Source organism: Brevundimonas bullata (genome assembly GCF_003350205.1).
In the GTDB taxonomy this organism is placed as follows: Bacteria; Pseudomonadota; Alphaproteobacteria; order Caulobacterales; family Caulobacteraceae; genus Brevundimonas; species Brevundimonas bullata.
This window is the reverse complement of the sequence record NZ_QLLC01000010.1, coordinates 1-107,252: the sequence shown is the minus strand read 5'-3', so window position 1 is coordinate 107,252 and position 107,252 is coordinate 1. Positions and strand designations below refer to the sequence as shown.

The window sequence follows — 107,252 nt, the reverse complement described above, 5'->3', positions numbered from 1 at the left end:
CCCCAAAACAATGGCCCCCGCCGCGCCCAGCGCCGCCGTGGCCGACACGCCCAGCACGCCAGGATCGGCCAGCGGGTTCCTCAGCAGGCCTTGCAGCACCGCCCCCGCCAGCCCCAGGGCCGCCCCGACCATCAGGGCGCAGACCGCGCGCGGCGCCCGCACCTGCCACAGCACCTCGCCCGGCCCCGACGCAGGATCAGCCAGGGCCTGCCCATACTGGGCCGCCGACAGGGCCGTCTCGCCGAACAGGACCGCACCGACCATGGCCAGAAGGATGGCCGCCGCCAGTCCGAGGTTCAGGCTCACATGCCCCTTCATCGCGCGGCCTCCGCCAGCAGGGCCGCCGCATCCGCCGCAAACCAGGCAGGACAGCTGAGGGTCGCGGCCGGCAGGTCCGCCACCGTCCGCCCCTGCGCGGCGCGCGCCACCACGGGGTGCCGCCCCGGCCCCCGCCAGTCGGCCCGCCATTGCTGGAAGAACCCGCGCACGAACAAGGCCGGCGGGCTCAGCGCGATCTTCTCGATCCCCAGCGGCTGATAGCCTGGCCCGGTCACGCCGTTGCGGAACCCCGCCGCCTTCAGAATGGAATCGATCAGAGACCCCGCCCCGGTCGTATAGCCGCCCGGCGTGACATAGACGGCCTCGCGTCCGCGCCCCGCGCCCGCCGCCTGGGCCAGCCGCCGGTCCATTTGGGCGATCAGGGCCGCGCCCCGCGCCTCCTGCCCCAGCCCCCGCGACACGGACCTCAGGTTCTCGCGGACGCCGTCCATGTCGGTGGCGTCATTGATGGCCAGCACCCGCGTCCCGCGCTTGTCCAAGGCGGCCAGCAGGCGCGGCTCCCCGCCCCAGTAGCGAACCACGACGTCCGGCTGGAACCCGATGGCCGCCTCCAGCGTCGGCCGAACCCGAGGCCGCCCCCGAGCCGCGTCTCGCATCCAGGAATCCGGATCGTCCGCCCGCGCCGACAGGGCCAGTTCGGCCTCAGGCGCCAGGGCCAGAACATATTGATCCGCGCACTGATCCAGCGACAGCACCCGCAGCGGCCGCGCCTCGGCCGCAGCCGGCGTCAGAACCAGAAGAGCCGCCAAGGCCCCGCGTACCGCCCTCACGGCCTGCGCAAGCCCGCGAACAGGACGTCCAGCATCGTCCGGGTCAGATCGTCCCGATCCGCCCATTCGAAATAGGGCTTGGTGATCCGCAGGGAGACAATGCCGTGGCCGGACGCCCAGATGACTTGGGCAATGGTCGCGGGATCGCCCTGCATCCGACCGGCCGCCACCGCCTCTTCGACCACGGCGACAAAGGCCCGGAACAGCTCGGCGCCCGTCTCCTGCGCCACCGACTGCGCGCCCTCGCGCGCCTCGACCGGCCGGGTCAGATAGGTCAGCCGATAGGCGTTGGGGTTCTCGAAGCCGAACTTGATATAGGCCTCGATCATTCGCCGCAGCCGCGCCTCGGGCGGCTCATCCTCTGCCAGAATCTGCTGGTGAGAAGCGATCAGCGCCTCAAAGGTCCCACGGCAGATTTCGTGCAGCATCTCGCTCTTGTCGGCGAAATGCATATAGAGCGCCGTCGACGACAGACCGACCTCGTCGGCGATCTTGCGGATCGTCGCGCCTTCATAGCCATGCTCGACGAAGATGCGCTCCGCCGCCGCCAGAATCTCGGCGCGCCGGACATGGCCCTCGCCCTTGGGCTTGCGGGCCGAACGTGGCGTGGGGGTCGAGTCGCCGGGCAATCCAGAACTCCATGACGGGACGCCCACTGCATAGCCGCAACCGCTGCGAATCACCAATCACTTGCCATTCGAATAACGAAGGTATTAGTAACGTTATTCTTAATATCGGTTAACTTTTTACGCCTCAGGGGGAAGGCTGGATGCACGGACGTTTCCCCGGGGGGCTGAGCGCCGTCAAATCGGCTGACGCTGCTAAGATCACGGCGACACCCGTGCAGTTGCTGGCGGCGGCGTCGCTCTGCGTCGCCTTGGCGGCTTCCATCATGGCCTGGCCGCGCGTCGGGTCCCTTCTGCTGCTGTACGTGCAGGTCGGTTTTCTGGGCATTGTGGCATGGCGGCTTCTGACGGTGATCGTCAGTCTGCGTCACCGCGCGGCGCCCATTGCGGCGGTGTCCACGGCGGCCCCTCTGCCGCGCTACTCGATCGTGGTGGCGCTCTATGACGAGGCCGCCATCCTTCCGCATCTGGTCGAGCGATTGGCCAACCTCGACTATCCGCCGGAACTTCTGGACGGCTATCTCGCCTTGGAGGCTCACGATCAGGCGACGATCAACGCCGCACGAGCCCTGGCCCTGCCAGACTGGCTTCATGTGCTTGTTGTCCCGCCCGGCGTGCCGACGACCAAGCCACGAGCCCTGAACCACGCCCTGAGCGTCGCGCGTGGGGACCTGCTGACCGTCTATGACGCCGAAGACGATCCCGACCCGCTTCAACTCCGCGAAGCCGCCGCCCGTTTTGCGGTCGAGGATGGAGAACTGGTCTGCTTGCAGGCGCCGCTGCGCATCCGTCGTCTGCACAAGGGGCGCGACACCTCGCCCTTCCTGGATCGCCAGTTCGCTGCTGAATATGCGGCCCTGTTCGAGATCACCCTGCCGGCCATGGCGCGGATGGGACTACCCTTCCCCTTGGGCGGCACCAGCAATCATTTCCGGGTTTCAGCCCTGCGCGCGCTTGGCGGATGGGACGCCTGGAACGTGACCGAGGACGCCGACCTGGGCTTTCGCATCTGGCGTCGCGGCTGGCGGCTGGGCGTGCTTAGCCGTCCCACCTACGAGACCCCGCCGGGCGACCTGGTCCACTGGCTGCCGCAACGAACCCGCTGGCTAAAGGGTTATATGCAGACCCTATTGGTTCATACCCGCTCCGCCGCGGGCATGGGCTGGCGGGGATGGACCGCGATGACCCTGACGCTCGGCGCGGGGCTGGCGTCGGCGGGCCTGCACGCCCTGTCCATCGCCTGGGTCGGCGCCTTCCTCCTGATGACGCTGATGACGGGCCAACTGCTCGCGACGCCCTGGCTCGGTCTGGGCGTTCTGTTGTGCGGTGCGTCGGCGGCCATCCTGACGACAGCCATCGGAGCGCGCCGCGCCGGCGCGCCGTTCAACCCATGGGATATGCTGGTCGCCCCCTTCTACTGGTCGCTGCTCAGCCTGGCCTTCGTCCATGCCTTCGTTCGCCTGATCGCGGAGCCTCATCGCTGGGACAAGACGGCCCATCGACCCGACATCGCCCGCGAAGAATCCGCACAGTTCCTTGAGCCCCTGGTCGCCGACGCTGGACGAGCAGCCGCCTGAGCGCCTATCAGCCGCAGATGGCTCCCGTTCTCTCTTCCACGCCCGAAACCCTCGTCACGCGAGGCTGGTCCGACTATGCGCTGCTGGACAGCGGTCATGGTCGCAAGCTGGAGCGCTACGGCCGCTACACCGTCGTCCGGCCCGAGCCGCAGTGCTTCTGGGCGCCGCGCGACCCGGCGGCCTTCGAGCGCGCCACCGCCGTCTTCGATCCGCAGCAGGAAGAAGAGGACGCCGGTCGCTGGCGCTTTGACGCTCACGGCCCCGTCGACGCCTTCCCGCTGAAATGGCGCGACGTACGCTTCACCGGCCGCTTCACCCCGTTCCGCCACCTGGCCTTCTTCCCCGAGCAGGCGGCCAACTGGGAGTGGATGGACGCCCGCGTCCGCACCCTGAGCCAGCCCAAGATTCTGAACCTGTTCGGCTATACCGGCGTCGCCAGCCTAGCCGCCGCAGCAGCGGGCGCGCACGTCACCCACGTCGACGCCTCCAAGAAGTCCGTCGCCTACGCTCGCGAGAACGCAGAACAATCGGGCCTGTCCGACCACCCCATCCGCTGGATCGTCGAAGACGCCCGCAAGTTCGTCGCCCGCGAAGTGCGCCGTGGCTCGAAGTACGACGGTATCATCCTGGACCCGCCGAAGTACGGTCGCGGCGCCAACGGCGAGGTCTGGCGCCTGTTCGAGGACATGCCCGAGTTGCTGAAAGACTGCGCCGCGCTTCTGTCCGACGGCGCCTCCTTCCTGCTGCTGAACGCCTATGCCGCCCGCATTTCCGGCCTGTCGCTGGCGCACGCCATGGCCGAGGCCACGCATGATCGCGGCGGACGCATCGACTGGGGCGAACTGGCCTTGTCGGAAGACGGCCCGTACGCCCGCGCCATCGGCCTGTCGTTCTTCGCCAGATGGAGCGCCTGATGTACGAGCGCGTCATCACCTCCCTGACCAACGACACCATCAAGTCAGTTCGCGCCCTGCACATGCGCAAGGAACGCGACCTGACCGGCCGTTTCCTGGCCGAGGGTCTGAAATTCATCGGCGAGGCCCTGGATCAGGGCCGCGCCCCGGTCATGCTGCTGGTCGGCGAGGAGGCCCGGCCGCATCCCCTGCTGGACCGCGCCAAGGCCGAGACGATCAAGGCCGGCGGCCAGATCATCGTCGTCACCCACGCCATCCTCGAAAAGATCAGCCGTCGCGACAATCCGCAGACGGTTCTGGGCGTGTTCGAACAGGTCTATACCCCGCTGGACGCCATCCAGCTCGACGCCAAACCCTGCTGGGTGGCGCTTGAGCAGGTGCGTGATCCGGGTAACCTCGGCACCATCATCCGCACGGCGGATTCCGCCGGCTGCGGCGGTGTCATCCTGATCGGCGACTGTGTCGATCCCTTCTCGGTCGAGGCCGTGCGCGCCACCATGGGTTCGGTCTTCGCTGTCACCATCAGCAAGGCGACGCGCGAGGAATTCCTGGCCTGGCGCGCCCAGTGGCCGGGCAGCGTCATCGGCACGCGCCTGGACGCCCAGCACGGCTATCGCGACAGCCCCGTGCGCCATCCGGCCCTGATCATGATGGGCAATGAACAGGCTGGCCTGACCGACGAACTGGCCGCCGCCTGCGACCTGAACGTCAAGATTCCCATGCGCGGCCGGGCCGACAGCCTGAACCTGGCCATCGCCACCGGCATCATGGTCTATGCCGTGACCGACGCGGCCTACGGCACGGATATTTAAGCTACCCCATCGTCATCCTCGGCCTTGTGCCGAGGATCCAGAGACACATCGCTCTGATGGTTAACCTCGACGCCTGGCATGGCTTAGGTCGAGTTTATGGACCCTCGGCACAAGGCCGAGGGTGACGAAAGAAGGAGAGGCTTAAGCCTCTCCTTCCGTCTTGATCCGGTTCATGCCCAGCAGAGCCAGAATGGTCAGGACGGCGGCCACGGCCAGATAGGCGCCCACCGCCTGCAAGCCGTAGCGCCCGGCCAGCCAGGTCGCCGCGAAGGGCGCCAGCGAAGCGCCGAGAATACCCGCCAGATTGAAGGTCATCGACGCCCCGGTGTAGCGCACCGCCGTCGGGAAGGGTCGCGCCAGCGCCGCGCCCAGCGGCCCATAGGTGCAGCCCATCAGACTGAAGCCGATGATGAAGAAGGCGACTACCCCCGCCAGTCCGCCGCCGCCGAACAGCGGGGCCAGAACCAGGCCGAACAGGGCTATGGCGACCGACGTGACCAGCAGCGTCCGCCCCTGCCCCCAGCGATCCGCCGCCAGGGCCGATAGAGGAATGAACAGGCCGAAGAAGCAGACCCCCAGCAGCTGGATCGGCAGGAACTGCTCGCGGGTATAGCCCATCGCCGTCGTACCCCAGCCCAGGGCGAAGACCGTCATCAGATAGAACAGGACAAAGGTCGCCATTCCCGCCAGCGTCCCTGTCAGCAAGGCGAACTTGTGCCGCGCCAGCAGGGTCAGGATCGGCGTCTCGACTCGCTCGGCCTTGTCGATGGCGGTCTTGAATTCCGGCGTCTCGGTGATGCGCAGCCGCACCCATAGGCCGACGAGGACCAGTAGCGAACTGGCGATGAAGGGAATGCGCCAGCCCCAGGTCAGGAACTGCTCATTGCTCAGCGTCGCCGTCAGGATGATGAAGCTCAGGGTCGACAGGATGAAGCCGATCGGCGCGCCCAGTTGCGGGAACATGCCGAACCAGGCCTTCTTGCCCGGCGGCGCATTCTCGGTCGCCAGCAGCACCGCTCCACCCCATTCACCGCCCAATCCCAGACCCTGCCCGAACCGACACAGGGCCAGCAGCAGGGGCGCGATCACGCCGACGGACTGGTAGGTCGGCAGCAGGCCGATGGCCACCGTCGATAATCCCATGGTCATCAGGGCAGCGACCAGGGTCACCTTGCGCCCCACCTTGTCGCCGAAATGCCCGAAGACGACCGCGCCGACCGGCCGCGCGAAGAAGGCGATGGAGAAGGTGGCGAAGGACGACAGCATGGCCGTCGTCGCGTCCTCGCCAGGGAAGAACAGGGCCGGAAACACCAGCACCGCCGCCGTGGCGTAGATGTAGAAGTCAAAGAACTCGATCGTCGTGCCAATCAGGCTGGCGAACAGAATTCTCCGCTTGGAGGCGACAGGCGGTGAGAGTACAGCGTCGGTCACGCGAAATCCTTGTATTGATGCAAGGTCATTGCGGTGCACCGCCAACCTCCGTCAAGCGGAGCCTCAGGTTCCGCGCGGCTTGACCCGGTTGGTGGGCGAAGCGTTGGCGGGGTCTTCCGGCCAGGGATGACGCGGATAACGCCCGCGCATCTCGCTGCGCACCGCCGCCCAGGACCCGGTCCAGAACCCCGGAAGGTCCTTCGTCACCTGCACTGGCCGCCGCGCCGGCGACAGCAGGGACAGCGTCAGCGGAACCCGCCCGCCGCCGACCGTGGGATGGGTCTTCACCCCGAAGAGCTCCTGCACCCGAATCTCGACGCGCGGCCCGCCCTCGGCGGCGTAGTCGATGGCGGCGCTGCCCAGCGGCGTGGTCAGACGCGGCGGGGCCAGGTCGTCCAGCTTGCGCTGCAAATCCCACGGGATCAGGCCGCGCAAGGCCTCGGCCAGCTTATCGTCGCCGATGTCGGCCAGCGACCGCGCCCCTTCCAGCAGCGGCCACAGCCAAGCCTCTCGCGCCGTGAGCAGGCCCTCGTCTGACACGTCGGGCCAGGTCACATCCAGCCCATGCAGAAAGGCCAACCGCGCCCGCAGCGCGCCCGCCTGCTCGCCCCAGTTCAGGGCCTTCAGCCCGCCCGCCTCGACCTCGGATTTCAAGGCCGCCGTCATGGTCGCCCGATCCGGCGCGCCGACGACCTTCTCGTCCACGACCAAGGCGCCGATCCGGCGAATTCGACGGATCACCGGCTTGCCCGAGGGTTCACGCGCCAGTCGGTCCTCGACCTCGATCCGGTGCGCCAGATCGGCCTCCAGCGTCGTGGCGTCCAGCGCCGCCGCCAGCCGGATGCGGTCGCGCGCCTCGCCGCCGCCCAGTTCCGCCACCGCCAGCCAGGGCTCGCGCGCCATATGTTCGGTCGGGTCAAGGAAAGCCCCGCGCCCCGACGCCAGCAGCACCTCGCCCGGCCTTCCGCGCGTCCGCGCGATTCGCTCGGGGAAGGCCTCGGCCAGCAGCAGGCCCGCGTCCGCCTCGCCACCTTCCCCGCCGCCCGCCGCCCGCGCCCAGCGCTCGGCCAGCTTCATGGCGTCCCGCGCCCGTGGCGAGCGATCCCGCTCCAGCCCCTTCAGCCGGTCATGCAGATCAACGGCGTTCCCGCCCAGCCCCGGCTCGCTCAGCACGGCCGCGATCCGTGCCCCGCCCAAGGCGTCGTCCTGATCCGAGGCCACGGCGACCATGTGCGCCAGTCGCGGTGGCAGGGGAATCCGCGTCAGCCGCCGCCCGTGCGGCGTCAGATCGCCCTTCCCATCCAGCGCGCCCAGCCGGGTCAGCACCTTCCGCGCCTCGGCCATTGCTCCGGCGGGCGGCGGATCCAGCAGAGCCAGCCCCTCGACCGACTTCGCCCCCCAACGCGCCAGATCGAGCGCGAACCCGGTCAGGTCGGCTTCCTGAATTTCAGGCCGCTGATGCGCGACCAGCCCCCGCGTCTGCTCCTCGTCCCACAGACGATAACAGACGCCCGGCTCGACGCGGCCCGCCCGTCCTCGCCGCTGTTCGGCCGACGACCGGCTGACCTTGACCGTCGCCAGCCGCGTCAGTCCGCTGGACGGCTCGAACCGGGGCACGCGCGACAGGCCGCCGTCGATCACCACCCGCACGCCCTCGATGGTCAGGCTGGTCTCGGCCACCGAGGTCGCCAGCACCACCTTGCGCCGTCCGGGCGGCGCCGGCTCGATAGCCCGGTCCTGCTCACCCTTGTCCAAGGCGCCGTAGAGGGCGACCACATCGACCGATGGGTCGCGCAAACGCTCGTTCAGGCGCTGAACCGTCCGGTGAATCTCGCCCTGTCCCGGCAGGAAGACCAGCACCGACCCCGTCTGCTTCCCCAGGGCCAGCATGACCGCCCGCGCCACAGCGTCCTCGAATCGCTCAGCGGCGTTGCGGCCCAGATAGAGGGTCTCGACCGGGAACATCCGCCCCTCGGCCTCGATCACCGGCGCGCCGTCGAGAAGTTTCGACACCCCCGCGATATCCAGCGTCGCCGACATGACCAGCAGCCGCAGATCGTCCCGCAGCACCGACTGGCTTTCCCGCGCCAGCGCCAGACCCAGATCGGCGTCCAGACTGCGCTCGTGAAACTCATCGAACAGGACGGCGCCGACGCCTTCCAGACCCGGATCGTCGAGAATCATCCGGGTGAAGACGCCCTCGGTGACGACTTCGATCTGCGTCTCGGGACCGATGCGGCTTTGTAGGCGGGTGCGATAGCCGACCGTTCCCCCCGCCTTCTGGCCCAGGGTCGCTGCCATCCGGTCCGCCGCCGCCCGCGCCGCCAGCCGGCGCGGCTCCAGCACCAAGACCTTCTGGTCGCCCAGCCACGGCTGATCCAGCAGGGCCAGAGGCACGACCGTGGTCTTGCCCGCCCCCGGCGGGGCGGCCAGAACGACCGCATGGGTCGCGGCCAAGGCCGCTTTCAGCGGCTCCAGTACGGCGTGAATCGGCAGCATCACATGGGCTCTAGCCGCAACGCCCCGGTTCACGAAAGCGTCGTCTGCGCTTCATCCAACCGAAACCGCGTTGCGCGCGGCCCTTCGGATGGTTAGCGTCCGCCCCCAAGAAGGCAGCCCGGGGAGGGCCTGCCGTGTACATCGATGGGGGCGCGACTACATGTCCGCAAACGGCGTAAAGCCAACCGGCAACCGACTTTTCCTTAGAAAGTCCATTGCCCAGATCCAGAAGGAAGCCGCCAAGAGCGAGCTGAAACGGACGCTGGGTCCAATCAATCTGATGAGCCTGGGCATCGGCGCCATCATCGGCGCTGGCATCTTCGTGCTGACGGGTCAGGTGGCCTCGGCCAACGCCGGTCCGGCCATCATGCTGTCCTTCGTGGTCGCGGGCATCGCCTGCGGTCTCGCCGGTCTCTGCTACGCGGAACTGGCCTCGACCATGCCGGTGTCCGGCTCGGCCTATACCTATGCCTACGGCACCCTCGGCGAGGTCTTCGCCTGGATCATGGGCTGGCTTCTGGTGCTGGAATACGGGGTCGCCGCCTCGACCGTGGCGGTCGGCTGGTCCGGCTATGTCGTGTCGATCCTCAGCGACTTCGGCATAAGTCAGCAGATATTCCCGTCCATACAGTATGCAGGCGGCGAAGGTCCCCAATGGGCCACGCCTCTGGTGCAGTTGGTCCAGAACGCCGGCGCGACCTCCTTCCCGATGACGGGCACCTTCAACCTGGTCGCGGCCGTCGGCATCGCCGCCGTCTGTGGTCTGCTGGTGCTGGGCGTGTCGGAATCGGCGAACATCAACAACGCCATCGTCGTCATCAAGATCATCGTTCTGCTGACCTTCATCGCGGTCGGCATCCAGTACATCAACCCCGACAACTGGGTCCCCTTCATCCCTGAGCCCACGGGCCAGGCAGGTCAGTTCGGCGTGGGCGGCATCTTCCGCGGCGCGGCCATCATCTTCTTCGCCTACGTCGGCTTCGAGGCGGTTTCGACCGCTGCGGCCGAGGCCAAGAACCCGTCCAAGGACGTGCCGATCGGCATCCTAGGCGCCCTGTTCGTCTGCACCCTGATCTACATGGCCGTCGCCGCCGTCATGACCGGCGTCGTCCCCTACCTGGAACTGGCCTCGCCGGCCCCCATCGCCGTCGCCATCGACCGCATGGGTCTGGAGTGGGCCAACGTGCCCTTGGCGGCCTCGCCCAGCGGCCAGCTGAATCTGATCGCCTTCCTGATCAAGATCGGCGCCGTCACTGGCCTGTCCTCGGTCATGCTGGTGCTCTGCTACGGCCAGACGCGCGTCTTCTACACCATGGCTCGCGACGGGCTCCTGCCCAAGGCCTTCGCTCAGGTTCACCCCAAGTTCCGCACGCCCTGGATCGGCACCATCGTTCTGGGCATCCTGATCGCCATCGCAGCCGCCTTCCTGCCGATCTCGATTCTGGGCGACCTGGTTTCTCTTGGCACGGCCACGGCCTTCGCCATCGTCTGTCTGTCGGTCATCGTGCTGCGCGTGAAGCATCCCGAAATGCACCGCCCGTTCAAGGTTCCTGGGGGTATCGTGACGGCGGTTCTGGGCATCTGCGCCTGCCTGTTCCTAGCCAGCCAGAACCTGATACCGATGTTCCAGCATGCAGCCGAGGACAATCCTCTGCCGCTGATGCTGCTTGGCGGCTACGCCGTCATCGGCGCCATCATCTATGGCGTCTATGGCTTCTGGAACTCGAAGCTGGCCAAGGGCATCGACATTACCGAGGACACCACGCTGGAAACGGCTGTGGAAGCTCTCGGCCACGGCGTCGACAACAAGAAGGACTGATCCCCGGATCAGCTCCGGCCTTAAGCAGCGTAGGCGATAGGCCGACAAGAACGGCCTCAAGCAGCGCAAGCGCGATAGGCCACAAAAACGAGAAAGGCCCCGGATCGCTCCGGGGCCTTTTTTCGATGCGGTGCGACTTATGCCGGTTGCCCAATTCCGCGCCCTCGCCTAGAGGCTTTCGCCTACCTATGCGGATGTGGCGGAACTGGTAGACGCACCAGATTTAGGTTCTGGCGCCGAGAGGCGTGGAGGTTCGAGTCCTCTCATCCGCACCACAGGTCTTCAGCCAGGATAGAGATCGGCCAGCACCGCTGGGATCAGTCCTGGCAGGTCTTCGGCGATCAGCCCTGGCCCGAACCGTCGCGCGGCATCGGCGTGCATCCACACCGCCGCGCAGGCCGCGTCAAAACTGTCCATATGCTGGGCCAGCAGCCCGCCGATCATCCCCGCCAGCACGTCGCCGCTGCCCGCCGTCGCCAGCCAGGGCGAACCGTTGCCGTTGACGACGCAGCGCCCGTCAGGCGCAGCGATGACCGTGGCGCTTCCCTTCAGCACAACGACCGTCCCGGCACGCTTGGCGGCCTCTATGGCTGCGGGCTGCCGTCCTTCCGCCAGCAAGCCGGGAAACAGCCGCTCGAACTCGCCTTCGTGCGGCGTCAGCACGTCGTCGCGATCCAGACAGGTGAAGAGGTCGCCGGGTCGATCCCGGAACAGGGTCAGGGCGTCCGCGTCGATCACCAGGGCGGCCCCCGTCCGGCCCAGAGCCGCGACATTGGCCGCTGTGGCGTCTGTAAGGCCCGCCGCGGGGCCGATAACGACGGCGTCCATGGGGTGGGCCAGCGTCGCCAGCTGGTCGGCTGTGGCGAAACTGGCCAGCATGACGGCTTCCAGCGTCGGGGCCAGCACAGGTGCGGCGTCCAGCGGGCAGAACACCTTCACCAGACCCGCTCCGATTCGCAGCCCGGCCCGCGCCGCCAGTCGCGCCGCCCCAGTCGACAGGGCGCCGCCGGACACCACGCCCAGCCGGCCGCGCGCGTGCTTGTGCGCCTCCGCGCCTGGCCAGGGCAGCCGGCTTCGCCACGTCATGGGGTCGTTGATCGGGTTCATGATCGAATTCCGTTCACGGATGGCCTCTGAGCACGAAAATTGCTTGCCTTATTGTGCAATGCAATGTCCCTTTACGACCCGAGCGTCGGACCAACCAGGGAGCCGGCTCGGGACTCGCCATGAAGAAGATTGAAGCCGTCATCAAGCCATTCAAGCTGGATGAAGTAAAAGATGCTCTCCAGGATATCGGGGTGCAGGGCATGACCGTGCTGGAAGCCAAGGGATATGGCCGCCAGAAGGGTCATTCCGAGCTTTATCGCGGTGCCGAGTACGTCATCGACTTCCTGCCCAAGATCAAGATAGAGGTCGTCGTCGCCGACGATCTGGCTCCGGCTGTGATCGACGCCATCCAGACCGCAGCCCGCACCGGCAAGATCGGCGACGGCAAGATCTTCGTCTCCGCCCTGGAAGACGTGATCCGCATCCGTACCGGCGAAACCGGCGCCCAGGCGATCTGACCACTACCCTCACGGCCGCCCCTTCCGGGCGGCCGCTTTTCGTTCCTTCTCCTCCCCGAACCCACAGGACTTCGAGCATGAGCGCCGCCCAAAAGATCCTTCAAGAGATCAAGGACAAGGACGTCCAGTACGTCGACGTCCGCTTCACCGACACCCGTGGTCGCCTGCAGCACGTCACCTTCGACATCGACCTGGTCGACGAAGAGTTCCTTGAAGAAGGCACCATGTTCGACGGCTCGTCGATCGCGGGCTGGAAGGCCATCAACGAAAGCGACATGCTGCTGAAGCCGGATCTGGAGCGGGCCTATATCGACCCCTTCTACCAGCAGACCACCCTCTTCCTGTTCTGCGACGTCGTCAGCCCCGACACGGGCGAGCCCTACAACCGCGACAGCCGCTCGATGGCCAAGAAGGCCCTGGCCTATGTCCAGTCTTCGGGCGTGGGCGACGTGGTCTATTTCGGCCCGGAAGCCGAGTTCTTCATCTTCGACGACGTGCGCTGGAACACCGCGCCGCACAACACCGGCTACAGCTTCGACTCGACCGAACTGCCGGCCAACACCGGCGCTGAATACGCCGAGGGCAACCTGGGCCACCGTCCGGGTCACAAGGGCGGCTACTTCCCGGTCAACCCGGTCGACTCCGCCCAGGACCTGCGCGGCGAAATGCTGGCCGTGATGAAGGACCTCGGCATGCAGCCCGAGAAGCATCACCACGAGGTCGCCCCGGCGCAGCACGAACTGGGCCTGAAGTTCAGCGACCTGCTGACCATGGCTGACCGCCTGCAGCTCTACAAATACGTGATCCACAACGTAGCCGCGGCCTACGGCAAGTCGGCGACCTTCATGGCCAAGCCCATGTTCGCCGACAACGGCTCGGGCATGCACGTCCACATGTCGATCTGGAAGGACGGCAAGCCCCAGTTCGCCGGCGACAAGTACGCCGGCCTGTCGCAGGAATGTCTGTGGTACATCGGCGGCGTCATCAAGCACGCCAAGGCCATCAACGCCTTCGCCAACTCGACCACCAACTCTTACAAGCGCCTGGTGCCCGGCTACGAAGCCCCGGTGAAGCTGGCCTATTCCGCCAGCAACCGTTCGGCCTCGATCCGCATCCCGCACGTCTCGTCGCCCAAGGCCAAGCGTCTGGAAGCTCGCTTCCCCGACCCGATGGGCAACCCCTACCTGACCTTCGTCGCCCTTCTGATGGCTGGTCTGGACGGGATCGAGAACCGCATTGATCCGGGCGCGCCCGCCGACAAGAACCTCTACGACCTGCCGCCGGAAGAGCGCGGCTCGATCCCCGAAGTCGCCGGTTCGCTGAAGGAAGCCCTCGACGCCCTCGACGCCGACCGCGCCTTCCTCAAGAAGGGCGGCGTCATGGATGACGACTTCATCGACAGCTACATCGCGCTGAAGTCGGAAGAAGTCGCCCGTCTGCAACTGCACCCGCACCCGGTCGAGTTCGACATGTACTACAGCTGCTGATCCCCGGATCGGCCTGACGATCAAGGCGCCGGGCGGCAACGTCCGGCGCCTTTTTCATGGGCTAAGCCCGCCAATGGAGGGAAGCTTCCAAAAGCCGCGTATAGGGAATGCAGGGCAGGCGAAGGCGAGCGATGACGCACGATATCGACAGGCTGATCGGAACCGCACGGATCGAGAATTCCCGCCTGGGAAATCTGGAGGCCGACGTCTGGCGCCGCATTGAGCAGCAACAGTCCGAGCGGCGGCTGAATCAGGTGCGTCTCGTGGCCCTGGCCATGGCCCTGGTCGTCGGCGCGGCCAACGGGGGCCTGTTCGCCCTCACCCGCCCCGCCCCGCCGTCCGAGATTCAGGTGTTCAGCCTGGCCAGCGCCTCCTCGCCCCTGTTCCGGCTGGAGGCGGGCCAATGATCGCCGGCTGGAAATCCATCGCCCTGACCGCCCTTCTGGCCGCCCTGGTCAGCGGCGCAGGCGTCTGGCTCGGGGCCGGATGGGTGTCGCAGCAACGCACCGCGCCCAGCCTTCACGACATCATCCACAACGACCTCGACCTGACCCCCGAACAGGCCGCCCGCCTCAAGGTCATCGAAGACCGCTTCGCCACGACCCGCCCCGCTCTCGAAGAAGACGTCCGCGCCGCCAACCGCGAACTGGCCGCCGCCATCGCCGCGAATCAAGGCGACAGCCCCCAGGTCCAGGCCGCCGTCGATCATTTCCATGACGCCATGGGCGCGCTGCAAAAGGCGACCATCGCCCACGTCTTCGAGATGCGCGCCGTCCTGACGCCCGAACAGACCCGCGTCTTTGATCGCGGCATCTCCGACGCCCTGCTGCAAGAAACCCGATAGGTCCGAGGGTGGAAGACGAGGCTTCCCTGCCGTCGCGCGCCGCGCGCGGCGACCGCGCAGCCTTCACCGCGCTGATGGAGGCCACCAAGGGCGACCTGCATCGCTTCGTCCGCCGCTATGTGGGCGAAGACGACGACGCCTATGATCTGGTTCAGGAAACCTATGTCGCGGCCTGGCTGGCCATTCGCCGCTACGACCCCGCGCGGCCCTTCCCGGTCTGGCTCAGGGCCATCGCCATCAACAAGTGTCGCGACTGGAGCCGAAAGCGCGCCGTCCGACGCGCCGTGCGCGGCGTCATGGGCCTGGATGCGTCCGAGGCCCTGGCTGTCGACGAGGACGCCCCCGCCGCCGAAACTCAACTGGACGACCGTCGGCGCATGGCGTTGCTGGATCGCGCCCTGGCGGCCCTGCCCGACGCGCTGAAGACGCCCTTGCTGCTGGCCACGCTGGAGGGCCGCTCGCACGCCGAGGTCGCCCGCCTGATCGGCGCGACGCCCAAGGCGGTCGAGACCCGTATCGCCCGGGCGCGCCGGGCGCTGGCGGCGGCGCTGGACCGCTCGCCCTAGCCTCTCGTCCTAGACGAGGCGGCTCTGCACCACGGCGGCGCCGATGAAGCTGGCGAACAGCGGGTGCGGTGCGAAGGGGCGGCTCTTGAGTTCCGGGTGATACTGGACGCCGATGAACCAGGGGTGGTCCGCACGCTCGACCGTTTCCGGCAGGACCCCGTCAGGCGACAGGCCGGCGAAGATCAGGCCCGACTTCTCCTCGATCGCTTCGCGATAGTTGATGTTCACCTCATAGCGGTGACGGTGACGCTCGCTGATCTCGGTCGCGCCGTAGATCTCGGCGATCTTGGAGCCCGCGATCAGGGTCGAATCATAGGCGCCCAGACGCATGGTCCCGCCCAGATCGCCGCCCTGCTCTCGCTTGACCCGCTCATTCCCCTGGGTCCACTCGGTCATCAGGCCGACGACGGGTTCCTCCGCCGGGCCGAACTCGGTCGAGGTCGCCTTGGGGAAGCCGGCCAGGTTCCGCGCCGCCTCGATCACCGCCATCTGCATGCCGAAGCAGATGCCGAAGTAGGGAATCTTGCGCTCACGCGCGAAGCGCGCCGCCTCGATCTTGCCCTCTGCCCCGCGCTCGCCGAAGCCGCCGGGAACCAGCACCGCATGGGCGCCTTGCAGACGCTCCTGGCAGGCCTCGGGATCACCTGCAAAGGTGTCGGCCTCGACCCAGTCGATGTTGACCTTGACGTTGTTCGCAACGCCGCCGTGATGCAGCGCCTCGATCAGGGACTTATAGGCGTCCTTGAGCACGGTGTACTTGCCGACCACGGCGATGGTGACTTCGCCGTCCGGGTGCAGACGACGGCGCACGATTTCTTCCCAGCTGGTTAGATTCGGCTGGGGCGCATCGGTAATGCCGAAGTGGGCCAGGACTTCGCTGTCCAGCCGTTCGTTATGATAGTCCAGCGGCACGGCGTAGATGTCAGCCGAATCCATCGCCTGGATCACGCCGCTTTCGCGCACGTTGCAGAACTGGCCGATCTTGCGCTTTTCCTCAGCCGGGATCGGCTGTTCGCAGCGGCACAGCAGGATGTCGGGCTGGATGCCGATGGAGCGCAGTTCCTTCACCGAGTGCTGCGTCGGCTTGGTCTTCATCTCGCCGGCCGTCTTGATGAAGGGCAGCAGGGTCAGGTGGACGAAGCAAGACTGGCCGCGCGGCAGGTCCTGCCCCAACTGGCGGATCGCCTCGAAGAAGGGCAGGCCCTCGATGTCGCCGACGGTGCCGCCGATCTCGACCAGGACGAAATCCACGTCCTCACCGTCGTCGGTCTTGGCCGGGCTGAGGCAGAACTGTTTGATCTGGTCGGTGACGTGCGGAATGACCTGGACGGTCGCGCCCAGATAGTCGCCGCGACGCTCCTTCTCCAGGATGGTCGAATAGATACGCCCGGTCGTGACGTTGTCGGACTTGGCTGCCGACACGCCCGTGAAGCGCTCATAGTGGCCCAGATCGAGGTCGGTCTCGGCGCCGTCGTCGGTCACGAAGACCTCGCCGTGCTGATAGGGGCTCATCGTCCCCGGATCGACGTTCAGATAAGGGTCCAGCTTGCGCAGACGGACCTTGTAACCTCGTGCCTGCAAAAGAGCGCCGAGAGCGGCGGAGGCGAGGCCTTTTCCTAGCGAGGAAACCACGCCGCCGGTGATGAACACATAGCGAGCCATGGGCAGACACCTTACTCCATGATTCGCGGCGGGAGCATGGCCCGACGCAAAACAACTGTTGAACAAAATAAGAAAGCGCGCCCTGCGGCGCGCTTTCAGGGATTTCGTGGCTGTCGGCGGTTTATGGCGCCGGAGCGGGAGCCGGGGTCGGCGCCGAGCCGGAAGCGGCCGGAAGGCTGGCTTCCAGATCGTCCAGCGACGGCGCGACCGGAGCGGCCGGCGTCGGGGCCGCTTGTTCGGCGGGCGCCGTTTGCTGGTCGGAACCGATGGCGAGGGCACCCACGGCGTCGGCATCGATGACCGAACGCGAGCCGCGTGCGAAGTTGCCCGCGATCGTCAGGCTGATGGCGCACACGAAGAACAGAACGGCCAGGATCGAGGTCGCCCGCGTCAGCAGGTTGCCCGCGCCCCGTGCGGTCATGAAGCCCGAAGGTCCGCCGCCCATGCCCAGGGCGCCGCCCTCGGAACGTTGCAGCAGGATCACGGCCGTCAAGGCGACCGAGATCAGGATCATGGCGACGAGCAAGATGGTCTGGAGCATGGTGTCAATCATGTGGGCGCGCAGATGCGCCGATCAAGCGGCGGCGTCTAACACCGATGCGGGACCGGGGCAAACGCCGAACGAAATGTGGCGCGAAATCCTCGCCTAGGCCGCGCGGATAATGCCCAGGAAATCCTCGGCCTTCAGCGAGGCGCCGCCAACAAGAGCGCCTCCGACTTCAGCCACAGCCAGAATTTCCGCCGCGTTCGACGGCTTGACCGAGCCGCCGTAGAGGATCGGCGCAACGCGTCCGCCCTCGCCCAGCCTGGCCACCATGGCGGCGCGCACGGCGGCGTGGACTTCCTCGATCTGTTCCAGTGTCGGCGTCAGGCCCGTGCCGATGGCCCAGACCGGCTCATAGGCGACGGCGAACGCCTTTCCCGACAGCGACGACGGCAGCGAACCCGCCACCTGACGGCTGACGACCTCGACCGCCTGCCCGGCCTCACGCTCGGCCAGGGTCTCGCCGATGCAGATGATCGGTTCCAGACCGGCGGCCAGCGCCGCCTCGACCTTGGCGGCGACATCGGCGTCGCTCTCGCCGAATCCGGCGCGACGTTCCGAGTGGCCGAGAATCACCAACTTGGCGCCGGCGTCCGCCAGCATGGCCGCGGACACCGATCCGGTGAAGGCGCCGGACGTTTCGGCGTGGCAGTCCTGCCCTCCCAGCTCAACCGGCCCGTCGGCCAGGACACGCGCCATCCTTTCGGTCAGCGTCGCCGGCGGGCACAGGGCCACGCGGCAGGCAGCAGCCTGTTCCTGCAAGGCTTTTACCAGAGCTTCAGCCTCGCCCAGACTCGCGCCCAGACCGTTCATTTTCCAATTGCCGGCGACCAGCTTCACAGATTGTTTCATGGGGCCTGTTTAGGTCCCGTTGTCGCGGAAGCCAAGATGTTGAGGTGCGTCCGCTTGCGGCGCCCTAGGGACTGCCCGTATAGGCGAGCGTGGCGCCCCTTTGACGCCGGCCCTCGTCAGGTTCTTTCTCGATGATCACGCTGTTCCGCAACTTCTCCAAGTCGAAATGGGCTGCGGGCCTGTTCGCCTTGATCATCCTCAGTTTCCTGATCGTGGGCGCACAGTCCGACGTCTTCTCGAGCTTCGGCCCGAAACACGTCATCGACGCCGGCGACCGCAGCATCGGCGCCCCGCAGTTCCGCGCTGACTTCGAACGCGTCCGCAACAACCTGCAGGAGCAGGCCGGTCGCCCCGTGTCCTTCGAGGACATGGTCAAGGAGAACATCCACACTCAGTACCTGGAGAGCCAGACCCAACGCATGGGCTTCCTGGCCTGGGCCTGGAACGCCGGCATCCGTCCGGGCAAGGAACTGGTGCTGAAGGAAATCCGTCAGATCCCGGCCTTCTTCAACCAGGTCTCCGGCCAGTTCGATCAGGACCGTTACGAGCAGGCTCTGGCCGCCCAGGGTCTGACCTCGGAAATGCTGGAACAGGACCTGCGCGACCAGTACGTCGCCAGCCAGTTCGGCGCCGCCGTCTTCGCCGGCGCCCGCGTGCCGCGCATCTACGGCGCCCTGCTCGCCGGTCAGGCTCTGGAAACGCGCGATGGCCGCTGGTTCGACGTGACCCAGGCCATGGCCGGCACGACGCCGGCCCCGACCGACGCCCAGCTGACCGCCTTCATCAATGAGAACGCCGCCCAGTTGCGTCGTCCCGAATTCCGCATGATCTCGATCGTGCTGTTCAACCCCGGCCCCAACAGCCAGGCGACGCCGATCACCGAAGAGCGCATCCGTGAGCGCTTCGAGTTCCGCAAGGCCGCCCTGTCGAACGCCGAGAAGCGCTCGTTCGTGACGCTGACCGTTCCGACCAAGGCAGCCGCTGACCGCGTCGCCGCTGAACTGCGCGCCGGTAAATCCCCGGCTGAAGTCGCCGCCGCCAACAAGATCGAAGCCGCGACCTATAACGACACGCCGCAAAGCGCCCTGGGCGACCCGGCCGTCGGCGCGTCGGTCTTCGCCCTGCCCGCCAATCAGGTTTCGAACCCGATCCAGAGCCGCGTCGGCTTTACCGTCGCCAAGGTCACAGGCGTCACCGCCGGCGCCCCCGCCACGCTGGAAAGCGTCCGCAGCGCCCTGATCGAGGAACTGCGCGCCGAAGACGTCAAGGGCGCGACCTACGCCAAGGTCGAGCAGTACGAAAAGGCTCGTCAGGAAGGCAAGAACCTGGCTGACGCCGCGCAAGCCGTCGGCGCCCGCATTGTCCAGCTGCCGCCCTTCACCGCCGATGGGCGCCTGCCGGACGGCCAGCCGTTGAACGCGCCGCGTCAGATTTTCGAGTCCGCCTACGCCCTGTCCAAGGGCGGCGAGAGCGACATCATCGACGCCGGTGAAGGTCAGTATTTCGCCGTGCGCGTCGACGACATCCGCCCGTCGTCGCTGCCGACCCTGGACGAGGTGCGCGCCCCTCTGACCCAGCAATGGACGATGCGTGAAAACGCTCGCCGCCTGTCGGCCAAGGCCGAGGAACTGGCGGGTCGCGTCCGCGCCGGCGAGGACATCGCCAAGGTCGCCGCCTCGGTCAACGCCCCGCTGGTGGCCCGCGCGGGCGTCCAGCAGAGCCGTGAAACCCAGGCTCAGCTCGGCGAAGGCGTCCTGCGCGGCCTGTTCGGTCAGGGCAAGGATCAGGTCTTCACCGGCCAGGCCCAGAACGGCTTCATCGTGGGCCGCGTCGACGCGATCCACGGCGCCAGCCCGGCCCTGGCCGCGCCCCTGGTCGAGCAGGTTCGCCCGCGTCTGACCCAGGAACTGGCCAACGCCATGGTTGAGACCAGCTTCAACGCCGCCGCCGGCCGCGTGAAGGCCAAGAACGACCCGGCCGCCGCCATCGCCGCCCTGGGCATCGAAGCCCCCCCAGCCGCTCCGGCGGCTCCGGCCGTCCCCGCGCCCGCCAAGAAATGAGCCAAGGCGCCGGACAGGAAGCTGAACGCGCCGCGTTTGTCTCGGGCCTGAAATCAGGCCGCCCCCAGGTCGTGGTGCGTCGCCTGATCGACGACCTGGAGACGCCCGTCTCGGCCTTCCTCAAGGTCGGGCACGGACGGCCCTACGCCAGCCTGCTGGAGTCGGTTGAAGGCGGGGCGGTCAACGGTCGCTATTCGATCGTCACCCTGGCGCCCGACGTCGTCTGGCGCTGCCGTGACGGCAAGGCTGAGATCGCGCGCGGCGAGGCCGTCCTGTCCGACCGCTTCACGGCCGAAGACCGGCCCGCGCTCGAATCCCTTCGCGCCCTCATCGCCGCCACCCGGTTCGACCTGCCCGACGACCTGCCGCCCATGGCCGCCGGCCTGTTCGGGGTCTTCGGCTACGACATGGTGCGGTTGCTGGAACCTCTCGGCCCGGCCAACCCCGACCCGCTGAACCTGCCCGACGCCGTCATGGCGCGCCCGTCCCTGGTCGCCATCTTCGATTCGGTGAAGCACGAGATCGTCCTGATCGCCGCCGCCTATCCCGACAGCGCAGCCGACCCCGACACGGCCTTCTCGGCCGCCGTCGCGCGCCTGGACGACTTCGAAGAGCGCCTGCGCAGCCCTCTGCCTATCCAGCGCGAGGCCGAGCCCCTACCCGCGCCCGACTTCCATTCGCCGGTCGACGCCAAGGGCTTCGACGCCATGGTCGCCAAGGCCAAGGACTACATCACGGCGGGCGACATCTTCCAGGTCGTCCTCAGCCACCGCTTCTCTGCGCCGTGGAGCCAGGACCCCTTCGCCTTCTATCGCTCGCTGCGTCGGGGCAATCCGTCGCCCTATCTCTTCTTCCTCGACTACGTCGATTTCCAGCTGGCCGGGTCCAGCCCCGAAATCCTGGTCCGGTTGAAGGACGGCCGCGTCACCATCCGGCCCCTGGCCGGCACCCGTCCGCGCGGCGCCACGCCCGAGGCGGACAAGGCGCTTGAAGCCGAGCTTCTGGCCGACCCCAAGGAACGCGCCGAACACCTGATGCTGCTCGACCTGGGCCGCAACGACGTGGGCCGCGTCTCGGCCCCCGGCACCGTCGAAGTGACCGAGAGCTTCATGGTCGAGCGCTACAGCCAGGTCATGCACATCGTCTCCAACGTGCACGGCGCCGCTGATCCCAAGCTGGACGCGGTGGACACGCTTCTGGCCGCCCTGCCCGCCGGCACCCTGTCGGGCGCGCCCAAGGTGCGGGCCATGGAGATCATCGACGAACTGGAAACCGAGAAGCGCGGCGTCGGCTACGGCGGCGGCGTGGGCTATATCTCGGCCAATGGCGAGGCGGACATCTGCATCGTCCTGCGCACCGCCATGTTCGCTCAGAACCAGATCTTCGTTCAGGCCGGCGCCGGCGTCGTGGCCGACAGCGATCCTGCGGCCGAATACGCCGAAACCCTGGCCAAGGCACGCGCCCCGATGAAGGCGGCCGAGGACGCGTGGCGATTCAACGCGACGACTCGCGGCCAGGGCGCCGACGGCAAGATCTAAGGATTGGAAACCGTGGAACCCTGGTCGAACGACACGCCGGGGCCCACGACCATGGTCCCCGCCAGCATCACCGCCGCCGTCGCGGCGAAGGCCGCCGCCGCCAGCAGGCGCAGCGGCTTGGGTTGCTCTGTGGCCGGCTCATCGAGCAGGGCCTGGGCGTCGCGGATGGCTTCTAAGCGGGTCAAGACGGATTTCTTCCGATGGCGATGCTCCTGTATCGCGCGGACTGCTTAACGTCCGCTTTCCTCCCGCCTTCGCTTGGCGCGTCGTCCCTCCCACCTTAAGAACCTCGTCATGATCCTCGTCGTCGATAACTACGACAGCTTTACCTACAACCTGGTCCACTACCTCGCGGAGCTGGGCGCCCAGACGCATGTCGTCCGCAACGACGACCTGACGGTGGAAGAAGCCTGGGCCTTGAAGCCTGAAGCGGTGCTGCTGTCGCCCGGGCCCTGCGCCCCCGATCAGGCCGGCATCTGCCTGCCCCTGATCACGACCGCGCCGCAGGACATGCCCATCTTCGGCGTCTGCCTGGGCCATCAGGCCATCGGTCAGGCCTTTGGCGGCGACGTCATCCGCGCCAAGACCCTGATGCACGGCAAGACCTCGCCGATCCTGCATGAGGGCCGCAGCGTCTTCGCCAGCCTGCCCTCGCCCTTCACGGCCACCCGCTATCACTCGCTGGCCGTGCGCCGCGAGACCTTGCCGGATGAGCTGGAAGTCACCGCCTGGACCGCCGACGGCGAGATCATGGGTCTGGCCCACCGCACCCGACCGATCCACGGCGTGCAGTTCCACCCGGAATCCATAGCCACCGAACACGGCCACGACATGATCGCCAACTTCCTCGATCTGGCGGGCGTCAAGCGTCTGGCCATGGTCTGACGCCATGGACGGTTTCAAGCCTTTGCTGGGCAAGCTGGTGGACGGGCGCGTCCTGACGCCGGATGAAGCCCACGCCTTCTTCTCCGCCTGCCTGCGCGGCGAGCCGACCCCGTCTCAGGTCGCCGCCGCCGTCACCGCCCTGCGTATCCGCGGCGAGACGGTGGACGAGATCGTGGCCTTCGCCACCGCCATGCGCGACGCCGCCCTGTCGCTGGATCATCCGTTCGACGAGGTGATCGACACCTGCGGCACCGGCGGAGACGGCCAGCACACCTATAACGTCTCGACCGCCGCCGCCTTCGTCCTGGTGGGCGCCGGCTTGAAGGTCGCCAAGCACGGCAACCGCGCCATCAGCTCCAAGTCCGGCTCCTCCGACGTTCTGGCCGCGCTCGGCGTCAACCTCGACGCCACCATCCCGCAACAGGCCCGCGCCCTGGATCAGGCCGGCATCGCCTTCCTGTTCGCCCCCACCTATCACGGGGCCATGCGTCACGTCGGTCCGGTCCGCGCCGAGATCGGGTTCCGTACGGTTTTCAATCTTCTGGGACCGCTTTGTAATCCGGCGCATGCGAACCGTCAGGTCATGGGCGTCTATGATCCTGCCCTCTTGGAGCCTCTGGCCGAGGTCCTGGGCCGCCTCGGCGCCCGACGCGCCTGGACCGTCCACGGTCAGGGTCTGGACGAACTGACCACCACAGGCCCGACCGAGGTGGCCGAGTGGAAGGACGGCGCCGTGCGTCGCTTCACTGTTTCGCCCGCCGACGCCGGACTGCCGCTGGCGACGCTGGACGACCTGCGCGGCGGCGACGCCGAATATAATGCAGCGGCGCTGAAGGCCCTTCTGGCCGGCGAGCACAGCCCCTACCGCGACATCGTCGTGCTGAACGCCGCCGCCGCCCTTGTCGTGGCCGACCGCGCCTCCGACCTGCGTGAAGGCGCCCAACTGGCCGCCGCCATCATCGACGACGGCCGCGCCGCCGCCGCGCTCGACACCCTGGTGCGCGTCACCAACACCCCCATCGAACCTGAGGCCGCATGACCGACGTTCTGGCGAAAATCGCCGCCTACAAGCGTGAAGACGTGGCCGCCCGCAAGCTTGCGATCTCTCAGGACGCCATCGAGAGCCTCGCCGCCCAGGCCTCGGCCCCGCGCGGCTTCCGCGCCGCCCTGGAACGCGTCGCCGAGGAAACGGGCCGCCCTGCCCTGATCGCCGAGATCAAAAAGGCCAGCCCGTCCAAGGGCCTGATCCGCGCCGACTTCGACCCTCCCGCGCTGGCCAAAGCCTATGAGCGCGGCGGCGCCACCTGCCTGTCCGTCCTGACCGACGGGCCCAGCTTCCAGGGCGACGACGCCTTCCTGGCCGCCGCCCGCGACGCGGTCGCCCTGCCCTGCCTGCGCAAGGACTTCCTGGTCGATCCCTGGCAGGTGGCCGAGAGCCGCGCCCTGGGCGCCGACTGCATCCTCATCATCCTGGCCATGGTGGATGACGCCCTGGCCGCCGACCTGCTGGCCGAGGCCGAGCGTTTCGGCATGGACGCCCTGATCGAGACCCACGACGAAGCCGAGATGGCCCGCGCCTGCGCTCTTGTCAGTGATCGGGGCGACGCTCTGGTCGGCGTCAACAACCGCAGCCTCCGCACCTTCGAGGTCGACCTCGACGCAACCGAGCGCCTGTCCATGCTCAGCCCGGTCAAGGCTCTGCTGGTGGCCGAAAGCGGCATCTTCACGCCTGACGACGTCCAGCGCGTCGCCGACGCCCACGCCCAGGCCATCCTCGTCGGCGAAAGCCTGATGCGTCAGGACGACGTGGAAGCGGCGACGAAGGCCCTGCTGTCATTGGGCTAATGTCGGACATCGACTGAGCGGTAAATGTCCCTGAGCGACCCTAACTGGATCTTGGTTGATCTAGGCTAGTGACAAAAGACCACACGTCGCGAAGGGCCTGATCCAGAGCTTCTCGAACGACGATGGTTTGAACTTCGCACCGCCACGTCGAAGCGGATGGCTCAGAAAAGACAATGTCGGTTCCGCTGATCTCCACCACGAGGATGGTGTATCCGCTCATATTAATCGCCCCATCCTGACCGCGATCCAACTCCGCCTTCGCACCGATCAGATCGCTGAGAAGGCCGACCACATCGGTGGGGTAGTAGCCGAACGCTTGGTCGCAGACATGATACGTCATGTCGTATTCAAGCCCCCCGGTGATCTCGTAAATACGAGACCAGTCCGGCTGCTCCGGCGGTGAAGTTCCGCCCCCGCTAGGAAGCTCAGGCTCGAACGATACGGTGAAGGTGGTCATTCGCAGAGGATGATCTGGATATCATCGGTTTTCTACCCTTGCGCAGCATCCTGGAGGACTGCTCAGCAGCAAAACCATCCGGCGCCGAAATCGCTCCGCCAAAAAGGATTGTGCGGCAGCGCTCGCGGAATGGGCCGAGTTGACATTCAGCAAGAACACTTACAGAACATCGACAACGGTTCACGCCTTGTTCTGGAAGCCTTGCGCCCATGCTCACCAAGAAGCAGCACGAACTCCTGATGTTCATCCACGAACGGATTCAGGAAACGGGCGTCTCGCCCTCCTTCGATGAGATGAAGGAGGCGCTGGACCTGGCGTCCAAATCGGGCATTCACCGCCTGATCACGGCGTTGGAGGAGCGCGGCTTCATCCGCCGCCTGGCCCACCGCGCCCGCGCGCTGGAAGTGACCAAGCTGCCTGAACAGGCCACGGCGGGCGCGCCGCGCGGCCACGCGGGCTTCAAGCCCGGCGTGATTGAGGGCGGCGGTCGTCCCAAGGCGGATGAACCCGCCAACGACACCCGCGAACTGTCCATGATGGGCAAGATCGCAGCCGGCACCCCCATCGACGCCATCGAGCACGAAACCGCACGCTATCCGGTGCCGGAAGCCATGCTGGGCGCGGGCGAGCACTATCTGCTCGAGATTGAGGGCGACTCGATGATCGAGGCCGGCATCCTCAACGGCGACATGGTCATCATCAAATCGACCGCCGACGCCTCATCCGGCGAGATCGTCGTGGCCCTGGTCGAAGGCGAACAGGCCACGCTGAAACGCCTGCGCAAGAAGGGCGCCTCCATCGCGCTGGAGCCCGCCAACCGCAACTACGAAACCAAGATCTACGGTTCGGATCAGGTCGCTGTTCAGGGCAAGCTGGTCGGCCTTATCCGCCGCTATCACTGAAGTCGGGATCGGCCTGACGCGTCCAGGGCCTGCGCCCTCGCACGTCAGCGGCCCAGACCGCCTTCCACCCCGTCCCGTCGCGCCACAACTCGACCGAGCCGCCGTGCGCATAGTCCACGCCGTCCAGCACCAGCCGCCCTGCGCATGAGGCCGGCAAGGACGCCAGTTCGGCCCGACTGCTGACGACCGTCGACGAGCGACACATCGCCTCCAACTGCTCAACCGTCGGTGCCTTCTTGCCCCACCAAAGCGCGACCGGCCCGGCCTGTTCCGTTTCCGGCGTGCAGAAGGACCGCTTGCACGTCCAGCCCTCCTCGGGCCTCGGCGTCAGGTCCAGCCCGCGCCGCCGCGACCACAGGTCCGCCGCGAACTGGCGCACCCCGGGACGCACGACGACCGCCACCCCTGCCTGATGAAAGGCCGCATTGGTCCCTCCATCGCCGATCCACAGATCCGGCGCCGCCGGGCGCGGCCAGATCAGCACCGCCGCCGCCAGCGGCAGGCCCAGCCACCTCAACCGCCCCCGCCACAGACAGATGAACAGGATGCCGAGGAAGGCCATCGGCAGGGCCGCCGCCGGGGCGCTCGCCACCGTCTGCACCGCCCCCGGCAGCCCCGCCGTCCAATGGCCGATGGCCAGCATCATCTCCACGCCCTTGCCCGCTAACCACAGGAAGGGCGCCCCCAGCCCCAGCGGCTCCAGCACCGCCCCCAGCGCCAGCGCCGGCATCAGGATGAAATCCGCGATCGGCGACGTGGCCAGATTGGCGATCAGGCCATAGACCGCCGTGCGGTTGAAATGTTGCATGGCGAACGGCCCGGTCGCCATGCCCGCCACCAGACTGGCGGTGCAGGCGATCAGCAGCCAGCTTCCCAGCCGCTGCGCCGCCACGATGGGCCAGGGCGCCGAGATTTCCTTGATCCGTCGCGGCCAGACCTCGACCAAGGCCACCAAGGCCGCCGTCGCCGCGAACGACATCTGGAACCCCGGCGTGACGATGGCCTCGGGCTGCAGCAACAGCACCGCGAAGGCCGCCACCGCCAGGGCGTGCATCGTCACCGCCTGCCGCTCCAGCAGGATGGCGACAAAGGCGATGGAGGCGGTGATCGCCGACCGCTCCGCCGGCGGCGGCGCGCCTGACACCACCAGATAGGTCCCGACCGCGATCAGCCCCGCGACCGCCGCCACCTTCTTTCCTGAAACCCGAAGCGCCAGCCACGGCCAGGCCGCCACGCCCAGCCGCACGGCGAAGAAGACGAAGCCCCCGACGATGGCCATGTGCAGGCCCGAGATCGACAGGATGTGCGCCAGCCCGGAATCGCGCATGGCGTCCAGATCCTCGCGTCCGATCCAGGTTTCGTGCCCTGTGGTCATGGCGGCAGCGATCCCGCCCGTCCGCTCGCCCAAGCGCGCCACGATCCTCTGCGCCAGAGCATAGCGGGCCGCATTGATCTTCATCGCCATCCGCACCCGCCAAGGCGGCTCGGGCAGAAGTGTTGGCCGCGTCTGCCCCAGGGCGAACAGCGTCCCGCCCATCCCCTGAAAATAGGCGTTGCGGCCAAAGTCATAGGCCCCCGGACTGGCCGGCGACGGCGGCGGGTTCAGAATGCCAAACAGCCGCACCGCCGTCCCCGGCGCCGGGGGCTCGCCGCGCACCGTGGCCCGCAGCCGCACTGGCGTCGCCTCGGGCGCCAGCCCCCTTATCCTCACCGGGGCCACGACGATTCGCGCCCCGCGCTCGCCCGGACTGTCGACATCCATGACCCAGGCCTCGACCACGGTCGGCTCGGCCAAGGCCAGCGCAATCGGCCCGTTGACCGCCTCGGTCCGCAGCTTGGCGACCGCCGTCCCGCCGCACAGACAGGCCAGCATCAGCAGGATCAGCGTCCAGCGCTTCGCCAGTCCAAACCGCCGCGCCGTCAGCCAGGCCCCGCCGCTCAGCACCGCCGCCACGACCAGCGGCCAGAGCGCCGGTTCGCTCTTCAAGGCGAAATAGGCCGCGCATCCGCCGCCGAAGAAGACCGGCGCCCACAACCGCCAGCGATCCGTCTGCGCCGCGACTTCATCCCGCACAGCGTCAAGAACCCTTAAGGCAAGGCTTCGCTTTGGCGCGCGCGGGCGTATAAGGGCCTCCGCAACGGACCCCTTGTTTATGACCTCCCCCTCCTCGACTGTCGTCACCCGCTTCGCCCCCTCGCCCACAGGCTACCTGCATATCGGCGGGGCGAGAACCGCGTTATTCAACTGGCTGTACGCCAAGAGCCGGGGCGGAAAATTCCTGATCCGCGTCGAGGACACAGACCGCGAGCGTTCGACCGACGACGCCGTGAAGGCCATCTTCGACGGCCTGTCCTGGCTGGAGTTGTTCGGCGACGAAGAGCCCGTCTTCCAGTTCGCCCGCGCCGACCGTCACCGCGAGGTCGCCGAGCAGTTGCTGGCCTCGGGCCACGCCTACCGCGACTTCCTCACCGCCGAGGAAACCGGCGCCTTGCGCGATCAGGCCAAGGCTTCGGGCAAGGACTTCGTCTCGCCTTGGCGTGACCGTGAGCCCGGCGTCGACGACCTGGCCAAGCCGCACACCATCCGCTTCCGCCGCCCGCTGGATCAGGCGGTCCTGGTCGAAGACGCGGTTCAGGGTGCGGTCCGCTGGGATTCGGGCTCGCTTGACGATCTGGTCATCCTGCGCTCGGACGGCGCACCCACCTACAACCTGGCCGTGGTGGTGGACGATCACGACATGGGCGTGACCCACGTCATTCGCGGCGACGACCACCTGAACAACGCCGCCCGCCAGAGCCTCATCTACGACGCGCTCGGCTGGACCCGGCCGACCTTCGCCCACATCCCGCTGATCCACGGCCCCGACGGCGCCAAGCTGTCCAAGCGTCACGGCGCCCAGGCGGTGCATGAATACGCCGAGATGGGCTATCTGCCCGAGGCCATGCGCAACTATCTGGCGCGTCTGGGCTGGGCGCACGGCGACCATGAGCTGTTCAGCGACGAACAGGCCATCGAATGGTTCGACCTGCCCGGCATCGGCAAGGCGCCCGCCCGCCTCGACTTCGATAAGCTGGCCCACGTCAACGCCCACTGGATCAGACTGGCCGAGGACGACCGTCTGGCCAAGCTGACGCTCGACGCGCACCTGGCCAAGGGGCGCGCCCTGCAACCCGACGACGAAGCCCGCCTGCTGCGCGCCATGCCCTTCGTCAAGGATCGCGCCAAGACCATCCTCGAACTGGCGGCTCAAACCGACTTCGTGCTGAAGGCCCGCCCCCTTGTCCTGGACGAGAAAACCCAGGCTCTGCTGACCGGCGAGGGCGGCGAGAGAATTTCACGACTCCGTGAACGTCTCCGTCTTTTCCAGAGCTGGGACGTTTTCGCCCTCGAAGCCGAGCTTAAGGCCTTTGCAGAGGAAGAAGGCGTAGGCTTCGGAAAAATAGGGCCTTCCATGCGCGGCGCTCTAACCGGCGGATCAGTGTCGCCTGACATTGCGCGAATTCTGGCGGCATTGGGGCGAGATGAAGCGCTCGGGCGCTTGGATGATGCGCTGCAACAGACTAAGTGATCACCCATAACCATGCAGGCTGGACGCCTCCCCGCGCCCGGCCAGAAGAAAAATAAGGGGCCTAGATGACTGAACAAGCGAAACCCGCCGGTACGGCGACCTTCACCTACGGCGACAAGAACGTCGAACTTCCCGTCCTCGCGGGCTCCACCGGACCGGACGTCATCGACATCCGCAAGCTGTACGGCGCGACCGGCGCCTTCACCTTTGACCCCGGCTTCACCTCGACGGCGGCCTGCGAAAGCGCCCTGACCTTCATCGACGGCGACGAAGGCGTTTTGCTGCACCGCGGCTATCCGATCGACCAACTGGCCTCGCAATCGAACTTCATCGAAGTCTGCCACCTGCTGCTGCACGGCGAACTGCCGACCGCAGCGCAATACGAGAAGTTCGAAAACAGCATCACCATGCACACCATGTTGCATGCTCAGTTTGATCGCTTCTTCGAAGGCTTCCGCCGCGACGCCCACCCCATGTCGATCATGGTCGGTACCGTCGGCGCCCTGTCGGCCTTCTATCACGACAGCCTGGATATCCATGATCCGGTGCAGCGCGACATCTCGGCCATCCGCCTGATCGCCAAAATGCCGACGATCGCGGCGCGCGCCTACAAATACCACATCGGCCAGCCCTTCATCTCGCCGCGTAACGACCTGTCGTACGCCGAGAACTTCCTGCGCATGTGCTTCGCCGTTCCGGCCGAGGACTATGTGGTCGATCCGGCTCTGGTCCGCGCCATGGACCGCATCTTCACCCTGCACGCCGACCACGAGCAGAACGCCTCGACCTCGACCGTCCGCCTGGCCGGTTCGTCGGGAGCCAACCCCTTCGCCTGTATCGCCGCGGGCATCGCCTGCCTGTGGGGCCCGTCGCACGGCGGGGCCAACGAAGAAGCGCTGAACATGCTCAAGGAAATCGGCACGCCGGACCGTATTCCTGAGTTCATTCAGGGTGTTAAGGACAAGAAATACAAGCTGATGGGCTTCGGCCACCGCGTGTACAAGAACTACGATCCGCGCGCCAAGGTCATGCAGCAGTCGGCCTATGAAGTGCTGGCCGCCACGGGCCGCGAGAACGATCCGCTGTTCCAGGTCGCCAAGGAACTGGAGCGCGTCGCCCTGTCGGACGAGTACTTCACCTCGCGCAAGCTGTTCCCGAACGTCGACTTCTACTCGGGCATCACCCTGTCGGCGATGGGCTTCCCGACCACCATGTTCACCGTCCTGTTCGCCCTGGCTCGCACCGTGGGCTGGATCTCGCAGTGGCAGGAAATGATGGCCGATCCCTCGCAGAAGATCGGTCGCCCGCGTCAGCTCTACACCGGCCCGACGCAACGCGACTACGTGCCGATCGAACAACGCGGCTGAGGCCGTGTCGGGTCGAGGAGACTTCGTCTCCTGACCACGGCCGATTAGAATGGCCGCGTCGGGTCGAAAAGGCGGAGCCTTTTGATCACGGCCCAACAAGAATGAAGAACGCCGGGGTCATGCCCCGGCGTTTTTCTTTGCCTATTTCCTCGGAAACACCCGGATCGTGATCCGCTCGCGCTCGCCCTCGTGGCGTTCGACCAGCAACCGCGCCACCTGGCTGTCGTCGTGGAACAGATAGCCCTTGATGGCGTCCAGCAGGGCCTTGGCCAGGTTGTCCAGATCCATCCAGGGCGCGTCCCCAACGTGCTCCATCCCGATCTCGACCACGTAGTCGCCCCAGGCCGGGCGCGACGCCCATTCCTTGCGGAAGAATTCATAGGCCAGCGGTTTGTAGTATTTGGCCTGGGTGGTCAGGCCGTCGATGGTGATTTCGACCGTGTCGCCGACCTCGCGCCCGCGCACCTTTCCCGTGCCGATCCAGCCTTCTGTCACGATCCGCATTGCTCCGGCGCAGCGCCCAGCAAGCGTGCGGACTGGATCATGACAGGCGGCGTCAGTTGCTCCTGATCGTCAGCCGGCGACATCTGAATGAGGCGCGCGACGTCAAGGCCCTCGACCAACCGCCCGAAGGCCGCGAAGCCCTGACCATCCGGGTTGCGGCCGCCGCCATAGTCCAGGCTAGGCGTATCCTGGGTCACAATGAAGAAGCTGGAGGTGGCCGTGTCGGGACCGTCGCGCGCCATAGAAATCGTGCCTGAGACGTGGCTCATTCCTGTCCGCTCCAGCTTGATAGGCGGACGCGAACGATCATCCGATCCGCGTGGCGTCGCCGCCTGTATGACGTCGATGGGATTGGGGTTCTGATTGGTTGTGCTGACAACAGTGCGGAAGAAGCTGCCGCCATCATAATCGCCATCCGCCACATAGCTCAGGAAGTTGCAGACCGTCAGCGGCGCGCGTTCCGGCGCCAGTTCCACTACCATGCGACCAGCGTCGGTTTGCAGGACCACGCGCGGTTTCTCGGTGTCCTGTGCGCTCGCCGCGCTGGCGGAGAAAGCGACGAACGTCGCCAAGACCATCATTGCACGCATCACCCGTCCTCCACCTTGTCCCATGGCTCTGTCGTGCTACACCCCCCGGCATCCTCCCGCCACGTCTGATGAGAAGCGCAGAGCCATGAGCAACGCCAAAGCCGGCATCCGTATCGAAACCGACACCTTCGGCCCCATCGAAGTCGCCGCTGACCGATACTGGGGCGCGCAGGCCCAGCGCTCGCTCGGCAACTTCAAGATCGGCTGGGAAAAGATGCCTCTGCCCGTCGTCCGCGCCCTGGGCATCGTCAAGCGCGCCGCCGCCGAGACCAACCGCGACCTGGGCAAGCTGGACGCCAAGCTGGCCGACGCCATCATCGCCGCCGCCAATGAGGTGATCGAAGGCAAGCTGAACGACCACTTCCCCCTGGTCGTCTGGCAGACGGGTTCGGGCACCCAGTCGAACATGAACACCAACGAGGTCATCTCGAACCGCGCCATCGAGATGCTGGGTGGCGAGATGGGCTCCAAGAAGCCGGTCCACCCCAACGACCACGTCAACATGAGCCAGTCGTCGAACGACACCTATCCGACGGCCATGCACGTCGCCTGCGCTGAGCAGGTGGTCAACGATCTGCTGCCCGCGCTGAAGCACCTGCACGCCGCCCTGGACGCCAAGTCCAAGGCTTGGGCCCACATCATCAAGATCGGCCGCACCCACACCCAGGACGCCACGCCCCTGACCCTGGGCCAGGAGTTCGGCGGCTATGCCCAGCAGGTCGCCAACGGCATTGAGCGCATTGAGCAGACCCTGCCCAAGCTGATGGAACTGGCCCAGGGCGGCACCGCCGTCGGCACCGGCCTGAACGCACCTGTCGGCTTCGCTGAAAAGGTCGCCGAGCAGATCGCCGGGATCACCGGCCTGCCCTTCACCACGGCGCCGAACAAGTTCGAGGCCCTGGCCGCCCACGACGCCATGGTGTTCAGCCACGGCGCGATCAACACGGTCGCCGCCTCGCTGTTCAAGATCGCCAACGACATCCGCTTCCTGGGTTCCGGTCCGCGTTCGGGTCTGGGCGAGCTGGCCCTGCCGGAAAACGAGCCCGGTTCCTCGATCATGCCGGGCAAGGTCAACCCGACCCAGTGCGAAGCCCTGACCCAGGTCTGCGCCCAGGTCTTCGGCAACAACGCCGCCCTGTCGTTCGCCGGCTCGCAAGGCCACTTCGAGCTGAACGTCTACAACCCGGTCATGGCCTACAACTTCCTGCAGTCGGTCCGCCTGGTCGCCGACGCGGCCATCAGCTTCACAGACAACTGCGTCGTCGGCATCGAAGCCCGCGAAGACAACATCGAGCGCGGCCTCAACAACTCGCTGATGCTGGTCACGGCCCTGAACGGCAAGCTCGGCTACGACACCTGCGCCAAGATCGCCAAGACCGCGCACAAGAACGGCACCACCCTGCGTCAGGAAACCGTCGGCGGCGGCTACCTGACCGACGCCGAGTTCGACGAAGCCGTCCGCCCCGAGAAGATGATCTCTCCGGGCTGAGTTTGAGCGACATCGCTGAATGAAGACGCCGACCAGGCTCGCCTTGGTCGGCGTTTTTGTACCCCCGCTCACCCCGGCGGACGCCGGGGTCCAGTTCTTCGGCTTCAACCGCAGCGGCCAGACTTCTGCTGTCGACGGCCAACGCTCTTACTGGGTCCCGGCGTCCGCCGGGATGAGCAGATCAAAGGTCAGCACCTACCTGTCCCGGATCGTCCGCCCCACCGGCGCCAGCGACAGCTTCGCCAGCTCGACGTTCTTCAGCGCGAACGGGATGCCGATCAGGCTGACGAACTGCGGCACGGCGATCAGGATATGGGCCAGGGCGATGTACCAGCCCGCCAGCACCAGCCAGATGACGTTCAGCCCGACGCCCAGACAGCCGACGCCCAGATCGGCGGGGTTGGGATCACGCCAGACAATCTCGCGCCCGAACGGCCAGATTGAATAGCTGGCGATCCGCCAGGCCGAAAACGCCCACGGCAGCCCCACCACTGTCAACGCCAGCAACAGCCCGCCCAACAGCCAGGCCAGGCCGGAAACAAAGCCGCCCAGGAAGAACCACAGCAGGTTCAGGAACAGTCGGATCAAGGTCGTCTCTCCACGCGCGGAACGGCGCGACACCCCTTGATATGGCGAAAGGCCCCGCCTGTGACAGCGGGGCCTCGGTGAATTCGCGGTAAGGCGACGCTAGTGCTTCTCGGTCCAGCGCGCCTTGGCTTCGTCCTTGGTCAGGTTCAGGTGGACGTGCTCGTCGACATGATCGACCCAGCTGACCGGGATCATGTGGTGCTTCAGACCCGCGCCCATGTCGAACTTGGCCAGCTCGATCTGATCGCCCATCACATGGTCCACCCGGCCGACGTGCCCGCCGTCCGAACCCACGACTTCGAGATGTTCCTTGATCATCGAGGCGCTTACCATGGTTGTCTCCATTGCTGATTGCGGGAGAGGGTGAAACGAGGCGCGCCGCTTTCGGGTTCATCACAAATGACCGTTCAGGGAGTTCACGATGTCGCTGACCATCCATCACGCCCCTCAGTCCCGCTCCACCCGCCTGCTCTGGCTGCTGGAGGAATTGGGCGCCGACTACGACATCCACTATGTCGAGATCGAGCGACAGGGCGGCCAGGGTCACGCAGACCCCAGCAACCCCCACCCGCTGAAACAGGCCCCCTCCGTCAGCGTCGACGGCCAACTTCTGATCGAGTCGGTGCTGATCTTCCTCTTCCTGACCGACCGCTTCCCCGCGGCGAAGATGGCGCCCAGCCCCGATGATCCGCGCCGGGCCGAGTACCTGTCGTGGCTGGGCCTCTACAACAATGTGCTGGAGAGCGTCCTGACCTCGGGTCCGCCCGACAACTGGAATGATCTTAGGAAGGCCGGCTACGCCGCGCTGGATCAGCGCTGGCGCGCGGCCATCAAGGACGGCGGCTATATCCTGGGCGAGTTCTCGGCGCTCGACATCCTTTTCGGCAGCCTGCTGCAATGGTTCCGCGCCGCCATGCCGGCGGGCGAGCCCTATGATTCCTACGCCCAGCGCATCGGCGGCCGCCCAGCCCTCAAGCGCGCCTGGGCCAAGGACAGCCCCGAGGGCCACGTCTGATGGGCGAGATCGTCAACCTGAACAAGGCGCGCAAGGCTCGCGACAAGGCCGAGGCCAAACGCACCGCTGACGCCAACCGCCTGACCTTCGGTCGCACCAAGGCCGAACGTCAGACGACGCAAAAGGAACGCGACCGCGACGCCGCCAGATTGGATGGGCACAGGCTGGACGACGCCAAAGACGACTAGGCGCCAGGACGACATCGGCGGTGTGCCAAGCATGGCGTCGATGCTTCCATCGAAACCGATACAATTCGCTGCTGATTGCCGGTTCAGAACCTGGGCGAGCCAGTCCGACTATAGATCGAAACGGCCGCTCCAGCCGTCGAAAGCCACTTCGACATTGTCGGGAAGACACCCCGACAATGCATTGTAATCCAGATCAATATGAAGGTTCGTCAGCACCGCACGACCGACCCCGGCCCGCGCAATCCAATCCAGCGCCTTATCGACATGGGCATGGGTGGGATGCGGCGTGTAGCGCAGGGCGTCGATGATCCACAGGTCGGCGCCCCTCACCGCCTCCAGCGCCGCCTCGTCCAGGTCGGACACATCGCTGGAATAGGCGACCGGCCCCAGCCGATAGCCGACAGAACGGATCGGCCCGTGGACCTGGTCGAAGGTGACGACGGGGATCGCACCGCCCGCGCCGTCGATGCCCCAGACCTCGCCGTGCGGCGGAATCCGCTGGGCCTCCAGAATGGCCGGATAGCCGTGATGGCTTTCGAAGATGTAGTCGAACCGGGTCGTCAGGGCGTGATGGGTCGCCGGGTCCATCCACGCCTGGATGCGCCGCCGCGCATGGATGGCGAAGACGCGCAGGTCGTCGATCCCATGGGTCTGATCGGCGTGGTCGTGGGTATAGAGAACCGCATCGACGTGGCGGATGTCGGCCGCCAGCGCCTGTTGCCGCAGATCGGGCGAGGTGTCGATCAGGACGCTGGTGGTCCCGGCCGGGCCGTGACGCCGCGCCAGCATGGAGCAGCGGGTGCGCCGGTTTCTGGGCTCGCCCGGATCACAATCGCCCCAGTCCCCGTCGCCCCGCGGCACGCCGCCGGACGAGCCGCAACCGAGGATGACGATCTCCAGTTCGCCCGCCTCGCTCATTCGGCAGGCCGGGGGATGCGGTCGAACAGGGCGAAGAAGGCGTCGGTCGTGCGCTGCTCAGCCTCCTCAGGCGTCCAGCCTCGTACTTCCGCGAGTTTTTGCAGCACCAGTCCAACATAGGCCGGTTCGTTGCGGCGTCCGCGATGCGGAATGGGCGCCAGATAGGGGCAGTCCGTCTCGACGATGATCCGATCCTCGGGCATCCGGCGAATGACCTCGCGCACGTCCTCCGCCGCCTTGAAAGTGGCGATGCCGGAAACGGAGAACCAGGCGCCGAGTTCCGCTGCAGTTTCAGCCAGTTCGACGCCGCTGGTGTAGCAGTGCATTAGCAGCTTGAACCGCCCCCTGGCGTGCTCCTCGCGCAGGATCGCGGCCATCACATCGTCGGCCTCACGCGTATGCACCACCAGCGGCAGGCCGGTCCGGCGCGCGGCGTCGATATGCTGACGGAAGACCGCCGCCTGCTCATCGCGCGGGCTGAGATCGTAGTGGAAGTCCAGACCACATTCGCCGATGCCGATGACGCGCGGCCGTTGGGCCAAGGCGACCAGTTCGTCGGCGGTCAGTTCGACATGGTCCTTGGCTTCATGCGGGTGGGCGCCGACCGTGCACCAGATGTCATCGTGCGCCATGGCCAGGGCGTGGGTGGCCTCAAAGGTCGACAGCTTATCCGAAATCTCGACCATCAAGCGCACGCCGGCTTGGCGAGCGCGGGCGATGACTTCGTCGCGGTCCTCGTCGAACTGAGGGGCGTGCAGATTGACGTGACTGTCGATAATCATCTCAGGGCCTTGGTGCGGGCGATGTCGGCCAGGGCGCCGGCCAAGACGTCGGCGCGGTCCAGGTTGATGGCCGCCGTGCGGTCCGGCAACTCGGCCAGGCGGGTCCACAGCTCAGCCCAGCGTGCGCCCTGCCCCGCCGGCGCCTCCAGCGCGCGCACCTTGACCGCCGCGATCAGCCGATCCATCAGGGCCTCGAACCGCGCCTGGCCTTCAGCCCCCCGAAAACCGTCTGCGACAGCCAGCTGCTCGGCCCGATCGACACTGTCGCCCAGCACCCAGCTGCGCGCCAGGGCGTCGACTTCCTGCATGGCGCCCGACGACAGAGCCAGGGCCGCGCCGGGCGATCCTCCGGCCATGTCCGCGGCCAGTCGCGCATCCTCGGGGTCGGCGCCGGTGCGATTGCGCACCAGGGTTTCCAGCTGATCCGGCGTCCAGATCGGGAAGCTGAGGCGCCGGCAACGCGAGCGGATCGTCGCCAGCAGCCGCCCCGGCGCATGGGTCACCAGCAGCAGAACGCCACGCTCAGGCGGCTCTTCAAGAATCTTCAGCAAGGCATTGGCGGCATTGACGTTCAGGTCATCAGCAGCATCAATGATGGCGACCCGATACTGGGCCTGAGACGGGCTCTTGGCGAAGAAGCCCGGCAGATCGCGCGCCTGATCGACCGAGATCGTCTTCTTCTGCTTGCCGCCCTCGACCAGCCGCTCCATCACCAGCAGGTCGGGATGGGACTGGGCGGAAACCAACTGGCTGACCGGATCATAGGGCGCAGCGCCCAGCGGCCCGCGCGTCAGATCAGGCGCGGCCCCCAGCAGGCGGCGCGCTGCGCGATAGGCGAAGGTCGCCTTGCCGCTGCCCTCGACCCCGCACAGCAGCCAGGCGTGGTGCAGCCGGCCCCGATTCAGCGCGTCCAAAAAGGCCTCTTCGGCCGCGACGTCCGGGACCAGATCGTGCCGGTCACGCGGGTGTTCGCTCACAGCAACCGCTCGGCGACGGCGCTCCGCAGGCGTTCGGAAACGGCCTCAAGCTCGCCCGTGGCGTCAATCACGACGCAGCGTTCCGGGTGACGGCGCGCCACGCCCAGAAAGCCGTCGCGAAGCTTTTGGTGGAAGGCCAGGCCCTTGGATTCGAACCGCGTCTCGAACAGACCGCGACCAAAGGCGCGCTCCAGACCCACTTCGACCGGCAGGTCGAACACCAGGGTCAGATCCGGCTGATCCTCCGCCACGATGGCGGCGTCCAGGGCCTCGATCAGGCTCTCCGGCACGCCGCCGCCAGCGCCTTGATAGACGCGGCTGGAGTCGGCGAAACGATCACAGACGACCCACTTGCCCTCGTCCAGCGCCGGTCGAATGGTGCGTTCCAGATGGTCCGAGCGCGCGGCGTACATCAGCAGGGTCTCGGTGCGCGGCGACCAACGCTCGGCGTCGCCGGCCACCACGATATTGCGGATGACCTCAGCTCCCGGCGAACCGCCGGGTTCGCGCGTCTGAATGACGTCGATTCCAAGCGAGCGAAGATGCGCAACCAGCAGGCGCGCCTGCGTGGTCTTGCCGGCTCCCTCGCCGCCCTCGAATGTGATGAACTTACCGCGCTGCACCCGCGCACAATGGCGAGCGCGGCGCGACAGGCAAGCCCTAACCGCCTGATATCAACAGCGCGTCGCCAAACCCGCGTGCGATGACCGCTTGGCGGGCCTGTTCGGCGGCGTTGGCGTCAGGCCAGGGACCGACGATCACCCGAAACAGGGGCCGTCCGTCGCTGCGAATGTCCTGAACCGAAGCCCGGTCGCCCAGTCGGTCAGCGATTCGCTTGGCCGCCCGGCGATCGGAAAAGGCGCCAGCCTGAACCCAATAGGCCGAGGACTCCAAAGCTGCAGGCGCAGCCACCTGACGCGGCGCTGTCGGTCGGGCGGCGGGTGCGGCGTCCGCCCGCTGCATCGGCGTGCCGCCGCCCGTGCGCGGCGCCCGCCCGACATAGCGCACCCGCACCTCGCCCACCCCTTGCGACAACAGGCCTAATTCCTCAGCCGCCGCGCGCGACAGATCGATGATCCGGCTGTCGACAAAGGGGCCGCGATCATTGACCCGCAGGATGACCCGACGCCCATTGGCGCGGTTGGTCACCTCGACCAGGCTGGGCAGAGGCAGGGTCTTATGCGCCGCCGTCAGGGCGTTCATGTCGAACCGCTCGCCGGTCGAGGTCGGGCGACCGTGGTGCTGTGATCCGTACCAGGACGCCTGTCCGACTTCGTCATAGCCGGGCTGTTCAGCCGGACGATACCAGCGGCCACGGATCTGATAGGGCCGCATCGTACCCGACACGATGGGCGCGGGATCAGTCACAACCGGCGGGCGCAGAGGGGCGTCTCGTCCCCCGCCGAAACTGGCGCAGGCCGCCAGGGTGGAAAAGGCGGCGGCGACCGCTGCGCCCTTCAACAATTTCGCCATCATGGCCGCACGCACTCCGGTTCACTCGAAGTGATCATCGCCGAGGACGTTTCCGGTTTGGTTAACAAGGCGTTTGAGGCTATCGCCCGGTCGCGGCGACGCCTGTGCGCCCGCGCCCCTTTGAAGCGAGCACCTTGAAACCCTCCCTCTACCAGACCCGTTCGAGCGTCTTCGCCCTGGCGACCCTGTGCTGCATCCTGTGGGGCAGCGCCTATCCGGCCATCAAGAACGGCTATGCCCTGTTGCATATCGCCCCCAGCGACATCGCCAGCCAGATGCTGTTCGCCGGCTGGCGCTTCGCCTTGGCGGGCGCCATCCTGCTGATCGTGGCGGCGGCGATGAAGAAGCCCATCTTCACGCTCAACGGACGTCAGATGCGCCAGGTCGCCCTGCTGGGCCTGACCCAGACCGCGATCCAGTACGTCTTCTTCTATGTCGGCCTGGCCCACGCCAGCGGCGTGAAGTCGTCGATCATGAACGCCACCGGCGTCTTCTTCAGCGTGGTCCTGGCCCACTTCGTCTATGCGAACGACCGGATCACCGCCCGCAAGGCCATGGGCTGTCTGATCGGTTTCCTCGGGGTCGTCGTGGTCAACCTGGGCGGCGGCGCCTTGGGCTTCGACTTCAGCCTTCTGGGAGAAGGGTTCGTCATCATCGCCGCCTTTGTCCTGACGGCGGCCTCGATCTACGGCAAGCACCTGTCGGCCGCCATGGACCCCATGGTCATGACGGGTTGGCAGTTGTTCATCGGCGGCCTGATCCTGACCGGCATCGGCATGGCCGGCGGCGGTCATCTGGAGGCGCTCGGGCTCCACTCCGGCGCCCTGCTGCTCTATATGGCGCTGTTGTCCTCGGTCGCCTTCGCCGTGTGGAGCCTGCTGCTGAAACACAATCCGGTCGGCCTGATCGCGGCGTTCAACTTCCTGATCCCGGTCTTCGGGGTGGCGCTCTCGGCCATCTTCCTGGGCGAATCCCTGCTGCGCTGGAGCTATCTGGCGGCGCTGGTTCTGGTCTGCGCCGGCATCTGGCTGGTGACCAGGCCGTCCGCACCCGCGAAGGCCTGACCCGCTCCGCGCCTCACCTGCGCTTTATGCTTGGGCGAGCGCGAACTTGACGCTATGCACGCCTCCGCGCGCTGTCTCGACTCGCGCCGCCGGTCGCCAGAACCAGACCGGCTCGATGTGGAAGTGTGGCCGAGTGGTTTAAGGCACTGGTCTTGAAAACCAGCGACGGTGAGAGCCGTCCGTGGGTTCGAATCCCACCGCTTCCGCCAACCGTCTTGTTTTCTAGCGGACTTTCCCCGCTCGAATCTGCTCCCTCCAAACCTGCGAGCGGCGGCGGCGGCATTTCACTGCAGGGCCTAGGTGAACGCGAGTTCACTGGGCATCCTCTTCCCGCCTCTCTACACGAGGATCGATAAAACTGAGTTTTTCCGGAGGGGCGTGTGTCGAGAGTTCATTGGTGTTTGTCTGCGATGCTTCTGGGCAGTCTGGCCGCCCTTGCAGGCGGCGCCGCCGCCGAGGAGCCAGCGACTCCGCCTTTTCAGGCGCGGCTCGCTCAAGTGACTGCACCTCTGGACGTCAGCCCTGCCGGATTCTCTGGCGCAGGCGCGGCCACACTCACCGACGCCGTCGCCGCCAGCCGTTATGTCTTGATCGGCGAGAGCCATCTGACCCGCGAAATCCCCGCCTTCACAAGCCAGATTTGCCGCCTGATGGCGCCTTTCGGCCTGACCGCCATGGCCATCGAGACTGGTCCCGAAGCCGCCCGCGTTGTTGATTCCGTTATGAGATCGGCGGACCGCGAAGCACGGATCGCCGCCTTCATGCGCCGTCACCCCGACGGGATCGCTTTCTTCAACGCGCGCGACGAAGTCCAGATGGCCGGCGATTGCGCCGCCGTCGCTGGACCGGATTTCGCCTTGTGGGGGCTCGATCAGGAATTCCTCGGTTCCAGCGGCCACCTGCTTCAGGAGATGCTCGCTGCCCGCCCCGGACCCAGAGCGCACGCCGCCCTGAGCGAACTGGCCGCTCAGGATCAGGAGGCGACCGCCGCAGCGCTCGCTTCAGGTTCACCTGGAGACCTGTTCCTGTTCTCGGTCACGCAGGAGGCGCTCGATCAGGCCGCCGCCGCGGTCTCACAGGACGGAGGGGAACGCGTCCAGCATCTGTTCGGCCTGCTGACGGAGACCCGCGCCATCTATCAGGCGTCGCAGACCAGGCAGGGAGATCCGAACGGGCGCCGGGCGCGGCTGATGAAACGCACCCTCGCCGCTCACCTCGCAGACAATCCTGGCGCACGCGTCCTGATGAAGTTCGGCGCATGGCATTTCTACAAGTCGCTCAATCCGCTCGATCAACGGGACCTCGGCGCCTTTGTGGCGGAACGCGCCGACGGCGAGGGCGTCGCGGCCCTGCATATCATCGTGCTCGGAGCCAAAGGCACAGAAGCCGGCTATGACGGCGTCGGACGGCCAGCAGTCGTTCGCGGATTCGATATGATGGATGACGAAGGCCCGGACTGGCGAAAGGATGTCACCCTTGCGCGGTCCGCTGACGTCTCGCCAGACTCCTGGATGCTGGTGGATCTCCGGAAGCTGAGAACCGACGGTCTGGCCTCGGCGCCGGCGGAGTGGCGTCAACTCGCACTGGGCTATGATATCGCCATTCTGGCTCCGACACTCGCCGCCTCCAGCCTGCTGGGCGCAGAGGCGGCGGCGACGCCTTGATCTGATCTCATGAGGATCAGTCTGGCGCCCAATGGCGATATTGGTTCGCGCCAGACGATCCAGGTCGAGCCGACTTAGCTTAGGCCCCGGCTCGGCTACGCCCTGCGAGCGTCTATATCCGAAATCGGAGCGCGCCGCCTCGTCTGGATCAGATCGACATTCGGGCTAGAGTGAAATCATGCGGAACCTGGCTCCAGAATGAGAAGCGCCGAGATCACCCGTCAGGTCCTCCTGCGCGCGGCGCTGAAGCTCTTCGCCGAGGAGGGTTTCGAAACGGTCGGCGTGCGCGACATCGGCTTGCGGGCCAAGGTCGATCCGTCGCTGGTCAATCGCTACTACGGCGGCAAGGATGAGCTCTTCATCGAGGTGGTGAAGGCCTGCGAGGCCGACTGGCGCCGACTGTGGGGCGAAAAGACGGACTTTGCGGCCCGCGTCGCAAAGGAGATGCTTCAGGGCGGGAACGACGGGAAGGTGCTCCAGGGCCTCCTCATCCTGCTGAGAGTGACCGGCTCGGGGCGCGCACGACACCTCGTCGACGAAACGCTTGGCTCCAGCATGTTCGGCCAAGTCGAGAGCTGGCTTGATGGCCCGGATACTGATGTGCGAGCCCGGCTGCTGATCGCGCTGATTGGCGGCATGGCGTTCGCCCGCGACCTGAGCGGCGACTTTCCGTTGAAGGAGGCCAGAGCCGCCGCTCTGGCGCAGGCCTTCGAGGCCTCCATCGAACAGCTTCTGACATCTTCGCCCAAGCCTATATCGCAATCAATCGCGCCGCCGCTGAACCGCGCCGTCACATCCTGAGACTGACAAGCGCGGCCCTTGACCTGACCAGACCTCGCGCGCCACCACAGGGCGCTCGGGAGCCTGATATGCAGAATCGATACGGAAAACTCGCCTCATGGGTCTATGACCTGGACAAGCCCGTCGGCCATTCGTTCGGAGATCAGGAATTCTATCGGGCGCGGCTGTCGCAGTGCGACAGCGGGCCCGTGCTGGAGCCCGCTGTAGGCAACGGACGCCTGTTCATCCCCCTGATCGAGGCGGGGTTTGAGATGGAAGGCTTCGACGCCTCGGCTGAAATGCTGGGCTATTGCCGGGAAGAGTGCCGCAAGCGATGTCTTTCCGCCCCGCTGACGCAGCAGTCGTTTGAAAGCTATGTCTCTACGACCCGCTTTTCCGCGATCATCATCCCGGCCGGCTCGTTTCAACTGATCACCAGCACGGCGTCGGCGACCACCGTGCTCAGGCGATTTCACGATCTTCTGGCCCCAGGCGGCCGACTGATCCTCGATCTGGACCCCATCAGCGGCTTTCTGGACAGCCCCGAGTCCATCCGGTCATGGACGACGGACGAAGGCGACCTGTTGACCCTCACCGCTCGCCGGGTGGAAACGGACTACATCGCCCAGACCACGCTGTCCCACCTTCGCTATGAACACTGGCGGGACGGCGTGCTGGCGGCGACCGAGTTGGACCTGTTCAAGCTGCGCTGGTGGGGCGTCCATGAGTTCGAACTGGCCTTGAGGGCCGCAGGCTTCACGGACGTGTCGGCCTGCGGCGGCTACCAACAGGGTCGCGCGCCGGATCGGGACGACCAGATCATCAGTTTCGAAGCCCGGCGTCCGGCCTAGACCGACGCCGTCGGAGACGTCATGTCGCGCATTGTCTTTATTCTGTTCAGCCTCGCCGCCCTCTTGGGCGGTCTCAATGCACTGGTGCTGATCTACGACCTTGTGGCGCTGACCTCGACCTATCTGGTGACAGCCGTCGTGGCGGCTCTGTTCGCACTGACGGCGGCGCTGGTCGGGGGCGTCGGCCTGGAGCTCTCACGGGCGCTGGCGGCCTCGACGACCTCGCCCCCGCCGCTTCAACGCTCCCTGCGCCGCCTTGCGGGGCTGCTCTCGACAGCTGGACTGATGGCGGCGGTGGTCTTTGCGCTTTGCTTGGTCGGGATGATCAGTCGCCAGGCGACGGGAACGCCCGTGTTCGGCTAAACCGCCGCCACCGTCGACGATCTGGACGAAAGCGCCGACCTCGGCGGGCGCTCGGATCCGATCAGGCCGTCTCACCAGCTCATAACCTTCTCGCAGGTTACCAAAAGGTGGTCAGATGCTGGTATAGCTCGGCAATAGAAATATCGGGTGAGAAGGCGATCAGCCGAAAGGCTTGGAACGACGCCGCATCCGCTCGCCGCCAGAACGAGAACCGCCCATGCCGCGCCCCAAACGCCAGAGCGATGAGACCGTCCTCGACACCGCTCTCCAGGTCATCCTGGACAAGGGGCCGGTCTCGTTCACCCTGACCGATGTCGCGGTCGCTGTGGGCCTGTCGCGAGCCGCACTCATCCAGCGTTTTACCGACAAGGCGACGCTGCACCGCAAGGTCATGGAGCGCATGACCCAGGCGGTCCGCGACTATTTTGGGGGACTGTCCCCGGAAACTGGCCTCGACCCTCTGTGGTCGATGCTGAAGGACCTCATCGCTGGGATGGGCGGCGGCGGCGGAACGGAGCGCTATCTGCTTCTTCTCCTGTCCGACATCTCCGAACCGGATCTTCAAGACCTCGCCGCCGAACGCAATCGACTGGCCATGCAGGCTGTCGAAAGCCGGTTGCCGGCAAGTCCGCACGATCCCGCCAGAACCGCCAGAACCGCCAGTCTGGTGCAGACGGTCATGCAAGGGTCCTGCATGCAGTGGCTCGTCGAGCCGCACGGCGATCTGTCCGCCCATATGACGGCCGCCACACGCGACCTTCTCACTCTACTCTACCCCGGCCACGCCTTCGACTAGACGCTTGCCGTCAGCCCTGTCGCTGCCGGGATTGATTTATAACCGTCGCGTTGGTTATAAACCAATCGTTGTCCATCAGTGTGACGGCGCCTGCTGTCTTGGAACGCGAAAATGCCTGACCACCTCGAGCCGTCCCTGGTGGCTTCATCGATCTCGCCGACCCGTCTCGCCCTCGATCTCACGGCGACCGAGTTCGACTCCCTGAACAGCGGCGTTCAAGGTCGCCCATCCTATCGGGCGCTCTTCTCCCCTCACGCGGACCTGCCGAGGTCTCTAAGACTCTGGGCGGACGCCTCAGGCCTGCGATTGCGAAGACTGAAGCGCCTCACACAGGATCGCGGCGGCCAATCGCAGAAAATCCTCTTCGGACTGCCCGACGGCTATGCGGTCGAGAGCGTCCTGATCCGGTGTCACGACGGGCATACCGCCTGCGTCTCCTCTCAGGTCGGGTGCGCATTCGCCTGTCAGTTCTGCGCCTCCGGTCAGGCCGGTTTGATGAAAACCTCTCGGCGGGCGAGATCGTCGAACAGGTCGTGCAACTGGGCCCGAAGGTCAGACGCATCGTCTTCATGGGCATCGGCGAACCGCTCAATAACTATGAGCAGGTTATCAGGGCGATCCGCATCCTGCGGGACCGGCGCGGCTACGATTTCCCCACCACAGGCATCACGATCTCGACGATTGGCGTTCCCAAGGCTCTGGCCCGGCTGCGTGAAGAACATCTGGGCTTGAACCTGACCATATCCCTGCACGCCACGACGCAGGATATCCGGGACCGCCTGATCCCCGGTGCGCGCAAGCACGACATCGGCGAGGTCGTCGCTCGAGCCCTGTCCTGGGCCGAACGGCACAACCGCACTGTCACCTTCGTCTATCTGATCCTGCCCGGCATCAATGATACGCAGTCCGATGCACGACGCCTCGCCGAGATGATGGCCGGCCAGAGGGCGAGGGTGAATCTGATGCGCTGGAACCCCGTTGAAGGCATCGCCCTCGACCGCACGCCCGACCATAGTCTGGTAATGTTCCGCAGGACGCTTGAGCGCGCCGGCGTCCCCGTGGTCGTCCGCGACACGCAAGGGCGCGACATTTCCGCTGCGTGCGGCCAGCTCTGGTTGCGCGACCTGAAGGGGCTCAGAATCGAAAAAGGGTCAACGCGGCGCAAGGCGGCCTAGCCGCGCGGTCAAGGCTGCGCCAAGGACAAGGAGCCCCCATGCTTGGGTGCAAAGGCGAAATACTGATCCTGACCGGGCCGCCAGGAGCCGGAAAAACCACAGTCGCCGCCGCTCTTGCACGAATATCGGGCTCGTCGAAGGTTCATCTTCACGCGGACGACTTCTGGCGCTCCATCGGAAACGGCGCCGTCCCGCCCCATCTGCCGGAATCGGACACCCAGAACCGCGTGGTGATGGATGTCCTGTCGCGCGCGGCCTCCGCCTATGCCGAGGGCGGGTATTTCGTCATTCTCGACGGAATCATCGGCCCCTGGTTCCTGTCAGCCTTCCAGAGGCTGCAGGTTCCCATCCACTATGTCGTTCTTAGACCGCCGCTCGATACGGCCATACGCCGCTGCCGGCAACGCGGCGGCGAAACCATGGCTGATCCTGCGGCGATCACCTCGCTGCACCGACAGTTCGACAGTCTCGGATCACTGGAAGCCCACGTCCTGGCAGTCCATAAAGACGATCCACCCGATCAAGTGATGCGCAGCATTGCATCCCTGGTCGTCGCCAAGACCAACTTGCTGAACAACAACCGCTAGGGCGAGGCGCATTCCTGCACGCCGCGTCGCATCGCCGCTTCAGGATTTCCGCGACTGGAAATCCGGGCGGTTCACGCGAATGTTGTCGAGAGGCGCCCATCCTGTTGCGCCGTCAGGAATGCGAACGGCCCATAGCCAGCCGTTCAACTGACGCTGTCCACGCAGTTCTTCGCCTTCCAGGACAGTGAGCTCCCGGTTGGTGAAATCCTCCAGCATCGTGGCCGAGCCGTCTGCATGGCGATCAAGGATTTTCCCCGGCACGTAGCCCGGTTCCTGGCCCGGAGCCGAACAGAGATACCAGTCAGGCCAGCCTTCGGGACCGTCGTAAAGCGCGCCGACCGAAACCCGGTCTCCCTTCTTCAGGGCCAACGGCGCGGGGACTTCGCTGACATGCGGCTGAATGACGATGTAGCTCTGATCGTGCGTCACGTCTTCCTCTCGCTGAATTTCGGCGACCTCAGGACAGAGCGGCCAGTTGCGCCAGATGGGCCTCGAACCCGACGTCGGCGCCTGCGGCGTTGATCGTGTCGAAATAGTCATGCCAGCCGGTGGCGGCGATTCCTGCAAGCAGGGCGTCCAAGGCCGCCTCATCCGGGAAACGCCAGAGGGCGAAGAAGGCATGGGTAGCGGCATGGATCTTCCCTGCATCGCGCGCGCCTATGGCCAGGACTTCGACCCCCATCGCGGCCAAAGCCTCCATTCCTCCGCCGACCAAAGCGAAGAAGGCCGCGCGCTGGCTCGCATCAAGCGCCAGCCAGGCAGGTTTGGGCGAGTAGAGTTCAGCCAGATACAGCGACATCAGCCAGGGTCCTCGACGTTGGAATTTGAAAGGCGCTCAGTTCGACGTCCAGCGTCTGTGCGCAGCCAGATCTTGTGAAGAAGCCGGGCGAGGCTCTCGCGTTCGCCTGGGTCGATGTCGCCGAACAGGGCGTCGATCCATGCGGCGTGTTCAACGAAAACCGCCCTGGCCGCAGCCTCGCCGCGCGGCGTGAGCCACACCTGCAGGCTGCGACGGTCTTGGGGATCAGGGGCTCGGCGGACCAGACCGTCCCGCTCCAGTCCATCGAGCAGTCCGGTGACGGTGGCGCGGCTCACCCCGAGTTGCTGGGCGAGCACATGGGGCGCAGCCGCCTCGCCTCGCCCCTCCAGGATGCAGAGGAGCACGAAACGGGCTTCGGACAGCCCGTGAGACCCAAGGCGGGAGGCACAATCCTGATCAATGGCCGCAGCCAGGGAAAGAACCTCGAAGCAGGCGTTCAAGCCGCCCGTTGGCACGTCTTGCTGCCGAGCTTTCGCTAGAACGGCGTGGTGTTTGGCCTGAAGAAACATAATAAGGCAGCTTATTATAAGCCTACGCACTAAAGTCAACGCCAGAGGGGTCGTCACCTCTCGTGGAGCCAGCGAACACCGCCCTACCCGCCAAGGCGGCTCAGGAGCCTTGCTGTGAGGATTCTGCGGCAGCCTTCGCCAAGGCTCGTTTGATGGGCCGTTGCAGCCCAAACAGAATGACGCCCGCTACGACGGCGTGCGCCATCCAGAAGCGATCCGCAGCCATGGTCTCGAACCGCGTCCCGCCATCTTCGGGCGCCAACCGGGACCTGAACTGCGGGCGCTTCGCCCCAATGCGGGCCTATCGACTTTTCCAGGTGCAGGCGTTTGGCGGCCGTCCCGCAGCCGCCGCTTCCGCCATCAAGCCGCCGACCGTTTCGGCGCCCGGATCAGGAACAACTGCCCCGCCAGCACCAGCGCCAGGCCGACAAAGGCGATCATGCCGAACCGCGCGCCCTCGAAGAGCACCGACACCAGCATGGCGATCGGCGGCGTCAGGGCCGAGACATAGCTGGCCAGGGCAAAGCCTCGCAGACGGGCGATGGTGAAATACAGCCCGAACGCGACCACCGAGCCAAACAGCGACAGATACAGCAGCGAGATGACATAGGCCGGGCTCCACGCCACCGACCACGACACACCCGTCGCCAGGCCATAGAGCGCCAGCGCCCCCGTGCCGTAGGCCATGGCCCAGGCTGTGCCAGACAGGACCTGCGCGCCCGCCTGCTGCCCCTTCCACGCGAACCAGTTGCCGAAGGCCGAGGCCACGACCGCGATCACGGCGAAGGTCACGCCCTCGACCGCGTGCAGGCCCAGTCCCGCCCCCATGACCTCGCCGCCTGACAGGACGGCCACTCCGATCACCCCCATGCCCGCGCCCAGCCAGGCGGCCGACGCCGCCTTCTGCTTCGAGACCACGCGGAACAGGATCAGGTTGAGGAAGGCCAGGGCCGCAAAGATCACCGCCACCACGGCCGAGGCGATCTTCTCCTCGGACGCATAGACAAAGGCGTAGCTGATGGCGAAGGAGAACAGCCCCTGCCCCATGGCCGCCAGGTGCTGCGGCCGCGTCATGGCCAGCTTTCCGCCCGTCGCCTTGACCGCCAGAGCCAGCACCGCCGCCGCGATGGCGAAGCGCAGCACCACCGACACCACCGGATCGACCGCACCCAGCTGAAAGGTGATGGCGTACCAGGTCGTGCCCCAGATCAGGGCGCAGACCCCGATCCCGCCGATGGCGAGGGCGGCGGGAGACAGCGGAGCTTTTACAGACTGGGTCACGGGCAGGGCCTCAGGGCGACTCGACGGAAACGAAACCGGAACCCCGTTATCATCGGTTTTCGTACAGCGCCGCCATGATCTTGCAGCCTTCTGCCTTCATGGAGCGTTCTGCTAAGCTATCCCCCTCAAAGGACCCTTCGTCATGCGCTTCCTTCCGCTGATCGCCCCGCTCGCCCTCGTCGTCGCCGCCTGCTCCAGCATGCCGGACGCCGAGAGCGCCTCGACCCAGGTCGACGTCACCGCCGCCTATCGCGAGCGCATCATGCTGACGCCGGGCCATGTGCTGACCGTCAAGGTCGAGGACGTCAGCCTGATGGACGCCCCCGCCCGCGTTATGGCCCAGACCAGCCAGCCGCTCGACGGCCGCGGCCCGCCCTACGCCGTCACCCTGTCGGTGCCCAACAGTCAGATTGACGCTCGCCACACCTATGCCGTCCGCGCCGAAATCCGCGATCCCGCCGGCGCCCTGCGCTTCACCACCGACACCCGCCATTCGGTCCTGACCAATGGCGCGCCGAACAAGGCCGACATCATCATGGTCGGCGTCCGCTAAACCGTGAGCAGCCTCGCCAAGCGTTCGGTCCTCCTGTCCGGCCACGCCACCTCGGTGGCGCTGGAGCCGGAGTTCTGGGCTGTGCTGGACGCTATCGGGGCTGAACTGAACCTTGGCCGCGCCGCCTTGTTGATCCGCATCGACGCCTGGCGCGGCCGTCGCCCGCTCGCCTCGGCCTGCCGCGTGCTGGCCCTGCAATGGGCCGGCGGCGACCACAGCTTTGCAGGAACCGAGACATGACCACCGACAGCCGCCTGATCCCCGCCACCGTCATCGGCGGCCTACTGGCTGTCGGCCTGATCGGCGCCGGCGCCCTGATTGGTCAGGGCGTGGTCAACGCCCGCGCCGGCGACCGCTCCGTCACCGTGCGCGGCCTGGCAGAAAAGGACGTGAAGGCCGACCTCGCCGTCCTGCCGATCCGCTTCACCGCCTCGGGCGAGGTCCTGTCCGAGGTTCAGGCCCGCATCGACGGCGACCTGGTCATCGTGCGTCAGTTCCTGAAGGCCCAGGGCTATCCCGACGCCTCGGTCGATCTCGGCCCCCTGGGCGTCGCCGACACCCGTTCGCGCGAATACGCCAGCCAGACCGGCGGCCCCCGCTTCATCCTGAACCAGACGGTCATCGTGCGGACCAATGACGTGGACCGGGTTCAGACTACCACCCGCAACCTCAACGATCTGGTGCGCCAGGGCGTGGTGCTGCAGGACTTCCAGGGTCCGTCCTACATCTTCACACGGCTGAACGACGTGCGCCCCGCCATGATCGCCGAGGCCACCGCCGCCGCCCGCACCGGCGCCGTCCAGTTCGCCAAGGACTCCGGCGCGCCTCTGGGCCCCATCAAGTCAGCCGGTCAGGGCTCGTTCGAAATCCTGCCCCGCGACGGCTCTGGCGACGAGGCCACCTCGCTGAACAAGAAGGTCCGCGTCGTGACCACCATCAGCTACCGGCTGAAGTAGCCGCCAGACGCCGATGTCCCGACATAGAAAAAGCCCGCCGACCCTTGCGGGCACGGCGGGCTCATAAACGCTTCACGACCGCCCTGCGCGGGCAGCGTCTCCTAGTCTCAGCCCTGCGGCTCAGCCGCGGGCGCGGTCACGGTCGGCGGTTCGGCCGGGCGCGGCATGTCCGGCATGCGCGGCGTGTCCGGCAGCTTCGGCGCGGGGACATTGATGTCCAGATTGACCTCCGGCGCTTCCGGCACAACGGGCGCCCGCCCGCCGGAATAGAGGAACCAGCCGATCACGGCGACGGCGACGATCAGGCCGCCGACGATGAAGGCCAGCATGCCGCCGCCTCCCTTCCGCTCCGGGGCCGTGGTGTTGATCGTCGTCTGGTGCACAACGCGCTCAGGCGGCGGGATATTGGGGTCCGTCATTCAGAGCCTCCTTACTGGCCGCTCGGCACGGCCGGAGCCGACACCTCGGGCAGTTTCACGTCCACGTCGATATCCTTGGTTTCCGGCGCGCCGCCACGGCCCAACAGGAACCAGGCCAACACCGCCACCACGACCACCAGGCCGCCGACGATGAAGGCCAGTCCGGCGTTTCCGCCTCCGCTTGAACTCTCGGCCATTCGTTTCCCTTCCATTGCTTCCCCTGAGGTCGTGAGAACGAGGGTCAGGCTTGGCGGTTCCCATCGGCCATTTTCAATCGGGGCCTGACTTTGGCCTCTGTGCTGCTTATGTTCTCCCCCGAATCCGCCCTGCGTGAGCCGCTTATCCTGTGACCGACCTGCCCGCCCCCCGCATTTCCGACCTCGCGCGCGCCCAGTCGCCCGATGGCGCCGCCGCTGGCGTTCGCGACTACCTGTCCGGCCTGAACCCCGAACAGAGGCTGGCGGTCGAGACGACCGAGGGGCCGGTTCTGGTCCTGGCCGGCGCCGGCACCGGCAAGACCCGCGTCCTGACCACCCGTCTGGCCCACATCCTGGCCACAGGCCGGGCCAAGCCCTGGGAACTGCTGGTCGTCACCTTCACCAACAAGGCCGCGCGCGAGATGCGCGAGCGGATCACCCACCTGATCGGCCCCTCGGCCGAGGGCCTGCGCTGGCTCGGCACCTTCCACTCGGTCGCGGCCCAGATCCTTCGCCGTCACGCCGAACTGGTCGGGCTGAAGTCCAGCTTCACCATCCTGGACACTGACGATCAGGAACGGCTGCTGAAGCAACTGCTCGAAGCCGCCAATATCGACACCAAGAAGCACACGCCCAAGTCGCTGGCCCACCTGATCGACCACTGGAAGAACCGCGGCTGGACGCCCGATAAGCTGCCGCCGGGCGAAGACTTCGCCAACGGCAAGGGCCAAGCCCTCTACGCCGCCTATCAGAAGCGCCTGGCCACGCTGAACGCCTGCGACTTCGGCGACCTGCTGCTGCACAACCTCACCATCCTGTCGAAACACGCTGACCTGGCTGAGGAATATCGTCGCCGGTTCCGCTACATCCTGGTGGACGAGTATCAGGACACCAACGTCGCCCAGTACCTGTGGCTGCGCCTGCTGACCGCCTCCACCGGCAATGTCTGCTGCGTCGGCGACGACGATCAGTCGATCTACGGCTGGCGTGGGGCCGAGGTGGACAACATCCTGCGCTTCGAACGCGACTTCCCCGGCGCCAAGATCGTCAAGCTGGAGCGCAACTACCGCTCGACCAAGCATATCCTCGGCGCCGCCTCGGCCCTCATCGCGACCAATCAGGACCGTCTGGGCAAGACCCTGTGGACCGAGGACGAAAGCGGCGACAAGGTCCGCGTACGGGGCGTCTGGGACGGTGAGGCCGAGGCCCGCCTGATCGCCGACGAGATCGAGACCGCCCGCAAGTCGGGCATGAAATACCGGGACATGGCCGTCCTGGTCCGCGCCTCCTTCCAGATGCGGGCGTTCGAAGAGCGCTTCGTCATGCTGGCCGTCCCCTATCAGGTCATCGGCGGCCCGCGCTTCTTCGAGCGCGCCGAGATCCGCGACGCCCACGCCTACCTGCGCCTGATCCAGTCCGAGGACGACGATCTGGCCTTCGAGCGCATCGTCAACGTGCCCAAGCGCGGCATCGGCGAGACCAGCGTCCAGAAGATCCTGCACATCGCGCGCGAGAACGGCGTCTCGGCCATGCAGGCCGTTCGCCACCTGATCACGACGGATGAGCTTCAGGCCCGCACGCGCACCCCCCTGGCCAACTTCGTCCGCGACCTCGACCGCTGGCGCGATCTGGCGACCATGGGCACGCCCCACTGGCAGGTGACGGAAACCCTGCTGGACGAGAGCGGCTACACCGACATGCAGAAGGCCGATCGCACCAGCGGCCAGACCCGCCTCGACAACCTCAAGGAACTGACCCAGGCCATGCAGGCCTTCGACACCCTGCAAGCCTATCTGGAGCACGTCTCCCTGGTCATGGACCTCGACCGGGCCGCGCCCGAGTCCGAAAGCGGCGCGGTGCAGATCATGACCCTGCACGGCGCCAAGGGGCTGGAGTTCCCTCTGGTCTTCCTGCCCGGCTGGGAGGAAGGCGTCTTCCCCTCACAGCGCAGCATCGACGAGAAGGGCGTGAAGGGCCTCGAAGAAGAACGCCGCCTCGCCTACGTCGGCGTCACCCGCGCCAAGCAGGATGCGCGCATCAGCTTCGCCGCCAACCGTCTGGTCTATGGCCGCTGGACCTCGCAACTGCCCAGCCGCTTCGTCGACGAACTGCCCCTCGCCCACGTCGAGCCCCAGTCGGACACCGGCTACTACGGCGCCTCGACCGGCATGAAGGAGGCCAAGAGCCGCTGGGACGACGCCCCCTCCTTCGGCAGCGGCTATTCCAGCCCCGGCTGGAAACGCGCCCAGAGCTTCACCTCGGGCCAGCCGGCGCGCTCCGCCTCCACGCCCGCCCGCAAGGCCATCATCGAGGGCGACGGCCGCCTGATCGCCACCGCCGTCTCCAAGCCCGGCAGCGACTGGTCCCGCGGCGACCGCGTCTTCCATCAGAAGTTCGGCTACGGCGCCGTCCGCGCCGTCGAGGGCAACAAGCTGGTCGTCGCCTTCGAAAAGGCCGGCGAGAAAAAGGTCATCGACAGCTTCGTCGAGAAGGTCGCCTAGACGAACGCCCGCCGCATCCCCTCCAGAACCTGCGGGTAGCGCTCCAGATAGCGGCTGGCCGCCTTTCGCAGTTGCGCGACCTCCGGCTTCAGCCAGCGATCCATATCGCCGTCGTCGCCCTTGAGCGCGGCGAATACGGCCAGTGCAAAGGCCCAACTGCGCGGCGACAGATAGCCCGACCGACGGCTCATCCAGCCCTGACTGAAGGCGTCGCCGTGCTGGGCGAAGCTGAAGGCCGCATTGGCCCCGAACAGGCCGAAGCCCGTGTAGGCGACCATCAGATCCGTGGCGAGTTCATGGGTCTCGTTCTCGACCAGATCCGCCTGCCCCGACAGCAGGTAGTGCGCCGCCTCGTGCGCCAAGGTCGCGACGAGGTCCGAGGTCCGCTCCACCAGCTCCGGCGAATATGAGATCACGGCGACGCCGTCCGCATCGAAATGGAAGGTTCCGTTCGGTTCATCCTCGCCTTCCAGCGTCAGGAAGGCGCCGACCTGCATCCCGCCTCTCCGCTCCGGCAGCGCCTCCAGCCGACACGGCCAGTCGCCGATACCCATGAGGTTCATGACGCATCGAAGGATGTGCTGAACACGCTCGTGCCCCTGCGCCTCGGTCGCCGGAAAATAGTCGGGCGTCGGCAGCACCAGCGGCGTCTCGCGAAAGGGCGCCTCTCCTCCGAACCGCTCTAGCAAAAGCGCCCAGGTCGTCAGGTGCCACTCCTGCACGTCTTCATCCAGAAACGGCTTCGGCCGCACCCGACGACCAAACAACAACTCCAGCATTCTCTTCCCCCAAAATCCGCGAAAACAGCTCGACGAAGCCGACCTTGGCGTGCTCCCCCTCCCGCCGGACGCGCATCAGACTGGTCATGCCCCTACCCTTCCTTAACCCTGTTCGGCGACCGTGCCGCCGTGCGCGCCGTCCGTCCAGAGCCTGAAGTCATCCCCCCCGGCCCGCCCCTATGGGAACAGGTCGCGGCGGGCTTTGTCGTCTGCATGCTGACCGGCGCCCTGATCGGGCCGGTGTTGGCGCCGGATCAGGGCGAGACGCCGCTGCTGCGCCTGTTCTGGCTGCCGGTTTACGCCATCGTCGCCGGCCTGGTCCTGCTGCGTTTCAAGACCATCGCGCGGGCCTGGCCCGCCGTGCTCGCCTGGGCCTGTATCGTGTCCCTGGCCTTCGCCTCCAAATACTGGTCGATCGACCCGTCCATGACCGGCCGCCGGGTCATCGCCATGGTCATCAGCGGCTCGTTCGCCATGTATCTGGGAACGAGCTTCCACGGGCATTGCCTGCCGCGCTTGCTGACCCACTGCGCTTTCATCATGGGGCTGCTGAGCATCCTCATGGTCTTCGCCGTCCCCTCCATCGGCGTGCATCAAGACGTCAACGCCGGGATGTGGCGCGGCATCTGGTACGAGAAGAATCAGATGGGGATGGTCATGGCTGCGGGGGGAACCGCGGCTGCGGCCTGGGCTGCATCCGAAGATCGGCGGTGGAAGACGCCGCTGCTGACCATCCTGCTTTGCATTCTGCTGGTCTTGGCGGCCCGGTCCAAGACCTCCCTGCTCTGCATCATGCTGGGCGTCGGCATGGTCGGCGCGCTTTGGACGCTCAAGCGCGGAGGCCCCGCCCTGGCGGTCGCCGCCGTCTGGATGGGCGTCGTCGGCGGCGCAGCGGGCTGGTGGCTGTGGACCTATGAATCCGCCGAGATTCTCGCCGCCCTCGGCAAGGACCCGTCCCTCACCGGGCGCACAGGAATCTGGGACGCCCTGTTCGTCAAGATCGCCGAGCGCCCCTGGACCGGCTACGGCTACAACGCCTTCTGGGGACTGGACTCTGAGCCCGCGCTCTGGGTTCGCTATCAGACAGGCTGGGTCGTGCCCTCGGCCCACAACGGCTGGATCGACCTGCTGGTCCAGCTGGGTTGGCCCGGCGCCGTTCTGGTCGGGACGATCATGACCTCGTCCTATGTCCTGACCCTGCTGCGCCTGCCGACGGCGGGCCTGCGCGAGGGCTTCTGGGGCATCGCCTATCTCAGCGTCTATATCCTGCTGACCTTCTCCGAGAGCGTACTGCTCAGCGCCCAGAGCCTGCCCTGGACCCTGTGCCTGGCGATCCTGGCGCGCGCCGTCTATCCCGAGCCGCCGTTCGACCGGGTGACGCTTGCCCCGAAGCGACGCGGAGCCTACCAGTCCGGTCCCCGAATCACCGCAGACTGCGTAGATGGCCGACCTATTCTCCACGCTCGACGACGCTGAACCGACTCTTCCGACTGCCAAGGCAGAAGCGCCCGCGCCGGTCGCGGCTGCGCCGCGTCTCGAGCCGACAACGCCCGCCCCGGTTCAGACCCCGGCCCCGGCCCTGACCCCGATCAGCGCAGCTCAATCCAGAGACGCCGCCACGGCCACGGCTGCGGCCAACGCCACCGGCTATTCCGCCTCCTCGATCGAAGTGCTGGAGGGGCTGGAACCCGTCCGCAAACGCCCCGGCATGTATATCGGCGGCACCGACGAGCGCGCTCTGCACCACCTCTTCGCCGAAGTCCTCGACAACGCGATGGACGAGGCCGTGGCCCGCCACGCCAAGCTGATCACCGTCGATCTGGATGCCGACGGCTTCCTGTCGGTGCGCGACGACGGCCGCGGCATCCCGGTCGACCCCCACCCCAAGCACCCCGGCAAGTCGGCCCTGGAAGTCGTCATGACCGTGCTGCACTCGGGCGGCAAGTTCTCGGGCAAGGCCTATGAGACCTCGGGCGGCCTGCACGGCGTCGGCGTCTCCGTGGTCAACGCCCTGTCGGACCATCTGAACGTGACCGTCTGGCGCGACGGCTTCGAATGGCGCCAGTCCTTCAGTCGCGGCCTGGTCATGGGCCCCATCCAGCAGATCGGCCCGTCGAAGAAAAAAGGCACCCTGATCCGCTTCCATCCGGATGAGCAGATCTTCGGCGTCGGCGCGGCCTTCAAGCCCGCCCGCCTCTACCGTATGGCCCGCGCCAAGGCCTATCTGTTCCGCGGCGTCGAGATCAAATGGACCTGCGCCCCGGAACGCATCACCGACGCCACCCCGGCATCGGCCACCCTGCACTTCCCCGGCGGTCTGGCCGACGCCCTGGCCGAGCGCGTGGGCGAGCTGGAAACCGTCACCCCCGTCTTCGCCGGCCGCGCCGAGCGCAAGGGCGAGGCGGGCGCGCTGGAATGGGCCGTCACCTGGTCGCCCATCGGCTTCGGCGATGCCGACAGCTTCATCGGCTCATACTGCAACACCGTCTCGACTCCCGACGGCGGCACGCACGAGGCCGGTTTCCGCTCCGCGCTGGTCAAGGGGCTGAAGTCCTACGGCGAGCTGATCAACGAGAAGCGCGCGGCCCAGATCACGGCCGAAGACGTCATCGCCAACGCCGGCGCCCTGATCTCGGTCTTCATCCGCAACCCGGAATTCCAGGGCCAGACCAAGGACCGCCTGTCTTCGCCCGAGGGTCAGCGCCTGACCGAACAACTGCTGCGCGACCCCTTCGACCACTGGCTGACCGAAAGCCCGAAGCAGGCCAACGCCCTGCTCGGCTTCGTCATCGACCGCGCCGAGGATCGCCTGCGCCGCCGCAAGGACAAGGAAGTCCAGCGCGCCGCCGCCACCCGCAAGCTGCGCCTGCCGGGCAAGCTGTCCGACTGTTCGCGGCAATCGGCGCAAGGCACCGAACTGTTCATCGTCGAGGGCGACTCGGCCGGCGGCTCGGCCAAGCAGGCGCGCGACCGCACCACCCAGGCCATCCTGCCCCTGCGCGGCAAAATCCTGAACATCGCCTCGGCCACGGCGGACAAGCTGCGTCAGAACATCGAACTGTCGGACCTGGCCCTGGCCCTGGGCGTCCAGCCCGGCAGCCGCTTCAACATCGAAGACCTGCGCTACGAGCGTATCGTCATCATGACCGACGCCGACGTGGACGGCGCCCACATCGCGGCCCTGCTGATCACCTTCTTCTATCGCGCCATGCCCGAGACGATCCGCCAGGGTCGCCTCTTCATGGCCCTGCCGCCGCTCTATCGGATTTCGGCCGGCCCCCTGTCGGAATACGCCCGAGACGACGCCCACCGCGACGAGTTGCTGGCCACCGTCTTCAAGGGCAAGAAGGTCGAGATCGGCCGCTTCAAGGGCCTGGGCGAGATGATGGCCTCGCAACTGAAGGAGACCACCATGGACCCGAAGAAACGGACCCTGGCGCGCGTCTCCCTGCCCGACAGCGAGGAAGAGATCGAGGACCTGGTCGAACGCCTCATGGGCCGCAAGGCCGAGGCCCGCTACCAGTTCATCCAGGAAAACGCCCGCTTCGCCGTGGCGGATCTGGACGTCTAAATCGCCTTCCTTCGCCTGGCTGGCTTCCTTCTCCCGGTGGGAGAAGGTGGCCCGCAGGGCCGGATGAGGGTCGGCGCTTCGCCTCGGCGAAGCCGCCTCGCCTACGTCTGACAAAGGCCCGGATGCGCGCGCTATCGCCGTCCAGCCATCACAAGTCTCAGGCGCAAACCATTGAAAAGACAGGCCTAGACCTGGAGATCAGCCTCATTTGCGCGCCGAGGCCTAGAATAGGCCCAGACTGCGGGCTGTTCTTTGACATCGCCGCCCGCCCCGGTCCGCCCAGGCCCCCGGCTCAGACCCTTGCGAAAACCGTGCCTGACGCCGTGATCTGGTCCCGCTCACTCCCGGCTCAGGCCGAGATCAGCGGGAGCAAAGCCGCCGCCGCTTATTGCGCCAATTGCACTGTTTTTTTCTAGATGTAGTGCAATAGCCAACCCGCTCCCCGTCGCTAGAGGCCAAGACCTTCCGCCACCCTGGCCGCGACCGCCGCGAACCGGGCCGCCACTTCGCCGTACGGCTCCGCCGAAACCAGCGGCCGACCTGCATCCCCCGCCTGACGCAGGGCCGCGTCCAGCGGCAGGTCGCCGAGGAAGGCCACGCCCAGCCGGGCCGCCTCGGCCTCGGCCCCGCCGCGCCCGAACACCTCTCCGCTCATGTTCTCGATCAGGCCCAGGGTCGGCACATTGACCCTCTGGAACAGGGTGTGGGCGCGGCGCGCATCGGCCAGCGCCACCTCCTGCGGGGTCGAGACAATGACCGCCCCGTCCAGCGGCGTCTTCTGGATCAGGGTCAGTTGCACGTCGCCTGTGCCGGGCGGCAGATCGACCACCAGCACGTCCAGCGGCGCTTCCTCCGTGCCCCAAAGCGTCTGGGTCAGCATTTGAGTGATGGCCTGCGACGCCATCGGCCCGCGCCAGATCATGGCGTCGTCGGCCTTGGTCAACAGCCCCACCGACATGGCCTTCAGCCCAAACGCGACGTGCGGCACGATGGCCCCGTCCACATAGGCCGGCTGGCCCGACAGCCCCAGCATGGTCGGCAGCGACGGTCCATAGACGTCGGCGTCCAGAATACCGACCGACAGGCCCCTCGCCGCCAGCGCCGCCGCCAGATTGACCGCCACCGTCGACTTGCCGACCCCGCCCTTGCCGCTGGCCACCGCCAGAACACGCTTCACATGGGCCGGACGCTCGGTCGGAACCGGCGCCTTAGCCCGCCCCTGATCGGTCGCGGCCTTCGACAGGCCAGCCGTGCGACGGGGAGCCGCAGCCGCCACGGCCTCAGCGGTCAGCACGACGGATACCCGCGCCATGCCCGGCATGGCCTTCAACGCCGCCTCGGCTGCGTCGCGCACGGGGGCGTAGATCGCCGTCTCGCCTGCCGGAACCTCCATGACGAAGCCCGCGCGATCCTCGGCCACCGTCAGCCCCTGAACCAGACCGGCGGCGACCAGCCCCTGTCCCGATTTCGGGTCGATGACGGCGTCGAGGGCGGCGATTACAGCGGTGCGGTCGATCAAGGCTCTGCTCCTTGGCCCTTGCCGGGCCGGTCGCGGGCGTTCTATCGCCCTCTGGTCCTGTTCGCGAGCCTGTTCCTTTGACCAAAACGCCCCGCCTCACCCTGATCGCCGGCCCCACCGCCTCGGGCAAGTCGCGTCTGGCGCTGGACATGGCGGAGAAAACCGGCGCCGTCATCGTCAACGCTGACAGCCAGCAGCTCTACGCCGACCTGCGCGTCCTCAGCGCCCGCCCCACGATCGAGGACGAAGCCCGCGCCGAACACCGCCTCTACGGCGTCGCCGACGCCGCCGAGTCCTGGTCCGTCGGCCGCTGGACCCGCGCCGTCATGCCGCTGCTGGAGGAACTGACCGCTCAGGACCGCCCCGCCCTGCTGGTCGGCGGCACCGGCCTCTATTTCAACGCCCTGACGCGCGGCCTGGCCGACATTCCCGCCGTGCCCGACGCCGTCCGCGACACGGTCCAGGCCGCCTATGACCTTGAGGGCGAAGCCGCCTTCCGTCGCCGCTTGGCCGAGGTCGATCCGACCGCCGCCGCCGCCATCACCCCCGGCGACCGCCAGCGCCTGATCCGCGCCCTGGCCGTGGCCCAGTCCACCGAGCGCTCGCTCAGCGACTGGAAGGCCGACACCCGGCCCCTGCTCACGCCGGGCTCCTATGAGACCCTCGTCGTCGAGCCGCCCCGCGACCGCCTCTACGCCGCCTGCGACGTCCGGGTCAGCCAGATGATCCAGAACGGCGCCCTGGACGAGGTCCGCGCCCTGCTCGCCCGCAACCTCGACCCGACCCTGCCCGCCATGAAGGCCGTCGGCGTCCCCGAACTGGCCGCCCATCTGTCGGGCCGGACTTCGCTGGATCAGGCGATCGCCGCCATCCGCCTGTCCACCCGCCACTACGCCAAGCGCCAGCTGACCTGGTTCAGGAACCAGACCTCGGACTGGGCGCGCGTTTCGCCGGGGACCTAGCCTCGCGCCCACGCGCCACCGCCGCCCGCCGCAAGCGGTTGAACGTCGGACACTCCATATGGCTGGGCGCCGGACATTCCGCTGCATGACGCAGGGCTTTGCTTAGGGCGGTCAGCCGCCGGATCGTCTGATCCAGCTCATCCGCCCTCTCCGCCAGCCTGGCCCGATCAATCCGCGGCGGACCGTCGAGACCCAGCATGTCCCCGATCTCGTCCAGCGAGAAACCCGCCGAGCGCCCGAGGGCGATCAGCGACAGCCGGTCCAGCGCCTCCCCGTCGAACAGCCGCCTCAAGCCGCGCCGCCCGACCGAGGCGATCAGTCCCTTTTCCTCATAGAATCGCAGCGTCGAAGCCGGCAATCCGCACAGCTCCGCCACCTCGCCGATATCCAGCAATTTCACGGTTGACCTCAAGTGGACTTGAAGTCGTATCGTCGCGCGGTTCAAGACCAGATACAAGGACGCCGCCATGACCCAATCGCCTATCCCGCCCAATCAAACGCAATCGGCCCTGTGGAACTCGCGCGGCGGCGAGGTCTGGGTCGAGCAGCAGCAACTTCTGGACCGCCTGTTCCTGCCGTTTGAGCGCCTGCTGGCGGACGAAGTCGCAGCCGGCGGCGCCCGCAACATCCTCGATATCGGTTGCGGGGCAGGCGCGACGACCCTCGCCGCCGCCCGACGACTGGCGCCCGAGGGGCAATGCACAGGACTGGATATCTCGGCGCCCCTGATCACCGCCGCCCGCCGTCGCGCCGAGAACGAGGGCCTGACCAACGCCCATTTCATCGCCGGGGACGCACAAGGCCATGCCTTCGCGCCCGACAGCTTCGACGCCGTCATCTCGCGCTTCGGCGTCATGTTCTTCGACGACCCGGCAGCGGCCTTCGCCAATCTGCGCCGGGCCGTTCGTGACGGAGGCGATCTGACCTTCATCGCCTGGCGGGGTACGGTGGAAAACCCCTTCATGGTCGCCGCCGAGCAGGCCTCCGCCCCCTACCTGCCCAAACTTGAGCCCCGCGAACCCTCTGCGCCGGGCCAGTTCGCCTTCGCCGACGCCGACCGAGTGCGCGCCATTCTGGAGCCGGCATGGCGCGACATCGACATTCAGCCGCTCGACGTGCCCTGCACCCTGTCGGCAGACGACCTCGCGACCTATGCCGCGCGCATGGGGCGTGTCGGCCAAATGCTGCCTGATCTGGACGAAGCCACCCGAACCGCGGTGATCGACGCGGTCAATCAGGCCTTCGCGCCCTTTGTGGCTGACGGCGTCGCCCGTTTCACCGCCGCCTGCTGGCTGGTTCGCGCGCGAGCCAGATAGGTCTCATCGACTATCCCACTGTAAAATCGACGCAGACGACGTTGCGCCCTTGGAACACGTAGGCTGACCGCCTATATTGGTCATGTCCGGGTTCGCCCGGACTATGGCGATAAACGCGCCTGTAATAAGCGGACCGGACCCGGGTGCGATTCCCGGCGGCTCCACCAAATCTCTCACCGCGTTATCGGCGGGAGCTGCGGGGCCGACTAGCATCGACGGACGTGTAAAGAGGATGCTTTTGCCCGTCTTGGCCCACCGTATCGGGCCATTTTCTAACTGCGAACGATAACTTCGCTGGAGAAGTCCGCCTCGCCGCGTAATGCGGTTCGGTAGATTTCGAACACTTAAGTCCTGAGGGATCAGTTCCTCAGGCGGGGCCCGGAGGGCGCCTGCCAACAGAAGCCCTCCACTTTCCCCAAATCACCATCTTCCGTCATTCCCCTGTCGCGGGTAACAGTCGCGCGTACCCAGTTTCGAGGCTTCCGATGACGGATCAATCTCCCCCGGTCGACGAGATGTTCTATGAGCAGCTCGCCCAGGACGCCCTGCGCGGCGTGGTCCGCTCGGCGCTTGAACGCGCCGCCGAGCCCGCCGGCATACCCGGCGCGCACCATTTCTACATCACGTTCAAGACGCGGGCGCCCGGCGTCTCGGTGCCGCCGGACGTGCTGGCCAAATACCCGGACGAGATGACCATCGTCCTGCAGCATCAGTATTGGGACCTGGACGTCCAGCACGACCGCTTCTCGATCATGCTGAAGTTCGGCGGCATGCCCAAGGTCCTGGCCATGCCCTATTCGGCCGTGACCCGCTTCTACGACCCCAGCGTCCAGTTCCTGCTGCAGTTCGAAGAGCCCGAGATCGTCGAGGCCGAGATCGCGCCGCTGACGCCCCCTGCCCGCGACCCGAACGCCGCCCCGCCCCCCACAGGCGACGACGACGGCCCCAAGGTCGTCTCCCTGGACCAATTCCGCAAGAAATAGGCAGCGAAGGCCGGCGCTCGTGCGCCTTGGCTGGACAATGTCGGGATAAGCCCTGGCGCGCCCTGCAGGACTCGAACCTGCAACATCCCGCTTAGAAGGCGGGTGCTCTATCCGGTTGAGCTAAGGGCGCGTTGGGCCGGAAAGCGTTGCTCAGTAAGGGGTTTCGCGGCGCCGGGCAAGAGAACCAATGCCCAAGATCAGGTTCGCATCAGACCGTCCCTTCGGCCACGGTGCACACGGCGTTTTCAGCGCCCCCTTCCTCTCAGCGTTCATCGCCACGCGACAGTCGCGCGGCAGGATTCGGGTCCGAGTCGGGCCACGAAAGAGCCGCCCGGATCGCTCCGGGCGGCGCTTTTGTCCAAGCTGGCGGCTGAACCCTTAGTGGGTCCAGGACTGCTTGCGATTGGTGGCGAAGTTGTCGGCGTAGGCCTTGAGGATCAGCGGCGCGTCCTGCGGCTCGTGCAGGCGGAAGGCGATGCCGTGACGTTCGGCGTATTCGACCGCCTCTTCCTTGGTCTCAAAGCTCAGCCGCACCTGACCGTTCATGTCGGTGGTGCTGGTCCAGCCCGTCAGCGGGTCCTGGGTCCGCGCCGAGGCCGGTTCGAACTCCAGACGCCAGTCGTGGGTCTTGGCCTTGCCCGACTGCATCGCGGTCTTGGCCGGGCGATAGATGCGAGCGAGCATGGGCGTAATCCTTCGGCGACGTGTCTTGGCCGGGTCCATAACCCGACCTCGCCGCCCGGTCCAGCCGTCCGCCGCGACTTCAGGCGGCGAGCGTGGTCGAACCGGCGTCGATCCAGCGACGCGCGGCGCGCTGGGCCTCGGCGATCTCGTCGTGCTCCATCTCCTGGCTCAGGTCGCGGCGATATTCGCGCGCCTCGATCGAGCCCTTCATGGCCGCTAGATTGAAGATCATGTGGGCCGAGACCCGGTCGATGGGACAGCCGTCCAGACCGGCCGAATAGGCCAGCCCCAGTCGGAACAGGGCGTCCCCGTCCATGTCGACGGTCGGCAACGGCAGGGCCGCAGTCTCAATAGCCTCAGGCGCGGTTTCGTGCGCGGTCATAGCCAGTCCTCCGGGCGTCGGTCATTCTGACCCTGCCTTTCGAACCCTATTCAAATACCGCCGGTTTGAAATTAGAGTTAACGCCCGCGCTGACCGAACAGAACAGCGCGCGCCGCCTCCGCCGTCTGGCCCGATGCGGCCAGATTGGCGCGCTGTTCCTCGGCCAACGCCCTGCCCGCCTGAACCGCCGGTCGCGCCCCGACCCGTTCCATCCAGGCGGCCAGATGCGGAAACTCGCTCAGGTCCTGCCCCTGATGCTTCGGCAGGACCCACGGCCAGATCGCCATGTCGGCGATGGAATAGTCGCCCGCGACATAGTCCCGGTCCGCCAGACGCCGGTTCAACACGCCGTACAGCCGATGCGTTTCGTTGGTATAGCGCTGGACGCCATAGGCGATCTGGCGCTGATCCTTGATCATGGCCGGGGCGTACTGGCGGAAATGATGCGTCTGGCCCGCCATCGGCCCCAGGCCGCCGACCTGCCAGAACAGCCACTGATCGACCTCGGCCTTGGCGCGCACGTCGGAAGGATAGAAGCGCCCCGACTTGGCGCCCAGATATTGCAGGATGGCGCCCGATTCGAAGATCGACAGCGGTCGGCCGTCCGGGCCTTCCGGATCGACGATGGCGGGCATCCGGCCGTTCGGGCTGATGGCCTGAAAGGCGGATTCGAACTGTTCTCCAACCCCGATGTTCACGGGCTTGACCACATAGGGCAGCCCCATCTCCTCCAGCGCGATGGAGATCTTCCAGCCGTTCGGCGTGGGCCAGTACCAGAGCTCGATGGGCTGGGTCATCGCTGTCGCCTTTGCTCGCGTCGGGGCCTCAGAGATGGCGCGTGGGCCGGGAACAGACAAGGCTGAAAGCTGACATCGTCATTCAGGAGGAGTTCATGCGCCAGGACCGACCCTGGGCTCCTGTTCAACGGGCCGTCCGAAGCTTCCCTCCGGCGCCCAGACCATGGAGACGTAAGGATGAACCGCCTGACCAAGGCCGCCGTCGTCGCCCTGGCGCTGGCCACCACGGCCGCGCCGCTGGCGGCCCAGGCCCAGAACCGCGATCACCGCGAGTATCGCCAGGAGCGCCGCGAGGACCGACGCGATGATCGCCATGACCGCCGTGAGTGGCGTCAGGATCAACGCGATGATCGTCGTGAATGGCGCCAGGACCGCCGCGATGACCGTCGCGACTATCGCCAGGATCAACGTCGCGCCGACCGCTGGGACCGCAACAACCGCGACTGGTGGCGTGGCCGGCCCGAGTTCCGCGACTATCGCGGCGCCCGCAACGGCTACTGGTATGCGCCGGGGCGCGGCTACTACCGCGTCGATCCGCGCTATCAGAGCTATCGCTGGCGTCAGGGGGCCTATCTGCCCTCGGCCTATCGCGGCTACTACGTGAGCGACCCCTATTATTACAACCTGCGCCCGGCGCCGCGCGGCTATCGCTACGTTCACGCCAACAACGACATCCTGTTGATCGCGGTCGCCACCGGCCTGATCGCCAGCGTTCTGCACGACGTCTACTAGGCCTCGCGCAAGACTTTCAGACAGCCCCGCAGAGCTCGGCTTTGCGGGGCTTCTTCTTGGAATATGCCCATTTCCATCGACCCGCGTTCAGCCGTGGTTCATGGCGGCGGCGCCAGATTGATGCTCAAGCCGCCAGTCTCGGCGTGCGAGGAACAAGACCATGAAACGTTCCCTGATGGTGTTCACGGCCATCGCCAGCTCTATCCTTCCGGCGCTCGCGCCGGTGGCGACCCTGGCGCAGTCGCGCGAGGTTCAGTCCGACGACAGACCGCGCCAGCGCCCTCAACATCGCGCAGAACGTAGCGAGCCGTCCGCCTCGCCTCAACAGAGGCGTGACAGTCCTCGCGCGGAGGCGCGTCCTGAGCGCCCTGACAGGCCGCGTCCGTCGCGCCCTGAGCGCCCGGATGGCGAACGTCCCGACCGGCCGACGCGCCCCACGGATCAGGGCCGCCCCCAGACGCCTCGCCTCGATCAGCCGCACCGCCCCAGCCGTCCAGAGCGGCCTGACCGTCCGGATCGGCCCGATGTGCGGCCAGACCGTCCCAGCTCGCAGCAGCCTGGTCGTCCGAACCGGCCGGACAGGCCTGACTGGAATCGACCCGACCGCCCCGGCGCCCAGCAGCCCAATCGTCCCAACAGGCCTGATCGCCCGGATTTGAACCGACCGGATCGACCGAACCGACCGAACCGTCCCGACCGGCCCAACCGCCCGGATCGTCCGAACTGGAACCATGACCGCGACTATCGCGACTTCCATAATCGCTGGAACCGTGACCAGTGGCGGCGTGACTGGGATCGTCGCCACCGCAGCGACTGGTGGCGCAACGACAGCCGCTTCCGGGGCTGGAACGGCGTGCGGCTCGGCTTCTATTTCGCGCCGGGCTACGGCTATTACAGCGTGCCGCGGACCTACTGGAACCGTCAGTACCATGTCGGCCAGTATCTGCCGGAGGTCTTCTGGCGCTATCAGGTCAACGATTGGCGGACCTACGGCCTGGGCTACCCGCCGCCAGGGACGCGCTGGGTCTATGTCGACAACACCATCTACCTGATCGACGACCGCGACGGCTACATCATCGAAGTCGTCCGCGACGCCTGGAACTGGTAAGCGCCACAAAAGCAGAAAGGCCCCGAGGAGCAATCCCCGGGGCCTTTTCCATATCTATCCCCCTGTCGCTCAAGCAGCGAGCGACCGCGTCGCGAGCGTTAGCGACCAGCCGGGGGTTTGGGGGCCGCAGCCCCCAAGCATCAAAGCCCGAGCTTTGATTTAAGGATGTCGTTGACCGCCGCCGGGTTGGCCTTGCCGCCCGTCGCCTTCATCACCTGACCGACGAACCAGCCCAGCGCCTGCGGCTTCTCGGCCACGGCGGCGGCCTTGTCCGGGTTGGCGGCGATGATGTCGTCCACGGCCTTCTCGATGGCGCCGGTGTCCGTCACCTGCTTCAGGCCGTGCTTCTCGACCACCTCGGCGGGCGAGCCTTCGCCGTTCCAGACGTAGTCGAACACTTCCTTGGCGATCTTGGACGATATTACATTGGTCTCGATCAGTTCGACCAGCTGAGCGACGTGCGCGGCTGGCAACGGGTTTTCGCTGAAGTCCTTGCCGTCGGCGGCCAGACGCGCGGAGACCTCGTTCGTCACCCAGTTGGAGACCAGCTTGGCGTCGCGGCCCTTCGCAGCCGCCTCAAAGTAATCGGCCTTGGCCTGCTCCGAGATCAGCACCACGGCGTCGTATTGCGACAGGCCGTAGTCGGCCATCAGACGACGGCGCTTCTCGTCCGGCAGCTCGGGCAGATTGGCCTTGATCTCGTCGATCCAGGCCTGTTCCAGCTCCAGCGGCAGCAGGTCGGGGTCGGGGAAGTAGCGATAGTCCATCGCCTCTTCCTTGGACCGCATCGAGCGCGTTTCGCCCGCCGTCGGATCATACAGACGGGTTTCCTGAATGATCGAGCCGCCGTCCTCAAGGATCTCGATCTGGCGACGCGCCTCGTAATTGATCGCCTGAGAAATGAAGCGGAAGCTGTTGACGTTCTTGATCTCGCAGCGCGTGCCTAGGAAGCCGAAATCGCCGGTTTCCTTGAACTTGGCGTAGTTGCCGGCGCGACAGACCGAGACGTTGACGTCGGCGCGCAGGTTGCCCTTGTCCATGTCGCCGTCGCAGGTGCCGAGATAGATCAGGATGGTGCGGATCTTCTTGACGTAGGCGACCGCCTCTTCCGGCGTGCGGATGTCGGGACGCGAGACGATCTCCATCAGCGCCGTGCCGGCCCTGTTCAGGTCGACGTAGCTCTCGGTCGGCGACAGGTCGTGGATCAGCTTGCCCGCGTCCTGCTCCAGGTGCAGGCGCTCGATGCCGACGTTGAAGAAGCTGCCGTCCTCGGCCTCCACCTCAACCACGCCCTCGCCCACGATGGGGTGATACAGCTGGCTGATCTGATAGCCGGTCGGCAGGTCGGGATAGAAGTAGTTCTTGCGGTCGAACTGGCTCTTCAGATTGATCTGCGCCTTCAGGCCCAGACCCGACTTCACCGCCTGCTCGACGCAGTGCTTGTTCAGGGTAGGCAGCATGCCGGGGAAGCCGGCGTCGACCAGCGACACCTGCTCGTTTGGACCCGCGCCGAAACCGACAGCGGCGCCCGAGAACAGCTTGGCCTTCGACGCCACCTGGGCGTGGATTTCCAGCCCCATGACGATTTCCCAGTCGCCGGTGCGACCTTTGATCAGTGTTTTGTTGTCAGACATGCTCACCACCACTTGGCCGGTTTGGCGACGAAACCGGCGGAGTCTTCCAGTGCGGCCGCGACCTGGAAGACGGTCGCCTCATCAAGGGCCTTGCCGATGACCTGAAGCCCCAGCGGCAGACCATCGCTGCTCAGACCCGCAGGCACCGAGATGCCCGGCAGACCGGCCAGGTTGGTCGTCACCGTGAAGACGTCGTTCAGATACATGGTCAGCGGGTCGATCTGCTTGTCGCCCAGCTTGAACGCCGCCGTCGGGGTCGACGGGGTCAGGATGGCGTCCACACTGCCCCAGACTTTGTCGAAGTCCTCGGCGATGCGGCGACGCACCTTCAGCGCCTTGACGTAGTAGGCGTCATAGAAGCCCGCCGACAGCACATAGGTGCCGATGGTCAGGCGGCGCTGAACCTCCTTGCCGAAGCCCTCGGCGCGCGAGGCGGCATAGAGATCGTCCAGCGACGAGAACTCCTCGGCGCGGTGGCCGAAGCGCATCCCGTCATAGCGGGCCAGGTTCGACGAGGCCTCCGCCGGGGCCACGATGTAATAGGCCGGCAGGGCGTATTTGGTGTGCGGCAGGCTGATCTCGACGATCTCGCAGCCGGCGGCCTTCAGCCACGCGACGCCCTGCTGCCACAGCGCCTTGATCTCTTCGGACATGCCGTCGATCAGGTATTCCGCCGGGACGCCGATGCGCAGGCCCTTGACCGACTGACCGACCGACTGGGTCCAGTCCGGCGTCGGGATGTCGAGGCTGGTCGAATCCTTGGCGTCGAACGAACACATGGACTTCAGCAGGATGGCGGCGTCCGTCACCGTCTTGGTGATCGGCCCGGCCTGATCCAGCGAGGAGGCGAAGGCCACCATGCCGAAACGGCTGGCGCGTCCGTAGGTGGGCTTGATGCCGACCGTGCCGGTGAAGGCGGCGGGCTGGCGGATCGAGCCGCCGGTGTCCGAGGCCGTCGCGGCCAGACACAGGTCAGAGGCCACCGCCGAAGCTGAACCGCCCGACGAGCCGCCTGGCGTCAGCTCGGCGTCCGAACTCTTGGCCTTCCACGGGTTCTTCACCGGACCAAAGGCCGAGGTCTCGTTGGCCGATCCCATGGCGAACTCGTCCATGTTGAGCTTGCCCAGCATGACCGCGCCGTCGCGCCACAGATTGGCGGTGACGGTGGATTCATAGGGCGGCACGAAGCCGCGCAGCATGTTGGAGCCGGCGGTCGTCTGCACGCCCTCGGTGCAGAACAGGTCCTTGATCCCCAGCGGCGCGCCTTCCAGCGCCCCGCCTTCGCCCTTGGCCAGCCTGGCGTCGGAGGCGCGCGCCTGTTCCAGCGCCTTGTCCGCCGTCACCTCGACATAGGCGTTCAGCGCCGGGTTCGAGGCTTCGATATTGGTCAGGAAGGCGCGGGTCAGTTCTTCCGACGTGAAGGTCTTGGCCTTCAGGCCGTCGACGGCGTCTTTGAGGGTAAGCTTGGTCAGATCGCTCATGACTTAATCCACGACCTTGGGCACGACGAAGAAGCCGTCCGCCGACTTCGGGGCGTTCGACAGGACCGCATCCACCTTGGCGCCGTCGGTGACGACGTCTTCGCGCAGACGCAGGGGCTGGGCGACGTTGGAGGTCATCGGCTCGACACCCTGCACGTCGACCTCGTTCAGCTGCTCGATCCAGTTCAGGATGCCGTTCAGCTCCTGGGCCAGCGGCTCCAGGCGGTCCTCGGGGGTCTTGATGCGGGCGAGGTGGGCGACCTTGCGCACCGTCGCGGCGTCGATAGCCATGGAAATCTCCGAAATTCATCCAGCCGGGGCGCGCGGGAGTCGCCCAGACTGACTCCTGTCGTGGGTTAACCGCCCGATGCGGCTTCGACAAGCGTTCCGCATTGCAATATGGGGAGGCCGTGCCCGTATTCGACCTGACAGACCTGCCCGCCGCCTGCCCGCCCGACACCCCCTGGATGGGGCTGGATCTGGGCGAGAACACCATTGGCGTGGCCGTGTCCGACACCAGCCGCATGATCGCCAGCCCGCTGCAGCTGATCCGCAAGGTGAAATTCAGCCAGGACGCCGAGCAGCTGATCAAGCTGATGAACGGCCGCAACGTCTCGGCCCTGGTCATCGGTCTGCCGCTGAACATGGACGGTTCCGAAGGCCCGCGCGCCCAGTCCTGCCGCGCCTTCGCCCGCAATCTGGAACGCCTGCGTCCCGTCAACGTCGCCTTCCAGGACGAGCGCCTGTCCACCAGCGCCGTCGAACGCTTCCTGATCGAAGAGCTGGACCTGAACCGCAAGCGCCGCGCCAATGTCGTGGACCGCACCGCCGCCGCCTGGATTTTGCAGGGCGCGCTGGATCGCCTGCGCCGCTAATCCCCGCCTGATCTTCCCTGCCTCATCTTCCCCTGAGGCAGAGTCGGCTCTATAGCGGCGTCTCGATGACCCATGCCGCTTCCGTCACCGAAACCATCGAGGAGCGACTGACGCCGTTCCCCCGCGATCACTTCCTCGCCGCCGGCGATCTGAACCCGCCAGCCGCCTTGGCGCTGCTGGATCTCGCCGACGCCTTCGTCGACTTCAACCGACAGTCGGCCAAGGGCATTGACCTGATGCGCGGCCAGACGGTCGTGAACCTCTTCTTCGAGAACTCGACCCGCACCAGTTCCTCGTTCGAGATCGCCGCCAAGCGTCTCGGCGCCGACGTCGTCACCATGCCGGTCTCGGCCTCCTCGGTCGCCAAGGGCGAGACCCTGATCGACACGGCGGTGACGCTGAACGCCATGAAGCCCGAGATTCTGGTGGTTCGCCATTCGTCGTCGGGCGCCGTGGACCTGCTGTCGCAAAAGGTCGGCTGCGCCGTCGTCAACGCCGGCGACGGCCGGCATGAACACCCAACGCAAGCCCTGCTCGACCTGCTGAGCCTGCGCCGCGCCTTCGGCGACGTTGGCGGCCTGACCATCGCCATCTGCGGCGACATCGCCCACAGCCGCGTGGCCCGCTCCAACGTCGCCCTGCTGTCCATGATGGGTGCGCGGGTGCGCCTGATCGGCCCGCCGACCTTGGTGCCCGGCGACGCTGACCGCTGGGGCTGCGAGGTCTTCCACGACATGAAGGAAGGTCTGGCCGGCTGCGACGTGGTCATGATGCTGCGCCTTCAGCTGGAACGCATGACCGGCGCCCTGATCCCTTCGACCCGCGAGTATTTCCGCTTCTGGGGTCTGGACCGCGAGAAACTGGCCTGGGCCGCGCCGGGCGCCAGGGTCATGCACCCCGGCCCGATGAACCGGGGGGTCGAGATCGATTCCGACGTGGCCGACGACCTGACCGTCTCCCTGATTCAGGATCAGGTCGAGATGGGCGTCGCCGCCCGCATGGCCGTCCTGGCCGCCCTCGCCCACCGCCGCGCGGGAGCCGCCGCATGACCGTCGCCTCCCAAACTCTGGCCATCATCAACGCGCGCCTGCTAGACCCCGCCAGCGACTACGACGGTCCCGGCGCGGTCCTGATCCAGAACGGTCGCATCGTCGAGGTCGTCCACGGCCAAGCCACCCAGCGCCCCGACGGCGTCACCGTCATCGACGCCCAGGGCCGCTGCCTCGCCCCCGGCCTGATCGACATCCGGGTCAAGACCGGCGAGCCGGGCAATGAGCCCAAGGAAACCCTGAAGTCGGCCAGCCTGTCGGCGGCGGCGGGCGGCGTCACCACTATCGTGGTCCAGCCCGACACCGACCCGGCCATCGACGACCCCGCCCTGATCGACCACATCCAGCGACGCGGCGCAGCCCTCGATCTGGTCAACGTCCGCGCGGCGGGCGCGGCGACGCAAGGCCGCGACGGTCAGCGCATGGCCGAGATCGGCTTGATGCACGAAGCCGGCGCCCTTTATTTCACCGATGGCGACCGGGTCATCGTCAACACCCGCACCCAACAAAGGGTGATGAGCTACGCCGCCGCCTTCAACGCCCTGATCGCCTGCCGCCCGGCTGAGCCCTGGTTGTCAGAGGGCGCCGTCGCCACCTCGGGCGAACTGGCCACCCGCCTCGGTCTGTCCGGCGCCCCCGCCATCGCCGAGCGCATCCAGCTGGAACGCGACCTGGCCCTGGTCGAACAGACCGGCGCCCGCTTCCTTGTCGATCAGATCTCGACCGAAGGCGCGCTGGAAACCCTGGCCCGCGCCCGCGCTAGGGGCCTTGAGGTCTCGGCCTCGGTCTCGATCAATCACCTCTGCTTCAACGAGATCGACATCGGCGACTACCGGACCTTCTACCGGCTGGACCCGCCGCTGCGCCCCGAGAGCGACCGTCAGGCCCTGGTCGAGGCCGTCCGCGACGGCCTGATCGACGCCATCACCTCGGCCCATGCGCCCGAACCTGCCGAGAACAAGCGCCGCCCCTTCGCCGAGGCCGCGCCCGGCGCCGTGGGTCTGGAGACCCTGCTGCCCGCCGCCCTGATGCTGCACCACGAACACGGGCTGGACCTGCTGGACGTGCTGCGCCCGCTGACCCAGGGCCCTGCCGGTCTGCTGGGTCTGGACGCCGGCGTTCTGGCGGCTGGCGCTCCGGCGGACCTGGTCCTGTTCGACGCGGGCGCTCCGGTTGTGGTCGATGCGGCCACACTGCGTTCCAAATCGAAGAATTCTCCCTTCGATGGCCGCCGCCTGCAAGGGAAGGTCTTGCTCACGGTCGTTGGTGGACGCATCGTCCACGACGCACGCTAAACGGGAGCGAATCACTTGCAGGATCTGGCCGCACCGGCGCTTCTCACGCTCGGGCTTGTCGCGATTGGCGGATATCTGCTCGGTTCAATCCCGTTCGGGGTCATCCTGACCCGCGCTGCGGGCGCCGGGGACGTGCGCAATATCGGCTCCGGGAATATCGGCGCGACCAACGTCCTGCGCACGGGCCGCAAGGACCTGGCCATCGCCACGCTGATCCTCGACGCGGGCAAGGGCGCGGTCGCCCTGCTGATCGCCCGCTATCTGTTCGGTGAAGTCGCGGGCGCCATCGCCGGCGGCGCCGCCTTCATGGGCCACCTCTTCCCCGTCTGGCTGGGCTTCAAGGGCGGCAAGGGGGTCGCGACCTTCTTCGGCCTGATCCTGGCCGCCTGCTGGCCTCTGGGCCTGATGGCGGCGGCGACCTGGCTGATCACAGCCTTCGCCCTGCGCTACTCCTCGCTGGCGGCCCTGGTCGCGGCGGCGGCGACGCCCTTCTATGCGCTTCTGCCCCTCGCCATGCTGGGCCTGCCCGCCCCTGCGCCCATCCTGATCCTGGCCGTCTTCACCGCCGTGCTGATCTATATCCGCCACCATGAGAACATCGCCCGGCTGCTGAAAGGCGCCGAGCCCAAGATCGGGGCCAAGAAGGCTTGACCCCGCTGTCCGACGCCGAGCGCTTCGCCCGGCTTCGGCTGGCCCGCACCGACCGCGTCGGTCCCGTGGCCTTTTCCCAACTTTTGCAGCGGTTTGGCTCTGCCGTCCGTGCGGTCGAGGCCCTGCCTGATCTGGTGCGCCGCAGCGGCCGCGACGGCTACGCCCTGCCCGCCGTCGAGCGAGTCGAGGCCGAACTGGCGGCGGGCGAGCGCGTCGGGGCGCGGCTGATCCTGCTGGGCGACGCCGACTATCCCGACCTGCTGGCGGCGGTCGATCCGCCTCCGCCCCTGCTGTGGACCCGCGGCGACATCAGTCTGCTGTCGCGCCCCTGCATCGGCGTAGTCGGCGCCCGCATCGCCTCGGCCGGCGGCCAGCGCATCGCGCGCGGCCTGTCGCAGCAACTGGGCGAAGCCGGCCGTGTCGTGGTCTCCGGTCTGGCGCGCGGCATCGACGCGGCGGCGCACCTGGGCGCCCTGCCGACTGGCACGGTCGCGGTTCTCGGCGGCGGCGTGGACGACATCTATCCGTCCGAGAACGCCGACCTCTATCGCCAGATCGTCGACCAGGGCTGCATCGTCTCGGAAAGCCCCGTCGGCGCCCGCGCACAGGCCCGCGACTTCCCGCGCCGCAATCGCATTATCTCGGGCCTGTCGCGCGGGGTGATCGTGGTCGAGGCTGAAATCCGCTCCGGCTCCCTGATCACCGCCCGCCTGGCCAATGAACAGGGCCGCGACGTCTTCGCCGTGCCGGGTTCGCCGCTGGACCCCCGCTCCAAGGGCCCCAATGAACTGCTGCGTCAGGGCGCCATTCTGTGTGAGGGGCTGGAGGACGTCGAGCGCGCCTTCACCACCCTGCGAACCCTGCGCGAGCCGCCCGGCGATTCGCCTTTTGACGGCGCGCCGGACGATCTGGACGACGCCTTGATCGAACAGGTCGCCGCCCTGTTGTCGCCCGTCCCGACCCCGCGCGACGAACTGGCCAGGGCCCTGGACCTGCCCATCGGCGTCGTTGCGGCGGCTCTGCTGGAGCTCAGCCTGTCGAACCGTGCGACCCTCCTGCCCGGCGGCCTGGCCTCGTCCTAGGTCGAGGACGCCGAGGTTTCCTTGCGGGCCATGTCAGCCGCGACTTCCAGCGCAGACGCCAGCGTCTCATCGCCGTCCCAGCGGGCCATGCTCGCCAGTTCTACAGCCATCGCCGCCACATATTCCCGTACCGGGTAGTCGGCGGCATAAGCGCCAGCGCCCGGCTCCTGTGATGCTTCCCTATCCGGCACGCTCGAACCCTCCTGACAATACCGGCAGTAAGCCACAATTTTTGGTTGTGTCGCAAGAATCTAAACACGCTAAAAGCGCACCTCTCAATGTGCCGATTGACTTCCCCCTCGGCGCCAACCACGTTCGCGCCCCGATTTCCCGAATAGAGCGCCATGAATCTCGTCATCGTCGAGAGCCCCGCCAAGGCCAAGACCATCAATAAATACCTGGGTTCTGGCTACGAGGTGCTGGCTTCCTACGGCCACATCCGCGACCTGCCGTCCAAGGACGGCTCCGTCCTGCCCGACGACGATTTCGCCATGGTCTGGGAGGTCGACGCCAAGGCGTCCAAGCGCCTGTCCGAGATTGCGGAGGCGGCCAAGCGCGCCGACCGCGTCATCCTCGCGACCGACCCCGACCGTGAGGGAGAGGCGATCAGCTGGCACGTTCTGGAAGTCCTGAACAAGAAGAAGGCGCTGAAGGACACCGAGGTCCAGCGCGTCACCTTCAACGCCATCACCAAGGCCGCCGTGCTGGAAGCCATGGCCAATCCGCGTCAGCTGGATATGGAGCTGGTCGAGGCCTATCTGGCCCGCCGCGCGCTGGACTATCTGGTGGGCTTCAACCTGTCGCCCGTCCTGTGGCGCAAGCTGCCCGGCGCCCGTTCGGCGGGCCGGGTGCAATCGGTCGCCCTGCGCATCGTCGTCGATCGCGAGATGGAGATCGAGAAGTTCAAGGCCCAGGAATACTGGTCGGTCGAAGCCGACCTCGTCGCCGACAGCCCCCCCTTCACCACGCGCCTGGTCAAGCACGCCGGCAAGCGCATCCAGCGTCTGGACATCCCGACCGAGGAAATGGCCTTCGCCGCGCGCGACGCCATCAAGGCCGGCGACTTCACCATCAAGTCGGTCGAGAAGAAGCCGGCCAAGCGCTCGCCGGCTCCGCCCTTCACCACCTCGACCCTGCAACAGGAAGCCTCGCGCAAACTGGGCTTCACCGCCCAGCGCACCATGCAGGCGGCGCAAAAATTGTATGAGGGCGTCGACGACACCGGCGGGTTGATCACCTACATGCGGACCGACGGCCTGTTCGTCAGCCCCGAGGGCATCGCCCAGGCGCGCGAGGTCATCGCCGACCGCTTCGGCCCCGCCTATGTCCCGGCTGAGCCGCGCTACTACAAGACCAAGGCCAAGAACGCCCAGGAAGCGCACGAAGCCATCCGTCCGACCAATCTGACGCGCCATCCTGACAGCCTGCGCATCGATTCCGACCTGCAACGCCTCTATGAGCTGATCTGGAAACGGATGATCGCCTCGCAGATGGAGAGCGCCCGTCTGGACCGCACCACGGTCGAGATCGAGACGCCCGACGGCCAGACCGGCCTGCGCGCCACGGGCCAGGTCGTCGCCTTCGACGGCTTCATCGCCGCCTACGAAGAAGGCCGCGACGAGAAGCAGAAGGGCTCCGAAGACGAGGAGGACGACGGCGGTCGCCTGCCCGCCCTGAAGGAAGGCGCCAAGGCCAAGGTCGAAGCCGTCCGCACCGACCAGCACTTCACCGAGCCGCCGCCGCGCTTCTCGGAAGCCACCCTGGTCAAGAAGCTGGAAGAGCTGGGCATCGGCCGTCCCTCGACTTACGCCTCGATCCTGACGACCCTGCGCGACCGTGAATACGTCCGCATGGACAAGAACCGCTTCTATCCCGAGGACAAGGGACGGCTGGTCACGGCCTTCCTGGAGCAGTTCTTCAGCCGCTGGGTCGAGTACGACTTCACCGCCGCGCTTGAGACCCAGCTCGACGAGGTCTCCGCCGGCGAACTGGACTGGAAGGCGCTGCTGCGCAGCTTCTGGACCGACTTCCACGCCGCGACGCAAGCCGCCGGCGAACTGCGCACCACGGCCATCCTGGATCACCTGAACGACGCCCTGGGCGCCCACATCTTCCCGGACAAGGGCGATGGGTCTGATCCGCGCGAATGCCCCCTGTGTCATCAGGGCCAGCTCAGCCTGAAGACCAGCCGCTTCGGCGCCTTCATCGGCTGCTCGCGCTATCCCGACTGCAAATACACCCGCCCGGTCGCCTCGCCTGACGGCGCCGAAGGCGGCGCGGACGGCGGCGACCGCGAACTGGGCGTCGATCCGGCGACCGGCCAGCCGGTGCAGCTCAAGATCGGCCGCTTCGGTCCCTATGTCGAAACCACGCCGCCCGGCGAGGAAAAGCCCAAGCGCTCGTCCCTGCCCAAGGGCTGGAGCCCGGCGTCCCTGACGCTGGAGCAGGCCCTGCGTCTGCTGGCCCTGCCGCGCGAAGTCGGTCCTCACCCCGAGGACGGCAAGATGATCACGGCGGGTCTGGGTCGTTACGGCCCGTTCGTCCTGCACGCCGGCACCTACGCCAATGTCTCGGACATCGACGAGGTGTTCGAGGTCGGGATCAACCGCGCGGTCGCCCTATTGGCTGAAAAGCGCGCCGGTCGACCCGGTCGCGGCTCGGCCACGGCCCCGCTCAAGGAACTGGGCACCCACCCCGAAGACGAAGCCCCCGTTCAGGTCATGGCTGGTCGCTTCGGCCCCTACGTCAAATGGGGCAAGGTCAACGCCACCCTGCCCAAGGGCATGGCGCCCGAAGACCTGACGCTGGAAGACGCCCTGCCCCTATTGGCCGCCAAGGCCGGCGCGACGCCGAAGAAGAAGGCGGCTGCGGCCAAGAAGCCTGCGGCGAAGAAGGCTCCGGCCAAGACCGCTGCTGAGAAGAAGCCTGCAACGGCCAAGAAGTCCGCCGCCAAGAAGCCGGCGGCAAAGAAGGCCGCGCCCAAGAAGGCGGCTGACGTCGAGTAGATCGCCATGGCCCTCCCGGTTCGCTCAGCGGACCGGGAGACGTCTAGCGCCCCGCCACCAGTTCGTTGCGAACGCGGCGTCCCAGCGGATCACGGGCCGGCCAGGTCTGACCCACAGACGCCTCGACCAGGGTCGTGCAGAACCGAGACAACAGCATCCTTGGCCTGATCCCGTTCAGGCAGACGCGCTCGCCCTCGACAGCCCAGCGCGCGGTCAGTCGGCGCCCGTCCGAAAAGACCGCCCGATAACTGCCGTCGCGATCAAACAGATGTTTGACCCAGCTGCCATCCGGGTAGTGCGACACCACAGTATTGCCAAAGGCCGATTCCATCTCCGCCTGGGCCGGCAGCGCCGTCGCGCAGCAAGCCGCCAAGGCGAACGCAAGCGTTTTCAACCGCATACGACAACCCTTCCCTACCCCAAGGTGAGATTACAGACCTGTAAGGCTTTGCCAAGCGCCTGGTTCCCGAACGGAAATACTTGACTGAGACGTAGGGGTTTCCATATACCGCCGCAGGCTCGGGATAGGACTGGCGATGCGCGCCGCCCACTCGCCCACCAGGGGCGGTTCCGTAAGCTGAAGACGTTACGACGTTTCCTCCGTCCTCAAGGTTGCATGACAGAATTCACTAAGCTGGGCCTCTCGGCCACGACCCTGCAAGCGGTCGCCGATACGGGCTATACCGTGGCGACGCCCATTCAGGCCGCCGCCATCCCCGTGGCCCTCGCGGGCCGCGATGTTCTGGGCATCGCTCAGACCGGCACCGGCAAGACCGCCGCCTTCACCCTGCCGATGATCGACCGCCTCGGCTCGGGCCGCGCCCGCGCGCGTATGCCGCGCGCCCTGGTCTTGGCCCCGACCCGCGAACTGGCCGACCAGGTCGCCGAGAGCTTCGCCAAATACGCCAAGGGCACCAAGCTGACCTGGGTCCTGCTGATCGGCGGCGTGTCGATGGGCGACCAGGTGGCCATGCTGAACAAGGGCGTCGACGTCCTGATCGCCACGCCGGGCCGTCTGCTCGATCTGTTCGAACGCGGCAAGATCCTGCTGACCGGCGTCGAGATGATGGTCATCGACGAAGCCGACCGGATGCTCGACATGGGCTTCATTCCCGACATCGAGCGCATCTTCAAACTGACGCCGCCCAAGCGTCAGACCCTGTTCTTCTCGGCGACCATGCCGCCTGAGATCACGCGCCTGACCACGCAGTTCCTCAAGGACCCGACCCGGGTCGAGGCCTCGCGTCCGGCCATGACCGCCGACACCATCACCCAGTATGTCGTCCGCATTCCGTCCTCGGACCCCAAGGCCAAGCGCACCGCCCTGCGCGCCCTGGTCGGCCGCGAGGACGTCAAGAACGGCATCGTCTTCTGCAACCGCAAGTCGGAAGTCGATATTGTCGCCAAGTCGCTGAAGACGCACGGCTTCGACGCCGCGCCGATCCACGGCGACCTGGACCAGTCGCTGCGCACCAAGACCCTGGCCGACTTCCGCTCGGGCGCGTTGAAGATCCTGGTGGCCTCGGACGTCGCCGCGCGCGGCCTGGACATCCCCGACGTCAGCCACGTCTTCAACTACGACGTCTCCCACCACGCCGACGACTACGTCCACCGCATCGGCCGCACCGGCCGCGCCGGCAAGCTGGGTCAGGCCTTCATGATCGTCACCCCTTCCGACGACAAGGCGTTGGACAAGGTGCTGAAGCTGATCAAGATGGACCCGCAGGAGTTGACGCTGGAAGGCATCGACTTCAACGCCATCAAGGACCGCCCCCGCACCGACGACGCTAAGGGCCGCAGCCGCAGCGACCGCCCGCGTCCCGTCCCCAAGAGCGACAACGTCGCCTCGATGGAGCCGATCACGTCGCCGCTTCCCCGAGCCGAAAAGCCTGAGGAGGCCCGCGAAGAGGCGCCGCGCCGTTCGCGCAGCCGTCGTTCGACCAAGCCGGAAACCGCGCCCGAAATCGTCGATGTCGCTGTCGATGCAGCCCCTGAAATCGCCGTCGAAACCGAGACGGCTCCGGCCAAGGCCGCCCCCCAGCGTCGCGACCGCAACCGCGATCGGGATCAGACGCGCGAAGCCAAGAAGCCCGAGCCCCAAAAGGAACCGCGTCTCCAGGCCGCGCCGGGCGGTTTTGGCGACGACATCCCGGCCTTCCTGCGTCGGCCCGTCGTTTTCTCCGACTAATCCGCAACCATGCTGATGGCCAGCTTAACTGGTCATTACGGTTCCCCGTTCTAGTATCTACGTAACATTACTGGGGTCGCGAGAATCAGAATGACGGCGCAGGTCGAGACCTCCCTTCGGGGACCAGAGGCTTATGCCTTGGCGCATCGCGTCATCGACGCGATGCAGCAGGCCTCGATCTGGCCGACGCCGCTGAATTTCGAGCTGTGGGTGCACTACGTCAGCGATCCGGAAGGACCGCTGGGGCGCGAGTTGCACCGACTGCTGGCCGGCGACGCGCCCTTCACCGATGCGACGGCGGAAATGCTGGCGGCGGAATTCCTGCCGCGCGGCCGCCTGTCCGAGGAAATCCGCGACGTCGGCGCAGTGCTGAACCGCGAACTCGCCGCCGTGGCGGAAGCCATCGACAACGCCCGCAAGACCCAGACCGCCTATGGCGAGACCCTCAGCACCGCCTCCGCCCGGATGCAGGTGGCCGAGGGACCGACCGATCTGACCGCCATCGTCAGCACCCTCTCCAGCGCCACGCGCAAGGTCCAGCGTCACACCTCGGCCCTGGAAAAGCGCCTGGAATCCTCAAATCGCGAAGTTGTCCGCCTGCGCGAGCATCTGGAACAGGTCCGTCGCGACGCCATGACCGACGCCCTGACCAATCTGGCCAACCGCAAGACCTTTGACGAGCAGTTGGCGCGTCTCTGCGACGAGGCGGAAGCGGAAGACAAGAGCCTGACGCTGGCCATCGTCGATATCGACCACTTCAAGCGCTTCAACGACACCTGGGGTCATCAGACCGGCGATCAGGTGCTTCGCTACGTCGCCAGCGTCCTGGGCCGGATCGCCCGCAATCCGCGCGTCGCGGCACGTTATGGCGGCGAGGAGTTCGCTGTCATCTTCCCCGGCGAGACGCCCGGCACGGTCGAGGCGGCGCTGAACGCCGTCCGCGAAGAAATCGGCTCGCGCTCGCTGCGTCGCCGCTCCACCAACGACGACCTGGGCGCCGTGACCATCTCGGTCGGGTTTGCCGAGCGTCGCCCCGGCGAAACCGCCCTGAGCGTGCTGGAGCGCGCCGACGAGGCCCTCTACGCCTCCAAGCGCGGCGGTCGGAACTGCGTCACCAACGCCGAACTGATGGCTCAAGCCGCAGCCTGAGCGGGGCCGCCGCTTAAGCGCTTGCTGACCTGCCCCCGCATCATGTCATAACGGCGGAATGAGAAGCTTCGCGTTCAACGCCGCCTACTGGGCCCTGTCCATCGTCTATTGCCTGGCGGCGGCCTTCGCCGCCCTCGCGCCCGGCCGACGCGCGACCAGCTGGATCATTCGTCGCTATGTCCGTCGCATGGTGCAGGCCATGGCCCTTTTCGCCGGCATCCGGTTGCAGGTGCGCGGCAAGGAGCGCCTGCCGCAGGGCGGCTTCATCGTCGCCTCCAAGCATCAGAGCTGGGGCGACGGCTTCACCACCTATGACCAGTTCGACGACCTGGCCTTCGTCACCGGCGACCACCTCGAAAAATTCCCGCTGCTCGGCACGGTGCTGACCAAGCTCGGCGCCATTGTCGTCAACAGCTGCGGCGGCCACACCGCCCGCGCGGCGCTCAAGGAACGCGCCGCTGACGCCCACCGCGAAGGCCGCAAGATCCTCATCTACCCGGAGGGTCATCTGGCCAAGGTCGGCGAGAAGTTCCGTTACCGTTCGGGCGTCTGGCACATGTACCGCGACTTCGACATGCCGGTCGTGCCCCTGGCCACCAACCTCGGCCTGTTCTGGCCTCAGGAATCCTCGCGCAAGACACCGGGGACCGCCACCCTGGAATTCCTCGAACCCCTTCCGACTGGCCTGCCCAAGGACGAGTTCCTGGCCCGCCTGGAAGCCGCCATCGAAGGCAAGACCGCCGAGCTGATCGCCGAGGCCACGGGGCGCCCTGTCACGCCGGCCGTTCAGGTTCCGACGCCCCACGAAGTCGCGCTCGCCGCCGCATCAGCCTGACGGCCCGCTCTGTTTTGGGCCGCGATCGTCGCTGCCCAATTTGTTCTTGATTTGTTCCAATCCTGTGCCATCCTCTGGGCATGAGAACGGCGATGAAAGGACGCGGCGCACGCTCCAACGACTCGGGCCGGTATGAAGCCGACCGGCGCGAGGAATTCGACGACGGCTGGACGGATCAGGACGAAGCGGCCGCCCCGCTGCGCACCACCCTCTCGCCGGAACACGCGCGCACCATCATCGCCAAGAATACGAGTCCCGACGTCGGCTTCGATCGCTCCATCAACCCGTACAAAGGTTGCGAACATGGCTGCATCTACTGCTACGCCCGTCCGTCCCATGCCTGGATGGGCCTATCCCCGGGCCTGGATTTCGAGAGCCGGATCTTCTTCAAGCCCGAAGCCGCGCGTCTGCTGGAACAGGAACTCGCCAAGCCCCGATACGTCTGCAAACGCATCCACATAGGCGGCAACACCGATCCCTATCAGCCGGTCGAGCGCGAGACTCTGTCGACCCGCTCGATCCTGCAGGTCATGCAGCGGTTCCATCAGCCGTTCAGCATCATCACCAAGTCGGTCCTGATCACCCGCGACGCCGACATCCTGGGGCCCATGGGGCGTGATGGCCTGGCCTCGGCCATGATCTCCATCACCACTCTGGATCGCGGCCTGGCCCGCGCGATGGAACCGCGCGCCTCCACGCCCGCCAAGCGGCTGGAGGCCATCAGCCGTCTGGCCGACGCCGGCGTTCCCGTCAGCGTCGGTTTCGCCCCGGTCATCCCCGGCCTGAACGACCACGAGCTGGAATCCATCCTTGAGGCGGCTCAGAAGGCGGGCGCGACCTCGGCCATGTACGTGACCCTGCGCCTGCCGCTAGAGATCAAGGACCTGTTCCGAGAGTGGCTGGCCGACGCCCGGCCCGAGCGCGCGGCCCGCGTCATGTCCCTGATCCGCCAGACGCGCGGGGGCAAGGACTACGACCCCGACTGGGCCCAGCGCATGAAGGGAACCGGCCCCGTCGCAGAACTGATCGCCGCCCGCTTCAAGGCGGCGATCAAGCGCTACGGACTCGATGGCCCGCGCACGCCGCTGGACATGACCCGGTTCCGCGTGCCGCCCGACATGCGACCTCAAATGGACCTTTTCGACCAGGATCTGCATCCATAAAGGGATGTTCCCAGCTTGGGCGGGCCATCAGGGGCGCGCCCCTATGCGAAGGCCGCCAGCCGCGCCTCCAGACCGCGCCGAACCTCGGGCCAGTCCTCGTCCAGAACCGCAAACTGCGCCGTATCGCGCATTCGCCCAGTCCAGGTGATCTTGTGCTTGCGCAGCACGCCCTCAAAACGCGCGCCCAGCTTGCGGATGGCGGAGCCGCTGGCGGCGTTCAGGGCGTCGGTGATGATCTCCACCCGCACAGCGCCCGCGTCGAAAGCATGGCCCAGCAACAGCCGCTTGCACGCCGGATTGACCGGCCCGCCCCGCGCATTCGGCCGATAGAAGGTCGAACCCAACTCGCAGCGACGATGCTCGGGCCTGATCTCATACAGGCTGGTCGTGCCCACCACCGTCCCGTCGCTCAGACGCCGCACGGCGAAGGCGATGCGCGAGCCGCTCGCCATCGCCTTCAGCGCCGCCGCCCACCAGCCGTCGAAATGCTCGCCATAGGCCGCGCTGACCATGCCGTTCCAGGCCTCGGGATCGCAGTCCAGCGCCGCCCTCACCTCGCCCTCCAGCCCCGCCGTGATCGGCTCCAGCCGAACAAAGCGGTCCTCCAGCACGACAGGGCTCAGCTTCACGCCGCGCCCTCCTCGATCAGGAAGGCGCGCACCGCTTCGGCGTCCACGGCCTTGTCGGTGAAGACCTCGCCGATGGCCCGCGCCAGGATCAGCGTCAACCGCCCGCCTTCGGCCTTCTTGTCCCCGGCCATGCGCCCGATCAGGGCCTCGGCGCTGAACGCCTGGTCCACCTCCGCCAGGCGCGTGGGCAGACCCGCCGCCCTGATCCCCGCCTCGGCCTTCTGGGCGTCCGCCGCCGAACATAGCCCCTGACGGGCCGAGAACCGAAACGCCATGGCGCAGCCCAGGGCCACCGCCTCGCCGTGGGTCAGGGCGTCGCCAAAGCCCAGTTCAGCCTCCAGCGCGTGCCCAAATGTATGCCCCAGGTTCAGCAGGGCGCGCCGCCCCGCCTCCTTCTCGTCCTCGCCGACGATCTGGGACTTGATCTCAACCGAACGGATCACCGCCCGCTCCAAGGCGTCGGGGTCGCCCTCCGCGCCCGCCTTCCCTTCTCCGCCCAGCCAGTCGAAGAAGGCCGCGTCGCAGATCAGCCCATGTTTCAGCACCTCGGCCCAGCCCGACCGCACCTGCCGGACCGGCAGGGTGGCCAGGGCCTCGATGTCGGCCAGCACCAGCCGCGGCTGATGGAAGGCGCCGATCAGGTTCTTGCCGCGCGGCGTGTCGATGGCCGTCTTGCCGCCGACCGAGGAATCCACCTGGGCCAGCAGGGTTGTCGGAACCTGGACGAAGTCGACGCCGCGCATGAACAGGGCCGCCGCCAGCCCGGCCAGATCGCCCACGACCCCGCCGCCCAGCGCCACGACCATGCTCTTGCGGTCCAGCCCCTCGGCCAGCAGCCGGTCCAGCACGGCCTCAAGCTGCTCAAAGGATTTGGACGCCTCGCCCGCCGGAACAGTCACGATCCCGGTCTTCAGCCCCGCGCCTTCCAGCGCCGCGCGCACCGTCTCGCCGTGGATGGCCGCCACCGTCTCGTCGCTGACGATAAAGGCCCGCGTGGGCTTCAGGGCCGCGACCCGCGCGCCCGCCTCTTTCAGCAGCCCCCGCCCGACCACGACCTCATAGGCGGCGAAGCCTTCGCCACCGACCGGGATCGTCGTCATCGCTTGCTCTCCTCGCGGGCGTGCCGCCGCAGTTCTCGATAGATCGCCTCGACCGCCTGGCCGTGCGAACCGCCGCCGACGTCCACCGTCAGGTCGGCCTCGGCATAGATGGGATAGCGGGCCTCGGCCAACTGGCTCAGGGCCTCCAGAGGATCGCGCCCGCGCAGCAGAGGCCGGGTGTCGCGCCGCTGCACCCGTTCGGCGATCACCTTCAGGTCGGCGCGCATCCAGACGCTGACCGAGTGCGTCTTCATCAGGGCGCGCGTCTCGGGGTTCAGCATGGCCCCGCCGCCGGTCGCCAGGACGATGGGCGGCCCTTCCAGCAGACGGCGCATGATTCGCGCCTCGCCCGCCCGGAACTCGGCCTCGCCCCGACTGGCGAAGATTTCGCTGACGCTCATGCCGGCGGCGGCTTCGATCTCATGGTCGCCGTCAAAGAAGGGCAGACCCAGCCGCTGCGCCAGTCTGCGCCCCACGGTCGATTTACCCACGCCCATCAGCCCCACCAGGGTTATGGTGCGGTCAAGCGCCAGGTTAGGCGACAAGGGCGAGGAATCGGGCGAGGCGTCGGCAGGCATGGTTCCCATATCCTCTACACGACCCAGCCGTTCGCTCCACACCTCTGTTGAGCCAGCCGCATGACGCCTCAGGTCGAGGCCTTTCTGGAGATGATGGCGGTCGAGCGCGACGCCTCGCCCCACACCCTGTCCGCCTATGGCCGCGACCTGGCCGACGCCGAAGCCTGCTTGGGCGATGCGGGCGGCCTGATGGGCGCAGACGAAGCGGCGCTGGAGGCCTGGTTCGCCGACCTGTCCCGACGCGGCCTGTCCGCCGCCACCGCCGCGCGCCGCCGCTCCTCGGTGCGCCAGTTCTACCGCTTCGCCCTCGGCGAAGGCTGGAGGAGCGACGATCCGTCCCGCCGCATCGACGCTCCGAAACAAGGCCGCAGCCTGCCCAAGACCCTCAGCCGCGACGAAATCGAGGCGCTTCTGACCGCCGCCGGCGCCGCTGACAGCGCGGCGGGCCTGCGTCTCGTGGCCTTGGTGGAAATGGCCTACGCCTCGGGCCTGCGCGTCTCCGAACTGCTTGGGCTCAAGGTCGAGGCCGTCCGCCGCGATCCCGCCTACCTGATCGTGCGCGGCAAGGGCGGCAAGGAACGGCTGGCCCCCCTCAACACGGCCGCCCGCGAAGCCATCAAGGCCTGGTTGACGGCCCGCGACGCCGCGCGTCTGCCCAAGGCCCCCGACAGCGTCTGGCTGTTTCCCTCGCACGGCAAGACCGGCCATCTGACGCCCCGCCGCTTCGCCCAACTTCTCGATCAGGCGGCCATAGCGGCCAATATCGACCCCGCCCGCGTCAGCCCCCACGTCCTGCGCCACGCCTTCGCCACCCACCTGCTGGAAGGCGGCGCCGACCTGCGCGTGGTCCAGACCCTTCTGGGCCACGCCGACATCTCGACCACCCAGATCTACACCCACGTCGCCACCGACCGCCTGTCCCAGGTCGTCCACTCCAAGCACCCCTTGGCGAAGGACGACTGAACCCCGCTTGCCCCGCGGCGTTCACCGCTCTAGTTTCCGCCGCTTTCCGTAGCGCCAACCGCGCTTCCTCCACACGGACGCCTTATGGCCACGCACTACCTCGAATTCGAAAAGCCCATCGCCGAGCTGGAAGCCAAGATCGCGGAGCTGTCCCTGCTCGCGCCGACCAGCGGCTCGTTCGAGAGCGAGATCGCCGCCCTGCGCAAGAAGGCCGACGCTCTGCGGGTCAAGACCTACGCCAACCTTGACGCCTGGATGCGCACCCAGGTCGCGCGCCACCCCCAACGCCCGCACTTCGTCGACTACGTCGAGGGCCTGTTCACCGACTTCGTCGAACTGCACGGCGACCGTCAGTTCGGCGACGATCAGGCCATCATCGGCGGCCTGGCCCGCTTCCGCGGCCAGCCGATCGTGATCATGGGCCACGAAAAGGGTCACGACACCCAGACCCGCATCACCCACAACTTCGGCATGGCCCGCCCCGAGGGTTATCGCAAGGCCGTCCGCCTGATGGACATGGCCGAGCAGTTCGGCCTGCCGGTCCTGACCTTCGTGGACACCGCCGGCGCCTATCCCGGCATCGGCGCCGAAGAACGCGGCCAGGCCGAGGCCATCGCCCGCTCGACCGAGCGCGGCCTGACCCTGGGTGTGCCCTCCATCGCTACGGTGACAGGCGAAGGCGGATCGGGCGGCGCCATCGCCATAGCCGCCGCCAGCCGCGTCCTGATGCTGGAACACTCCATCTATTCGGTCATCTCGCCCGAGGGCGCGGCCGGCATCCTGTGGCGCGACGGCAAGCGCGCCAAGGACGCCGCCATGGCCATGAAGATCACCGCCCCTGACCTGATCGCGATGAAGATCGTTGATCGCGTCATTCCCGAGCCCCTGGGCGGCGCCCACACGGCGCGCGAGACGGCCATTCAATCGGTCGGCGACGTGCTGGAAGACGAGCTGAAGGCGCTGTCGTCGCTGTCGGCGGATGAAATCCGCAAGGCCCGCGCCGAGCGCTTCTACGCCATCGGTCGTCTGGGCTGATCCACGCATTGCGCGACGGGCTCGCGCCGTCGAAGCTGACGCCATGCGATTCGCGCCTGCCTCCTCCATGCTGAACCGGCCCCTGTCATGCGCAGCATGAACGGGGTCGGCGAATCCCTGCGCGAAAGCGCGGTGTTCAACTTCGCGGGCGCGGTGACCATGGTCATCGATGATTCGCCCTTCGCGCTGGAACTGACGGCACAGGCCGTGCTCGGCTTCGGCATCAAGGTCCGCCACGCCTGCAGCAGCGCCGCCGAGGCCATCGCTGTCCTGCGCGACCACCCCGTCGATCTGATCCTGGTCGACTGCGAGATGCCGGGCATGAGCGGCTATGAGTTCGTGCGCTGGCTGCGGCGTTCGGGACTAGAGCCCAACGCCTTCGCCCCCGTCATCATGACCGCCGCCCACGTGCGCCGCTCCAAGGTGTCAGAGGCGCGCGACTGCGGCGCCAACTTCCTGATCACCAAGCCCTTCAGCGCGAGCGTCCTGCTGGAACGCATCGTCTGGGTCGCCCGCGACGCCCGCCCCTTCCTCGAGGTCGGCGACTATTTCGGCCCTGACCGGCGTTTCCGTTCGGAACCCTGGGAAGGCCTGGAGCGTCGTTCAGAAGAAATCCGCAAGGCTGAATTCGAAGCCCAACGCAGAGCGTCGATCGAGCTATGACCGTCATCACGCACAACCGCCGCCGTTCCCGCCTGTCGACCCTGATCGACCAGCCCGGCGGCGTCAGCGCCGGCGTCGCCCTGGCTCAGGCCAAGGCCAATCTGGCCGAGATGGAGGGCCGCAGCCGCGCCGTCATCGAGGAACAGGTCGCAGCCCTCGCTCTGCTCCAACCCGCCGCCTCGCTGGAAGAAACAGCCCGGGTGCTGGATCAGGCTTACAACCATTCGAGCGCCGTCATCGACGCCGCCGGCCCGTTCGACCTGAAAGACCTGTGCGCCGCCGCCGCCAACCTGTGCGACCTGATCGACGCCGCGCCCGAGGACAAGCCCTTCGACTGGCGCATCGTCACCGTTCACGCCCAGGCCCTGCGTCTGCTGCTGACCCTGCCGGCCGATGCCGCCGAGGCCCGCACCCAGGTCCTGGCCAGCCTCAAGGACGTGCTGAAGGCCAAGGTTCCCGGCATAGCGGGCCAGTCCGACTGAATCAGTCCGACTGAACCTGGCTCTTGGCCCCACGCGTCTGCTTGCGCCAAAGGCTGGCGTATTCGCCGCTTTGACGCGCCACCAGTTCATGGTGAGCGCCGCGCTCGATAATCCGCCCGGCCTTCAGCACAAGGATCTGGTCGGCGTCGGCCACGGTCGACAGGCGGTGGGCCACCACCAGGGTCGTCCGGCCCGCCCGCGCTTTCCTCAGGGTCTTCTGGATCGCGGCTTCCGTGCGGCTGTCCAGGGCGCTGGTCGCCTCGTCCAGGATCAGGATGCAGGGGTCGGCCAACAGGGCCCGGGCGATGCCCACGCGCTGACGCTCGCCGCCTGACAGCTTCAGCCCGCGCTCGCCGACTCGCGTCTCCATGCCCTCGGGCAGGTTGCGAATGAAGTCGGCCAGTTCCGCCGCCTCCGCCGCGGCCCAGATCGCCGCCTCATCCGCGTCGGGGCGAGCGAAGGCGATGTTGGCGCGGATGCTGTCGTTGAACAGGGCCACGTCCTGCGGCACCAGGGCCACCGCCGCCCGCAACGACGCCTGCGTCAGCGATCGCGCATCATGGCCGTCGATCAGCACCCGGCCCTCCTGCGGGTCCAGCAGACGCAGGGCCAGCTTGACGATCGTGGACTTGCCCGCCCCCGACGTCCCCACCAGGGCCGTCGTCGTGCCCGCGGGGGTGACGAAGCTGACGTCGTCCAGTCCCGCCGCGCGCGCGTCGTGGCGGAAGCCGACATGATCGAACACAATCTCGGCCCCGCAGCCGCTGGCCGGACGCGGCAGGTCGATGGCGTCGGGCGCATCCGCCACCTGCGGCGCCTGACGCGTCACCTTCAGCATCTCCTCCATGTCGATGAAAGATTGACGGATCTCCCGATAGGCGAAGCCCAGGATATTCAACGGCGCATACAGCGAGATCATGATCAGCACCGCCGCCGTCACGTCGCCCGGCCCCATCCGCCCCGCCGCCGCCTCGAACCCGGCCATGACGGCCATGATCCCCAGGCCGATGTTCATGATCAGGCCCTGGATCATATTCAGGGCCGCCAGCGACGTATTGGCCTTCAGCGCCGCGTCCACATAGGTCGACAGCGACTGGTCATAGGCTTCGGCCGCGCGCGTCTCGGCGCCGAACGACTTGACCGTCTCATAGTTCAGCAGGGCGTCGACGCTCAGGCCCGCCGCTTCGCTGTCGGCGGCGTTCATGGCGCGGCGATGCTCCAACCGCCAGTTGGCCATGGAGAAGGTGGCGGTCCCATAGACCAGCACCACCCCCACCGCGACCGCGCCGAACCGCCAGTCGTACCGGGCGCCCAGCACCGCCGCCGCCAGCACCAGTTCAATCGCCGTCGGCCCCAGGTTGAACACCAGAATGCGCAGCAGGAAGTCCACGGCGCGCGAGCCGCGATCCATCGTCCGCGACAGGGCGCCTGACCGCTTGGTCTGGTGGAAGTCCAGCGACAGGCTCAGGGCGTGAGCAAAGGTCTCGGCCGCCGTCTTGCGCTGCGCTGCGGCCCGCACCGGCGCGAACACCACGTCCGACAGCTGCGGCGTCGCCGCCGACAGGAAGCGCACCACGGCCCAGCCCACGGCGAAGGCGGCAAAGCCCCAGCCGACCGCCGCCGCCGCGCCCTGCCCCGCCGCCAGATGGTTGACCGCCGCGCCCAGGATCAGGGGCGCCAGCACCCCCAGACCCTTGCCCGCCAGGGTCAGGGCGACGGCCCCGGTGATGCGCAGCCGCAGTTGCGGCGCGCCCGAGCGACCGACCACGCGAAGCAGATCGCCCAAGGCCTGCAGGGTCGGCGGCGCCTCCTGCTTCATTTCGGCCTGCCCAGCGGCCATCGCCTTGACGGTCGAGTCGCCGCGTCGGCCGGATCGTTCACCGCGCATCGTCATGCTCCAGCATATGGGCCGCGACTGGCCGGAGCGAAACCGGCATTCAGTTCAGGCTCGCGATGGCTTCGAGCAGTTCGTCCACCGCGCCTTCGGTCGTCGCCCAGGAACAGACGAACCGCACCGACCCGTCGTCGAACTGATAACAGGCCCAGCCCAGGGCGTTCAGACGCTGATGCGCCTCGTCCGGCATCCGCACAAAGACGGCGTTGGACTCGACCGGGTGCGCCAGGACGAAGGGCGACCGCTCTTCGATGCCGTCGGCCAGACGCTGCGCCATCAGGTTGGCGTGCGCCGCGCCGGTTTCCCAGGCGTTCGATTCCAGCAGCCCCAGGATCGGCCCCGCCAGGAACCGCGCCTTGGACGCGGTCTGCCCGGCCTGCTTCAATCGGTTGTCGATCCGCCGCGTCAGGCTCTTGTTGAAGATGACCAGGGCCTCGGCGCAGTTGGCCCCCGCCTTGGCCCCGCCGAACACCAGAACATCGACGCCCAGACGCGGAATGTCCTTCAGGTCAAACCCCGCCGCCGCCGCATTGGCCAGCCGCGCCCCGTCCATGTGGACGCCCAGGCCCGCCTGCTTGGCCGGCTCGATCAGGTGGCGCAGTTCCTCCTCGGAATAGACCGCGCCGTATTCCGTCGCCTGGGTGACGCTCAAGGCCGCCGCCGGCTGGCGATGCCCCACGACCGGCTCGTCCAGCGCGGCTTGCAGAGCCATGCCGTCGATCTTGCCCGAATAGCCCGGCAGGCCGATCAGGCCGACGCCCTGGCCAAAGAAGCCCGGCGCACCCGTCTCATCGGTGCAGATGTGGGCCGCGTGATGCGTCAGCACCGCCTCATAGGGCTGGGCCAGCATGGAGACGGCGATGGCGTTGGCCGCCGTGCCGCTGAAGACGAAGCGCACCTCGGCGTCGGCGTCCAGACGCTGACGGATCTGGTCGGCGGCCCGCGCGGTCGTCTCGTCTGCGCCATAGGCCCGCGCGAAACCGCTGTTGGCGGCGACCAAGCCGTTCAGGGCGTCCGGCGCCATGCCGGCGGTGTTGTCCGATCCGAAGTCGTAGCGCACGCGTCATTCTTCCTGTTCTGCCGGCGCCATGACGACGCGGGCGAATTGGGCGTCCTTGGCCGGCACCTCGACCTGGTGCGGGAACGGAATCTCGATCCCGGCGGCGTCCAGCGCCTCCTTGCCGCTCTGCATCAGGTCGGCCTGGCTTTGCCACCAGTCGCCGACGTTGACCCAGGCGTGGAGGGTAATCTCCACCGCGCTGTCCAGCAGGGCCGTCACCCCGGTCCAGGGCGTCGGGTCTTTCAGCACCTTGGCATGGGCCACGGCCACCCCGGCCAGCACGTCGCAGGCGTCTTTCAGATTCTCACCGTACCCGACGGTGAACTTGATCTCGATCCGACGCGTCCGCTGACCCGTCAGGTTGATGATGACGTCGCTCAGAACCTTGGAGTTGGGGATGACGATCTTGTGGTTGTTGGCGTTCGACAGCTGGGTCGTGAACAGGTCCAGCTTCTGCACCGTGCCGGAGGCCCCGCCGACGTCGATCACCTCGCCCACGCGATAGGGCCGCAGCATCAGCAGCATGACCCCCGCCGCCACGTTCGACAGCGTGCCCTGCAAGGCCAGACCGACGGCCAGCGAGGCGGCGCCCAGAACCGCGATGATCGAGGTCGTCTGCACGCCCAGGCGCTGCAAGACGGCGATCAGGCCGATGATGATGACGACCACCCGCACGACCTGGGCCGCGAAGCTCAGCACCGTCTGATCGTGGCGGAAGGCCCGCAACCGCCCCAGCACCCGCCGCGTCCCCCCTGACGCCCAGCGGGCGATGAACAGGGTGGCGGCGAAGATCAGGGCCGCAATCGTCAGGTTGATCGCCAGATCGCCGGCCATGTCCGCCAGCTTGGCCAGAATGGCGGCGTCGACCGTCAGCCGCTTTTCACCGGCGGCGACCGTCTGCGTCAGGGTTTCATGCAGGAAAGACATGCCCTTGGGTCTAGCGCCTGCCCCCGCGAATGGAAGCCCCGCGCGTCAGGCTTTCACCGAAAGACCCCGATCCGGCGCTGAAAAAAACAGCCCGCTTCAACAGGCCGGCGCGTTCGGCGGCCGATCAGGCCGCGGCCGCCGGTTCCTCCACCGTCTCGGCGGCCCGATGCAGGGCCGACCGCCCTCCCGGAACCTGAGCCATCAGATTGGCCAGGCTGCGGAAATCGATCGGCTTGTTCAGATAGGCGTCCGCCCCCGCGGCCAGCCCCGCCTCGTGATCCTCGATTCGCGCCGAGGCCGACAGGACGACGATGGGCGTATCGGCATTGACGCCTCGCCCCTCACGGATCAACCGCGTCGCCGTCAGCCCGTCCATGACCGGCATGTTGACGTCCATGATGATCAGGTCGAAGCGCTGGCTGCGGGCCAAATCGACGGCCAGCTGCCCGTTTTCAGCTGTGCTGGTCCGGTGCCCGGCCGACCCCATCCAGGCCTCCAGGATCATGCGGTTGACGGGGTGATCCTCGACCACCAGCACATCCATGTGGTCGCCGCCGTCGATGGCGGCGTCGATGATCTCGGCCGGCTCCGCGTGGCTCCACTCCACCACTTCGCCCTCGATCGACAGGGTGAAGGTCGACCCCTCGCCCAGACGCGACGCCACAGTGATGTCGCCCCCCATGATCTGCGCCATGCGTCGCGCAATAGTCAGACCCAGTCCCGTGCCGCCGAAACGGCGCGTGGAAGAGTTGTCGACCTGGGTGAAGGGCTGGAACAGCCGATCCAGATCTTCGCGCGAAATGCCCGAACCGGAGTCCGTGACGGAGAAGTCGAACCGCACCCGGCGATCGGAAATACGGGTGCCGCGCACGATGTAGCGAATTTCGCCCTGGTCCGTGAACTTGACCGCATTCGACAACAGATTCTGCACCACCTGGCACACCCGCAGAGGGTCGCCGCGCACAACCGCCGGCAGTTCGCCCTCGAAGGCCGAGGTCAGCGTCAGCCCCTTGGCCTCGGCCTGCGCCTCGAACGGCCCGAGAATCCGACGATGCAGGTCGTCGACCTGCACATCCACGACATCGAAGCTCATCTTGCCGGCCTCGATCTTGGTCATGTCGAGAATGTCGTTCAGCAGGCTCAGCAGATTGTCGCCCGAGTTGCGAATGATCGACAGATATTCGCGCTGCGTCCCTTCCAACCGAGTGGCGCTCAGCAGTTGGGCCGCGCCCAGCACCCCATTCATCGGCGTGCGCAGTTCATGCGAGATGACGCCCAGGAAGCTGGACTTGGCCTCATTGGCCGCATCCGCCTTGTCGCGCGCCGTCTCCAGTTCCTCGATCAGATGGGCCTGATGCTCCTGGAAGGCGCGGATACGCTCTTCCCGCAGCACCGTCATCGTCACCAGGACAAACAGGCTGGCCGCCGTAAACGGCACCACGGCCACGAAAGGCCAGAACAATGGCCCGCCCACCAGACTGACGGCGATGATCGCTGCAACCAGACCATAGGGCGATGAAATCATGATCGCCTGTCGCGGCGAGCTGCGCAGCTGGGCGAAGACCAGCACATAGCCCGACACCAGCAGGGCGATGGCCAGCTCATGACCAAAGGGAGCGCGCGAGAACCAGGCCATCAGCGGCGCCACGGCCCAGACCGCCGTCGTGACGGTGGCCACGGCGGGGAAGACCATGCCCCACCCGGCGCCGACCTGCTGGCTGACGCGCTTTTCAACCTCGCCGCGCAGAGCGCCGGCGGCCAGGGTGGCGGCGAACCACAGCAGGCCCGGGACCAGACCGACGGTGGCGATGACGCCGACCGCCCAGCTGACGATGATCAGATAGCGCAGATAGTGGGTCTGCAGGATCGCGGTCAGCGCCTGTGCAGCCTCACCGGGCGCCTGCCCGTCCAGCCCCTTGATCCCATCCCCCACCATTCGCACGCCCCCGCCATTGCAAATCAGTCCGGGCGGACGCTAGGCCGAAGTCTCTAAGACGAGATGAATACGTTTTTTTACGTATCAGGACGAAAAAGGCGTCAAACGCGCTGCGCTTCCGCGACCGTCAAGGCGCGCACCGCCAGGGCGTGAACCGGCCCCGCCAGCTCCTCTTTCAAAGCCGCATTGATCGCCCTTTGCCTGGCCACACGCCCCTGCCCTTCAAAAGCGTCAGACACGATGGTCAGCTGGAAATGGCTCTCGCCGCCGTCCTTGGCGTCCATGCCGCCTTCGTGATGGTGCCCGGCGTGTTTCCAGCTATCGTCTTCCAGGTCGATCCGTTGCGGAGCGAACGCCGCCGTCAGTTTTTCGCGGATAAGTGTGGCAATCGGGCCGTCTGACATCGGTCGTTCCTTGAAGCTGTCCAAATCAAGCTTACACTCGGGCCGATGTCCGCGTCATTTGAATACAAACCCCGCTTCACCGACATCCGCGTGAAGCCGCCCAAGTCCGATGAGGAGAAGGCGGCTGCGGCTGACGTCCTGCATCGCAAGAAGGGCGAGAAGTCGTGCGAGTGGCCGGACTGCACCCGTCCCGCAACCGCCAAGGCGCCGAAGTCGCGTGAGCAGCTCGCCGACTTCTATGACTTCTGCCAGACGCACGCGGGCCAGTACAACAAGAGCTGGAACTTCTACGCCGGCATGAACGAGGCTCAGGTCCGCGCCGCTCAGGAAAACGAGGCCATGACCGGCGGTCGCCCGACCTGGGAGATGAAGGCCGGCAAGAACACGCGGGAAGCCGCCGCCTTCGCCGCCAAGATGGGCACGGCCAACACCGAGGGCGCGGGTTCCTGGCGCGACAGTTTCGGCCTGTTCGGTCGCCGCACCCAGGATCAGGCCGGTCCTGCCGCGCCTGAAGTCCACCGGATCGGCAAGATCGAGCTGGCGGCCCTGACTGACCTCGACCTGAAGCCCGGCGCCGACAAGGCGGCTATCAAGGCCCGCTATCACGAGATGCTGAAACGCTTCCACCCGGACACCAACGGCGGCGACCGCGGCGCCGAGGCCAAGCTTCAGGCCGTCATCAAGGCCTGGAAAGTCTTGAAAAAGGCCGGGCACGCCTGAGCGAGCGCAACAGGCCCCCCGCCCCTGACCTGGACGCGCCGTCGATGCGCGTCACCACGTTCTCGCCGGACCCGTCCCATATTTCCGCAAAGGCGCTGTCCGCGTTTTCGCCCAGCATCATGCGGCGCGTTTCGCTGACCGCCTCAGGCAGGCTGTCCGCATCCAGCGCGAGCATCAGGGGCGTGCCTTCTGGCGCGTCATAGACATAGCAAAAGTACTGCGTGTGCGTATTCATTGCTCTTCCCCGACGGAAGTTATGGACAAATTGTTAACACCCCCCTTGTGGATCACACGAATCACAGAACCGTTGTTTCTGAACGACTGAGCCCCATATCCGACTCCTTGGATCGCCAAAGGAGTCACCTGATGGAAGTCTTGTACCGCGCCCACGCCACAGCTTCGGGAGGCGGCCGCGACGAAGGCCGCTCCGCCACCGACGACGGCAAGATCGACGTCCGCCTGTCCGTCCCGACCGAGATGGGCGGCAAGGGCGGCGACGGGACCAATCCCGAACAGCTCTTCGCCACCGGCTACGCCGCCTGCTACCTCGGCGCCCTGCGTCTGGTCGCCGGTAAGGCCGGAACCCCGGTCGGCCCGGACACGAAAGTCACCGCCGGCATCGGCTTCGGCAAGAACACGCGCGGCGAAGGCTTCAACCTCGACGTCTCGCTCAAGATCACCGACCACGGCCTCGATCAGGCGGTCATCGACGACCTGATCCACAAGGCGCATCAGGTCTGCCCCTACTCCAACGCCACGCGCGGCAACATCGATGTGGCCCTGTCGGCGGAATAACCGCTCAGTTTCCTCGCGCGCGTGTTGAGCCGCGCGCGCGGGGGCACTAGATGGGTGCCATGACCTCTCCCCTCGACGCCTCGCCCGATCCTCTGGTCACGCTGGAACCGCACCGCAAGGTGACGGTGAGGGAGGCGTTCGGCGTCGATTCCGACATGATCGTGCCCGCCTTCGACACGCGCGACAGCCACGTCCCAGAGATCGACTCGTCCTATCGTTTCGATCCGCAGACCACCCTGGCCATCTGCGCCGGCTTCGCCTTTGACCGCCGCGTCATGGTTCAGGGCTATCACGGCACCGGCAAGTCGACCCATATCGAACAGGTCGCCGCCCGCCTGAACTGGCCTCTGGTCCGCGTGAACCTGGACAGCCACATCAGCCGCATCGACCTGATCGGCAAGGACGCCATCGTCCTGAAGGACGGCAAGCAGATCACCGAGTTCCGCGAGGGCATCCTGCCCTGGTCGCTGCAACGCCCGGTCGCCCTGGTCTTCGACGAATACGACGCGGGCCGTCCCGACGTCATGTTCGTGATACAGCGCGTGCTGGAGGCCCAGGGCCGCCTGACCCTGCTGGACCAGAACCGCGTCATCCGCCCGAACCGCTGGTTCCGCCTGTTCTCGACCACCAACACCATCGGCCTGGGCGACACCTCGGGCCTCTATCACGGCACCCAGCAGATCAACCAGGGTCAGATGGACCGCTGGAACATCGTCACGACCCTCAACTACCTCGATCACGACGTCGAAGCCGAGATCGTCGCCGCCAAGATCCCCGAGTGGAACGATACCGAGGGCAAGCGCCGCATCGCCGCCATGGTCCGCGTCGCCGACATGACCCGCAACGCCTTCATGAACGGCGACATCTCCACCGTCATGTCGCCGCGCACGGTCATCACCTGGGCCCAGAACGCCATCATCTTCGGCGGCGACCTGGCCCTCAGCTTCCGCCTGACCTTCCTGAACAAGTGCGACGAACTGGAACGCCCCACCATCGCCGAGTTCTACCAGCGCGCCTTCGGCGAGGACCTGCCGGAAGCCGCCACGCGGGTGAAGGTGGGCTGATATGTGGTTTGCGCTCCTCGCTGTGGTCGCACCCCATGCCGAGGAGCCACGCCCGCCCCGGCCTTCCGATAGCGAACTCCTCGAAGCGGTCATCGCAGAGAGTCCTCGTGGTCACATCCTGTCAGCCGATTTCAACGACGCGCCACGCGACGGCGGACGGATCGGCTGCGGGCTCATCGACATTGATGGCGTCGTCGAGCCCTTCATGACCCTCACGACGTGGCGCGGACCGCCGACTTTGACGGTCAGACTGGTCGGCCAACCGGCTCCCCCGGTTAAGCCCCCGCACTGGTCTATCTCCGCTGTCGTGCCGCCACGCATCGAGGCTGATCAGGACCCGGAAACAAGCCGTTCGGCGCGTAATCAGGACGCACTGAAAAGGAAGTTGGCCCTCATGGTGTGCCGCGACCTGCAGCCGCCCGAAGGTTCCGTCTGGACGACAGAGTTGGAACCGCACCCCGACCCAGTGCGTCACGCTGAGGTTCAGCGATTGGCGAAACGTACGACAGAAGCCCTATTCGGCGACCGAGACTGATCGACTACCCCTTCAGCAGCCGATCCCGCGCCGCGTTGACCCGCGCCGCTAGCCCCTCCGTCCCGCCCTGATCGGGATGGGCTCGCGCCATCAGTCGCCGCCAAGCGGCCTGCACAGCCTCGGGCGTCGCATCGGCGGACACGCCCAAAATGGCCCGCGCCTCGGCTTCCGTCAGACGCTCAGCCACAGGCGCACGCGGCGGTACGGTCCGAACCCGCGACTGCACCGCCAGCCACAGCCCAGCCCCCGCCAGCCCTATCGCCGCCAGCCAGACCCCGCGTGACGCAGCCAGAACCGCCCCCGCGAACAGGGCCGTGCTGAGAAGGGTCGCAGAGATGCGCCAGTGGCCGCGCCGCGCGCGCTCTGCCTGGCGACCCAACCGGGCCAGCGCCCAGACCGCCACGGCGGCCAGCGCCAGCCAGATCAGGCCCATGCGACGATCAGGCCGCCGCCGCGTCCAGCGGGGCCAGCGAACCGCCTTGCGCGTCGTCCAGACCCAGGGACTGCATCAGATTGCGCAGTTCCTGACGCGCCGCCACGTGGGCCAGGGACACCGACACCGGACGGATGTCGTTCGACAGGTCGGCTACCGTCAGGCCGAAGGGGAACAGCTCGCGATAGATGACCCGGTCGCGCAGACCCGGCCCGACGCGGAAGCCGACGCGCTTGGCCAGCTTCATCATCTTCTCTTCCAGGCGCCGGCGGTTGCGCGCCTCGGCCACGGCCAGACGATTGGTGACGACGACCCAGTCGATCGTCACCTGACGCCCCTCGGTGATGGCGCGATGCTTGCGCGCCTCCCAGACGCTCTCGGAATAGATGGAGGGCTTTTTCAGATCCAGCGTCACCGGATCGACCTCGCCCAGAAGGTCGAAGTCGACGAAGCTGTCGTTCATCGGCGTGACAATCTGGTCGGCGCGGCCATGCGCGGCGCGCGACAGGGCCGTGTCGCCGCCGGGCGTGTCGATCAGGATGATGTCCGCCACGCCTTGCGCCTCGGCATAGGCGGCGTCAAAGCGCGCCAGTTGCTCGGCCTCGTCGGCCTTGGCCAGGGCCTTGCCGTCGCCCATGTCCGGCACGATCGGCATGGGCAGGGGCTGTTCGTTCGCCGCCGTCCACGCCCCACGGTTGGAGAAGAAGCGCTCCATCGACCGCTGACGCAGGTCCAGATCGATGATGGCGACCTTCTTGCCCGCGTGCAGCAGGCCGGTGACGATGTGAATGGCCAGGGTGGACTTGCCCGCCCCGCCCTTTTCATTGCCGATGACGATGACCTGAGGCTGCGCCATGATGAGTCCCGATGTTTCGACGGTCGCGACTCAACCGTTCGCAGCCCGCCCCTGGACCCCTAGATCGGGCCAAGGACGTCAGTCGTCAACGAAACCTTAAGCCGCGCCTGTGGACGACGCCGCCTCTGCGGCCCGGACGCACCAGGGATCGGACGCCGCCGCGCGTTCGCACAGCGCCTTAGCCTGTGCCGATCCGGCCCGGACCTTCAGCCGAACCAGGCGCTGCCCCTTGACCTCGACCGGCTCGAACACCGGGCTCAGGCCGTGGCTGCCCTGCCCCAGACGCTCCCATGCCGCCTGGGCCGAGGCCTGGCTGGCATAGGCGCCCAGCTGGATTAGCACGGCGGGCGCAGCGGCGGCGACCGCGACGGCCCGTGGCGACTTGGATGTCTGCTGTTGCTGCGCCGCCTGCACGGCGGGCGGCGCTTCAGGGTCAATAAACACCGGCGGCAGGGCCGGCAGGACAGCCGCCGCCTTGCTCGTCAGCCCGTCGCGGGCGTCCCACAGCTGATGCGGGGTCAGAAGCTCGACCTTGAGCGGACGCCGCGCCGGCTCATCGTCCTTGCGCGAAGCGGCAGCTGCCCTCGCTGGCTCAGCCTCGCTTGTCAGAGGAATGGCCGCGATCTGGTCCGCCACGCCCTCGAAACGGTGGGGATCGGCCTCCGCCATGCCGCAGCCGGACAGCAGCGCCGCGAGGGCGCCGACCGATCCGAACCGCAGGATGACGGAAGCGTTCATGCCGCCACAGTGGACGCCGCTCTTTGAGACAGGGTTGAGGAACAGGCTTAACGCCCGTTCACACCTTCCCTTTTATGGCGATCAGCCGATGGCGCCGACGCAGCCTTCCACGTCGCCCGGCGCCACGTCGGCGTCGGTCAGGGCCAGGGTCCAGCCGTGGTTGGTGTTCAGGCCCCAGCGCCGCGCGCCCGAGCCGTCGCCGGCGTCGCCGCCGACCGTCACCACCACCCGACGGCCCGTCGGCAGAGCCGGCGGATCGATCTTGCCCACGGCCAGCGAGGTCGGGGTTTCGCCGCCGTAGCCGTCGAAGACGCTCAGCATCGACCATTCGCGACGCAGGCCCATCCACCAGGCGTCATCGGTATTGATCGACAGCACGGCCACGCCATGCCCCTCGGCGGCGTGCGCCAGCGCGGCCTGCGGGTCGCGGACCAGCTTGATGTCGGCGGCGGCGCCGAAACGCAGACGGGCGCCGTCCACAGCCTTGGCCGGGTCGATGGGGGCCCAGACATGGACCTGCAGCCGACCCTGACGGGCCAGGCCCCAGCCGACGATCTCGCGCCACAGGTGCTCGACCGCCTCGCGGTTTTCAGGCTCGCACTGCTTCAGGACGCGAGCCTGAACGGCCTGTTCGCGGTCGGGACGCAGCTTGGTGTGCGGGCCCGTCGGCGCATCCTTGGCCTTGCCCACCTGGGCGGCGACGGCCAGACGGCGCTCGAACAGTTCAAGGATCTGGTCGTCCAGGCTGTCGATCTCGGCGCGCAGAGCGGCCAGCGCCTTCTGCTCGGGGCTCAGCTCGACGGATTCAGCGGGCCAGACTTGCTGGATATTAGAATTGGGCATGGGATTGGGCTTTCGGCATTCGAATTTCGATGGGGGTGATGCGTGTGATCGCGTCGCCGCTCTGCGTCAGAGCGGTCGCCGGTGAGACAGTCAGAGTTTGGAAAAACTCGACGCCTCAGCCGGCGTATCGAAAGCCGTAATAGCCGTAGCCAAAATAAAAGCCGGCCACCGCGCGCGTGGTGGTTTCAAGGGTCAGTTGTGCGCGCAGCGAGGACATGAATCCGGTCCGGTTTCAGGATCAGGGTCGATCCGATCCCTTCTTAAGCGCGCAAACTCTATGCGCGGTCAAGCCCCAAGCGCACTGAGGAGGACAAATCGCGTCCGATTGTCGCTGAAATCCTGCAAATCGTTGCGCAGAACCGACAGGCCATAAACCTCGGCGGCGCGTGCAGGCGCGACAGCCGCGCGGGTCAGATCACCAGCTTCGGCCACCGCAGCGGCGGCGCCGCCCGTGTCAAAGACCTCGACCGAGGCGATCTTCAGCTCGCCCAGCGCCTTGGAGCATTGCTGCAAGGCGACCGGATGGCTCTCCGCCGTCCTGATGTCCGACAGCCGCGCCTCGGGCAGACCCAGCAAGGCCAGCCGAATCGGCCGCCATGCCTCGCTGACCACGACCAGCCCCGCCTCGCGCACCAGACTGGCGGCGGGCTCGACCGTGCCGATGGTCGAGTTTTCGACCGGGATCAGCGCAAACTGGCACTGGCCGGACAACAGGGCGTCAATCGCCCCCTGGAAGGTCTCGAACCCGACCGCCTCGTCCCACGGGCGCAGGTCGAGGCAGGCTTCATGGCTGAAGGCGCCGGGCGCGCCCTGATAGGCGACGCAGCCCGAGCCTTCGTTTTCGACCGCCGAGGTCACGCGGCCTCGGCGCGGGCCTGACGCCCGGCCTTGAGACGTTCCGCCACCAGGAAGGCCAGTTCCAGCGCCTGATCCGCATTCAGACGCGGATCGCAGTGGGTGTGATAGCGGCTCGACAGCTCGTCCTCGGTCACAGGCTGGGCGCCGCCGATGCACTCGGTGACGTTCTGGCCGGTCATCTCCAGGTGAACGCCGCCGGGGTGAACGCCCTCGGCCTCCGCCACGTCGATGAAGGTGCGGACCTCGCCCATGACGCGGTCGAATGGCCGGGTCTTGTAGCCGTTGGCGGCCTTCAGCGTATTGCCGTGCATCGGGTCGATCGACCAGATGACGCGCTTGCCCTCGGCCTTCACCGCCCGCATCAGGGCCGGCAGACGGTCGCCGACCTTGTCGTGACCGAAGCGGCCGATCAGGGTCAGACGGCCCGGAATATTGTTCGGGTTCAGGGCGTCGATCAGCGGCAGGATGTCTTCCGCCGTCATGGTCGGTCCGCACTTGACGCCGATGGGGTTCGAGATGCCGCGCATGAACTCGATGTGCGCCCCGTCCAGCTGACGGGTGCGCTCGCCGATCCACAGCATATGGGCCGAGGTGTCGAACCATTCGCCGGTCGAACCTTCCAGACGCGTCAGGGCGCTCTCGACGTTCAGCAGCAAGGCCTCGTGGCTGGTGAAGACCTCGACGCGCGACAGGTCGGGATGCGTCTCGGGCGTGACGCCGACCGCCTCCATGAAGGCCAGGGCCTCGGTGATCTTGTCGGCCAGCTCGCGATAGGCCGCCCCCGCGCCGTTGTCGGCGAAGCCCAGGGTCCAGCGGTGGATGTTGTACAGGTCGGCATAGCCGCCGCCCGCAAAAGCGCGCAGCAGGTTCAGCGTCGAGGCCGACTGGTTATAGGCCTTCAGCAGGCGCTGCGGATCGGGCACGCGCTCTTCGGGCGTGAAGCCCATGCCGTTGATGATGTCGCCGCGATAGGACGGCAGCTCGACGCCGCCGATTTCTTCCAGCGGCGACGAACGCGGCTTGGCGAACTGACCGGCGATACGGCCCACCTTCACCACCGGCTTGCGCCCGGCGAAGGTCAGCACCACCGCCATCTGCAAGATCAGGCGGAAGGTGTCGCGGATGTTGTCGGTCGAGAACTCCTTAAAGCTCTCGGCGCAGTCGCCGCCCTGAAGCAGGAAGGCGTTGCCCGCCTCCACCTGTGCGAGATGCTGGGTCAGTTTGCGGGCCTCGCCGGCAAACACCAGGGGCGGCATGGCCCGCAGCTCGTCTTCGACACGGGCCAGTTCGGCCATGTCAGGATAGTCCGTCGGCATATGCACGACAGGCTTGTTTCTCCAGGATTCAGGGGTCCAGCGCTTACTCATTTCGCCTAGATAGCTCTCAAGGCGACTTGGAACAACAAATGTTGCGCCGCAGCGCCGTTTTCAGAGCGGCGACCAGGCCTCGTCGGCGGGCAGAGGCGCAAACAGCGCGTCCAGGCCGGCGTCGCTGACGCCCGACAGGTCGGCGGGCGACCACTGCGGCGCATTGTCCTTGTCGACGATGACGGCGCGCACGCCTTCCTGGAAGTCGTGGGTGCGCACCACCCGGCCGCCCAGCGCATATTCCATCGCCATGTTCTCGGCGAAGGTGGCCAGCGTCGCGCCCGTGCGGATCTGGCGCAGGCTGACCTTCAGCGACTGCGGCGACTTGGTCTTCAGCGTCTCAAGCTGCTTCAGCGCCCAGTCCGAGCCATCGCCTTCCAGCGCGGCGAAGATGTCCTCGACCGTGTCAAAGGCGAACAGCCGATCAATGGCCTCGCGGTGGGCGTCCAGCGGCGCCGGCCCGGCCTCGCCCGACACGCGGTCGGCCACGGCCTTGGGATCAGACGGATTGGCGAGAAGTTCGTCCTTCAAGGCCGCCGTCGTGCCGCTCTCGACGAAATGGGTGTGGATGCCCAGGGCCACCGTATCCGCCGCCTTCAGCCGCGCCCCCGTCAGCGCCAGCCAGACCCCCGTCTGCCCCGGCAGGCGCGACAGGAACCAGCCCCCGCCCACGTCGGGGAACAGGCCGATGCCCGTCTCCGGCATGGCGTAGGTGGTGCGTTCCGTGGCGATGCGGATATCCGCCGGCTCGCTGATCCCCACGCCGCCGCCCATGACGATGCCGTCGACGATGGCCGTGATCGGCTTGGGGTATTCGAACATCAGATGGTTCAGCTGATACTCGGTCTTGAAGAAGGCCCTGGCCTCCGACGCATCCCCCGCCCCGCTCTCGGCGATCATGCGGATGTCGCCTCCGGCGCAGAAGCCGCGCTCGCCCGCATGGTCGATCAGCACAGATTTCACGGCGTCATCGCCGCGCCAGTCCAGCAACGCCTCGATCATCGCCTCGCACATGCCCCGGTTCAGCGCATGGATCGCCTTGGGCCGGTTCAGGGTGATGCGACCGACGCCGCCTTCGACGCAGGTGATGACTTCGGGTTCGATGGTCATTGGTGGTTCCGTGAAACTTTCGCCCTAGCGATGGCGAGGTAGGCTAGGCCAGCCGCATAAAAGGTCAGGGCAAACGCAGGAGCCTCTAGCCATCGCCTCGGATCAAGCAACGGCAAGCCATGCACACCACTCACCGCTAGAGACGAAAAGGCGAGAGCGAGAAAGAGGAAGACTGGCAGCGCCATGGCCAAGATCAAAAAACGACGAGCTGGTCGCTGGCTGCGGTTTCCCAGCCATCGAGCCACCCCGATCACCAGCACTCCCACCAAGCCGCCCTGCAAAATGCCGCTTACCAGATAGGCGACACGTTCGACCTGAAAGACCAGATCGGTCCCACTACCTTCCCTGAGCGCCAGAATGACGACGAGGCTCAAGAGTAGGCCAACGCCGGCCACAAGCCCCGAGACGGCGAGAGCCAGCAAAGACCAAGGCACTCGAGCCCCAATCATCCTCGCGCCAGCTCCCGCGCGATGATGACACGCATGATTTCGTTGGTGCCTTCCAGAATGCGGTGCACCCGCAGGTCGCGCACGATCCGCTCCAGCGGATAGTCCTTCAGATAGCCGTATCCGCCGTGGATCTGCAGCGCCTCGTCGGCGATCTGGAAACAGGCGTCGGTGGCCAGGCGCTTGGCCATGGCGCACCACTTGGTCTTCTCCGGGTGATCGTTGTCGATGGCCCAGGCCCCGCGCAGCACCATCAGGCGCGCCGCCTCCAGGTCCGTCGCCATATCGGCCAGTCGGAATTGCAGCGCCTGGAACTGGCCGATGGCCTGCCCGAACTGCTTGCGCGTGGCGACGTAGGCCTGCGCCGTCTCCAGCGCCAGCCGCGCCCCGCCCAGCGAGCAGGCGGCGATGTTCAGCCGCCCCCCGTCCAGACCGGCCATGGCGTATTTGAAGCCCGCGCCCTCTTCGCCCAGCAGGTTAGCGACCGGGATGCGGCAATCGTCGAAGCTGACGATGGCGGTCGGCTGGGCGTTCCAGCCCATCTTCTTTTCCTGCGCCCCGAACGACAGGCCGGGCGTCCCCGCCTCGACCACCACGGCGCTGATCCCCTTGGCCCCTTCGCCGCCCGTCCGCACCATGACGACATAGACGTCCGACGTCCCCGCGCCCGAGATAAAGGCCTTGGACCCGTTCAGCACATAATGGTCGCCGTCGCGCACCGCCGTGGTCCGCAGCGCCGCCGCGTCCGACCCCGAACCCGGCTCGGTCAGGCAGTAGCTGGCGATCTTGTCCATCGCGATCAGCGACGGAACGAAGCGCGACCGCAGGTCGTCAGACCCGAACTTGTCGATCATCCACGTCGCCATGTTGTGGATCGAGATAAAGGCCGCCGTCGCCACGTCCCCGCGCGACAGCTCCTCGAAGATCACCGCCGCCTCGACCCGGCCCAGGGCCATGCCGCCGTGCTCTTCGCCGGTATAGATGCCGCAGAAGCCCATCTCGGCCGCCGACTTCATCACATCGACAGGGAAATGCTTGTCCTCGTCCCACCGGGCCGAATGCGGCGCCAACTCGGCGTCGGCGAAGGCCCGCGCCGCGTCCTGAATCGCGCGCTGGTCGTCGTTGAGGGCGAAGTCCATGATCTATACTCCCGACTCTGCCCTCTGACGGGGCGTTCGTGCTGCTTTTATCCAAGCGCGCGCAAAACGTCACCCCGCCGCAGCGTGTCCGACTTTGACGCAGCGAGGCGATAAGCTCTTCTAAATTGTCATCCCCGGGCTTGTCCCGGGGATCCAGACACTCGACGCTGTAAGTGTCTGCCCGCCAGTTTCCCCATCCCCCTCGCGTTTCTGGATTCTCGGCACAAGGCCGAGAATGACGTGTCAAAGAAGAACAAGCCGACCGTCTCTCGGCGCACCCATTTCAGACGATTCAGACGAATTGGACTCTGTTTTTTCTCGACCGACGTCCGATATGCGACCCCCAAGGCCGTTTCCCTGCCCCGCCTACCGGACTATGAGCCCTTCATGACCCTGCCCCTCGCCCCCGCCGCCTTCCCCTACGCCCGTCCGCGCCGCCTGCGCTCGCAGCCCTGGGTACGCCGGCTGGTCGCCGAGACGACCCTGACGCCCGCCGACCTGATCTGGCCGATCATCGTCCATGACGGCGCCGAGGACCGCGTTCCGGTCGCCTCCATGCCGGGCGTCTTCCGCCTGTCGCCGAAAGAAGCCGCCAAGGCCGCCGTCGAGGCCCGCGACCTGGGCATCCCCATGATCGCCCTCTTCCCCAACGTGGACGGCGCCATCAAGGACAGCGTCGGCACCGCCGCCAGCGACCCGGACGGCCTGATCCCCGACTGCATCAAGGCCATCAAGGACGCCTCGCCCGAGATCGGCGTCATGACCGACGTGGCGCTGGACTGCTACACCGACCACGGCCACGACGGCGTCATGGAGAACGGCCGCATCCTCAACGACGCCAGCATCGAACGTCTGGTGGAACAGGCCTTCATCCACGCCCACGCCGGCGCCGACGCCGTGGCCCCCTCCGACATGATGGACGGCCGGGTCCAGGCCATCCGCGAGGCGCTGGAGGCCAACAGCCTGCTCGACACCCTGATCATCAGCTATGCGGCCAAGTACGCCTCGGCCTTCTACGGCCCCTATCGCGACGCGGTCGGCTCCTCAAAATCCCTGACCGGCGACAAGAAGACCTATCAGATGGACTACGCCAACGCCGACGAGGCGCTGCGCGAGGTGGCGATGGACATTTCCGAGGGCGCAGACGCCCTGATCGTCAAGCCGGGCCTGCCCTATCTCGACATCGTTCGGCTGGTGTCCGACACCTTCAAGATCCCGACCTTCGCCTATCAGGTGTCCGGCGAGTACGCGATGATGCAGGCCTCCATCGCCAACGGCTGGCTGGAGGAAGACCGCGCCATCCTGGAAACCCTGCACGCCTTCAAGCGCGCCGGCGCCTCCGGCGTCCTCACCTACTTCGCCCCCAAGGCGGCGCGGCTGCTGGGGGCGTAACCTCTTCCTTCTCCCCTTGAGGAACCGTTGCATTATTCGCGGATCGTGATTCCCTGTCTCTGACGGGGAGATTGC

General features: G+C 66.9%; 114 protein-coding genes, 3 tRNA genes and 1 other RNA gene. 61 read left to right on the top strand and 57 right to left on the bottom strand.

All coding sequences use genetic code 11. The annotated features are described in order from the left end of the window. The 3 genes from DXK21_RS06930 to DXK21_RS06920 all read right to left on the bottom strand — a co-directional run. Positions 1 to 318: iron chelate uptake ABC transporter family permease subunit (locus tag DXK21_RS06930; protein WP_162790596.1), on the bottom strand; the 318-nt coding region annotated here is incomplete at its 3' end. After that, positions 315 to 1,088 (bottom strand): ABC transporter substrate-binding protein, encoded by a 774-nt coding sequence (locus DXK21_RS06925; RefSeq protein WP_245945133.1) that lies wholly within the window; start codon positions 1,086 to 1,088, stop codon positions 315 to 317. The genes DXK21_RS06930 and DXK21_RS06925, both read right to left, overlap by 4 nt. A gap of 17 nt (positions 1,089 to 1,105) precedes the next feature. After that, the gene (locus DXK21_RS06920; protein ID WP_114817041.1) at positions 1,106 to 1,738 is read right to left on the bottom strand and encodes a TetR/AcrR family transcriptional regulator; all 633 of its coding nucleotides are present in this window, start codon (positions 1,736 to 1,738) and stop codon (positions 1,106 to 1,108) included. 140 nt (positions 1,739 to 1,878) lie between these two features. On the opposite strand from DXK21_RS06920, the gene DXK21_RS06915 reads away from it, so the two are divergent. The 3 genes from DXK21_RS06915 to DXK21_RS06905 are packed head-to-tail and all read left to right on the top strand — an operon-like array spanning position 1,879 to position 5,038. Then, entirely contained in the window at positions 1,879 to 3,312 is a 1,434-nt protein-coding gene (locus DXK21_RS06915) for a glycosyltransferase (protein WP_245945132.1), read from the top strand. Between the two features lie 17 nt (positions 3,313 to 3,329). Then, positions 3,330 to 4,226, top strand: a complete 897-nt coding sequence (locus DXK21_RS06910) for an RsmD family RNA methyltransferase (protein ID WP_114817040.1) — start codon at positions 3,330 to 3,332, stop codon at positions 4,224 to 4,226. Continuing rightward, positions 4,226 to 5,038, top strand: coding sequence for a TrmH family RNA methyltransferase (locus tag DXK21_RS06905; RefSeq protein ID WP_170136953.1), 813 nt, complete (start codon positions 4,226 to 4,228; stop codon positions 5,036 to 5,038). Before DXK21_RS06910 ends, DXK21_RS06905 begins: the two co-directional genes overlap by 1 nt. Before the next feature lie 141 nt (positions 5,039 to 5,179). Here the strand turns inward: DXK21_RS06905 and DXK21_RS06900 are convergent, their stop codons facing one another. Further along, the gene (locus DXK21_RS06900) at positions 5,180 to 6,469 is read right to left on the bottom strand and encodes an MFS transporter (RefSeq protein ID WP_114817038.1); all 1,290 of its coding nucleotides are present in this window, start codon (positions 6,467 to 6,469) and stop codon (positions 5,180 to 5,182) included. 63 nt (positions 6,470 to 6,532) lie between these two features. Next, a complete protein-coding gene (hrpB, locus tag DXK21_RS06895) occupies positions 6,533 to 8,968 on the bottom strand; it encodes an ATP-dependent helicase HrpB (protein ID WP_114817037.1) in 2,436 nt (811 codons plus the stop codon). Positions 8,969 to 9,128: 160 nt separating this feature from the next. Here hrpB and DXK21_RS06890 point away from each other — a divergent pair, with 160 nt between their 5' ends. After that, positions 9,129 to 10,787, top strand: coding sequence for an amino acid permease (locus DXK21_RS06890; protein WP_114817036.1), 1,659 nt, complete (start codon positions 9,129 to 9,131; stop codon positions 10,785 to 10,787). Positions 10,788 to 10,977: 190 nt separating this feature from the next. Beyond that, positions 10,978 to 11,062 (top strand) — tRNA-Leu (locus DXK21_RS06885). Positions 11,063 to 11,069: 7 nt separating this feature from the next. On the opposite strand, the gene DXK21_RS06880 is transcribed toward DXK21_RS06885, so the two are convergent. Next, the gene (locus DXK21_RS06880) at positions 11,070 to 11,894 is read right to left on the bottom strand and encodes an NAD(P)H-hydrate dehydratase (RefSeq protein WP_114817035.1); all 825 of its coding nucleotides are present in this window, start codon (positions 11,892 to 11,894) and stop codon (positions 11,070 to 11,072) included. Positions 11,895 to 12,013: 119 nt separating this feature from the next. Here DXK21_RS06880 and DXK21_RS06875 point away from each other — a divergent pair, with 119 nt between their 5' ends. The 5 genes from DXK21_RS06875 (at position 12,014) to DXK21_RS06855 (ending at position 15,249) form a co-directional block, all read left to right on the top strand. Further along, positions 12,014 to 12,352, top strand: a complete 339-nt coding sequence (locus DXK21_RS06875) for a P-II family nitrogen regulator (protein WP_114817034.1) — start codon at positions 12,014 to 12,016, stop codon at positions 12,350 to 12,352. A gap of 77 nt (positions 12,353 to 12,429) precedes the next feature. Then, a complete protein-coding gene (glnA, locus tag DXK21_RS06870) occupies positions 12,430 to 13,839 on the top strand; it encodes a type I glutamate--ammonia ligase (protein ID WP_114817033.1) in 1,410 nt (469 codons plus the stop codon). 131 nt (positions 13,840 to 13,970) lie between these two features. Further along, positions 13,971 to 14,246: a hypothetical protein gene (locus tag DXK21_RS06865; RefSeq protein ID WP_114817032.1), complete on the top strand. Its 276-nt coding sequence runs from the start codon at positions 13,971 to 13,973 to the stop codon at positions 14,244 to 14,246. Beyond that, positions 14,243 to 14,683 (top strand): Spy/CpxP family protein refolding chaperone, encoded by a 441-nt coding sequence (locus DXK21_RS06860; protein ID WP_114817031.1) that lies wholly within the window; start codon positions 14,243 to 14,245, stop codon positions 14,681 to 14,683. The genes DXK21_RS06865 and DXK21_RS06860 overlap by 4 nt, the downstream gene beginning before the upstream one ends. An 8-nt stretch (positions 14,684 to 14,691) precedes the next feature. Next, a complete protein-coding gene (locus DXK21_RS06855; protein ID WP_114817030.1) occupies positions 14,692 to 15,249 on the top strand; it encodes an RNA polymerase sigma factor in 558 nt (185 codons plus the stop codon). A gap of 9 nt (positions 15,250 to 15,258) precedes the next feature. Here the strand turns inward: DXK21_RS06855 and DXK21_RS06850 are convergent, their stop codons facing one another. From DXK21_RS06850 to tpiA, 3 genes are all read right to left on the bottom strand, one after another. Continuing rightward, positions 15,259 to 16,911: a CTP synthase gene (locus DXK21_RS06850; RefSeq protein ID WP_114817029.1), complete on the bottom strand. Its 1,653-nt coding sequence runs from the start codon at positions 16,909 to 16,911 to the stop codon at positions 15,259 to 15,261. 121 nt (positions 16,912 to 17,032) lie between these two features. Beyond that, entirely contained in the window at positions 17,033 to 17,452 is a 420-nt protein-coding gene (gene secG / locus DXK21_RS06845) for a preprotein translocase subunit SecG (RefSeq protein WP_370523470.1), read from the bottom strand. Between the two features lie 105 nt (positions 17,453 to 17,557). Then, the gene (gene tpiA / locus DXK21_RS06840) at positions 17,558 to 18,307 is read right to left on the bottom strand and encodes a triose-phosphate isomerase (protein WP_114817027.1); all 750 of its coding nucleotides are present in this window, start codon (positions 18,305 to 18,307) and stop codon (positions 17,558 to 17,560) included. 131 nt (positions 18,308 to 18,438) lie between these two features. On the opposite strand from tpiA, the gene DXK21_RS06835 reads away from it, so the two are divergent. Beyond that, positions 18,439 to 20,367 carry a peptidylprolyl isomerase gene (locus tag DXK21_RS06835; protein ID WP_114817026.1) on the top strand — a complete coding sequence of 643 codons (1,929 nt, stop codon included), beginning with the start codon at positions 18,439 to 18,441 and terminating at the stop codon, positions 20,365 to 20,367. Further along, on the top strand, positions 20,364 to 21,905 hold the full coding sequence (trpE, locus tag DXK21_RS06830; protein WP_114817025.1) for an anthranilate synthase component I: 1,542 nt from the start codon (positions 20,364 to 20,366) through the stop codon (positions 21,903 to 21,905). Before DXK21_RS06835 ends, trpE begins: the two co-directional genes overlap by 4 nt. Here trpE and DXK21_RS06825 read toward each other — a convergent pair. Next, positions 21,902 to 22,090 carry a hypothetical protein gene (locus DXK21_RS06825; RefSeq protein WP_114817024.1) on the bottom strand — a complete coding sequence of 63 codons (189 nt, stop codon included), beginning with the start codon at positions 22,088 to 22,090 and terminating at the stop codon, positions 21,902 to 21,904. The genes trpE and DXK21_RS06825 overlap by 4 nt on opposite strands. A gap of 109 nt (positions 22,091 to 22,199) precedes the next feature. Here DXK21_RS06825 and DXK21_RS06820 point away from each other — a divergent pair, with 109 nt between their 5' ends. From DXK21_RS06820 to trpC, 3 genes are read left to right on the top strand one after another with little or no spacing between them, the layout of a single operon-like run. After that, positions 22,200 to 22,790 carry an anthranilate synthase component II gene (locus tag DXK21_RS06820; protein ID WP_114817023.1) on the top strand — a complete coding sequence of 197 codons (591 nt, stop codon included), beginning with the start codon at positions 22,200 to 22,202 and terminating at the stop codon, positions 22,788 to 22,790. 4 nt (positions 22,791 to 22,794) lie between these two features. Next, positions 22,795 to 23,829 carry an anthranilate phosphoribosyltransferase gene (trpD, locus tag DXK21_RS06815; RefSeq protein ID WP_114817022.1) on the top strand — a complete coding sequence of 345 codons (1,035 nt, stop codon included), beginning with the start codon at positions 22,795 to 22,797 and terminating at the stop codon, positions 23,827 to 23,829. Beyond that, on the top strand, positions 23,826 to 24,635 hold the full coding sequence (trpC, locus tag DXK21_RS06810) for an indole-3-glycerol phosphate synthase TrpC (protein WP_114817021.1): 810 nt from the start codon (positions 23,826 to 23,828) through the stop codon (positions 24,633 to 24,635). The genes trpD and trpC overlap by 4 nt, the downstream gene beginning before the upstream one ends. 40 nt (positions 24,636 to 24,675) lie before the next feature. On the opposite strand, the gene DXK21_RS06805 is transcribed toward trpC, so the two are convergent. Continuing rightward, the gene (locus DXK21_RS06805) at positions 24,676 to 25,092 is read right to left on the bottom strand and encodes a hypothetical protein (RefSeq protein WP_114817020.1); all 417 of its coding nucleotides are present in this window, start codon (positions 25,090 to 25,092) and stop codon (positions 24,676 to 24,678) included. 209 nt (positions 25,093 to 25,301) lie between these two features. Between DXK21_RS06805 and lexA the strand changes: the two genes are divergently transcribed. Further along, positions 25,302 to 25,994: a transcriptional repressor LexA gene (gene lexA, locus DXK21_RS06800; RefSeq protein ID WP_114817019.1), complete on the top strand. Its 693-nt coding sequence runs from the start codon at positions 25,302 to 25,304 to the stop codon at positions 25,992 to 25,994. Here the strand turns inward: lexA and DXK21_RS06795 are convergent. Continuing rightward, a complete protein-coding gene (locus tag DXK21_RS06795) occupies positions 25,975 to 28,068 on the bottom strand; it encodes a ComEC/Rec2 family competence protein (protein ID WP_114817018.1) in 2,094 nt (697 codons plus the stop codon). The two genes, lexA and DXK21_RS06795, sit on opposite strands and share 20 nt — an antisense overlap. A 79-nt stretch (positions 28,069 to 28,147) precedes the next feature. On the opposite strand from DXK21_RS06795, the gene gltX reads away from it, so the two are divergent. Beyond that, positions 28,148 to 29,563: a glutamate--tRNA ligase gene (gene gltX, locus DXK21_RS06790; protein ID WP_114817017.1), complete on the top strand. Its 1,416-nt coding sequence runs from the start codon at positions 28,148 to 28,150 to the stop codon at positions 29,561 to 29,563. Between the two features lie 65 nt (positions 29,564 to 29,628). Then, a complete protein-coding gene (gene gltA / locus DXK21_RS06785; protein ID WP_114817016.1) occupies positions 29,629 to 30,930 on the top strand; it encodes a citrate synthase in 1,302 nt (433 codons plus the stop codon). Positions 30,931 to 31,071: 141 nt separating this feature from the next. Here the strand turns inward: gltA and DXK21_RS06780 are convergent, their stop codons facing one another. After that, a complete protein-coding gene (locus DXK21_RS06780) occupies positions 31,072 to 31,434 on the bottom strand; it encodes a RusA family crossover junction endodeoxyribonuclease (RefSeq protein WP_114817015.1) in 363 nt (120 codons plus the stop codon). Then, positions 31,422 to 32,024 carry a peptidylprolyl isomerase gene (locus DXK21_RS06775; RefSeq protein ID WP_211305987.1) on the bottom strand — a complete coding sequence of 201 codons (603 nt, stop codon included), beginning with the start codon at positions 32,022 to 32,024 and terminating at the stop codon, positions 31,422 to 31,424. The genes DXK21_RS06780 and DXK21_RS06775 overlap by 13 nt, the downstream gene beginning before the upstream one ends. Before the next feature lie 85 nt (positions 32,025 to 32,109). On the opposite strand from DXK21_RS06775, the gene fumC reads away from it, so the two are divergent. Continuing rightward, entirely contained in the window at positions 32,110 to 33,513 is a 1,404-nt protein-coding gene (gene fumC / locus DXK21_RS06770; RefSeq protein WP_114817014.1) for a class II fumarate hydratase, read from the top strand. 195 nt (positions 33,514 to 33,708) lie between these two features. On the opposite strand, the gene DXK21_RS06765 is transcribed toward fumC, so the two are convergent. Next, positions 33,709 to 34,101, bottom strand: a complete 393-nt coding sequence (locus DXK21_RS06765) for a YccF domain-containing protein (protein ID WP_114817013.1) — start codon at positions 34,099 to 34,101, stop codon at positions 33,709 to 33,711. A 99-nt stretch (positions 34,102 to 34,200) separates the two neighbouring features. After that, positions 34,201 to 34,434 (bottom strand): DUF2171 domain-containing protein, encoded by a 234-nt coding sequence (locus tag DXK21_RS06760; protein ID WP_114817012.1) that lies wholly within the window; start codon positions 34,432 to 34,434, stop codon positions 34,201 to 34,203. Positions 34,435 to 34,522: 88 nt separating this feature from the next. Between DXK21_RS06760 and DXK21_RS06755 the strand changes: the two genes are divergently transcribed. Together DXK21_RS06755 and DXK21_RS06750 are read left to right on the top strand one after the other, a co-directional pair. Beyond that, on the top strand, positions 34,523 to 35,116 hold the full coding sequence (locus DXK21_RS06755) for a glutathione S-transferase family protein (RefSeq protein ID WP_114817011.1): 594 nt from the start codon (positions 34,523 to 34,525) through the stop codon (positions 35,114 to 35,116). Beyond that, positions 35,116 to 35,304, top strand: coding sequence for a DUF4169 family protein (locus tag DXK21_RS06750; protein ID WP_114817010.1), 189 nt, complete (start codon positions 35,116 to 35,118; stop codon positions 35,302 to 35,304). The genes DXK21_RS06755 and DXK21_RS06750 overlap by 1 nt, the downstream gene beginning before the upstream one ends. Positions 35,305 to 35,412: 108 nt before the next feature. Here the strand turns inward: DXK21_RS06750 and DXK21_RS06745 are convergent, their stop codons facing one another. Genes DXK21_RS06745 through DXK21_RS06725 form a run of 5 tightly spaced genes read right to left on the bottom strand, consistent with a single transcriptional unit; the run spans position 35,413 to position 39,457 of the window. Continuing rightward, positions 35,413 to 36,222 (bottom strand): MBL fold metallo-hydrolase, encoded by an 810-nt coding sequence (locus DXK21_RS06745; RefSeq protein WP_114817009.1) that lies wholly within the window; start codon positions 36,220 to 36,222, stop codon positions 35,413 to 35,415. Next, positions 36,219 to 37,004, bottom strand: a complete 786-nt coding sequence (locus DXK21_RS06740) for a TatD family hydrolase (RefSeq protein WP_114817008.1) — start codon at positions 37,002 to 37,004, stop codon at positions 36,219 to 36,221. The genes DXK21_RS06745 and DXK21_RS06740 overlap by 4 nt, the downstream gene beginning before the upstream one ends. Further along, positions 37,001 to 37,981 carry a DNA polymerase III subunit delta' gene (locus DXK21_RS06735; RefSeq protein WP_114817007.1) on the bottom strand — a complete coding sequence of 327 codons (981 nt, stop codon included), beginning with the start codon at positions 37,979 to 37,981 and terminating at the stop codon, positions 37,001 to 37,003. The genes DXK21_RS06740 and DXK21_RS06735 overlap by 4 nt, the downstream gene beginning before the upstream one ends. Further along, positions 37,978 to 38,604, bottom strand: a complete 627-nt coding sequence (gene tmk / locus DXK21_RS06730) for a dTMP kinase (protein WP_114817006.1) — start codon at positions 38,602 to 38,604, stop codon at positions 37,978 to 37,980. The genes DXK21_RS06735 and tmk overlap by 4 nt, the downstream gene beginning before the upstream one ends. 37 nt (positions 38,605 to 38,641) lie before the next feature. Next, positions 38,642 to 39,457: a septal ring lytic transglycosylase RlpA family protein gene (locus tag DXK21_RS06725; RefSeq protein WP_114817005.1), complete on the bottom strand. Its 816-nt coding sequence runs from the start codon at positions 39,455 to 39,457 to the stop codon at positions 38,642 to 38,644. 131 nt (positions 39,458 to 39,588) lie between these two features. Here DXK21_RS06725 and DXK21_RS06720 point away from each other — a divergent pair, with 131 nt between their 5' ends. The 9 genes from DXK21_RS06720 to DXK21_RS06680 all read left to right on the top strand — a co-directional run bounded on the left by DXK21_RS06720 (position 39,589) and on the right by DXK21_RS06680 (position 46,734). Beyond that, a complete protein-coding gene (locus tag DXK21_RS06720) occupies positions 39,589 to 40,518 on the top strand; it encodes a DMT family transporter (protein ID WP_114817004.1) in 930 nt (309 codons plus the stop codon). Between the two features lie 119 nt (positions 40,519 to 40,637). Beyond that, a tRNA-Ser gene (locus DXK21_RS06715) sits at positions 40,638 to 40,727 on the top strand. 378 nt (positions 40,728 to 41,105) lie between these two features. Next, positions 41,106 to 42,182 carry a hypothetical protein gene (locus DXK21_RS06710; protein ID WP_162790595.1) on the top strand — a complete coding sequence of 359 codons (1,077 nt, stop codon included), beginning with the start codon at positions 41,106 to 41,108 and terminating at the stop codon, positions 42,180 to 42,182. A gap of 198 nt (positions 42,183 to 42,380) precedes the next feature. Beyond that, positions 42,381 to 42,983 carry a TetR/AcrR family transcriptional regulator gene (locus DXK21_RS06705; RefSeq protein ID WP_114817002.1) on the top strand — a complete coding sequence of 201 codons (603 nt, stop codon included), beginning with the start codon at positions 42,381 to 42,383 and terminating at the stop codon, positions 42,981 to 42,983. A gap of 68 nt (positions 42,984 to 43,051) precedes the next feature. Continuing rightward, complete coding sequence (locus DXK21_RS06700) at positions 43,052 to 43,813, top strand: class I SAM-dependent methyltransferase (protein ID WP_114817001.1); 762 nt, start codon at positions 43,052 to 43,054, stop codon at positions 43,811 to 43,813. A 21-nt stretch (positions 43,814 to 43,834) separates the two neighbouring features. Next, positions 43,835 to 44,176, top strand: coding sequence for a hypothetical protein (locus DXK21_RS06695; RefSeq protein WP_114817000.1), 342 nt, complete (start codon positions 43,835 to 43,837; stop codon positions 44,174 to 44,176). Between the two features lie 217 nt (positions 44,177 to 44,393). Next, positions 44,394 to 44,972 (top strand): TetR/AcrR family transcriptional regulator, encoded by a 579-nt coding sequence (locus tag DXK21_RS06690; RefSeq protein WP_114816999.1) that lies wholly within the window; start codon positions 44,394 to 44,396, stop codon positions 44,970 to 44,972. 449 nt (positions 44,973 to 45,421) lie between these two features. Beyond that, positions 45,422 to 46,147, top strand: coding sequence for a radical SAM protein (locus DXK21_RS06685; RefSeq protein ID WP_211305986.1), 726 nt, complete (start codon positions 45,422 to 45,424; stop codon positions 46,145 to 46,147). A gap of 38 nt (positions 46,148 to 46,185) precedes the next feature. Continuing rightward, positions 46,186 to 46,734, top strand: coding sequence for an AAA family ATPase (locus tag DXK21_RS06680; RefSeq protein ID WP_114816998.1), 549 nt, complete (start codon positions 46,186 to 46,188; stop codon positions 46,732 to 46,734). 39 nt (positions 46,735 to 46,773) lie between these two features. Here the strand turns inward: DXK21_RS06680 and DXK21_RS06675 are convergent, their stop codons facing one another. From DXK21_RS06675 to DXK21_RS06660, 4 genes are all read right to left on the bottom strand, one after another. After that, entirely contained in the window at positions 46,774 to 47,163 is a 390-nt protein-coding gene (locus DXK21_RS06675; protein ID WP_162790594.1) for an SH3 domain-containing protein, read from the bottom strand. Positions 47,164 to 47,191: 28 nt separating this feature from the next. Beyond that, positions 47,192 to 47,533 (bottom strand): DUF6616 family protein, encoded by a 342-nt coding sequence (locus DXK21_RS06670; RefSeq protein ID WP_114816996.1) that lies wholly within the window; start codon positions 47,531 to 47,533, stop codon positions 47,192 to 47,194. Continuing rightward, the gene (locus DXK21_RS06665) at positions 47,533 to 48,063 is read right to left on the bottom strand and encodes a MarR family winged helix-turn-helix transcriptional regulator (protein WP_211305985.1); all 531 of its coding nucleotides are present in this window, start codon (positions 48,061 to 48,063) and stop codon (positions 47,533 to 47,535) included. The genes DXK21_RS06670 and DXK21_RS06665 overlap by 1 nt, the downstream gene beginning before the upstream one ends. A gap of 360 nt (positions 48,064 to 48,423) precedes the next feature. Beyond that, entirely contained in the window at positions 48,424 to 49,344 is a 921-nt protein-coding gene (locus DXK21_RS06660) for a DMT family transporter (RefSeq protein WP_245945131.1), read from the bottom strand. Positions 49,345 to 49,486: 142 nt separating this feature from the next. Here DXK21_RS06660 and DXK21_RS06655 point away from each other — a divergent pair, with 142 nt between their 5' ends. From DXK21_RS06655 to DXK21_RS06645, 3 genes are read left to right on the top strand one after another with little or no spacing between them, the layout of a single operon-like run. After that, positions 49,487 to 49,897, top strand: a complete 411-nt coding sequence (locus DXK21_RS06655) for a YbaY family lipoprotein (RefSeq protein WP_114816995.1) — start codon at positions 49,487 to 49,489, stop codon at positions 49,895 to 49,897. A gap of 3 nt (positions 49,898 to 49,900) precedes the next feature. Continuing rightward, on the top strand, positions 49,901 to 50,137 hold the full coding sequence (locus tag DXK21_RS06650) for a ribbon-helix-helix domain-containing protein (RefSeq protein ID WP_114816994.1): 237 nt from the start codon (positions 49,901 to 49,903) through the stop codon (positions 50,135 to 50,137). Beyond that, positions 50,134 to 50,853 (top strand): SIMPL domain-containing protein, encoded by a 720-nt coding sequence (locus DXK21_RS06645; RefSeq protein WP_114816993.1) that lies wholly within the window; start codon positions 50,134 to 50,136, stop codon positions 50,851 to 50,853. The genes DXK21_RS06650 and DXK21_RS06645 overlap by 4 nt, the downstream gene beginning before the upstream one ends. 107 nt (positions 50,854 to 50,960) lie before the next feature. On the opposite strand, the gene DXK21_RS06640 is transcribed toward DXK21_RS06645, so the two are convergent. Both DXK21_RS06640 and DXK21_RS06635 read right to left on the bottom strand, forming a co-directional pair. Beyond that, positions 50,961 to 51,272 (bottom strand): hypothetical protein, encoded by a 312-nt coding sequence (locus DXK21_RS06640; protein WP_114816992.1) that lies wholly within the window; start codon positions 51,270 to 51,272, stop codon positions 50,961 to 50,963. 11 nt (positions 51,273 to 51,283) lie between these two features. After that, the gene (locus DXK21_RS06635; RefSeq protein ID WP_114816991.1) at positions 51,284 to 51,469 is read right to left on the bottom strand and encodes a hypothetical protein; all 186 of its coding nucleotides are present in this window, start codon (positions 51,467 to 51,469) and stop codon (positions 51,284 to 51,286) included. Between the two features lie 149 nt (positions 51,470 to 51,618). Here DXK21_RS06635 and DXK21_RS06630 point away from each other — a divergent pair, with 149 nt between their 5' ends. Beyond that, a complete protein-coding gene (locus tag DXK21_RS06630; RefSeq protein WP_114816990.1) occupies positions 51,619 to 53,970 on the top strand; it encodes an ATP-dependent helicase in 2,352 nt (783 codons plus the stop codon). Here the strand turns inward: DXK21_RS06630 and DXK21_RS06625 are convergent. Together DXK21_RS06625 and DXK21_RS16475 are read right to left on the bottom strand one after the other, a co-directional pair. Then, positions 53,967 to 54,692, bottom strand: coding sequence for a hypothetical protein (locus DXK21_RS06625; protein WP_162790593.1), 726 nt, complete (start codon positions 54,690 to 54,692; stop codon positions 53,967 to 53,969). The two genes, DXK21_RS06630 and DXK21_RS06625, sit on opposite strands and share 4 nt — an antisense overlap. A gap of 4 nt (positions 54,693 to 54,696) precedes the next feature. Further along, the gene (locus tag DXK21_RS16475; RefSeq protein ID WP_162790592.1) at positions 54,697 to 54,837 is read right to left on the bottom strand and encodes a hypothetical protein; all 141 of its coding nucleotides are present in this window, start codon (positions 54,835 to 54,837) and stop codon (positions 54,697 to 54,699) included. Between the two features lie 41 nt (positions 54,838 to 54,878). Here DXK21_RS16475 and DXK21_RS06620 point away from each other — a divergent pair, with 41 nt between their 5' ends. Together DXK21_RS06620 and DXK21_RS06615 are read left to right on the top strand one after the other, a co-directional pair. Beyond that, positions 54,879 to 56,225 (top strand): O-antigen ligase family protein, encoded by a 1,347-nt coding sequence (locus DXK21_RS06620; protein WP_245945130.1) that lies wholly within the window; start codon positions 54,879 to 54,881, stop codon positions 56,223 to 56,225. Then, entirely contained in the window at positions 56,191 to 58,320 is a 2,130-nt protein-coding gene (locus DXK21_RS06615; RefSeq protein WP_245945129.1) for a DNA topoisomerase IV subunit B, read from the top strand. Before DXK21_RS06620 ends, DXK21_RS06615 begins: the two co-directional genes overlap by 35 nt. A 448-nt stretch (positions 58,321 to 58,768) precedes the next feature. Here DXK21_RS06615 and DXK21_RS06610 read toward each other — a convergent pair whose 3' ends face one another. Next, on the bottom strand, positions 58,769 to 59,839 hold the full coding sequence (locus tag DXK21_RS06610; protein ID WP_114816987.1) for an Mrp/NBP35 family ATP-binding protein: 1,071 nt from the start codon (positions 59,837 to 59,839) through the stop codon (positions 58,769 to 58,771). A 77-nt stretch (positions 59,840 to 59,916) separates the two neighbouring features. On the opposite strand from DXK21_RS06610, the gene miaA reads away from it, so the two are divergent. Further along, entirely contained in the window at positions 59,917 to 60,801 is an 885-nt protein-coding gene (gene miaA / locus DXK21_RS06605) for a tRNA (adenosine(37)-N6)-dimethylallyltransferase MiaA (protein WP_114816986.1), read from the top strand. Here the strand turns inward: miaA and DXK21_RS06600 are convergent. After that, positions 60,755 to 61,201 (bottom strand): helix-turn-helix domain-containing protein, encoded by a 447-nt coding sequence (locus DXK21_RS06600; protein WP_114817047.1) that lies wholly within the window; start codon positions 61,199 to 61,201, stop codon positions 60,755 to 60,757. The genes miaA and DXK21_RS06600 overlap by 47 nt on opposite strands. Positions 61,202 to 61,268: 67 nt before the next feature. Here DXK21_RS06600 and DXK21_RS06595 point away from each other — a divergent pair, with 67 nt between their 5' ends. From DXK21_RS06595 to DXK21_RS06585, 3 genes are all read left to right on the top strand, one after another. Beyond that, positions 61,269 to 62,117 (top strand): class I SAM-dependent methyltransferase, encoded by an 849-nt coding sequence (locus tag DXK21_RS06595; protein ID WP_114816985.1) that lies wholly within the window; start codon positions 61,269 to 61,271, stop codon positions 62,115 to 62,117. Between the two features lie 45 nt (positions 62,118 to 62,162). Continuing rightward, positions 62,163 to 62,528: a transfer-messenger RNA gene (ssrA, locus tag DXK21_RS06590) on the top strand. 74 nt (positions 62,529 to 62,602) lie between these two features. Further along, entirely contained in the window at positions 62,603 to 63,100 is a 498-nt protein-coding gene (locus DXK21_RS06585; RefSeq protein WP_114816984.1) for an SspB family protein, read from the top strand. A 53-nt stretch (positions 63,101 to 63,153) separates the two neighbouring features. On the opposite strand, the gene DXK21_RS06580 is transcribed toward DXK21_RS06585, so the two are convergent. The 4 genes from DXK21_RS06580 to DXK21_RS06565 form a co-directional block, all read right to left on the bottom strand. Then, positions 63,154 to 63,230 (bottom strand) — tRNA-Arg (locus tag DXK21_RS06580). Between the two features lie 248 nt (positions 63,231 to 63,478). Next, positions 63,479 to 63,784, bottom strand: a complete 306-nt coding sequence (locus DXK21_RS06575) for an ETC complex I subunit (RefSeq protein ID WP_105563558.1) — start codon at positions 63,782 to 63,784, stop codon at positions 63,479 to 63,481. Between the two features lie 79 nt (positions 63,785 to 63,863). Beyond that, entirely contained in the window at positions 63,864 to 64,166 is a 303-nt protein-coding gene (locus DXK21_RS06570; protein WP_114816983.1) for a sel1 repeat family protein, read from the bottom strand. A 77-nt stretch (positions 64,167 to 64,243) separates the two neighbouring features. Beyond that, positions 64,244 to 64,963: a glutathione S-transferase family protein gene (locus DXK21_RS06565; RefSeq protein WP_114816982.1), complete on the bottom strand. Its 720-nt coding sequence runs from the start codon at positions 64,961 to 64,963 to the stop codon at positions 64,244 to 64,246. 177 nt (positions 64,964 to 65,140) lie between these two features. Between DXK21_RS06565 and DXK21_RS06560 the strand changes: the two genes are divergently transcribed. Then, positions 65,141 to 65,695 carry an RcnB family protein gene (locus tag DXK21_RS06560; protein WP_114816981.1) on the top strand — a complete coding sequence of 185 codons (555 nt, stop codon included), beginning with the start codon at positions 65,141 to 65,143 and terminating at the stop codon, positions 65,693 to 65,695. A 655-nt stretch (positions 65,696 to 66,350) separates the two neighbouring features. Continuing rightward, complete coding sequence (locus DXK21_RS16895; protein WP_245945128.1) at positions 66,351 to 66,803, top strand: RcnB family protein; 453 nt, start codon at positions 66,351 to 66,353, stop codon at positions 66,801 to 66,803. Positions 66,804 to 66,943: 140 nt separating this feature from the next. Here DXK21_RS16895 and gatB read toward each other — a convergent pair whose 3' ends face one another. Genes gatB through gatC form a run of 3 tightly spaced genes read right to left on the bottom strand, consistent with a single transcriptional unit; the run spans position 66,944 to position 70,209 of the window. Further along, the gene (gatB, locus tag DXK21_RS06550; RefSeq protein WP_114817045.1) at positions 66,944 to 68,437 is read right to left on the bottom strand and encodes an Asp-tRNA(Asn)/Glu-tRNA(Gln) amidotransferase subunit GatB; all 1,494 of its coding nucleotides are present in this window, start codon (positions 68,435 to 68,437) and stop codon (positions 66,944 to 66,946) included. 2 nt (positions 68,438 to 68,439) lie between these two features. Then, positions 68,440 to 69,918, bottom strand: coding sequence for an Asp-tRNA(Asn)/Glu-tRNA(Gln) amidotransferase subunit GatA (gene gatA, locus DXK21_RS06545; protein WP_114816980.1), 1,479 nt, complete (start codon positions 69,916 to 69,918; stop codon positions 68,440 to 68,442). Positions 69,919 to 69,921: 3 nt separating this feature from the next. After that, positions 69,922 to 70,209: an Asp-tRNA(Asn)/Glu-tRNA(Gln) amidotransferase subunit GatC gene (gene gatC / locus DXK21_RS06540; RefSeq protein WP_105563565.1), complete on the bottom strand. Its 288-nt coding sequence runs from the start codon at positions 70,207 to 70,209 to the stop codon at positions 69,922 to 69,924. A 119-nt stretch (positions 70,210 to 70,328) separates the two neighbouring features. Between gatC and ruvX the strand changes: the two genes are divergently transcribed. From ruvX to topA, 6 genes are all read left to right on the top strand, one after another. Continuing rightward, positions 70,329 to 70,793: a Holliday junction resolvase RuvX gene (ruvX, locus tag DXK21_RS06535; RefSeq protein ID WP_114817044.1), complete on the top strand. Its 465-nt coding sequence runs from the start codon at positions 70,329 to 70,331 to the stop codon at positions 70,791 to 70,793. A 65-nt stretch (positions 70,794 to 70,858) separates the two neighbouring features. Then, on the top strand, positions 70,859 to 71,842 hold the full coding sequence (locus DXK21_RS06530; protein ID WP_114816979.1) for an aspartate carbamoyltransferase catalytic subunit: 984 nt from the start codon (positions 70,859 to 70,861) through the stop codon (positions 71,840 to 71,842). Beyond that, positions 71,839 to 73,137 (top strand): dihydroorotase, encoded by a 1,299-nt coding sequence (gene pyrC, locus DXK21_RS06525; RefSeq protein ID WP_114816978.1) that lies wholly within the window; start codon positions 71,839 to 71,841, stop codon positions 73,135 to 73,137. The genes DXK21_RS06530 and pyrC overlap by 4 nt, the downstream gene beginning before the upstream one ends. A 15-nt stretch (positions 73,138 to 73,152) precedes the next feature. Then, positions 73,153 to 73,788 carry a glycerol-3-phosphate 1-O-acyltransferase PlsY gene (gene plsY, locus DXK21_RS06520; RefSeq protein WP_114816977.1) on the top strand — a complete coding sequence of 212 codons (636 nt, stop codon included), beginning with the start codon at positions 73,153 to 73,155 and terminating at the stop codon, positions 73,786 to 73,788. After that, positions 73,785 to 74,870, top strand: a complete 1,086-nt coding sequence (gene dprA / locus DXK21_RS06515; protein WP_114816976.1) for a DNA-processing protein DprA — start codon at positions 73,785 to 73,787, stop codon at positions 74,868 to 74,870. The genes plsY and dprA overlap by 4 nt, the downstream gene beginning before the upstream one ends. A 344-nt stretch (positions 74,871 to 75,214) precedes the next feature. Further along, a complete protein-coding gene (gene topA / locus DXK21_RS06510; RefSeq protein ID WP_114816975.1) occupies positions 75,215 to 77,875 on the top strand; it encodes a type I DNA topoisomerase in 2,661 nt (886 codons plus the stop codon). A 43-nt stretch (positions 77,876 to 77,918) separates the two neighbouring features. On the opposite strand, the gene DXK21_RS06505 is transcribed toward topA, so the two are convergent. Then, complete coding sequence (locus DXK21_RS06505; RefSeq protein ID WP_114816974.1) at positions 77,919 to 78,275, bottom strand: hypothetical protein; 357 nt, start codon at positions 78,273 to 78,275, stop codon at positions 77,919 to 77,921. A gap of 216 nt (positions 78,276 to 78,491) precedes the next feature. Here DXK21_RS06505 and DXK21_RS06500 point away from each other — a divergent pair, with 216 nt between their 5' ends. From DXK21_RS06500 to DXK21_RS06485, 4 genes are all read left to right on the top strand, one after another. After that, entirely contained in the window at positions 78,492 to 80,063 is a 1,572-nt protein-coding gene (locus DXK21_RS06500; protein ID WP_114816973.1) for a DEAD/DEAH box helicase, read from the top strand. A gap of 90 nt (positions 80,064 to 80,153) precedes the next feature. Further along, the gene (locus DXK21_RS06495) at positions 80,154 to 81,212 is read left to right on the top strand and encodes a GGDEF domain-containing protein (protein WP_114816972.1); all 1,059 of its coding nucleotides are present in this window, start codon (positions 80,154 to 80,156) and stop codon (positions 81,210 to 81,212) included. Positions 81,213 to 81,270: 58 nt separating this feature from the next. Continuing rightward, a complete protein-coding gene (locus DXK21_RS06490) occupies positions 81,271 to 82,047 on the top strand; it encodes a lysophospholipid acyltransferase family protein (RefSeq protein WP_114816971.1) in 777 nt (258 codons plus the stop codon). An 80-nt stretch (positions 82,048 to 82,127) separates the two neighbouring features. Beyond that, positions 82,128 to 83,210: a PA0069 family radical SAM protein gene (locus tag DXK21_RS06485; RefSeq protein WP_114816970.1), complete on the top strand. Its 1,083-nt coding sequence runs from the start codon at positions 82,128 to 82,130 to the stop codon at positions 83,208 to 83,210. Positions 83,211 to 83,251: 41 nt separating this feature from the next. On the opposite strand, the gene DXK21_RS06480 is transcribed toward DXK21_RS06485, so the two are convergent. The 3 genes from DXK21_RS06480 to DXK21_RS06470 are packed head-to-tail and all read right to left on the bottom strand — an operon-like array spanning position 83,252 to position 85,517. Next, positions 83,252 to 83,839, bottom strand: a complete 588-nt coding sequence (locus DXK21_RS06480; RefSeq protein WP_114816969.1) for a GNAT family N-acetyltransferase — start codon at positions 83,837 to 83,839, stop codon at positions 83,252 to 83,254. After that, on the bottom strand, positions 83,836 to 84,939 hold the full coding sequence (aroB, locus tag DXK21_RS06475; RefSeq protein ID WP_114816968.1) for a 3-dehydroquinate synthase: 1,104 nt from the start codon (positions 84,937 to 84,939) through the stop codon (positions 83,836 to 83,838). Before aroB ends, DXK21_RS06480 begins: the two co-directional genes overlap by 4 nt. Continuing rightward, a complete protein-coding gene (locus DXK21_RS06470) occupies positions 84,936 to 85,517 on the bottom strand; it encodes a shikimate kinase (protein WP_114817043.1) in 582 nt (193 codons plus the stop codon). The genes aroB and DXK21_RS06470 overlap by 4 nt, the downstream gene beginning before the upstream one ends. A gap of 60 nt (positions 85,518 to 85,577) precedes the next feature. On the opposite strand from DXK21_RS06470, the gene DXK21_RS06465 reads away from it, so the two are divergent. The 4 genes from DXK21_RS06465 (at position 85,578) to DXK21_RS06450 (ending at position 88,660) form a co-directional block, all read left to right on the top strand. Continuing rightward, the gene (locus DXK21_RS06465; RefSeq protein WP_114816967.1) at positions 85,578 to 86,480 is read left to right on the top strand and encodes a site-specific tyrosine recombinase XerD; all 903 of its coding nucleotides are present in this window, start codon (positions 85,578 to 85,580) and stop codon (positions 86,478 to 86,480) included. A gap of 84 nt (positions 86,481 to 86,564) precedes the next feature. Then, a complete protein-coding gene (locus DXK21_RS06460; protein WP_114816966.1) occupies positions 86,565 to 87,515 on the top strand; it encodes an acetyl-CoA carboxylase carboxyltransferase subunit alpha in 951 nt (316 codons plus the stop codon). 87 nt (positions 87,516 to 87,602) lie between these two features. Then, the gene (locus DXK21_RS06455; RefSeq protein WP_114816965.1) at positions 87,603 to 88,178 is read left to right on the top strand and encodes a response regulator; all 576 of its coding nucleotides are present in this window, start codon (positions 87,603 to 87,605) and stop codon (positions 88,176 to 88,178) included. Then, a complete protein-coding gene (locus DXK21_RS06450; protein ID WP_114816964.1) occupies positions 88,175 to 88,660 on the top strand; it encodes a chemotaxis protein CheE in 486 nt (161 codons plus the stop codon). The genes DXK21_RS06455 and DXK21_RS06450 overlap by 4 nt, the downstream gene beginning before the upstream one ends. 1 nt (position 88,661) lies before the next feature. Here the strand turns inward: DXK21_RS06450 and DXK21_RS06445 are convergent, their stop codons facing one another. The 5 genes from DXK21_RS06445 to DXK21_RS06425 all read right to left on the bottom strand — a co-directional run bounded on the left by DXK21_RS06445 (position 88,662) and on the right by DXK21_RS06425 (position 94,881). Beyond that, a complete protein-coding gene (locus DXK21_RS06445) occupies positions 88,662 to 90,548 on the bottom strand; it encodes an ABCB family ABC transporter ATP-binding protein/permease (RefSeq protein WP_114816963.1) in 1,887 nt (628 codons plus the stop codon). 49 nt (positions 90,549 to 90,597) lie between these two features. Then, the gene (locus tag DXK21_RS06440; protein ID WP_114816962.1) at positions 90,598 to 91,614 is read right to left on the bottom strand and encodes a threonine aldolase family protein; all 1,017 of its coding nucleotides are present in this window, start codon (positions 91,612 to 91,614) and stop codon (positions 90,598 to 90,600) included. A gap of 3 nt (positions 91,615 to 91,617) precedes the next feature. After that, on the bottom strand, positions 91,618 to 92,541 hold the full coding sequence (locus DXK21_RS06435; RefSeq protein ID WP_114816961.1) for a mechanosensitive ion channel family protein: 924 nt from the start codon (positions 92,539 to 92,541) through the stop codon (positions 91,618 to 91,620). Between the two features lie 124 nt (positions 92,542 to 92,665). Then, a complete protein-coding gene (locus DXK21_RS06430; protein ID WP_114816960.1) occupies positions 92,666 to 94,477 on the bottom strand; it encodes an ATP-binding protein in 1,812 nt (603 codons plus the stop codon). A gap of 101 nt (positions 94,478 to 94,578) precedes the next feature. Continuing rightward, complete coding sequence (locus DXK21_RS06425) at positions 94,579 to 94,881, bottom strand: BolA family protein (protein WP_114816959.1); 303 nt, start codon at positions 94,879 to 94,881, stop codon at positions 94,579 to 94,581. A gap of 45 nt (positions 94,882 to 94,926) precedes the next feature. Between DXK21_RS06425 and DXK21_RS06420 the strand changes: the two genes are divergently transcribed. After that, positions 94,927 to 95,601, top strand: a complete 675-nt coding sequence (locus DXK21_RS06420) for a J domain-containing protein (RefSeq protein ID WP_114816958.1) — start codon at positions 94,927 to 94,929, stop codon at positions 95,599 to 95,601. On the opposite strand, the gene DXK21_RS06415 is transcribed toward DXK21_RS06420, so the two are convergent. After that, entirely contained in the window at positions 95,561 to 95,836 is a 276-nt protein-coding gene (locus tag DXK21_RS06415; protein ID WP_114816957.1) for a hypothetical protein, read from the bottom strand. The two genes, DXK21_RS06420 and DXK21_RS06415, sit on opposite strands and share 41 nt — an antisense overlap. 131 nt (positions 95,837 to 95,967) lie before the next feature. On the opposite strand from DXK21_RS06415, the gene DXK21_RS06410 reads away from it, so the two are divergent. The 3 genes from DXK21_RS06410 to DXK21_RS06400 are packed head-to-tail and all read left to right on the top strand — an operon-like array spanning position 95,968 to position 97,995. Then, on the top strand, positions 95,968 to 96,396 hold the full coding sequence (locus DXK21_RS06410) for an organic hydroperoxide resistance protein (protein WP_114816956.1): 429 nt from the start codon (positions 95,968 to 95,970) through the stop codon (positions 96,394 to 96,396). A 59-nt stretch (positions 96,397 to 96,455) separates the two neighbouring features. Then, entirely contained in the window at positions 96,456 to 97,460 is a 1,005-nt protein-coding gene (cobS, locus tag DXK21_RS06405) for a cobaltochelatase subunit CobS (RefSeq protein ID WP_114816955.1), read from the top strand. Position 97,461: 1 nt separating this feature from the next. Next, positions 97,462 to 97,995 carry a hypothetical protein gene (locus DXK21_RS06400; RefSeq protein WP_114816954.1) on the top strand — a complete coding sequence of 178 codons (534 nt, stop codon included), beginning with the start codon at positions 97,462 to 97,464 and terminating at the stop codon, positions 97,993 to 97,995. Positions 97,996 to 97,999: 4 nt separating this feature from the next. Here the strand turns inward: DXK21_RS06400 and DXK21_RS06395 are convergent, their stop codons facing one another. From DXK21_RS06395 to DXK21_RS06355, 9 genes are all read right to left on the bottom strand, one after another. After that, entirely contained in the window at positions 98,000 to 98,428 is a 429-nt protein-coding gene (locus tag DXK21_RS06395) for a J domain-containing protein (RefSeq protein WP_114816953.1), read from the bottom strand. 7 nt (positions 98,429 to 98,435) lie between these two features. Next, positions 98,436 to 99,284, bottom strand: a complete 849-nt coding sequence (locus DXK21_RS06390; protein ID WP_114816952.1) for a division plane positioning ATPase MipZ — start codon at positions 99,282 to 99,284, stop codon at positions 98,436 to 98,438. Between the two features lie 96 nt (positions 99,285 to 99,380). Then, the gene (locus DXK21_RS06385; protein WP_114816951.1) at positions 99,381 to 100,022 is read right to left on the bottom strand and encodes an SPOR domain-containing protein; all 642 of its coding nucleotides are present in this window, start codon (positions 100,020 to 100,022) and stop codon (positions 99,381 to 99,383) included. 81 nt (positions 100,023 to 100,103) lie between these two features. Next, the gene (locus DXK21_RS06380; protein WP_114816950.1) at positions 100,104 to 100,865 is read right to left on the bottom strand and encodes a chorismate mutase; all 762 of its coding nucleotides are present in this window, start codon (positions 100,863 to 100,865) and stop codon (positions 100,104 to 100,106) included. A 285-nt stretch (positions 100,866 to 101,150) separates the two neighbouring features. After that, the gene (locus DXK21_RS06375; protein ID WP_114816949.1) at positions 101,151 to 101,723 is read right to left on the bottom strand and encodes a prephenate dehydratase domain-containing protein; all 573 of its coding nucleotides are present in this window, start codon (positions 101,721 to 101,723) and stop codon (positions 101,151 to 101,153) included. Beyond that, positions 101,720 to 103,090: a class II 3-deoxy-7-phosphoheptulonate synthase gene (locus DXK21_RS06370; RefSeq protein WP_114816948.1), complete on the bottom strand. Its 1,371-nt coding sequence runs from the start codon at positions 103,088 to 103,090 to the stop codon at positions 101,720 to 101,722. Before DXK21_RS06370 ends, DXK21_RS06375 begins: the two co-directional genes overlap by 4 nt. Positions 103,091 to 103,150: 60 nt before the next feature. Continuing rightward, complete coding sequence (locus DXK21_RS06365; protein ID WP_114816947.1) at positions 103,151 to 104,200, bottom strand: enoyl-CoA hydratase/isomerase family protein; 1,050 nt, start codon at positions 104,198 to 104,200, stop codon at positions 103,151 to 103,153. Further along, a complete protein-coding gene (locus DXK21_RS06360; protein WP_162790591.1) occupies positions 104,197 to 104,574 on the bottom strand; it encodes a hypothetical protein in 378 nt (125 codons plus the stop codon). Before DXK21_RS06360 ends, DXK21_RS06365 begins: the two co-directional genes overlap by 4 nt. A gap of 71 nt (positions 104,575 to 104,645) precedes the next feature. Continuing rightward, positions 104,646 to 105,785, bottom strand: coding sequence for an isobutyryl-CoA dehydrogenase (locus tag DXK21_RS06355; protein WP_114816945.1), 1,140 nt, complete (start codon positions 105,783 to 105,785; stop codon positions 104,646 to 104,648). A gap of 387 nt (positions 105,786 to 106,172) precedes the next feature. On the opposite strand from DXK21_RS06355, the gene hemB reads away from it, so the two are divergent. Further along, on the top strand, positions 106,173 to 107,177 hold the full coding sequence (hemB, locus tag DXK21_RS06350) for a porphobilinogen synthase (RefSeq protein ID WP_114816944.1): 1,005 nt from the start codon (positions 106,173 to 106,175) through the stop codon (positions 107,175 to 107,177). Positions 107,178 to 107,252: the final 75 nt, after the last annotated feature.

Excerpts from the sequence above, each read along its gene's own strand:
- DXK21_RS06915 (WP_245945132.1), top strand. The coding sequence starts at position 1,879 with ATGCACGGACGTTTCCCCGGGGGGCTGAGCGCCGTCAAATCGGCTGAC.
- DXK21_RS06910 (WP_114817040.1), top strand. The coding sequence starts at position 3,330 with ATGGCTCCCGTTCTCTCTTCCACGCCCGAAACCCTCGTCACGCGAGGC.
- DXK21_RS06905 (WP_170136953.1), top strand. The coding sequence starts at position 4,226 with ATGTACGAGCGCGTCATCACCTCCCTGACCAACGACACCATCAAGTCA.
- hrpB (WP_114817037.1), bottom strand. The coding sequence starts at position 8,968 with ATGCTGCCGATTCACGCCGTACTGGAGCCGCTGAAAGCGGCCTTGGCC.
- DXK21_RS06890 (WP_114817036.1), top strand. The coding sequence starts at position 9,129 with ATGTCCGCAAACGGCGTAAAGCCAACCGGCAACCGACTTTTCCTTAGA.
- DXK21_RS06880 (WP_114817035.1), bottom strand. The coding sequence starts at position 11,894 with ATGAACCCGATCAACGACCCCATGACGTGGCGAAGCCGGCTGCCCTGG.
- DXK21_RS06875 (WP_114817034.1), top strand. The coding sequence starts at position 12,014 with ATGAAGAAGATTGAAGCCGTCATCAAGCCATTCAAGCTGGATGAAGTA.
- glnA (WP_114817033.1), top strand. The coding sequence starts at position 12,430 with ATGAGCGCCGCCCAAAAGATCCTTCAAGAGATCAAGGACAAGGACGTC.
- DXK21_RS06865 (WP_114817032.1), top strand. The coding sequence starts at position 13,971 with ATGACGCACGATATCGACAGGCTGATCGGAACCGCACGGATCGAGAAT.
- DXK21_RS06860 (WP_114817031.1), top strand. The coding sequence starts at position 14,243 with ATGATCGCCGGCTGGAAATCCATCGCCCTGACCGCCCTTCTGGCCGCC.
- DXK21_RS06850 (WP_114817029.1), bottom strand. The coding sequence starts at position 16,911 with ATGGCTCGCTATGTGTTCATCACCGGCGGCGTGGTTTCCTCGCTAGGA.
- secG (WP_370523470.1), bottom strand. The coding sequence starts at position 17,452 with ATGCTCCAGACCATCTTGCTCGTCGCCATGATCCTGATCTCGGTCGCC.
- tpiA (WP_114817027.1), bottom strand. The coding sequence starts at position 18,307 with ATGAAACAATCTGTGAAGCTGGTCGCCGGCAATTGGAAAATGAACGGT.
- DXK21_RS06835 (WP_114817026.1), top strand. The coding sequence starts at position 18,439 with ATGATCACGCTGTTCCGCAACTTCTCCAAGTCGAAATGGGCTGCGGGC.
- trpE (WP_114817025.1), top strand. The coding sequence starts at position 20,364 with ATGAGCCAAGGCGCCGGACAGGAAGCTGAACGCGCCGCGTTTGTCTCG.
- DXK21_RS06820 (WP_114817023.1), top strand. The coding sequence starts at position 22,200 with ATGATCCTCGTCGTCGATAACTACGACAGCTTTACCTACAACCTGGTC.
- trpD (WP_114817022.1), top strand. The coding sequence starts at position 22,795 with ATGGACGGTTTCAAGCCTTTGCTGGGCAAGCTGGTGGACGGGCGCGTC.
- trpC (WP_114817021.1), top strand. The coding sequence starts at position 23,826 with ATGACCGACGTTCTGGCGAAAATCGCCGCCTACAAGCGTGAAGACGTG.
- DXK21_RS06805 (WP_114817020.1), bottom strand. The coding sequence starts at position 25,092 with ATGACCACCTTCACCGTATCGTTCGAGCCTGAGCTTCCTAGCGGGGGC.
- lexA (WP_114817019.1), top strand. The coding sequence starts at position 25,302 with ATGCTCACCAAGAAGCAGCACGAACTCCTGATGTTCATCCACGAACGG.
- gltX (WP_114817017.1), top strand. The coding sequence starts at position 28,148 with ATGACCTCCCCCTCCTCGACTGTCGTCACCCGCTTCGCCCCCTCGCCC.
- gltA (WP_114817016.1), top strand. The coding sequence starts at position 29,629 with ATGACTGAACAAGCGAAACCCGCCGGTACGGCGACCTTCACCTACGGC.
- DXK21_RS06780 (WP_114817015.1), bottom strand. The coding sequence starts at position 31,434 with ATGCGGATCGTGACAGAAGGCTGGATCGGCACGGGAAAGGTGCGCGGG.
- DXK21_RS06775 (WP_211305987.1), bottom strand. The coding sequence starts at position 32,024 with ATGCGTGCAATGATGGTCTTGGCGACGTTCGTCGCTTTCTCCGCCAGC.
- fumC (WP_114817014.1), top strand. The coding sequence starts at position 32,110 with ATGAGCAACGCCAAAGCCGGCATCCGTATCGAAACCGACACCTTCGGC.
- DXK21_RS06760 (WP_114817012.1), bottom strand. The coding sequence starts at position 34,434 with ATGGTAAGCGCCTCGATGATCAAGGAACATCTCGAAGTCGTGGGTTCG.
- DXK21_RS06755 (WP_114817011.1), top strand. The coding sequence starts at position 34,523 with ATGTCGCTGACCATCCATCACGCCCCTCAGTCCCGCTCCACCCGCCTG.
- DXK21_RS06750 (WP_114817010.1), top strand. The coding sequence starts at position 35,116 with ATGGGCGAGATCGTCAACCTGAACAAGGCGCGCAAGGCTCGCGACAAG.
- DXK21_RS06745 (WP_114817009.1), bottom strand. The coding sequence starts at position 36,222 with ATGAGCGAGGCGGGCGAACTGGAGATCGTCATCCTCGGTTGCGGCTCG.
- DXK21_RS06740 (WP_114817008.1), bottom strand. The coding sequence starts at position 37,004 with ATGATTATCGACAGTCACGTCAATCTGCACGCCCCTCAGTTCGACGAG.
- DXK21_RS06725 (WP_114817005.1), bottom strand. The coding sequence starts at position 39,457 with ATGATGGCGAAATTGTTGAAGGGCGCAGCGGTCGCCGCCGCCTTTTCC.
- DXK21_RS06705 (WP_114817002.1), top strand. The coding sequence starts at position 42,381 with ATGAGAAGCGCCGAGATCACCCGTCAGGTCCTCCTGCGCGCGGCGCTG.
- DXK21_RS06700 (WP_114817001.1), top strand. The coding sequence starts at position 43,052 with ATGCAGAATCGATACGGAAAACTCGCCTCATGGGTCTATGACCTGGAC.
- DXK21_RS06695 (WP_114817000.1), top strand. The coding sequence starts at position 43,835 with ATGTCGCGCATTGTCTTTATTCTGTTCAGCCTCGCCGCCCTCTTGGGC.
- DXK21_RS06690 (WP_114816999.1), top strand. The coding sequence starts at position 44,394 with ATGCCGCGCCCCAAACGCCAGAGCGATGAGACCGTCCTCGACACCGCT.
- DXK21_RS06680 (WP_114816998.1), top strand. The coding sequence starts at position 46,186 with ATGCTTGGGTGCAAAGGCGAAATACTGATCCTGACCGGGCCGCCAGGA.
- DXK21_RS06670 (WP_114816996.1), bottom strand. The coding sequence starts at position 47,533 with ATGTCGCTGTATCTGGCTGAACTCTACTCGCCCAAACCTGCCTGGCTG.
- DXK21_RS06665 (WP_211305985.1), bottom strand. The coding sequence starts at position 48,063 with ATGTTTCTTCAGGCCAAACACCACGCCGTTCTAGCGAAAGCTCGGCAG.
- DXK21_RS06655 (WP_114816995.1), top strand. The coding sequence starts at position 49,487 with ATGCGCTTCCTTCCGCTGATCGCCCCGCTCGCCCTCGTCGTCGCCGCC.
- DXK21_RS06645 (WP_114816993.1), top strand. The coding sequence starts at position 50,134 with ATGACCACCGACAGCCGCCTGATCCCCGCCACCGTCATCGGCGGCCTA.
- DXK21_RS06640 (WP_114816992.1), bottom strand. The coding sequence starts at position 51,272 with ATGACGGACCCCAATATCCCGCCGCCTGAGCGCGTTGTGCACCAGACG.
- DXK21_RS06635 (WP_114816991.1), bottom strand. The coding sequence starts at position 51,469 with ATGGCCGAGAGTTCAAGCGGAGGCGGAAACGCCGGACTGGCCTTCATC.
- DXK21_RS16475 (WP_162790592.1), bottom strand. The coding sequence starts at position 54,837 with ATGACCAGTCTGATGCGCGTCCGGCGGGAGGGGGAGCACGCCAAGGTC.
- DXK21_RS06615 (WP_245945129.1), top strand. The coding sequence starts at position 56,191 with ATGGCCGACCTATTCTCCACGCTCGACGACGCTGAACCGACTCTTCCG.
- DXK21_RS06595 (WP_114816985.1), top strand. The coding sequence starts at position 61,269 with ATGACCCAATCGCCTATCCCGCCCAATCAAACGCAATCGGCCCTGTGG.
- DXK21_RS06585 (WP_114816984.1), top strand. The coding sequence starts at position 62,603 with ATGACGGATCAATCTCCCCCGGTCGACGAGATGTTCTATGAGCAGCTC.
- DXK21_RS06575 (WP_105563558.1), bottom strand. The coding sequence starts at position 63,784 with ATGCTCGCTCGCATCTATCGCCCGGCCAAGACCGCGATGCAGTCGGGC.
- DXK21_RS06570 (WP_114816983.1), bottom strand. The coding sequence starts at position 64,166 with ATGACCGCGCACGAAACCGCGCCTGAGGCTATTGAGACTGCGGCCCTG.
- DXK21_RS06565 (WP_114816982.1), bottom strand. The coding sequence starts at position 64,963 with ATGACCCAGCCCATCGAGCTCTGGTACTGGCCCACGCCGAACGGCTGG.
- DXK21_RS06560 (WP_114816981.1), top strand. The coding sequence starts at position 65,141 with ATGAACCGCCTGACCAAGGCCGCCGTCGTCGCCCTGGCGCTGGCCACC.
- gatB (WP_114817045.1), bottom strand. The coding sequence starts at position 68,437 with ATGTCTGACAACAAAACACTGATCAAAGGTCGCACCGGCGACTGGGAA.
- gatA (WP_114816980.1), bottom strand. The coding sequence starts at position 69,918 with ATGAGCGATCTGACCAAGCTTACCCTCAAAGACGCCGTCGACGGCCTG.
- gatC (WP_105563565.1), bottom strand. The coding sequence starts at position 70,209 with ATGGCTATCGACGCCGCGACGGTGCGCAAGGTCGCCCACCTCGCCCGC.
- DXK21_RS06530 (WP_114816979.1), top strand. The coding sequence starts at position 70,859 with ATGACCCATGCCGCTTCCGTCACCGAAACCATCGAGGAGCGACTGACG.
- pyrC (WP_114816978.1), top strand. The coding sequence starts at position 71,839 with ATGACCGTCGCCTCCCAAACTCTGGCCATCATCAACGCGCGCCTGCTA.
- topA (WP_114816975.1), top strand. The coding sequence starts at position 75,215 with ATGAATCTCGTCATCGTCGAGAGCCCCGCCAAGGCCAAGACCATCAAT.
- DXK21_RS06505 (WP_114816974.1), bottom strand. The coding sequence starts at position 78,275 with ATGCGGTTGAAAACGCTTGCGTTCGCCTTGGCGGCTTGCTGCGCGACG.
- DXK21_RS06500 (WP_114816973.1), top strand. The coding sequence starts at position 78,492 with ATGACAGAATTCACTAAGCTGGGCCTCTCGGCCACGACCCTGCAAGCG.
- DXK21_RS06495 (WP_114816972.1), top strand. The coding sequence starts at position 80,154 with ATGACGGCGCAGGTCGAGACCTCCCTTCGGGGACCAGAGGCTTATGCC.
- DXK21_RS06490 (WP_114816971.1), top strand. The coding sequence starts at position 81,271 with ATGAGAAGCTTCGCGTTCAACGCCGCCTACTGGGCCCTGTCCATCGTC.
- DXK21_RS06485 (WP_114816970.1), top strand. The coding sequence starts at position 82,128 with ATGAGAACGGCGATGAAAGGACGCGGCGCACGCTCCAACGACTCGGGC.
- aroB (WP_114816968.1), bottom strand. The coding sequence starts at position 84,939 with ATGACGACGATCCCGGTCGGTGGCGAAGGCTTCGCCGCCTATGAGGTC.
- DXK21_RS06470 (WP_114817043.1), bottom strand. The coding sequence starts at position 85,517 with ATGCCTGCCGACGCCTCGCCCGATTCCTCGCCCTTGTCGCCTAACCTG.
- DXK21_RS06465 (WP_114816967.1), top strand. The coding sequence starts at position 85,578 with ATGACGCCTCAGGTCGAGGCCTTTCTGGAGATGATGGCGGTCGAGCGC.
- DXK21_RS06460 (WP_114816966.1), top strand. The coding sequence starts at position 86,565 with ATGGCCACGCACTACCTCGAATTCGAAAAGCCCATCGCCGAGCTGGAA.
- DXK21_RS06455 (WP_114816965.1), top strand. The coding sequence starts at position 87,603 with ATGCGCAGCATGAACGGGGTCGGCGAATCCCTGCGCGAAAGCGCGGTG.
- DXK21_RS06450 (WP_114816964.1), top strand. The coding sequence starts at position 88,175 with ATGACCGTCATCACGCACAACCGCCGCCGTTCCCGCCTGTCGACCCTG.
- DXK21_RS06445 (WP_114816963.1), bottom strand. The coding sequence starts at position 90,548 with ATGCGCGGTGAACGATCCGGCCGACGCGGCGACTCGACCGTCAAGGCG.
- DXK21_RS06435 (WP_114816961.1), bottom strand. The coding sequence starts at position 92,541 with ATGTCTTTCCTGCATGAAACCCTGACGCAGACGGTCGCCGCCGGTGAA.
- DXK21_RS06430 (WP_114816960.1), bottom strand. The coding sequence starts at position 94,477 with ATGGTGGGGGATGGGATCAAGGGGCTGGACGGGCAGGCGCCCGGTGAG.
- DXK21_RS06425 (WP_114816959.1), bottom strand. The coding sequence starts at position 94,881 with ATGTCAGACGGCCCGATTGCCACACTTATCCGCGAAAAACTGACGGCG.
- DXK21_RS06420 (WP_114816958.1), top strand. The coding sequence starts at position 94,927 with ATGTCCGCGTCATTTGAATACAAACCCCGCTTCACCGACATCCGCGTG.
- DXK21_RS06415 (WP_114816957.1), bottom strand. The coding sequence starts at position 95,836 with ATGAATACGCACACGCAGTACTTTTGCTATGTCTATGACGCGCCAGAA.
- DXK21_RS06410 (WP_114816956.1), top strand. The coding sequence starts at position 95,968 with ATGGAAGTCTTGTACCGCGCCCACGCCACAGCTTCGGGAGGCGGCCGC.
- cobS (WP_114816955.1), top strand. The coding sequence starts at position 96,456 with ATGACCTCTCCCCTCGACGCCTCGCCCGATCCTCTGGTCACGCTGGAA.
- DXK21_RS06400 (WP_114816954.1), top strand. The coding sequence starts at position 97,462 with ATGTGGTTTGCGCTCCTCGCTGTGGTCGCACCCCATGCCGAGGAGCCA.
- DXK21_RS06395 (WP_114816953.1), bottom strand. The coding sequence starts at position 98,428 with ATGGGCCTGATCTGGCTGGCGCTGGCCGCCGTGGCGGTCTGGGCGCTG.
- DXK21_RS06390 (WP_114816952.1), bottom strand. The coding sequence starts at position 99,284 with ATGGCGCAGCCTCAGGTCATCGTCATCGGCAATGAAAAGGGCGGGGCG.
- DXK21_RS06385 (WP_114816951.1), bottom strand. The coding sequence starts at position 100,022 with ATGAACGCTTCCGTCATCCTGCGGTTCGGATCGGTCGGCGCCCTCGCG.
- DXK21_RS06380 (WP_114816950.1), bottom strand. The coding sequence starts at position 100,865 with ATGCCCAATTCTAATATCCAGCAAGTCTGGCCCGCTGAATCCGTCGAG.
- DXK21_RS06370 (WP_114816948.1), bottom strand. The coding sequence starts at position 103,090 with ATGAGTAAGCGCTGGACCCCTGAATCCTGGAGAAACAAGCCTGTCGTG.
- DXK21_RS06365 (WP_114816947.1), bottom strand. The coding sequence starts at position 104,200 with ATGACCATCGAACCCGAAGTCATCACCTGCGTCGAAGGCGGCGTCGGT.
- DXK21_RS06355 (WP_114816945.1), bottom strand. The coding sequence starts at position 105,785 with ATGGACTTCGCCCTCAACGACGACCAGCGCGCGATTCAGGACGCGGCG.
- hemB (WP_114816944.1), top strand. The coding sequence starts at position 106,173 with ATGACCCTGCCCCTCGCCCCCGCCGCCTTCCCCTACGCCCGTCCGCGC.